The organism is Halobacillus sp. B23F22_1, from assembly GCF_043497005.1.
Lineage (GTDB): Bacteria > Bacillota > Bacilli > Bacillales > Halobacillaceae > Halobacillus_A.
Map to the genome: position 1 here is coordinate 455,590 of NZ_JBIEKE010000003.1, position 115,343 is coordinate 570,932.

89 protein-coding genes, 2 pseudogenes and 4 riboswitches (1 of these 95 running past the window's edge) are annotated in these 115,343 nt (G+C 42.3%); of the genes and pseudogenes, 27 read left to right on the plus strand and 64 right to left on the minus strand.

All coding sequences use genetic code 11. From position 1 onward, the window contains the following. Positions 1–354, plus strand: partial view of an alpha/beta hydrolase gene (locus ACGTNH_RS17310; RefSeq protein ID WP_394588185.1) — the 3' end only. 546 nt of this gene lie to the left of the window's left edge; the window shows 354 of its 900 coding nt (coding positions 547–900); its start codon lies off the left edge, out of view; it ends in the stop codon at positions 352–354. Between the two features lie 13 nt (positions 355–367). Here the strand turns inward: ACGTNH_RS17310 and mmuM are convergent, their stop codons facing one another. Together mmuM and ACGTNH_RS17320 are read right to left on the minus strand one after the other, a co-directional pair. Then, positions 368–1,312: a homocysteine S-methyltransferase gene (gene mmuM, locus ACGTNH_RS17315; protein ID WP_394588186.1), complete on the minus strand. Its 945-nt coding sequence runs from the start codon at positions 1,310–1,312 to the stop codon at positions 368–370. Between the two features lie 82 nt (positions 1,313–1,394). Continuing rightward, positions 1,395–1,628, minus strand: coding sequence for a hypothetical protein (locus ACGTNH_RS17320; RefSeq protein WP_394588187.1), 234 nt, complete (start codon positions 1,626–1,628; stop codon positions 1,395–1,397). Positions 1,629–1,784: 156 nt separating this feature from the next. On the opposite strand from ACGTNH_RS17320, the gene ACGTNH_RS17325 reads away from it, so the two are divergent. Next, entirely contained in the window at positions 1,785–2,657 is an 873-nt protein-coding gene (locus ACGTNH_RS17325) for an AraC family transcriptional regulator (protein ID WP_394588188.1), read from the plus strand. A 62-nt stretch (positions 2,658–2,719) separates the two neighbouring features. Here the strand turns inward: ACGTNH_RS17325 and ACGTNH_RS17330 are convergent, their stop codons facing one another. From ACGTNH_RS17330 to ACGTNH_RS17345, 4 genes and pseudogenes are all read right to left on the minus strand, one after another. Beyond that, complete coding sequence (locus ACGTNH_RS17330; RefSeq protein ID WP_394588189.1) at positions 2,720–3,091, minus strand: nuclear transport factor 2 family protein; 372 nt, start codon at positions 3,089–3,091, stop codon at positions 2,720–2,722. Positions 3,092–3,231: 140 nt separating this feature from the next. Beyond that, entirely contained in the window at positions 3,232–3,564 is a 333-nt protein-coding gene (locus ACGTNH_RS17335; protein ID WP_394588190.1) for a hypothetical protein, read from the minus strand. A gap of 60 nt (positions 3,565–3,624) precedes the next feature. Beyond that, positions 3,625–4,509 carry an alpha/beta hydrolase family protein gene (locus tag ACGTNH_RS17340; RefSeq protein WP_394588191.1) on the minus strand — a complete coding sequence of 295 codons (885 nt, stop codon included), beginning with the start codon at positions 4,507–4,509 and terminating at the stop codon, positions 3,625–3,627. Between the two features lies 1 nt (position 4,510). After that, positions 4,511–4,750: pseudogene (locus ACGTNH_RS17345) on the minus strand (hypothetical protein); the annotation flags it as partial. 431 nt (positions 4,751–5,181) lie between these two features. Here ACGTNH_RS17345 and ACGTNH_RS17350 point away from each other — a divergent pair. The 4 genes from ACGTNH_RS17350 to ACGTNH_RS17365 all read left to right on the plus strand — a co-directional run bounded on the left by ACGTNH_RS17350 (position 5,182) and on the right by ACGTNH_RS17365 (position 9,546). Continuing rightward, positions 5,182–6,126, plus strand: a complete 945-nt coding sequence (locus ACGTNH_RS17350) for an EamA family transporter (RefSeq protein WP_394588192.1) — start codon at positions 5,182–5,184, stop codon at positions 6,124–6,126. A 383-nt stretch (positions 6,127–6,509) separates the two neighbouring features. Further along, positions 6,510–7,007, plus strand: coding sequence for an Lrp/AsnC family transcriptional regulator (locus ACGTNH_RS17355; RefSeq protein WP_394588193.1), 498 nt, complete (start codon positions 6,510–6,512; stop codon positions 7,005–7,007). Further along, complete coding sequence (locus ACGTNH_RS17360) at positions 7,004–8,170, plus strand: aminotransferase (RefSeq protein WP_394588194.1); 1,167 nt, start codon at positions 7,004–7,006, stop codon at positions 8,168–8,170. The genes ACGTNH_RS17355 and ACGTNH_RS17360 overlap by 4 nt, the downstream gene beginning before the upstream one ends. A gap of 392 nt (positions 8,171–8,562) precedes the next feature. After that, complete coding sequence (locus tag ACGTNH_RS17365) at positions 8,563–9,546, plus strand: LacI family DNA-binding transcriptional regulator (RefSeq protein ID WP_394588195.1); 984 nt, start codon at positions 8,563–8,565, stop codon at positions 9,544–9,546. Between the two features lie 48 nt (positions 9,547–9,594). Here the strand turns inward: ACGTNH_RS17365 and ACGTNH_RS17370 are convergent, their stop codons facing one another. The 4 genes from ACGTNH_RS17370 to ACGTNH_RS17385 are packed head-to-tail and all read right to left on the minus strand — an operon-like array spanning position 9,595 to position 14,234. Next, positions 9,595–11,085 (minus strand): glycoside hydrolase family 32 protein, encoded by a 1,491-nt coding sequence (locus ACGTNH_RS17370; protein ID WP_394588196.1) that lies wholly within the window; start codon positions 11,083–11,085, stop codon positions 9,595–9,597. A 56-nt stretch (positions 11,086–11,141) separates the two neighbouring features. Continuing rightward, positions 11,142–11,981 (minus strand): carbohydrate ABC transporter permease, encoded by an 840-nt coding sequence (locus tag ACGTNH_RS17375; protein WP_394588197.1) that lies wholly within the window; start codon positions 11,979–11,981, stop codon positions 11,142–11,144. After that, the gene (locus tag ACGTNH_RS17380; protein ID WP_394588198.1) at positions 11,982–12,902 is read right to left on the minus strand and encodes a carbohydrate ABC transporter permease; all 921 of its coding nucleotides are present in this window, start codon (positions 12,900–12,902) and stop codon (positions 11,982–11,984) included. It lies immediately after the preceding gene. A gap of 3 nt (positions 12,903–12,905) precedes the next feature. After that, entirely contained in the window at positions 12,906–14,234 is a 1,329-nt protein-coding gene (locus ACGTNH_RS17385; RefSeq protein WP_394588199.1) for an ABC transporter substrate-binding protein, read from the minus strand. Positions 14,235–14,495: 261 nt separating this feature from the next. On the opposite strand from ACGTNH_RS17385, the gene ACGTNH_RS17390 reads away from it, so the two are divergent. Genes ACGTNH_RS17390 through ACGTNH_RS17405 form a run of 4 tightly spaced genes read left to right on the plus strand, consistent with a single transcriptional unit; the run spans position 14,496 to position 19,044 of the window. Next, complete coding sequence (locus ACGTNH_RS17390; protein WP_394588200.1) at positions 14,496–15,731, plus strand: M20 family metallo-hydrolase; 1,236 nt, start codon at positions 14,496–14,498, stop codon at positions 15,729–15,731. A 14-nt stretch (positions 15,732–15,745) separates the two neighbouring features. Beyond that, positions 15,746–17,356, plus strand: coding sequence for an amidohydrolase (locus tag ACGTNH_RS17395; RefSeq protein WP_394588201.1), 1,611 nt, complete (start codon positions 15,746–15,748; stop codon positions 17,354–17,356). After that, positions 17,353–17,574, plus strand: coding sequence for a DUF3311 domain-containing protein (locus ACGTNH_RS17400; protein ID WP_394588202.1), 222 nt, complete (start codon positions 17,353–17,355; stop codon positions 17,572–17,574). The genes ACGTNH_RS17395 and ACGTNH_RS17400 overlap by 4 nt, the downstream gene beginning before the upstream one ends. Then, positions 17,575–19,044, plus strand: a complete 1,470-nt coding sequence (locus ACGTNH_RS17405; RefSeq protein ID WP_394588203.1) for a sodium:solute symporter family protein — start codon at positions 17,575–17,577, stop codon at positions 19,042–19,044. Positions 19,045–19,291: 247 nt separating this feature from the next. Here the strand turns inward: ACGTNH_RS17405 and ACGTNH_RS17410 are convergent, their stop codons facing one another. From ACGTNH_RS17410 to ACGTNH_RS17430, 5 genes and pseudogenes are all read right to left on the minus strand, one after another. Further along, positions 19,292–21,847, minus strand: coding sequence for a GH32 C-terminal domain-containing protein (locus ACGTNH_RS17410; RefSeq protein ID WP_394588527.1), 2,556 nt, complete (start codon positions 21,845–21,847; stop codon positions 19,292–19,294). 30 nt (positions 21,848–21,877) lie between these two features. After that, a pseudogene (locus ACGTNH_RS17415) lies at positions 21,878–22,927 on the minus strand (glycoside hydrolase family 32 protein); the annotation flags it as partial. A gap of 31 nt (positions 22,928–22,958) precedes the next feature. Continuing rightward, entirely contained in the window at positions 22,959–23,942 is a 984-nt protein-coding gene (locus ACGTNH_RS17420) for an ABC transporter permease (RefSeq protein ID WP_394588204.1), read from the minus strand. A gap of 2 nt (positions 23,943–23,944) precedes the next feature. After that, entirely contained in the window at positions 23,945–25,498 is a 1,554-nt protein-coding gene (locus ACGTNH_RS17425; RefSeq protein WP_394588205.1) for a sugar ABC transporter ATP-binding protein, read from the minus strand. A 63-nt stretch (positions 25,499–25,561) separates the two neighbouring features. After that, positions 25,562–26,533 (minus strand): substrate-binding domain-containing protein, encoded by a 972-nt coding sequence (locus ACGTNH_RS17430; protein WP_394588206.1) that lies wholly within the window; start codon positions 26,531–26,533, stop codon positions 25,562–25,564. A 462-nt stretch (positions 26,534–26,995) separates the two neighbouring features. Between ACGTNH_RS17430 and ACGTNH_RS17435 the strand changes: the two genes are divergently transcribed. The 7 genes from ACGTNH_RS17435 to ACGTNH_RS17465 all read left to right on the plus strand — a co-directional run bounded on the left by ACGTNH_RS17435 (position 26,996) and on the right by ACGTNH_RS17465 (position 36,818). Beyond that, complete coding sequence (locus tag ACGTNH_RS17435; protein ID WP_394588207.1) at positions 26,996–27,766, plus strand: DeoR/GlpR family DNA-binding transcription regulator; 771 nt, start codon at positions 26,996–26,998, stop codon at positions 27,764–27,766. Positions 27,767–28,218: 452 nt separating this feature from the next. Further along, positions 28,219–29,979 (plus strand): cache domain-containing sensor histidine kinase, encoded by a 1,761-nt coding sequence (locus ACGTNH_RS17440; protein WP_394588208.1) that lies wholly within the window; start codon positions 28,219–28,221, stop codon positions 29,977–29,979. 30 nt (positions 29,980–30,009) lie between these two features. Next, positions 30,010–31,182: a response regulator transcription factor gene (locus ACGTNH_RS17445; RefSeq protein WP_394588209.1), complete on the plus strand. Its 1,173-nt coding sequence runs from the start codon at positions 30,010–30,012 to the stop codon at positions 31,180–31,182. 24 nt (positions 31,183–31,206) lie between these two features. Further along, on the plus strand, positions 31,207–32,481 hold the full coding sequence (locus tag ACGTNH_RS17450) for an ABC transporter substrate-binding protein (protein WP_394588210.1): 1,275 nt from the start codon (positions 31,207–31,209) through the stop codon (positions 32,479–32,481). A gap of 190 nt (positions 32,482–32,671) precedes the next feature. Then, entirely contained in the window at positions 32,672–34,144 is a 1,473-nt protein-coding gene (gene sacB / locus ACGTNH_RS17455; RefSeq protein WP_394588211.1) for a levansucrase, read from the plus strand. 76 nt (positions 34,145–34,220) lie between these two features. Further along, the gene (gene levB / locus ACGTNH_RS17460) at positions 34,221–35,792 is read left to right on the plus strand and encodes a 2,6-beta-fructan 6-levanbiohydrolase (protein WP_394588529.1); all 1,572 of its coding nucleotides are present in this window, start codon (positions 34,221–34,223) and stop codon (positions 35,790–35,792) included. A 186-nt stretch (positions 35,793–35,978) separates the two neighbouring features. Further along, complete coding sequence (locus ACGTNH_RS17465) at positions 35,979–36,818, plus strand: glycerophosphodiester phosphodiesterase (protein ID WP_394588212.1); 840 nt, start codon at positions 35,979–35,981, stop codon at positions 36,816–36,818. 58 nt (positions 36,819–36,876) lie between these two features. On the opposite strand, the gene ACGTNH_RS17470 is transcribed toward ACGTNH_RS17465, so the two are convergent. From ACGTNH_RS17470 to ACGTNH_RS17490, 5 genes are all read right to left on the minus strand, one after another. Beyond that, positions 36,877–37,524, minus strand: a complete 648-nt coding sequence (locus ACGTNH_RS17470) for a lysozyme family protein (protein ID WP_394588213.1) — start codon at positions 37,522–37,524, stop codon at positions 36,877–36,879. Positions 37,525–37,674: 150 nt separating this feature from the next. Beyond that, positions 37,675–38,436, minus strand: a complete 762-nt coding sequence (locus ACGTNH_RS17475) for a fumarylacetoacetate hydrolase family protein (RefSeq protein ID WP_394588214.1) — start codon at positions 38,434–38,436, stop codon at positions 37,675–37,677. A gap of 493 nt (positions 38,437–38,929) precedes the next feature. Further along, positions 38,930–39,847 (minus strand): aldo/keto reductase, encoded by a 918-nt coding sequence (locus tag ACGTNH_RS17480; RefSeq protein ID WP_394588215.1) that lies wholly within the window; start codon positions 39,845–39,847, stop codon positions 38,930–38,932. Positions 39,848–39,994: 147 nt separating this feature from the next. Next, a complete protein-coding gene (locus tag ACGTNH_RS17485; RefSeq protein ID WP_394588216.1) occupies positions 39,995–43,150 on the minus strand; it encodes a CBM35 domain-containing protein in 3,156 nt (1,051 codons plus the stop codon). A 305-nt stretch (positions 43,151–43,455) separates the two neighbouring features. Beyond that, on the minus strand, positions 43,456–44,466 hold the full coding sequence (locus tag ACGTNH_RS17490; protein WP_394588217.1) for a LacI family DNA-binding transcriptional regulator: 1,011 nt from the start codon (positions 44,464–44,466) through the stop codon (positions 43,456–43,458). Positions 44,467–44,744: 278 nt separating this feature from the next. Here ACGTNH_RS17490 and ACGTNH_RS17495 point away from each other — a divergent pair, with 278 nt between their 5' ends. Continuing rightward, complete coding sequence (locus ACGTNH_RS17495; RefSeq protein ID WP_394588218.1) at positions 44,745–45,203, plus strand: LytTR family DNA-binding domain-containing protein; 459 nt, start codon at positions 44,745–44,747, stop codon at positions 45,201–45,203. Next, complete coding sequence (locus ACGTNH_RS17500) at positions 45,200–45,613, plus strand: DUF3021 domain-containing protein (protein WP_394588219.1); 414 nt, start codon at positions 45,200–45,202, stop codon at positions 45,611–45,613. Before ACGTNH_RS17495 ends, ACGTNH_RS17500 begins: the two co-directional genes overlap by 4 nt. 140 nt (positions 45,614–45,753) lie before the next feature. On the opposite strand, the gene ACGTNH_RS17505 is transcribed toward ACGTNH_RS17500, so the two are convergent. The 5 genes from ACGTNH_RS17505 to ACGTNH_RS17525 form a co-directional block, all read right to left on the minus strand. After that, positions 45,754–46,119: a flavodoxin gene (locus tag ACGTNH_RS17505; RefSeq protein ID WP_394588220.1), complete on the minus strand. Its 366-nt coding sequence runs from the start codon at positions 46,117–46,119 to the stop codon at positions 45,754–45,756. A 184-nt stretch (positions 46,120–46,303) separates the two neighbouring features. Further along, on the minus strand, positions 46,304–47,119 hold the full coding sequence (locus tag ACGTNH_RS17510; protein ID WP_394588221.1) for a 5'-methylthioadenosine/adenosylhomocysteine nucleosidase: 816 nt from the start codon (positions 47,117–47,119) through the stop codon (positions 46,304–46,306). 17 nt (positions 47,120–47,136) lie between these two features. Next, positions 47,137–48,006, minus strand: coding sequence for a 5'-methylthioadenosine/S-adenosylhomocysteine nucleosidase (locus tag ACGTNH_RS17515; RefSeq protein ID WP_394588222.1), 870 nt, complete (start codon positions 48,004–48,006; stop codon positions 47,137–47,139). A 165-nt stretch (positions 48,007–48,171) separates the two neighbouring features. Further along, positions 48,172–48,275, minus strand: a riboswitch (purine riboswitch). A 149-nt stretch (positions 48,276–48,424) separates the two neighbouring features. Next, entirely contained in the window at positions 48,425–49,195 is a 771-nt protein-coding gene (locus tag ACGTNH_RS17520) for a SurA N-terminal domain-containing protein (protein WP_394588223.1), read from the minus strand. Between the two features lie 199 nt (positions 49,196–49,394). Beyond that, positions 49,395–50,804, minus strand: a complete 1,410-nt coding sequence (locus ACGTNH_RS17525) for a hypothetical protein (protein WP_394588224.1) — start codon at positions 50,802–50,804, stop codon at positions 49,395–49,397. A 172-nt stretch (positions 50,805–50,976) separates the two neighbouring features. Between ACGTNH_RS17525 and ACGTNH_RS17530 the strand changes: the two genes are divergently transcribed. Then, positions 50,977–51,399, plus strand: coding sequence for a hypothetical protein (locus ACGTNH_RS17530; protein WP_188378103.1), 423 nt, complete (start codon positions 50,977–50,979; stop codon positions 51,397–51,399). A 97-nt stretch (positions 51,400–51,496) separates the two neighbouring features. On the opposite strand, the gene ACGTNH_RS17535 is transcribed toward ACGTNH_RS17530, so the two are convergent. From ACGTNH_RS17535 to ACGTNH_RS17645, 23 genes are all read right to left on the minus strand, one after another. Beyond that, the gene (locus ACGTNH_RS17535) at positions 51,497–52,459 is read right to left on the minus strand and encodes a formylglycine-generating enzyme family protein (RefSeq protein WP_394588225.1); all 963 of its coding nucleotides are present in this window, start codon (positions 52,457–52,459) and stop codon (positions 51,497–51,499) included. Positions 52,460–52,473: 14 nt separating this feature from the next. Next, positions 52,474–53,268, minus strand: coding sequence for an endonuclease/exonuclease/phosphatase family protein (locus ACGTNH_RS17540; RefSeq protein WP_394588226.1), 795 nt, complete (start codon positions 53,266–53,268; stop codon positions 52,474–52,476). Between the two features lie 65 nt (positions 53,269–53,333). Continuing rightward, positions 53,334–54,611 carry a hypothetical protein gene (locus ACGTNH_RS17545; protein ID WP_394588227.1) on the minus strand — a complete coding sequence of 426 codons (1,278 nt, stop codon included), beginning with the start codon at positions 54,609–54,611 and terminating at the stop codon, positions 53,334–53,336. Positions 54,612–54,625: 14 nt separating this feature from the next. Beyond that, the gene (locus ACGTNH_RS17550) at positions 54,626–56,095 is read right to left on the minus strand and encodes a sulfatase family protein (RefSeq protein WP_394588228.1); all 1,470 of its coding nucleotides are present in this window, start codon (positions 56,093–56,095) and stop codon (positions 54,626–54,628) included. A gap of 25 nt (positions 56,096–56,120) precedes the next feature. Continuing rightward, a complete protein-coding gene (locus ACGTNH_RS17555; protein WP_394588229.1) occupies positions 56,121–58,526 on the minus strand; it encodes a beta-galactosidase in 2,406 nt (801 codons plus the stop codon). Between the two features lie 62 nt (positions 58,527–58,588). Further along, the gene (locus ACGTNH_RS17560) at positions 58,589–61,936 is read right to left on the minus strand and encodes a GH36-type glycosyl hydrolase domain-containing protein (RefSeq protein WP_394588530.1); all 3,348 of its coding nucleotides are present in this window, start codon (positions 61,934–61,936) and stop codon (positions 58,589–58,591) included. An 88-nt stretch (positions 61,937–62,024) separates the two neighbouring features. Further along, complete coding sequence (locus ACGTNH_RS17565; RefSeq protein ID WP_394588230.1) at positions 62,025–62,984, minus strand: carbohydrate ABC transporter permease; 960 nt, start codon at positions 62,982–62,984, stop codon at positions 62,025–62,027. A gap of 14 nt (positions 62,985–62,998) precedes the next feature. After that, positions 62,999–63,865, minus strand: coding sequence for a carbohydrate ABC transporter permease (locus ACGTNH_RS17570; protein WP_394588231.1), 867 nt, complete (start codon positions 63,863–63,865; stop codon positions 62,999–63,001). Then, positions 63,862–66,132 carry a DUF5696 domain-containing protein gene (locus ACGTNH_RS17575; protein WP_394588232.1) on the minus strand — a complete coding sequence of 757 codons (2,271 nt, stop codon included), beginning with the start codon at positions 66,130–66,132 and terminating at the stop codon, positions 63,862–63,864. Before ACGTNH_RS17575 ends, ACGTNH_RS17570 begins: the two co-directional genes overlap by 4 nt. Then, positions 66,125–68,146: a hypothetical protein gene (locus tag ACGTNH_RS17580; RefSeq protein ID WP_394588233.1), complete on the minus strand. Its 2,022-nt coding sequence runs from the start codon at positions 68,144–68,146 to the stop codon at positions 66,125–66,127. The genes ACGTNH_RS17575 and ACGTNH_RS17580 overlap by 8 nt, the downstream gene beginning before the upstream one ends. Positions 68,147–68,164: 18 nt before the next feature. Continuing rightward, positions 68,165–69,043 (minus strand): carbohydrate ABC transporter permease, encoded by an 879-nt coding sequence (locus tag ACGTNH_RS17585; RefSeq protein ID WP_394588235.1) that lies wholly within the window; start codon positions 69,041–69,043, stop codon positions 68,165–68,167. A gap of 30 nt (positions 69,044–69,073) precedes the next feature. Beyond that, positions 69,074–69,961 carry a carbohydrate ABC transporter permease gene (locus tag ACGTNH_RS17590; protein WP_394588236.1) on the minus strand — a complete coding sequence of 296 codons (888 nt, stop codon included), beginning with the start codon at positions 69,959–69,961 and terminating at the stop codon, positions 69,074–69,076. Continuing rightward, positions 69,954–72,884, minus strand: a complete 2,931-nt coding sequence (locus ACGTNH_RS17595; RefSeq protein ID WP_394588237.1) for an extracellular solute-binding protein — start codon at positions 72,882–72,884, stop codon at positions 69,954–69,956. Before ACGTNH_RS17595 ends, ACGTNH_RS17590 begins: the two co-directional genes overlap by 8 nt. Before the next feature lie 28 nt (positions 72,885–72,912). Beyond that, a complete protein-coding gene (locus ACGTNH_RS17600) occupies positions 72,913–74,289 on the minus strand; it encodes an ABC transporter substrate-binding protein (RefSeq protein WP_394588238.1) in 1,377 nt (458 codons plus the stop codon). A gap of 23 nt (positions 74,290–74,312) precedes the next feature. Beyond that, positions 74,313–76,625, minus strand: a complete 2,313-nt coding sequence (locus tag ACGTNH_RS17605) for a beta-galactosidase (protein ID WP_394588239.1) — start codon at positions 76,623–76,625, stop codon at positions 74,313–74,315. A gap of 38 nt (positions 76,626–76,663) precedes the next feature. Then, positions 76,664–77,632 carry a LacI family DNA-binding transcriptional regulator gene (locus ACGTNH_RS17610; RefSeq protein ID WP_394588240.1) on the minus strand — a complete coding sequence of 323 codons (969 nt, stop codon included), beginning with the start codon at positions 77,630–77,632 and terminating at the stop codon, positions 76,664–76,666. Between the two features lie 372 nt (positions 77,633–78,004). Continuing rightward, positions 78,005–79,021, minus strand: a complete 1,017-nt coding sequence (locus tag ACGTNH_RS17615) for a ThiF family adenylyltransferase (RefSeq protein WP_394588241.1) — start codon at positions 79,019–79,021, stop codon at positions 78,005–78,007. Further along, positions 79,021–79,785 carry a thiazole synthase gene (locus ACGTNH_RS17620; protein WP_394588242.1) on the minus strand — a complete coding sequence of 255 codons (765 nt, stop codon included), beginning with the start codon at positions 79,783–79,785 and terminating at the stop codon, positions 79,021–79,023. Before ACGTNH_RS17620 ends, ACGTNH_RS17615 begins: the two co-directional genes overlap by 1 nt. Before the next feature lie 3 nt (positions 79,786–79,788). Beyond that, on the minus strand, positions 79,789–79,992 hold the full coding sequence (gene thiS, locus ACGTNH_RS17625) for a sulfur carrier protein ThiS (RefSeq protein ID WP_394588243.1): 204 nt from the start codon (positions 79,990–79,992) through the stop codon (positions 79,789–79,791). Then, positions 79,976–81,106: a glycine oxidase ThiO gene (gene thiO, locus ACGTNH_RS17630; RefSeq protein WP_394588244.1), complete on the minus strand. Its 1,131-nt coding sequence runs from the start codon at positions 81,104–81,106 to the stop codon at positions 79,976–79,978. Before thiO ends, thiS begins: the two co-directional genes overlap by 17 nt. Further along, complete coding sequence (locus ACGTNH_RS17635) at positions 81,103–81,699, minus strand: thiamine phosphate synthase (protein ID WP_394588245.1); 597 nt, start codon at positions 81,697–81,699, stop codon at positions 81,103–81,105. The genes thiO and ACGTNH_RS17635 overlap by 4 nt, the downstream gene beginning before the upstream one ends. A 107-nt stretch (positions 81,700–81,806) precedes the next feature. Then, positions 81,807–81,919: riboswitch (TPP riboswitch) on the minus strand. A 129-nt stretch (positions 81,920–82,048) separates the two neighbouring features. Further along, positions 82,049–82,495, minus strand: coding sequence for a YueI family protein (locus ACGTNH_RS17640; RefSeq protein ID WP_394588246.1), 447 nt, complete (start codon positions 82,493–82,495; stop codon positions 82,049–82,051). Positions 82,496–82,580: 85 nt separating this feature from the next. Next, positions 82,581–83,099: a 3-dehydroquinate synthase II domain-containing protein gene (locus ACGTNH_RS17645; protein WP_394588247.1), complete on the minus strand. Its 519-nt coding sequence runs from the start codon at positions 83,097–83,099 to the stop codon at positions 82,581–82,583. A gap of 200 nt (positions 83,100–83,299) precedes the next feature. After that, a riboswitch (SAM riboswitch) is annotated at positions 83,300–83,405 on the plus strand. Between the two features lie 64 nt (positions 83,406–83,469). Beyond that, a riboswitch (SAM riboswitch) is annotated at positions 83,470–83,575 on the plus strand. A gap of 62 nt (positions 83,576–83,637) precedes the next feature. Here ACGTNH_RS17645 and ACGTNH_RS17650 point away from each other — a divergent pair. The 5 genes from ACGTNH_RS17650 (at position 83,638) to ACGTNH_RS17670 (ending at position 89,935) form a co-directional block, all read left to right on the plus strand. Then, entirely contained in the window at positions 83,638–84,792 is a 1,155-nt protein-coding gene (locus ACGTNH_RS17650) for an acetyl-CoA C-acyltransferase (protein WP_394588248.1), read from the plus strand. Positions 84,793–84,811: 19 nt separating this feature from the next. Beyond that, the gene (locus tag ACGTNH_RS17655) at positions 84,812–86,755 is read left to right on the plus strand and encodes an acetoacetate--CoA ligase (RefSeq protein WP_394588249.1); all 1,944 of its coding nucleotides are present in this window, start codon (positions 84,812–84,814) and stop codon (positions 86,753–86,755) included. Next, on the plus strand, positions 86,755–87,918 hold the full coding sequence (locus ACGTNH_RS17660; protein ID WP_394588250.1) for a thiolase family protein: 1,164 nt from the start codon (positions 86,755–86,757) through the stop codon (positions 87,916–87,918). The genes ACGTNH_RS17655 and ACGTNH_RS17660 overlap by 1 nt, the downstream gene beginning before the upstream one ends. Beyond that, entirely contained in the window at positions 87,915–88,340 is a 426-nt protein-coding gene (locus ACGTNH_RS17665) for a Zn-ribbon domain-containing OB-fold protein (RefSeq protein WP_394588251.1), read from the plus strand. Before ACGTNH_RS17660 ends, ACGTNH_RS17665 begins: the two co-directional genes overlap by 4 nt. Before the next feature lie 95 nt (positions 88,341–88,435). Continuing rightward, complete coding sequence (locus ACGTNH_RS17670; protein ID WP_394588252.1) at positions 88,436–89,935, plus strand: sodium:solute symporter family transporter; 1,500 nt, start codon at positions 88,436–88,438, stop codon at positions 89,933–89,935. Positions 89,936–90,177: 242 nt separating this feature from the next. Here the strand turns inward: ACGTNH_RS17670 and ACGTNH_RS17675 are convergent, their stop codons facing one another. From ACGTNH_RS17675 to ACGTNH_RS17690, 4 genes are all read right to left on the minus strand, one after another. Continuing rightward, a complete protein-coding gene (locus ACGTNH_RS17675; protein WP_394588253.1) occupies positions 90,178–90,894 on the minus strand; it encodes an exonuclease domain-containing protein in 717 nt (238 codons plus the stop codon). Beyond that, the gene (locus ACGTNH_RS17680; protein WP_394588254.1) at positions 90,891–91,853 is read right to left on the minus strand and encodes a DUF294 nucleotidyltransferase-like domain-containing protein; all 963 of its coding nucleotides are present in this window, start codon (positions 91,851–91,853) and stop codon (positions 90,891–90,893) included. The genes ACGTNH_RS17675 and ACGTNH_RS17680 overlap by 4 nt, the downstream gene beginning before the upstream one ends. 23 nt (positions 91,854–91,876) lie before the next feature. Further along, complete coding sequence (locus tag ACGTNH_RS17685; RefSeq protein WP_394588255.1) at positions 91,877–93,136, minus strand: ammonium transporter; 1,260 nt, start codon at positions 93,134–93,136, stop codon at positions 91,877–91,879. 188 nt (positions 93,137–93,324) lie between these two features. Then, entirely contained in the window at positions 93,325–94,341 is a 1,017-nt protein-coding gene (locus ACGTNH_RS17690; protein ID WP_394588256.1) for a Gfo/Idh/MocA family protein, read from the minus strand. 281 nt (positions 94,342–94,622) lie between these two features. On the opposite strand from ACGTNH_RS17690, the gene ACGTNH_RS17695 reads away from it, so the two are divergent. Further along, entirely contained in the window at positions 94,623–94,787 is a 165-nt protein-coding gene (locus tag ACGTNH_RS17695) for a hypothetical protein (RefSeq protein WP_394588257.1), read from the plus strand. A gap of 138 nt (positions 94,788–94,925) precedes the next feature. Here the strand turns inward: ACGTNH_RS17695 and ACGTNH_RS17700 are convergent, their stop codons facing one another. The 10 genes from ACGTNH_RS17700 to ACGTNH_RS17745 all read right to left on the minus strand — a co-directional run bounded on the left by ACGTNH_RS17700 (position 94,926) and on the right by ACGTNH_RS17745 (position 112,046). Next, a complete protein-coding gene (locus tag ACGTNH_RS17700; RefSeq protein WP_394588258.1) occupies positions 94,926–96,677 on the minus strand; it encodes a glycoside hydrolase family 35 protein in 1,752 nt (583 codons plus the stop codon). Beyond that, positions 96,659–98,743, minus strand: coding sequence for a beta-galactosidase (locus ACGTNH_RS17705; RefSeq protein ID WP_394588259.1), 2,085 nt, complete (start codon positions 98,741–98,743; stop codon positions 96,659–96,661). Before ACGTNH_RS17705 ends, ACGTNH_RS17700 begins: the two co-directional genes overlap by 19 nt. 140 nt (positions 98,744–98,883) lie before the next feature. Then, positions 98,884–101,505 carry a glycosyl hydrolase 53 family protein gene (locus tag ACGTNH_RS17710; RefSeq protein ID WP_394588260.1) on the minus strand — a complete coding sequence of 874 codons (2,622 nt, stop codon included), beginning with the start codon at positions 101,503–101,505 and terminating at the stop codon, positions 98,884–98,886. A 156-nt stretch (positions 101,506–101,661) separates the two neighbouring features. After that, complete coding sequence (lacZ, locus tag ACGTNH_RS17715; protein ID WP_394588261.1) at positions 101,662–104,766, minus strand: beta-galactosidase, LacZ type; 3,105 nt, start codon at positions 104,764–104,766, stop codon at positions 101,662–101,664. 19 nt (positions 104,767–104,785) lie between these two features. Then, the gene (locus ACGTNH_RS17720) at positions 104,786–105,613 is read right to left on the minus strand and encodes a carbohydrate ABC transporter permease (protein ID WP_394588262.1); all 828 of its coding nucleotides are present in this window, start codon (positions 105,611–105,613) and stop codon (positions 104,786–104,788) included. Beyond that, positions 105,610–106,536, minus strand: a complete 927-nt coding sequence (locus ACGTNH_RS17725) for a carbohydrate ABC transporter permease (protein WP_394588263.1) — start codon at positions 106,534–106,536, stop codon at positions 105,610–105,612. Before ACGTNH_RS17725 ends, ACGTNH_RS17720 begins: the two co-directional genes overlap by 4 nt. A gap of 130 nt (positions 106,537–106,666) precedes the next feature. Then, complete coding sequence (locus tag ACGTNH_RS17730; protein ID WP_394588264.1) at positions 106,667–107,971, minus strand: ABC transporter substrate-binding protein; 1,305 nt, start codon at positions 107,969–107,971, stop codon at positions 106,667–106,669. A 109-nt stretch (positions 107,972–108,080) separates the two neighbouring features. Then, complete coding sequence (locus ACGTNH_RS17735; RefSeq protein WP_394588265.1) at positions 108,081–109,898, minus strand: sensor histidine kinase; 1,818 nt, start codon at positions 109,896–109,898, stop codon at positions 108,081–108,083. 8 nt (positions 109,899–109,906) lie between these two features. Further along, on the minus strand, positions 109,907–111,412 hold the full coding sequence (locus ACGTNH_RS17740) for a response regulator transcription factor (RefSeq protein WP_394588266.1): 1,506 nt from the start codon (positions 111,410–111,412) through the stop codon (positions 109,907–109,909). Positions 111,413–111,866: 454 nt separating this feature from the next. After that, positions 111,867–112,046 carry a CsbD family protein gene (locus ACGTNH_RS17745; protein ID WP_394588267.1) on the minus strand — a complete coding sequence of 60 codons (180 nt, stop codon included), beginning with the start codon at positions 112,044–112,046 and terminating at the stop codon, positions 111,867–111,869. A 198-nt stretch (positions 112,047–112,244) separates the two neighbouring features. Here ACGTNH_RS17745 and ACGTNH_RS17750 point away from each other — a divergent pair, with 198 nt between their 5' ends. After that, positions 112,245–112,778: a hypothetical protein gene (locus ACGTNH_RS17750; RefSeq protein WP_394588268.1), complete on the plus strand. Its 534-nt coding sequence runs from the start codon at positions 112,245–112,247 to the stop codon at positions 112,776–112,778. Between the two features lie 60 nt (positions 112,779–112,838). On the opposite strand, the gene ACGTNH_RS17755 is transcribed toward ACGTNH_RS17750, so the two are convergent. Further along, positions 112,839–113,654, minus strand: a complete 816-nt coding sequence (locus ACGTNH_RS17755) for a carbonic anhydrase (protein WP_394588269.1) — start codon at positions 113,652–113,654, stop codon at positions 112,839–112,841. Between the two features lie 346 nt (positions 113,655–114,000). Further along, positions 114,001–115,197: an iron-containing alcohol dehydrogenase gene (locus ACGTNH_RS17760; RefSeq protein WP_394588270.1), complete on the minus strand. Its 1,197-nt coding sequence runs from the start codon at positions 115,195–115,197 to the stop codon at positions 114,001–114,003. Between the last annotated feature and the right edge of the window lie 146 nt (positions 115,198–115,343).

Below are 115,343 nucleotides of genomic sequence, written 5' to 3' on the forward strand. Positions count from 1 at the left end.
GACTTGCACTTATCAAACCCAGAAGTTGAAGCCATTGAAAAGCATGACCCGTTCCTTAGTAGAACGGGCGTGATTGAAGTAGGTAAAATGTATGCGGGCGATGCAGACCGCTCCTTTTATTTATTAAGTCCGATCAATGGAGATGTGACAGGGCTCGGGGAGATCTCCATCTTCATGGGCAGTCATGATATTTTAGCCCCTGACGCAAGAAAGTTTGTTAAGAAAGCAAAAGAGCAAGGAAAAGAAATTGATTACCATGAAGCCCAACATATGATTCATGTTTATCCGATCTTTAATTTCCCTGAGGCCAGGGCTGCACTCCAGCAAATCATAAGTAAAATTCACCCCTCATGAAAAAAGAAGTAGTTTATCTCCACCGTTTAGTGATGGACTCTATGTGTTGAGGCGACGTGCGGCAGCAGCCTCCGATAATGCGTGCACCCGCCTCATACCAAACACTTGATTGAACATCAAACGGAGTACAGGATTCCTCACCGTGCCACGTATTGGTTTCAGCATTATAAGTTTCTCCTGAATTAGGATAGATAATGATTGGCTTATCCGTCATCTTGCGGACCACACCAAGGGCTTCAGCAGCGTCGGGGATCGGAGAACAATTGACGCCGAGCGAGGTCACTTGTTCATTATCTCTTAATTCCTTCACGCACTCCTTCAGCTTCGTTCCGTCACTTATCGTTTCTCCATCTTTTAACGTAAAGGAAATCCAAGCATACGTATCCGGAAATTCTTTTAATAGCGAAGCCAGTACTTTCGATTCCTGAAAAGTTGGAATCGTCTCAAGAGCCAGCACATCTGCTCCCGCTTCTACTAACGCCTGCATTCTTGGACGATGAAATTCTGTTAAATATTCGTCCGTCACATCGTAGTTCCCTCTATATTCAGAACCGTCAGCAAGATAGGCGCCGTAAGGTCCTATAGAACCAGCAATGATTGGTTTCGGACGGACTATACTTTTTTCTTCCATCCAGAAATCATCTCTTGCCTGCTTCGCCAATGTCACCGTTTTTTTCATTAATTCCAGTGCTTCTTTCTCTTCTATGCCTCGTTTTGCAAATCCATCAATTGTAGCCTGATAGCTGGAGGTAATTGCACAGTCTGCCCCAGCCTTGAAATAATCATAATGCACCTGACGGATCACTTCAGGATCATCAAGTAAAATCCGAGCCGACCAAAGAGGATCGTTTAAATCATACCCATGGGACTCAATTTCCGTAGCTAACGCACCGTCGAGAATGAGAATAGGATACTCTTGTAAAATAGATGTAATTGGATTACGTTTTAATTTAGACATATTTTTTCCTCTTTTCATATCGTTTAGTTTCTAAAGACATATTTATTGGACGAGCTTCTTCTATCTATGCAGAACCACTAATTCACTTGTAAAGTGAGGATTCTCTTTTAGGAGTGTGATGTTCTTTAGTTGGTTTACTTTTTCTATAATCCTTGCTCTTCCATCCCCATTGGAAGAACATCATCCAAAAAACAATAAATAAAGATTGAATAGCATTTTCTATCCATATTAAGGACCCAGACCTAAAGTAGTCCATAACCAACAACCATAGAAAGAGTGCTGCAAAACCGATAAAATAAATTTTAAAATCTTTCATTGAAGCCTCCTGTCAACCCTTTTGTACATTTACTCACGTTTCATTTTACTTAAACACGAACGACTATGTAATAAACAATTCCCACTTAACTAAACACAAAATGTCGGATGCCCATCATCCCACCCTGATACTCTATAAAAGAAGGAGGTCATAGAAATGGATAGACTTAAGGACATGAATGACGCCCTTAACTATATTGAAGATAATCTTACGTGTGAAATTGACGGAAAAGAAGCGGCCAAACGGGCATTTTGTTCCGAGTTTCACTTTAAACGAATGTTTTCTTTTCTGGCCGGCATCTCACTCTCGGAGTATATTCGGCGCAGAAGGCTCACCCTGGCCGCATTTGAACTTAATACAAGTGACGTAAAAGTCATTGACGCGGCAATTAAATATGGATATCAATCACCCGACTCATTTGCACGTGCTTTTCAAAAAATGCACGGAATCACGCCATCAGAGGCGAAAAGCAAGGGGCATTCCCTGAAATCTTATCCTCCTATGACATTTCAGCTATCGATTAAAGGAGGAAGTGAAATGAACTATCGCATTGTAGAAAAAGAAGCATTTCGTATTGCAGGGATTAAGAAAAGAGTCCCTATCATATTTAAAGGAGTACATCCAGAGATCAACAAAATGTGGAAAAGTTTAGATCAAGAGACAATACGTCAACTAAAAGAACTTTCGACGATTGACCCAAAAGGCATTATTAGTGCCTCCACTAATTTCTCAGAAGAAAGAATGGAGGAAAAAGGAGAGCTGGACCACTATATTGGAGTCGCAACAACGAAAGAGTGCCCTAACGATCTATCCCAGCTGGAAGTTCCCGCTTCCACATGGGGAGTATTTGAAGCTGTGGGACCTTTCCCCGATGCCTTGCAAAACGTATGGGGACGTATTTATTCGGAATGGTTTCCTTCATCGAACTATGAACAAATCGACGGACCGGAAATTTTGTGGAATGAGCATAAGGACCTTTCCTCCCAAGCGTTTAAAAGTGAAATATGGATTCCAATAAAGAAAAAATAATAAAGAGCTGTTTTATCAGCTCTTTTCTTTATATTCTATCAATGATTTCTTCCGTCTATTTTTTATCCTTTTAAATCTTCAACTTTCTGACCAGTGATCGTACCCTGGTGAAAATATAATTGCCACCTCTCATCGACAAATTTCCAAATTGAACTGCGCCGTGTATTCCTATTTCTAGTTTTGTCCTCTATAAAATAAGTAGCTAAGACTACATCATAAGCTAATGGCTGTATCTTATATTGATATAAAACCATTTCCGATAAAACAACTCCATCTTTAAGACACTCATCTCTAGTGATCTCATATCCTGAACTTCCTATTTCCCAAAAATCTTCCGCCAGTATTTGAGCAAGTTCCTCAGTCGATCGGCGTACCTCCAGGTTTAAATGTCTCTTCTCCATTTCTTTTAATTGTTCTCTTAGATCATTATTCATTAGCTTCTCCTCATTTCCCTGGTGAAGATGATTGGTTTCTCCTTTTAACAAAATAACGAATAACAAAAATGATAAGTAACAGTTCCAAAACCGTGATCATCAAACTAGCAAACGCCGAATCTCCATCCCAGTAATCATTTTCACCGTAAGTACTCGCTCTCCCGATCAGCTTTAATGAACCTGCCGTCCTCTTCTTGGACAGCGATAGCTTCCTCTTTACGAACCCCTTCAATGGAAAAATACTTCGTGCCTTCTCTATAAGCATTAGAGAAATTCCCATGGTATTGTTCCATATCCGAATAGGCAGTCACGTGACCAATCTCCCTGTCTACCTCATCGACATACTCCTCACTGACCACATATATATATCCATCCCACACCACGAAAGAATAGGCCCACGATGTAGCAAAGCTTGGTTGAGGCAGTAAAATTCCTGAAATCAGAACGAGCACAAGTAATGAAAAAGTTTTCATACTACTCTCCCTACCCTGGAACACGTGATAGTTACTCACTCAAACGAGGCTGCCACAATACTAATTGATATAACGTTTAAACCAATCGTCCACCTCTTCCGTGTATTCTTCGACATAATTCGTTAACCCATGACCTCCGCCTTCGTATTCCTTATATTTGAAATCCTCGCTCCTGGGCTCTAGTTGCTCAGCAAGCTTCCTGGAATGCTCTACAGATACTTTTTCGTCTTCATCTCCATGCAGAATGAATAGAGGTGAATTTAGCTTTTCAGACCAGTAACTAGCTGAACGCTTTTCGTATTCTTCTTTTTGAGTGTCAGGATCACCAACCCATTCAGCCAGTCCTCTTTTCATAGTTGCTTCACTTTCTTCGTGAAAAAGAAAAAGGTCCGAGATTCCACTCACAACAGCGGCTGCATGAATATCCATCTCTTCCTTAATGGCTAAATAAGTCATCATTCCTCCACGTGAAGTCCCGAGCATCACTTTATTATCAATATCTACATCTTCAAGCTCTTCTGCTACATGACTCAGGTTTAACACATCGTTAAGATCGGCGCCTCCGAACTCTTCCTTTCCCTCTCCTCCATCATTCCCTCTGTATTGAGAGGCGACCACGACGTATCCCTTATTAGCCCAATAAGATAGATAGCCGGATAACGTCCTTTCATCAATTTTTGAATACTCTTGATTTCCTCCTCTATTAAAAATAAGTAAGGGGAGATCCTCTTTAAATTCTTTAGGTTTTACAACAAAACCTGACACTTCTAATCCATCACTTCTATAGTTTAACTGGTAGGCTTCCGTAGTTTTAGAATGGGAGGTTTGTGGAATATCCATCTTTTCATTACTTAATATATAAGGTTCAGTAGAACTCGATTCTCTGCACCCAGCCCCCATCACCAAGAACAAAAGGGTAAGAATTCGCAAACAGAACTTATACATTTTATCCCCCCTTACAAGTAAGGCAATTGGTGCAGAGCCCGGAATTACATCCGCTTTTAACTAAATCATTGAAAAGATTCTGCTGAATCAACTCGTCTTTCGTTATGTTCTTCTCAGACCCTTCCATGAAATACTTCAACTCATAGCTGATATCATCCTCTTTCCACACTAATCGCTTAGAAGATTCGTCTTTACTTTCACCATATTCCCCTTGAGTGTCACCTACCTCAACCTGTTCTGGGTCTACATCGTTATCCTAATTAATATCCCTTTTAATCGTCATCAATTCGACCTCCACACGACCTTCCCCAACGAATTCAACATTTAGTAAGGTATCCTTTTAGCTCCTCGGCCCTGATGTATAATTATAGTCCTCTACTTCAAAAGGCAATTGAGCCGGAAGTTTTGGTTGAAACGGTCCTTCCTAGGATATCCTTCGATTTTAGACAAGTGATCCATTCCATCATTAAACGGTTTGTTGTTATTTTTGTTAGGGATAATAAAAACTCCTTTTTGAAAATTTGCCAACTGCTTCTTATTCAAATACGATTTTTAAGCCCAAAAGTTTCAATATACCCGGTTTACTTCAAAAATCTATTGACAGATAGAATAGCTGTACTTAAAATTGTAAAAATATTCATTTTAAGGGAAACTTACGTGAAGGAGGCATTAATGATTAGAAACTATGCATCTATTGGAACCTTATTTTTAATCATTTCAGCGATATTGACAGCTGGCAGCAATGTTTATTATTCAAATCAAGTACAAAATATAAGTCCCTTCACTTTTACCTTTATTAGTTTCTTCATTACTGCTTTATTTTTTCATGCGATTCAGTTAAGTAACGCTTCAATGAGGTCGCATAACGAGACTGCCAATGTTAAAGACATGATTGGCATTAATCTCAGCACGGCTGGAGTATTTATGAGTTTCTATTTTGCCTTAAAATACATAGAACCTGCCATCGTTGGAGCCATTGAAATCGGGGTAGCTCCGATTTCATCGTTACTTATCGCTAGAATTTTTCACCGGAAATTATTAAATAAAGTGGATGTCATTACAGGGTTAGGTACGTTTATTGGGAGTTTGTTTCTTATCTTTGCAACGCTGCAAGGGAACTCGGGCGTAGCTTTTTCTTCTATCCCCTTTGCTGCAGCCGGGCTTGCCTCCGCTGCCTTGTGTGGATTTTTTGCAGCTTTAGCAGCCATTTACTCGAAAAGGCTGAGCGAAGCCCAATGGAGCACTTCTATGATTTTAGCTCATCGTTTTTATGCCATTATCGTAGTGTCGCTCATCATCTCTATAAAGCAAGGTGGACTGCTGGAACAATTGCCATCTAATTGGGCATGGGTTTTAGTCGTTTCCATTATCGGTGTTGTCCTTCCATTGTACTTTCTGCAAGTCGGGATTCAATATTCTGAAACATTTTTTGTCATGATGTCCTTGTCATTTATACCTATCTTCACTTTTGCCTTTCAGTTTTTCGATCCTAGAATCCATACTTCCTACCATTCGTTGCTAGGCGTAACGGTGATACTAGGGTTTGCTTTATTTAGTGTTTATGTAAATAACGTAAGACATCGGCCTATTCAAGAAAGAAAAGAGATGGCGTTATAAAGGGTGAGCTTTTTTCTTTCTGAAGTTAAAGACCCACTCACTGCTGAATGCTGCAATTAATCCTATCCAAAATACGAAAGACATAGAGAAGATATAACTGTCAGCAAATAGCTCATACGTGATGTTTATAAATAACACTACCAAATAAGCATAAAAACCAATAACTGCACCCTTTTTCCAATGATCAGATTCACTCTCATTCATAGGTTTAAATAATTTAATGCCTTTCACCTCCTAACAAATTTTTCTACTATTTCTTTATTTTAGTATGAAATAGCATTCATAAACAGATTGGATGGGAGAACTACTGTAAATAGGGTTTTAGTTCTTTCTGAAAGCTAGTAGAATGGAGCATAGTACAACTTAAAAAGAAGGTGCTTAAAGTGAAGGAAAACGAAATCGAACTGTTAAGGCTAATCGAGAAAAACGCTAATTTAGAAGTTGATAAAATTGCAAAGCTAATGGGAAAAAGTATAGATGAGGTTCGCGAACTGCTGAACCATCTTGAAGAAAAGAAAGCCATTCTCGGTTACTCCACGCTGATTGACTGGGCTAAAGTGTTAGACGGTGAAGAGGTTACCGCTATGGTTGATGTAAAAGTGACGCCGGCCCGCGGAGTTGGTTTTGATAAAGTAGCTGAACGTATTTACCGTTTTCCTGAAGTCAAAGCCGTTTATCTGATGTCGGGAGCTTACGATTTGTCCGTATCAGTAAAAGGGCAGACGATGACTGAAATCGGGAATTTTATTTCTGAAAAACTTTCTACTCTGGATTCTGTTTTATCGACGACGACTCATTTTGTATTAAAACGCTATAAGCATGACGGTATCATTTTGCACGATGACGATGATGATGATAAAAGAATAGTGGTATCACCATGAATAAGACATCTTATATTTCAAGACAAGTAGCTGACCTAAAGCCTTCTGGCATTCGCCGTTTTTTTGATTTAGCGGCTCAGATGGAAGATGTTATATCGCTTGGGGTAGGCGAACCTGACTTTGTCACACCTTGGAATTTCATCGAACAAAGTTTTCATGCGCTTGAACAAGGATACACGTCTTATACGGAAAATGCGGGGATGCTGGAGTTACGCGAGGAGATCAGCAATTACCTGCACAACAGTTTTCAGCTCTCCTATGATCCAAATGATCAAGTTATTGTTACGGTAGGAGCGAGTCAGGCGATTGACCTTGCTTTGCGGACAGTTGTCGAGCCCGGCGATGAAGTCATTGTGGTGGAACCAGGCTTTGTAGCTTATGTCCCAACTGTCAGTTTAGCTGGCGGAACACCGATTACCATTCAAACCAAACCTGAAAATGAGTTTAAATTAAAACCAGAACAAATCGAAGAAGCGATTACTCCACGAACAAAAGCGATCATGCTGTGTAACCCGAATAACCCGACAGGTACGTTTTTATCTCGTCAGGAATTAGAGCAGCTTGCCGAAGTAATTAAGAAGCATGATCTGCTTGTATTGTCAGATGAGATTTATGCTGAATTGACCTATGACGAAGCCTACACAAGCTTTGCCGCTATTCCTGACATGAAAGAACGCACAATTTTGATCAGCGGTTTTTCAAAAGCTTTTGCCATGACAGGCTGGCGTCTGGGCTATGCATCAGGACCCTCGGAAATCATCTCAGCCATGGTAAAAATTCACCAGTACACGATGATGTGTGCACCGACTATGGCTCAGCATGCAGCGTTAGAAGCGATGAAAAATGGCAAGCCCAGCGTTCAGGAAATGATTGAAAGTTATAAGCAAAGAAGGAACTTTATCGTGAGCAGCTTAAATGAAATAGGACTGGAATGCCCAAATCCCGGCGGGGCTTTTTACGCCTTCCCTTCCATTAAAGCAACTGGATTATCTTCGGCAGAATTTGCTGAGCAATTGCTTCAAGAAGAACAGGTAGCTGTTGTACCAGGGGAAGTATTTGGAGAAAGCGGCGAAGGATACATACGCTGTTCCTACGCGACTTCTCTGAAACAGCTCGACGAAGCCATGGATCGCATGAAACGGTTTGTAGAAAAAAGAATATAAATGAAAAACAGGAAATTCCCGAAGTGAGGAATTTCCTGTTTTTCATAAGGTAAACGTTCGAACCCACGGCTTACGTTAAATTGTAAGTGAACAAATATTAAAAACGTTTAGTTATAGACCATTAGCCACAGCTCTCAATTAGAAATCATAAAGATTCATAGTTCTCCATTGTTTTGGAAGAGCTGCTGTTTCAAGTGCATAAATCTTTTTTACAGCTGAAAATTCCGGTCCATCATTACATGAGAGCTTTCTGCAAATATCCGCTTCCAGTATAACGTTATCGGCTTAAAACCTCTTTATTTATATGTGATTTCCTTTAAGGTATAATCATTCTCATAAGTGATGAAAGAGTTTTCATACCCCTATTAATCAATAAAGGAGATTCATATGATATGAAACCCAAAATTCAAGACGTGGCTAAAGCGGCCGGGGTGTCCCCTACCACTGTGTCACGTGTTTTAAATAACCGTGGTTATATAAGCGAAGAGATGAAGAAGAAAGTATATAATGCGATGGAAGAAATTAATTATATTCCAAACGATTTAGCAAGGTCTTTGTATAATAAGAAAACGAATATTATTGGGTTAATCGTGCCGACGACTAAAAATCCATTTTTCGGTGAACTAGCAGCAGAAATAGAAAATTACTGTTCGCAAAAAGGACTTAAAGTACTTCTATGCAACAGCGTAAACAACATTGAAAAAGAAAAGCAGTATTGGGATATGCTCAGAAGAAATCAAGTAGATGGTGTAATCGTGGGGACTTATAACCGCGGCCTACTTGATTATGAACAGCATAACTTACCAACCGTAGCCATTGATCATTATTTATCTATGGATATTCCCGTCGTAGGTTCAGATAATTACAAAGGCGGGAAACTTGCTGTGGAAAAACTTTTAGAGGCTGGCTCCCAGCGAATCATTCATTTAAACGGTCCTTATGACCTTGAAACACCTGCTAATTTGCGCAGGAAAGCCTATGAGGATGTTATGACTGAGCGCAATTTGCCTCATACCACCTACGAAATTCCAGGGGTAGTCGATATCGAGCAGCACAAACGAATTATTAAAAAGATTTTTGATGAACAGCCGGATATGGACGGAGTCTTTGCCAGTGATGATATCTTAGCTCTGGCGGTTATGCGGGAAGCAGAAAATAGAAAGGTATCGATTCCAGAACAACTAAAAATTATCGGATATGATGGTACAGAAACGATTCGTACCATCCACCCCAAACTAACAACAATTCGTCAGCCAATTCAAACCATCGCTGAATCAGCCGTGTCTCTTCTGCAACAGCAAATCGAAGGCACAAAACCGATTGCACAGGAAGAAATCAGGCACAATGTTTCTTTTTATGAAGGTGGTTCTATTTAAAAAACATAAAGAAGGGAAAGGCTTCACAATTCAACCTTTCCCTTCTTTTTATTCTATTACTTTTTTTAACGACCACGTCTCCATTTTTTCTACAATAACTCCCGTTCCTTCTGTAAATAGTCGAGTACCCTTGTTTTTCAAATCAGAATAAATGCGATTTGTTATCCACGCTTCTCCATCTGCTGTTAGTACCTCTAATGAGCATGTATCCATAAATAACCGGATTGAAAGTTGATCTTTTACATTAATCTTAGTTTTATTTAAACTAGAATGGGTATCTCCCCCGGCTAGAGTAGTGTCTACGACTAATTCTTTTGTTTTTAAATCGTAGTACACCAAAACTTTTTCTTTTCTATTATCAGAAACTCTCAACTCTATCCCTAGCTTTCCATAAGGCTCAGCTTTTTTCAAATCAAAATCTATTAACATTTCATAGCTGTGATCTAAGTCATTTCTAGTAACATCTACCACTTCATTTGGTGATAGGTGGATATTTTCATTGTACTGATTGTTTTCTCGTAAACTTTGAAGTTCGGGAGCAGGTAATAACTTCACTTGGCTGTTACCATCCAGTACGACCTGCCTCGGAATTGTCATAGCCCCTGCCCAGCCTTCCGTTTTAGTAGGGAAGTCTGTCTGCCACGTATCCATCCAGGCGATTAGAATTCGTCTGCCTTGTTCATCTTCAAACGTCTGGGCAGCATAAAAATCATTCCCGTCATCAATTTCTTTTACTGATTCAGGGGTGAATTTACCATTGTTATAATTCATCTCACCAACCATAATGATGTTTTTTCCATCGGCCATATTCATAGGCGAGACGATCAGTGCATGTTTATCCTTGATAGGGAATAGATCCGGGCATTCCCACATATCCCCCTGATTCTCATCTGCTTCTAAGGCTTCTCCTTCATATGTCCAATCTATTAAATCCTCGGATTTATATAAAGGAATAGCTCCTTTTCCATTCACACTTGAACCTACAACCATATACCATTCCCCGTCATACCTCCACACTTTAGGGTCGCGAAAATCCTGTGATAAATCCTCGGGAGGCTTGTCAATGACAGGGTTTTGATTGTGCTTATAAAAATGAATACCATCGATAGAAGAAGCTGCAGCCTGAACTTCTTTTGGGGATTTTCCTCCTACATGCCCTGTATAAATTAAATAAAGCTCATCACCTTTAGAAACAGCACTACCTGAAAAGCAGCCAATATCATCGTTTCCTTCTTCAAAATCATATTCCTCTGAAGGCGCCAGGGCGACAGGTTGATGCTCCCAGTGAATTAAATCTTTACTTACAGCATGACCCCAGTGCATCGGTCCCCAGTTCACCCCATAAGGGTTGTGCTGGTAGAATAAATGATAGACTCCTTTATGCTGAATCAGGCCATTAGGATCATTAATCCACCCAGATGGAGCCATAAAGTGATAATTTAATCGATAGCTGGCATCCACGATTTTCTTCTTTCTCATCTCCACCTCCTGAGTCGCTTGCTGAACTTCTTGTTCATGGGTTTCATTCGTTAATTTCATAGTTTTCCCCTCCAAAATATGTTATCCGGTTGTCATACAAATTCAAATTAAATAACTTACTTATTGCCTGTTCCTGAAGTGCCAAGCCCTTGAAGTAAATATTTTTGAGCTACCATATAGACGATAATAAGCGGAATCGTTGAGATCGTTAAGATTGCCATAATCTGATTCGTAAAGACAGGCTCTGTCGAATTGATATTCGTAATTGCAACCTGCAGCGGGAATTTCTCCCCATCGGTTAAGATCATCAACGGCCAGATGTAGTCATTCCAGCTGGCGATAAAGGAAAGTGTGCCTACAGTTGCAATGGCCGGTTTAGACATTGGCATCATAATTTTCCAGAAAATTGACCAATTGCTGGCTCCTTCAATCTTGGCCGACTCAATCACCGAATCCGGCACAGCGATAAAGAAATTCCTGAACAAATAAATGAAGAAAGCGTTCGCTATCATAGGGATCACGACAGCTAGGCGGCTGTTGACCAGTCCCAGATTGTGAATGATAGTAAATTGAGTGATTATAATAGTTTCAACAGGGACGATTAACAACGCCAGCAGGAGACTAAACAACAGGTTTTTTCCAAAAAACCTGAATTTTGCGAAGGCATACCCTGCCATACCATTGATGACAATTGATCCCACTGTAACGATCCCAGCATATAAAACACTATTGAACAAGTAATTAAATATATCAAATCGTTCAAATAACTCGGAGTAAGAAGCCATCCACTCCGATAAGTGAAAAGAAGGTAATAAAGCTTTAATGCTGTCTAAATCTTGATAAATGCTTTCCTCCGTTTTTAACGAGGAAGAAATCATCCATAATAGAGGAAATACAAACACAAAAGCTAAAAGGGCTAACAATATATATTTAACTACTTTTGTTATTTTTTGCATTTAAATATCCTCCTTTGCTAGTTTTCTCTGAATAAATGTCACCACTGCAATTAAAGCACCAAATACGACCGTCATTGCGCTGGAGTATCCAACCAATCGATCCGTAAAACCAGTTTGATAGATATAAAATATCGGCGTCATTGTCGAGTTCAGTGGTCCACCCTGAGTCATAATCATCGGCTGAATGATTAATTTAAAGGCTGCAATTAATGTTGTGAACACTATTAAAGTGGTGGTAGGTCTTAATAAAGGCAGGGTAATGTGCAGGAAGCTCTTCCACTTCGTAGCTCCATCTATTTTTGCCGCTTCATATACTTCTCTAGAAATATTTTGTAAGCCGGCTAAGAAAATCAACATTTGATACCCTGCTCCCTGCCATGCGGATACAAACACAATCGCAAATATTGCCTGATTTGGACTGGTTAAAAACGGCTGAGCATCGATCCCTATACCTTGAAACATAGAATTGATCAATCCATCAGAAGGGTTTAATAAATAGAGCCATAATACTGAGATCACAACTAAAGACATAACAACTGGAGAAAAGAAAGCTACTTTGAGAAAAATATTACTTTTTTTGTTGTTGTTAATTAATAAAGCTAACCCTAAAGCGGCCCCTACCTGTACAATAATAATGCAAACAACAAAAATAGAAATGTTTTGCAGGCTTTTCATAAACACAGGATCACTAAAGAGCTGAGTGAAGTTACTAAACCCAACAAATTCCCGTTGATCCGGCGTAAGAAGATAATAATCCGTAAAGGCATAATAAATCGTCAATAAGGCAGGTAAGAATAAGAAAACACCTAGCAATATTAAGGCTGGCAGCAGGAAATAAAACGGTTGGATATGAAAACTTATGGATTCTAAACTAAAAGCTTTTCGTTTTGACCGTTTAGTAAACTTATCAGAGTACTCCATTCCTTAATTCCTCCTATCTATGGCTGTCTGCATTTCTTGGGCTTTTTCATCAAGCAGCTGCTGCAGTTCATCCGTATCTTCGTAAAATGACAGTCCAGTAACCGTTTGTTGAAAAGCTCGTGTGACTTGCGGATAAGCTGGAATAACAGGTCTTGGCTGTCCAGAAGCCGTATTTTGTTCAATCAATTTGTTCATTTGCGGGGTTACTTGGTCCTCCAGCTCTTCGGCGGCAGAATAACGTGCGGGAAGAACCGTGTTTCCTAAACTAATATCAACTAGTGCCTCAGTGGTGGTAAGAAAATCAATTAACGTCCCTGCCGCTTCTTCATTTTCCGCACTGGTTGACATGGCATACTGCCAGCTTCCTGTAGGGGACACAAGTTCGTTAGTATCTGGGGAAACTGGATAAGGCATAATATCGTAATCGATATCTTGATAACTAGTTTCCAGCATCTGAATCGACCAGGATCCGCTCATCATCATTGGGTATTTGCCCGTTTCAAATCCATTTTCAGAAGGAGAAATGGTGGTATAATTTTTGTTCTGCATTTCTTGAATAAAGGTCATGGCTTTTAACCCATCTTCATTATTAAAAACCCCAGTGGCTTGCTCCCCGTCTTCTGAAACCACCTGACCGCCTTGAGACCATAAGAACGGAGAAAAGGCGTACATTAACCATTCACTTTTATCGTCCAGCCCCATGTCTATGGCTGGAGTATCAAAGGTTTCGGTCAATGTTTCTGATAACTCCATAAATTGATTCCAGTCCCATGGCTCCTCTACTGTAGGTAATGAATCTAAATCAATACCAGCTTTTTCAAACATATCTTTATTGTAAAAAATCCCTACACCCGACTCCGAGTAGCCAATAGCGTAAAGCTCGTCTTCATACGTTCCCTGATCGATAATACTCGGCAGAAAATCATCTTTATCGGAAAGGTATTCACCAATTGGAGCGATGATATCTGCCTCAGCGTAAGCGGCAGTGTTTGGTCCATCCAGTGTTAATACGTCAGGTAACGTTTCAGTTGAAACAGCAGCATTTACCTTATCTTCATAACCTCCTCCGCCTCCGCTTCGAGGAATAAACTCTATGTTGGCTTCATAGGTTCCTTCATATTCCTCATTAAACTGTTGTACTGTGTCATACATGACTTCCCCTTCAGGACTTTCTTTTGAGGTTTGCACCCACATGCTGATTGTTTCTTCCCCCTGAGTACTGCTTGTCTCTTGATCATTACAAGCTGTAAGACTTAACGCCCCTGTCAGTGCAGCGGCTAACACAAAATACTTCATTTCTCCTCCTCCTAATTGAAAGCGATTTCTTTTCATAAATTGTACTCCTGTGATTTGCATATGTCAACCGGATGACATAAAAATATTTTTAGTGTTTATAAATAGTTTTTACTCTTTTCAAAATACGGAAAGTGGTGCTAATCTAAATAAGTTCTCTTAGCCTATGAATATTTTCCCATATCTCTCGTGGCAATAGACTAAATATACAGAATAATCTAATATCTTGTGACATTATGTCAATTGTAAGACTCCCACCGAGTTGATATAGTGTAAAAAACTGGACACGAGGTGATGGCAATGGATATTAACGGAAGCAGGTTGGAAGAACATATTTACACATTGGCTGGAATCGGAAAAATTGGTGAAACAGGAGTGAGGCGGCTTGCTCACTCAAAAGAAGACCGGCAAGCCGTTAATCTTGTCAAACAATGGATGGAGAAGGCCGGGTTAGAAACTCGGATTGACTGTTTCGGTAATTTAATCGGAAGAATAGATGGAAAAGATAAAGAAAAACCAATCCTTATGCTCGGATCTCATATCGATTCACAGCCCTATGGCGGCCGCTTTGATGGAACTGCGGGAGCGCTTGGAGCTATAGAGGTTATACATAGTTTAAAAGATAAAGGCATCACTCCTAATCAAACGATTGAAGTCGTTTGTTTTTCTGATGAAGAGGGGGCTCGATTCAACAAAGGCGTGTTCGGAGTTCGTGCCTTGATTGGTCAATTAGAAGAAGGAGAATTGGAGCGCCAAGATAAAAATGGAGTAAGCCGATTAGAAGCGCTTAAAGAGTTTGGTGTCACCCCTGATATGACACAAAGTCCAGTCTACCAACAAGGCGATATTGAAGCCTTCCTTGAACTTCATATAGAGCAGGGTCCTGTCCTTGAGTCTCAAGAAAAACCTGTAGGTATTGTGTCTGCCATTTCCGGTCCCCTTTGGTTAACCGTTACCCTTGAAGGGTTTGCTGGTCATGCCGGCTCTGTTCCTATGAATCTAAGACAAGATGCACTTGTTGGAGCCTCAACCATAATCCGAGAATTTAACGAATTAGTTAAAAATGAAGGGACGTCTAACACGGTAGGCACCGTCGGCAGCCTGCAAAACTTCCCGAATTCAAGAAACATTATTCCTGAAAAAGTAGAATTCACGATTGATCTGCGGGATATAGACATGGAAGCAAGAAACCGTTTGGAAATAAGACTTTATGAAATCATTAAAAAAACTTGTACTGAACTAAACCTCACCTACTCGTTAAGCGAGGATACGCGCAGTAACCCTCGTTATTGTGCAGATTGGATCAAGGACATCATGCGAGAAGAAGATGAGAAACTAGGATATCAATCTCCTACTTTAATGAGCGGCCCTTTTCACGATGCGCTGTTTATGTCCTACATTAGTGACTATGGCATGATTTTCGTCCGGTGTGAAAAAGGAATCAGCCACAATCCATTAGAATTTGCTGAAATGGAAGATATTCAAAAAGGCGTTGAATTACTCTATCAAACAGCCGTTAAGATTGCACAGTCATGAATGGAGGGAGAATGATGACAGCTACGAAAGCTTTTGTAAACGGACAAGTCTTCACCTCAGATGAAAAATACAGCGTGCATGAAGCTGTAGCGGTTAAAGATCAATACATTGTCCACGTTGGTCCAAATCATGAAGTTTTGAAACTGACAAGCGACAAGACGGAAATTATCGATTTAGAAGGTCGAAGTCTTCTCCCTGGATTCATAGACGCCCATGCCCACCTTGAATTGTACGGAACTAATCAACTCGGGGTAAACTGCAAAACTGTAGATAGTATCTTAGAACTTCAGCAAAAATTAAAGGACATTGCAGTTCAAACACCAGAAGGGGAGTGGATTAAAGGCTGGGGCTATAACCAAAACCATTTAATAGAAGAAAGACATGTAACGAAATGGGACTTAGACGCAGTATCCACCTCCCATCCGATCATTGTCGTAAGGACATGCGGCCATATTTCCTGTGTCAACAGTAAAGCGCTTGAGCTGGCTGGCATCACCCATGCTGCACCCAATCCTCAAGGAGGCACATACAACAAACAAGATGGTGAATTGACAGGACTGTTGCTAGAAGCTGCACATATGGAAGCATTCCAGCTGGCTGACTACTCAGAAGAAGAAGTAATGAAAGGACTGGAAATCGCTTCTGCCGATTTTCTTAAACTAGGAATCACGAGTGTTCACGATGCTGGGGGCTATGGAACGAAACACATCCGCTACCTCCAAAAAGCAGTAAACGAGAAGAGAGTAAAACAGCGCGTCTATGCCTTATATGGTTCATTACATGAATCCCCCTTTATGGTCGATAAAGGGATACAAAGCGGGATGATCACAGGCCTCGGGGATGAACATTTTAAAATAGGTCCCGCCAAAGTTTTTATTGACGGCAGCAGCAGCGGTCCCACATGCAAAACGAGAGAACCTTATACAAGTAACGCAGAAGATTCAGGTGTGTTGTATTTAGACCAACAATCTTTAAACGACAGCTTAAGTCCAGCTCATCAACAAGGCTGGCAAATCACGGCTCACGCCATGGGAGATCAAGCCGTCGAAATGCTGCTACATACGATCGAGCACACTCTTACAATATATCCAATGGACAATCACCGCCACCGAATTGAACATTCAGGAATTACACCGAATGATCTATTACAAAAAGTCAAAGCCGCCCGAGCTATCCCAATCCCGAACCCCGCTTTCTTATATGAATTCGGCGATGGCTATGTGAAGGATTACGGTCAGAGAGTCCATCATATGTTTCCGTTAAAAAGTTTCGCAGAGGAGCAGATCCCTTTTGCTATTGGTTCAGACAGTCCGATCACCAGCACAAACCCACTGATCGGAATACACGCTGCTGTTAATCGACGAAGCAAAAACGGAGCACCTCTAGGTCTAGAGCAATCCATTTCTATAGAGGAAGCCATACGGGCGTATACTTGGGCTGGAGCATACGCAAGCTTTGAAGAAGATCAGAAAGGCACGATTGAAGCTGGAAAACTAGCTGACCTCGTCGTGCTGGATCACGCCATTTTAGATTGCCAGACAGAAGATCTTTTAAAGGTTGGCGTTGATATGACGATACTCAACGGTGAAATCGCCTATCACAAGCAAAAGGAGGATATGCAATGACGAAACAAAAATTTGTGAAAATCTACAGTTTATCCTTACTTGTCCCCTTTTTACTCATGGTCTACCCTCTATTTTCATTAGGAAACAGAGCGACCCCCTTTGTTTTCGGGTTACCCTTCTCCATTTTTTGGGTGATTTTCTGGATTATTATTACCTTTATCATCGTTTTATTTTTGTACCGCATCGACCCAGACAAAGATGAAGAGGAAGTGAACTAAATGGGACAATGGCAAATTGCAATGATAATGATGATTGGCTATCTATTTGTTGCCCTTCTTATCGGGGTACTGGCAGGACGCAAACAAGATAAAAGCTCACTGGAAGAATTTACAGTGGCTGGCGGTAATTTAGGATTGTTCGTAATGTGGTTCTTAATGGGCGGTGCTGTCTTTAGTGCCTTCTCATTCTTAGGAGCCCCAGGATGGGCGTTTTCGAGAGGAGCTCCTGCCCTTTATATCATTACATATACGGCTTTCGCCATTCTGCCCTGGTATATCATCGGCCCGAAGATTGGAAAAATCGGCCGCAAACACAATATCTATACTGTTTCTGGTTTCCTGCAAAAACGGTATACAAGCCGTATTCTTGCTATGCTCATCGGTATCATTACCCTGCTGGCTTCAATTCAGTACCTGGCTACACAAATGAAAGGAATGGCGTACATATTCAATATCATGACGGAAGGTCGCATTCCATTCTGGCTTGGTGCTCTATTGTCTTATGGCATCGTTGTTGTTTATGTCGCTACAGGTGGTTTACGTGCCGCAGCCTGGTCTGATGTATTTCAAGGTATTCTAATGATCGTCATCTCATGGACTGTGGGTTTAACTATTGTCAACCAGCTCCATGGCAGCATTACTGAGATGTTCTCAAACTTAACCGAATCCAATCCAGGTTTTCTAGAAATCGGCGTTGAAGGCTCCACGATGTCACCTATGGCTTATACGACAACGATATTAGTGTCTACCATCGGATTCCTCATGTGGCCCCATCTTTTCTCAAAGTCGTACGCCACAAATGCCCGAACGATTAAGAAAACGGTACTCGTTTATCCCATATTCGCCCTTTTCTTAATTCCATTATTGTTTGTAGGTTTTTCAGCTGTAAACGTGATTGATTCGTCACAAATCGGTTCACCTGATGAGATTCTTCCGTTTTTAATTACAACCGTACTTAGTCTGCCTGGTTGGGTCTATGGTCTAGTAGGTGCCGGCGCTTTAGCCGCTGCAATGTCCACAGCCGACGCCATCACGCACAGTGCTTCCCTCGAATTAACCGACGGTTTCGTCCGTAATGTAAAAAAAGACTTATCATCGAAAGCTACTCTTCTCATTATGAGAATCGGAGTTTTCATTATTGGCGGACTCGCCTATTTCATTACCGTCTTCGGCGGCCAAGGTTTGATCGCCTTGCTGCTTGGTGCATATGGTTCTATCGTTCAATTCGCTCCCGGAGTTTATGCAGCCTTGTACTCTAAACGAGTTACAGCACCTGCCGTCATCACCGGGCTCATTGCAGGAACTCTCGTCAACTATTATTTCCAGCTGGTCGCTGAAACGAGACCGCTTGATATCGACGCAGGGATTTTAGGGTTAATCTGTAACGTTATGCTTGTGATCATCATAAGTTCGTTTACTCAAGTAAAAGAACTGCCGATTGCTGAAGAATATAGAAAGATGGGTTCATAACAAACCCATTAGACCAGCACTTTTTGAAGTGCTGGTCTAATGTTTCAATGAGCCTTTTTTATTGATCGATCTTATCAATGTATATAGCCGGAATCGTTATCTCGCCCCCCCTATTGTAGATTCAGTCATTAACCCTATTGAAGTTCCCATAATTGTAACTTTATCACCTTCCAACACTCTAGAGTCTACAATATCTGCTTCATACCTTCATAAAAATCCTGAGATCACAGTCTTCATTACTACAAACCTAATTCGAACTTCGCTGCCTTCCCCTTCCATCACTTGCACTTTTCTTACCTTTATAAGGTTTCACTTTCACTTTGTTAAACGTGACCGTTGAATCCCATACATTCAATCCATAGTAGCCCTCTTCAAAAGCAGCATCTTTTGTATCAATGACTAGCTTATTGTCTAAATAAGCTTTAATCTCCTCTCCTTTGGTCACAACTTCCAAGTGATACTCTTGATTAGCTTTTAGATTTAGCTCATCAGCATCATTGTACACAATCAAATCGCTGCCCTTTCCTTCTACAAATTTTATTAGTTTAACCGCATTATTTTTCACATCAACGTTGACGGCATACCCGTTCTCAGCAGTTGAATCAGAACGGAAAACTAAGGCGCCTGCACCTGCTAAATTATCAGTATCGGAATCTATCACTTTAATGTCAGCTTCATATCGAAAATCGCCGCCTTCCTCATTCGATAGTGTAAAAGCGTCCCCACTGCCTTGCCCTTGTTTCCCTTCCATCGTCTCTGCCCATTTCCCTGAAACAGGCTTCCAGCCGGTTAAGTTTGTTTTAAACCGATTCTTATCTTTCCAAATACTCTTTAAAGGGTAAATCTCCAGGGAGGTCAACGAGGCGTCTCCATCCACACTATAAATCTCCAACCCTTTACTTGATGGATCTGGAAAAATTTGATCGGTGATGACCGTCTCTCCATTCGCACCAAACACTTCAACGGCTGAGCGGTCAACAAATACGTGCATTTTCATTTTGCCGTCTGAAACGGATAAAGAACCCTGATGCAAATCTACAACGTTACTGCCATAATCAAAATCATCGGAGTTTGTACGATCGACAAATAATTGTTCAGCTGCTAAATCGTATCCGACCGTAGTGTATTCTTCCCCCTCCCCCTTACGGACTTTAAAGCCAAATTCTGAAGCATTTGTTTGAGAAACATCAAATTCAGCGACCATTTCATACGTATCTCCTGAGAAATCAGCAAGCAGGCTGCTGTCACTGGAAATGACTTCATTCGTATAGGAAGTTTTTTGACTATTGTCTCGAATACTATTTAAAGAAACCGGCGTTTGTTTTAAACGCGTTCCCTCTTCTGTTTGTGAAAGTTCCATTGTACGCGGCAAAGTCATCGAGCTTCTCCAGCTTGAAGTTGGCGTCTCATTGGCATACTGCCAGTTGCTCATCCAGCCAAGCCAATATTTTTCACCGTTTTCACCTTCTATTCCACTCCAATCGACTCCCGCATAATAGTCAGCTCCGTAATCGCTCCATAGTACTTCGTCGGACGGATTCTCATTGGTAAACGACTTTCCATCAAAATCACCGACAAAGTATTGCATACCAGACCCACCAGCCGGGCCTCCGTCATTGATACTCACCTGCAGCACCCACTTCGTATTGTTGGGGTCGCCATCAATAGGTAATTCAACTAATGTAGGGCACTCCCAAATTCCTCCATTGCTGCCGTGTGTCGAATTGATCCAATCCCCCGACACCGGCGTCCAATCTTCAATTACCCCGCTTTGTTTAATGGCACCTTTTTCAGGTTCTTCAGCCACCTGATCAACCTCTTCTGGCATAGGGCCTTCATGGTAAACGTTAAAATCATCGAGGTTGATATGCCCCCAGCTGCCAGTAGCCTGATCTACTGCTTTAATATAAAGAACTTCTCCTACATAATCAGAAGCATCCCACACATATCGTTTATAGGTTTCATCATCCTCAAACTTAGCGTTGGCCTGACGGATTAATTCCTCATCATCCGAGGCTCTGACTAAGGAAACGTAGCGATTGCTGCGATCATTTCCACCGCCCAGGAGGAAGTTAATTTCTCCCGATCCACCTAGTTCAAAGTAAGAAGAACGTAATTCACCCGTAGCGTTATCTCCATCATGAAGGTCGGAAAACCCCCATAAATGGTACGTCCCTTGCGGATCAAAAGGTCCACCCCAATAACTTGCCGAATCACTGACATGATCATCTGTAAAAGCATTTCCTTTCACAGACTGCCACCCCGTCAGATCTCCTGTTTCAAAATCATGATTCACAATTTCCTTCTCAGACGTTCTAATATTTTCCCCCTTATTCACATTCTGGAACAGGGTACTGGAATTCCAAACATTTAACCCGAGATGTCCATTTGTAAAGCTATCGTCGTTGATATCGTGCATAAGCTCATCATCAACATACACTTTAATATTTTCGTCAAACGCGTCGACTTTTAACTGGTACGTTTGATCAGTGTCCAGACTCATTGGTTTTTCAGCTAACACGGTAATATTTCCATCCTCTATCTTCATTAACTTCACAACATCGTGTAACGCATCAACATTGGCAAAGTAACCGTTTTTGGCTTGTTGATCGGCTCTGAAAACGAGAGAGCCGGCTCCACCTTCTCCTTCGTCTCCTGAAACTTTAATATCTGCTTCATATAAAAAGTTTTCGGCGGTTTGATCACTTATCGAGAAGGCATCCTCTGTGGAAGCCCCTGTTTTCCCCTCTAAAGAATCTTCCCACGTGCCGCTGACCGCTTTCCAGCTGGACAAATTGGTCAAAAAGTTGGATGTATTTTCAAATTCGACATTTCGAAAAGCCGCGGTTGAGTCTGATGATGATAAACCATAAAATCCATACTCAAATGATGTGTCTTTTTCCTCGATCACAAGCTGGTCATCGATGAAAATTTTAATTGTGTTTCCATTGACGACTGCTTTTACGTGATAAGTTGAAGTGGTTTCCAGCGCCATCGATTCACGAGCCAGTTCTTCCGGCTCACCGTCTAAGATTTTACTTAACGTTACCCTGTTATTTTTTGCATCAACGCTAGCAGTGTACCCATTGTCTCCCTCCTTATCTGAGCGAAAGACTAAACCGCCGGATCCTTGTCTGCCATTTTTTTCGTTAAGGGTTATGTCCCCTTCATACGTAAAAGACCCCCCTGTGTGTTCAGACATAGCATAGGATATTTGATCAAGGCTGTTAGATTGAATGCCGCCATCGTGGCCGAACTCACTAGCAAACTCCCACTCTTTTAAATCAGGAGAGGTGTAAAACATAATTTTATCTTTTGCCGCAAGTGACATTACCCACTGGCTGGAATCTTCATGCCAGAAGACTTTGGGATCACGCCAATCCGCGATTGGAGGATTTGGCATGACCGGATTTCCTTCATACTTTTCCCATGTCCTTCCTTTATCAAGACTATAAGCTAGACTTTGAACTTGACCTTCTGGACCCGCATGGGTAAAAATAGCGACCATCGCCTCTTCCCCAAATCCTGCCGTATTGTCCCAGTCAATCACCGCGCTTCCGGAGAAAATATCGCCAAGTTCATCAGGTGATAAGGCGATCGGCAAATGCTCCCAAGTTACGAGATCTTCACTTACAGCATGTCCCCAGTGCATCGGCCCCCACGTCGTGCCATAAGGGTGGTATTGGTAAAACAAATGATATTCCCCTTCGTAGTAAACCATTCCATTCGGGTCATTCATCCAATTTGCTTCTGGAGAAAAATGAAACTGATTACGATACGCCTCTTCATAATATCCTGATTCATCCGCCAGCACTGTGGACGGCAGCCCCCCAACGAATAAACAGAGCAACAATAGAAACCCTCGCTTCCATCCAGCCTTCATCCAAATGGTAATCCCTCTTTTCTATCATTTTTTAGGAACGAATCCGGTCGATTAACACAGCTGAGAGAATGACGCCGCCTTTCACAACAAGCTGCCAGTAATAGCTGACATCCATTAGGGTTAAGCCGTTAGTGATTACGCCCATAATAAGCACTCCTATAATTGTCCCTTGAATTTTACCGACCCCGCCTGTTAGTTTAGAGCCCCCTAAGATAACTGCTGCAATCGCGTCAAGTTCATACATGTTCCCAGCTGTCGGTTGACCTGAGTAAAGACGTCCGGCGAGAACAACGCCTCCTAAACCAGCGAGTAAACCACTGATGGAATATACATTTACCAACGTTTTCTTCACTTTAATTCCTGTTAGTCGAGCTGCTTCTTCATTACCGCCAATGGCATAAATATGGCGTCCAAACATCGTGTACTTTAGAACAAGAAACATGACGAAGTATACGAGAATCATCAAGTAAATAGGAGTAGGAATCGATAGAATAGAACCTGATCCTATAAAACGAAACGTATTCGATTCTAAGACAACCGGGTACCCTCCACTCGTGACATAAGCCAGACCTCTCACATAAGTCATGCTCGCTAACGTGACAATAAAAGCGGGAAGCCCTATCTTGGCTGTAAATATTCCATTGATAAATCCGACTAGATAGCCTGCTCCAATACCTAGAAGCATGGCGAAAACCGGGTTCATTCCTGTTTGTGAAGCCATTACCGAAACAACACCCGACAGAGCCACGATCGATCCTACGGATAAATCGATACCCCCTGTTAAAATAACGATCGTCATACCTGCGGCTAATATCGCAGTTACAGAAACTTGTTTTAAAATATTGGTAAGGTTAGCAGAATCTAAAAAGTTTGGTGCCATAACGCTCATGACAATGCAGAGAAGGAGAAGAATGATAATCATTCCAAGCTGGTTCCACAGTGTCGAAGCATGGTGTCCAAACTTAAATCCAGGTTGAACAGTTGGCTGCTGATTGGACGACAGAGTTGATTTCATCTTTAGTTTCCTCCCGTTGCGTAATACATAATTCGTTCTTGAGTGGCTTCTTGTTTGTGAAGCTGGCCCGTGATCCGTCCTTCATGCATGACAAAAATCCGGTCACTTACTCCGATCACTTCAGGTAGTTCAGAGGAGATCATTAAAACCGCAAGCCCTTCATCTGCAAGTTCAGAGATGATTTTATGAATTTCTGTCTTAGCTCCAATATCAACGCCTCGTGTAGGTTCATCGAGCAGCAGGACTTTCGGATTTGTAGAAAGCCACCTGGCAATAACCGCTTTTTGCTGATTCCCGCCACTTAAACCAGAGATCGGCTGATCGGGTGATGCAGTTTTTATATTCAAGCTTTCAATATATTCAGCAGCTGTACGATTTAAGGAGTTCCAATTAATCTTCATCTTCTTTTTATGTTTTTTTAATTCCGCCAGCAAAATATTCTCTTTTACGGACATATCAAGGAATAAACCTTGTTCTTTACGGCTTTCCGGCACAAGGGCAATTCCATGCTTAATCGCATCGATCGGAGATTTAATTTGAACTTTCTTTCCTTCTACCCACACTTCACCTTGTTGTAAGTGGGAAGTACCGAAAATCGAACGGACAAGTTCCGTACGTCCTGCGCCGACCAGGCCCGCAAAACCGACAATCTCCCCAGGATAGATTTGAAACGACAGATCCTTTACGAAAGTCGCATCACTTAATTTCTTCACCTCTAGGGCTGGCTGGTCTCTACCCTCTTCTTTTATATAGTTACTTTTCGACCTTTGAAAAAGATCTTTCAAATCACGGCCAACCATTAAACTGACTAAATGATCAGGGTTTGTTTCATGGATAGGTCCACTCTGAATCCATTCTCCATCGCGCAGTACCGTATAGCGGTCTGAAATCTTAAAGATTTCTTCCATTCGGTGGGAAATATAGACGATCGCAACACCTTGTTTTCTTAAATCCTTAATAATCTCAAATAAAGTGTCAATTTCTTTATCCGTTAAAGAGGCTGTCGGTTCATCCATAATAAGCACTTCTGCTTTGTAAGAGAGGGCTCTTGCTATTTCCACCATCTGCTGCTGGGCTACACTCAACGTGGAGACAAGGGTTTCTGGCTGCAAATCTGAGCCCATGGAAGATAAAACTTCCTCAGCCCGTTTATGTACTTCTTCCCAGCGCACCATCCCTAATTTGTTTCGAGGGTATTTCGTCCCCATTAAAATATTTTCACTAATCGTAAGATTGGGTGAGAGGTTTAGTTCCTGGTGAATCACTCCAACACCCATCTTTCTAGCAGTTAACGGATCTTTCCATATAACTTGCTGATGTTTATATGTGATGGCGCCACTTTCTTGATCAGGAACGTAGACACCAGACAAAATTTTCATTAACGTCGATTTCCCGGCCCCATTTTCCCCCATTAAGGCGTGGACTTCACCAGGATAAAGATCGATATTGACATTTTTTAAAACCGTTGTGCCTGAAAAAGTTTTATTGATCCCTTCCATTCTTAAAATGGGAGTAGTGACCTCCGTTTTCGTCTTTACTTTTTCCTGTGTAACCATAGATTTTTCACTCCTTACTCAGATTGAAATAACGACCCTTGCTGTACAAGGGCCGACAATTCTTTACCAGCCTTCATAGGAATCTAAGTTGTCTTGTGTCACTAAATCTACTGGAATTTTGATTACTTCTTCTACTGATTCACCGTCTAACACCTGAATCCCAACATCCATGGCTTCTTTGATCATTTCGTCTGGATGCTGGGCTGAGGTTCCCGCAATCGAACTGCCTTCTTTATTCATCGCTTCAACCACGTCTGGAGATCCATCGACACCGACAATATAAAATTCACCCTGACGATCAGCTTGATGCTGGGCAATCTCTGCACCAATGGCCACAGGGTCATTATTAGCAAAAACAGCATCGATCGTTCCCGGCTCATTTGCTTGTAAAATACTTTCCATCACCTGTAGTCCTTTTTCACGATTTCCCTCCCCATTTTGCTTAGCAATAACTTCAATATCAGAACCTTCAATTGTATCTTCAAATCCAGCTATTCGATCCTTTACAGCTGTAACAGGAGGGCCGTCAATGACGACAACGTTTCCTTCCCCACCTAGATCCTCAATCATATATTCAGCTGCCAGCACGCCCGCCTGATAGTTATCAGATGTAACGGTACCTTCTATCCCTCCGTCAGCACCAACGTCAACTGAAACAACAGGAATTCCCGCAGCGTCTGCTTGTGCTACTGCCCCTGCAATTCCTTCAGAATCAACAGCATTTAGAAGAATAAGATCTACACCCTGTGTTATAAAATCTTCTATTTGAGATGTTTGCTTTGCCAAATCAGCATCGGCTGCCTGAACGACGATTTCAGCTCCCAACTCATCCGCATATTCTTCCGCAGCTTCACTCATTGACACAAAAAATGGGTTTGCCAAATTATTGAGCGTTAAGCCGATTTTCAGATCTTTTTGCTCAGACCCCTCATTGGCAGCGCTTTCATTTTGCTCCCCAGAAGTTTCATTAGTACTACATGCAGCCATAAAAAGCAGTAAGATCCCCACCAAAATTACGCTCAGATTCTTTTTCATTTTTTAATTTCCCCTCCATTAGTTAATTTGCAGTAATCATTGAATGCGCTTACATAAATGAGTGATGTTTTCCTCCTTTCCGCTCCCATTACGCATATGATGTAAACTGCTTTAAAAGGAGATCTTTTCTCTTATGCGTAAAAAGTTCCAAGATTGTTTATGATTGTTTTTGCTTACTAATGATCATATATGCGTATACAAAAATTGTCAACAAGTTTTCTAAAAATTACAAAAACAGTTAAAAATACTTATAAACCAACATTTTTATATTGCATTTACCATTATCTCTCTCATTACACCTGGTAATTATGACTACTTATGATTACTTTTAATCACTAACAAACCACTCTGCATAAATGAAAACGGTCAGAACCTTCCTTGTTTAATCATTTATTTTCTTTTGATTTCGAGATTGGTCTATAATAAGAGGAAGAAAGCGTTTACGAAAGGGGACTGTTGATCATGTTTATGGAAGAACGAAAAGCGCAGATTCTTGAATATTTGCGTCATATGTCAAGGGCTTCTGTCCATGACTTAAGCCAGCAATTTAATGTTTCAGACTCTACCATTCGAAGGGACCTTAAAGAGCTTGAAGAAACGGATAGCATAAAAAGAACACACGGCGGGGCCATTCTCCTTCAGCCTGTAAGTTTTGAGGCATCGATAGGAGATAGAAAAAAAGATTATATTACAGAAAAGCAAGCCATTGCTAAAAAAGCCGTTGAGTTCATTAACCCAGGTGATGCCATTCTTTTAGATTCAGGCACTACCACGTACGAACTTGTAAAAGAACTAAAATCTTTTTCCAACCTTTCAATCGTAACAAACTCTATCATTATCATGCAGGAGTTAGCAGATATCCAGGGTTTAGATGTAATGCTGCTAGGCGGAAATGTACGGAGGGAGACATCAGCGCTGGTGGGCCCTTTTGCTGAACAATCTCTTAATATGATTCGCATTGACAAAGCATTTATTGGTACAAATGGCTTAGACCTAAAAGAAGGGATCATTACCACCCCTAACCTTACTGAAGCACGCATTAAACGAATGATGATTACGAACTCCAGGCATACCATCCTTATGACTGACCACAGTAAAATCGGTAAAGTAAACTTCGCTAAAGTGGCTGACCTTTCAGAAATCGACTTTTGTATTGTAGACAACCAAGCGCCGGACCACTTTGAAGAGGACATGAATCGTTATGATGTAAACGTACATATAGTGAATATTTAGTAACATTTAGTAACACTGATCCAATTTCTTTCTAGCTCCCACATTCAAAAAAAGAAGCTCCAAAATGGAGGTCACTGAAAAACTAAAAGTCCAAGATAGGTAGAATTTTAAAAAGCGGTCTGGGGGGAAATTAATTTCCCCCCCCAGACCGCTTTTTCTTCTAACTTTTAAGAGATCTGTCCATTTACGAATCCTCTTCTTCTCAGACATCTCTTTGAGCGTGTTTTTTCATTCATTTTCATAGTCAATTCGCTTCATTTTCTACATTATGTAAAGCGTTTACTTTTTTATGTGAGCGTTTGCTGATCGTGGCATTATAGGAATCTCTTCGTTTACTACAACTATAGGCCGCCTGCATGGGTATGATTGACGGTGCTGATCTATTTGTTATAGTTTAGAGAATTATAATGTAGAATGACCATTTGGTCCTCTAGTGAAAGGGACGCCTTGAAATGAGAAGCATCCAAAGCCGCTTATTGTTAATGCTGTTTATATTCATCATTCTGCCCTATTTTTTATCAGTGTTTTTAATTTACATTTATACAAAAAATAGTGTAGAACAGCATGAACTTGAAAATAGCAGGCAGCAAATACAAGAGAGCTCAATTGAACTTGAACAATACTTCGATGAGATGGTTAACCTCCCCTATATCTTGTACCGCGATCCAGAATTATTTCGCATTTTTAACAATGAAGAAGACGATTCAGCTTATTTGGAAAACAGCTTAGAGAATTATTACCTGATGCGAAATGAAATTCGACAAGTACGGGTTTATATGGATCAAGGTAAAGAATCTTTCACTGTATATAATGGGATGGTGAGTGCCCGGAAATCACAACCAGATTTTCTAGAGCAGGGTTTGATAAAGCAGCTATATCACTCAAACGCAAAGTATATGATAGAGCCGCCACACCCTATTGAGAATTACAATAATGTGGCAATCGTTCCCGCTTCAGACAACACGATGGTCATGACTTTCCACCACAAAATAGTGGATGTGCTTACTAACGATTTCCTTGGTATTCTTACCACGGATGTTGAATTAGACGCCTATGGGCAAATAACGAACAACCTGATTCAGGAAAAAGAAGAAACCGTATTACTCGTCGATGAAAATGAGAATGTGATTCATGCCAACGATCATGCATTAATTGGTAAGTCCGTGCCCCCTGATTTACAACAGCAGATGAACGCAGCCGAAGAGAGCACAGGCGATGATATTATCTTATCGAGAACATTATCTGGTCCTCTCAATCAATGGAGATTAGTGAAAATAACGCCAAGTGAAACCTTGTTTCAAGACGTACGGCAAACCGCTTACACCAGCATATTAGTCGGGATAGGCGTAGGGATATTAGGGGTGGTAATGATTAGTGTGATTGCTTACAAAATTACACACCCGATTAAACGGCTTTCCCGAAAAGTAAGCACGATAGAAGGCGGGGACGTGGATGTTCCCTTTGATGACAGCCGACAAGACGAAATCGGTTATTTAGAAAAACATATGAAAGATATGATGGAGCGGATCAATTTACACATTGACCGTGAATACAAACTGGAAATAGAGAATAAGGAAAACCAATTCCGAGCCTTAAAGTCTCAGGTGAATCCTCATTTCTTATTCAATGCCTTGCAATCGATTGGTGCAGTTGCTCTTAGATCTAAGGCTCCTAACGTTTATCAGCTCGTCACGTCCTTATCGAAAATGATGCGCTATTCTATGCAGGCGAATGAATGGGTGCTCGTACGGGATGAAGTGAGCTATATAGAATCCTACCTCATGCTACAAAAGGAGCGTTTTAGAAATAACGTGCACTATTCCATAAATTTAAACGAGACAATCCTTGACAAGCCCATACCCAGCATGATTCTTCAGCCCCTCGTTGAGAACTTCTTTAAACACAGTTATGAGGAAGGATTTTATGAGGCCCACTTCACCATTAGTGGAAAAGTACAAGATGGATTTTTACAGCTCGCCGCAGAAAATGACGGACCTGGTTTAACGGATGAGGAGCTTCAATCATTAAGAAATAATATTTATACCGCCCCTTACAAAGGTGCTTATTCCACTCAGCATATTGGTTTGAAAAATATACACGACCGGCTTGTGCTTAACTATGGCCCGAGTGCCGGAATAGAAGTGGGGACGAATCATGGACAAGGTTTTCTCGTAAAAATCTACATTCCTTTAGAATCCGATCATGCTCATTAGACATTTGCTCACTCGTAAGGAGGAATTATTTTGAAGGCTTTAATAGTTGATGATGAAATGAATGTACGCGACGTCGTACGCTACGTGGGCCAATGGGATAAGTACGGCGTTACAGAACTCTTTGAAGCAAGTAACGGACAAGAGGCACAAACCATTATAGAAAAAGAAAAGCCGGAGCTCATTTTTACGGATATTAAAATGCCGGGGATGAGCGGAATGGAAATCATTAAGTGGTTAGATTCCATTTCCTACCCTGGAAAAGTTATCTTCATCACAGGGTATAACGATTATTCATTTATGCGCCAGGCGATTAAGTGCAGCAGTTTTGATTATCTGTTGAAGCCGATTGAACCGGAGCCCTTTAATAAGGCGTTAGGCGAAGCTGTGGAAAGCTGGAAGAATGATCAACAATCCTTCTATTCAGATGATTCGATCGACGAAGATGTTAAAAAGCTGCGGGTGAATCAATTAATGACAGCCGCTTGCATGGGAGAACCATACGAAACAAACGACATTCTCCCCTATCTCCCGGCAGCTGACCAATACGAAATGACATTACTCTCTTTTTACCATATGCATCATGCTGAGCCTTATATAGAATTACTGGCGGACAAGCTTGTGACTCAAAAACTGGGCAATGCGTTTTCACTTCAGAATGACCGTAACCTCTGCCTCGTTATTACCATAAAGAACGAATGGCTGACGGTGGAAGAATGGATGGGTCAGCAATTTGATCTACCTGTTCGTCTCGTAAGCGGAGAGCCCTTACCATCTTTAACTAAAATCGCTAGTTCTTTTCAGCAACTTCAATCAGACCTAGACAACCACAACTACCGTTCGATTCATCGTCTTGATGAGCTCGACGCGGCCCGTCGCTTGAAGGACATCGTCACCTACGTCGATGAATTTTACATGGAAGAATTGAGCTTAGAAAAGCTATCGAACTTGTTCTTCTTCAGTCGCGAGCATATTTCCAGGAAGTTCAAACAAGAAACAGGTTTGCCCCTTTCTAAATATATGACGAAGCTAAGAATTAACCAGGCGAAAATTTGGTTAAAAGAAACAGAAGAAACCATCTATTCCATCTCTTTAATGCTTGGCTATCAGGATGAGAAGTACCTCTCCAAACTGTTTAAAAAGGAAGTAGGCGTAACCCCTTTTGAATACCGCAATGAGAACCAGAAGCAGATTGTCAGCAGATAATTCGCGCAAAGGACAGGTGTCTGAATGAGAAAAGATATCGCAACTATATGTTTAATCGGAGCACTGAGTCTATCCCTTTCCGCATGCCAGAATAAGACAAAAACAGAGTTAGAAGAAACCACAATAGACGATAAGGAAATTACATTAAACGTACGAAACCCGAAAGTAGAAATTGCCTCGCCGTTTGAGCAATTGGTTCAGGCTTATGAAAGGGAACATCCAAATATAAATATAGAGGTCCATACGGTCGGTGGTGCAATGGATGATTTTTCTGATCTTAAAGCCCAAATGGCTGCTGGCAATGGTCCTGACATCTTTACCAATCCCGGGTACGAGAGCGCCAGAGTATGGAATGATTATTTAGAAGATCTTTCTGATCAACCGTGGGTGGACGATGCATATGAAGAAACGCTGACGCCTATGACATTCGATGGCAGCGTCTATGGTATGCCGATGAACTTAGAAGGATACGGATTCATCTATAACAAAGATTTGTTTAAGGAAGCCAGCATTGATTCATTGCCTTCGACGCTTAATGAATTAAAAGCCGCTTCAGAAAAATTGAAACAAGCAGGGATTACCCCATTTGCCACCGGATATTATGAAGAATGGAAACTGGGAGATCACCTTATGAATATCGCTTTCGCCCAACAAGAAGATCCTGCTGCATTTATAAAAGGCTTAAATGAAGGAACAGAGACGATTTCCAACAACCCGAAGTTTAAGGACCTCCTCCAATTGATCGATGTCACGTTGGAGTATGGAAGTGAGGATCCGCTTTCCACGGATTACAGCATGGAAGTAAATACATTTGCAGCGGGAGAAGCTGCAATGATTCTACAAGGGAACTGGATACAGCCGATGATTGATCAGCGCTCCCCCAATATGAGCATAGGTATTCTCCCGATTCCTATAAATGACGATCCTGATAAAGAAGCCTTAGTCGTTAATACACCCAGCTATTGGGTCGTCAACAAACAAACGACCGACGAAAAGAAAAAAGAAGCGAAAAAATTTCTGAACTGGATGGTTTCTTCTGAAAAAGGAATAACGTACATGACGGAACGCTTAAAGTTTATTCCTGCCTTTAAGCATATCGAGTCGGATGATTCAGGCCCGCTAGCTGAACAAACCATGCAGTATTATGAAGAAGGAAATACGATGTCTTCAAACTGGTTTGATTTTCCTGTAGGCATAAGAGAAGAATTCGGTTCCGCAACACAGCTCTATATTAAAAATCAGATCACCCATGATCAATTGCTGCAGGAGTATCAAAAGTCCTGGGAGGAGGCTCAATGAGTCGTTTCCTGGGACTTTTTTCTCTTACCCTCTCCCCTCAAATATAACGAATCTCCTATATATCAATTCAAGACGAAATTCTAATCAATATCCTCCATACCCAAATCACCCTCCACTCCCCTATACTTTTAATTGTAGAACGGTGGGGCTGACGAAAAAGACTTCACCAAAAAACAAGAGGAGGAAGCATATGAATTTTAAAAGGCTGGCCAAACAAGCAACAATAGTCACGCTTAGCACAGCGATTTTAGCAGGAGGTGACGGATTATTAGCACAAGCGGCGCCAAAGGATTCCAAGGACCACAACGAAGACTATGGCATCTCGCATATCACACGTTCCGATGTATCCGATATGATTAATCAGCACGGGGATTCAGACTTTACTGTACCTGAATTCGATGCATCAACGATTGAAAACATCCCTTCAGCTACAAAAACAGATGAGAACGGTAACGAAATCATGATGGACGTTTGGGATACATGGCCGCTTCAGAACGCAGACGGAACTGTAGCAGAATATAACGGCTATCACATTCTATTCGGACTAGCCGGGGACCCTGAAGACCCAAATGACACCTTCATTTACATGTTCTATAAAGATGCAGACGACAAATCCATAGATGATTGGAAGAACGCAGGACGTGTATTTGACGACGAAGATAAACACTTAGCAGACGATGAATACTTAAAAGATCAATCAGAAGAATGGTCGGGTTCAGCTACCTTTACTTCTGACGGCGAAGTTCGTTTATTCTATACAAACCGTACAGAATTTAACGTAGATAAAGAGCTTTATGGAAAGCAGACCCTCACAACTGCTCAAGTAAACGTATCTGAGCCAGAAGCCGGCACGTTAAATGTAGACGGCGTAGAAGACCATAAGTCCATTTTTGAAGGCGGCGACGGGTCCGTTTACCAAAACGTAGAGCAAGCCTTCGGTAATGGTGATATTGATTGGAACGAGAACCACACGTTAAGAGACCCTCACTACATTGAGGAAGATGGCAGTAAGTACCTTGTGTTCGAAGCGAATACTGGAACAGAATTCGGTTACTCTGGAGAAGAGTCTCTGTATAACCGCGCGTACTACAGTAAGAGCAACAAATATTTCCAGGACGAAAAAGACAAACTACTGGAAAGCCCTCAAAAAGACTATGCTGAGCTTGCAAACGGAGCCATCGGAATTATTGAGATTAATGATGATTACACATTAAAAGAAGTAAAAGATCCTTTAATTGCTTCTAACACTGTAACGGATGAAATTGAACGCCCGAACATTTTCAAAAAAGACGGCAAGTGGTACTTATTCACAAGTGCCCGTGGATCTAAGATGACAATTGACGGCATTGATGATGAAGATATCTACATGCTTGGTTATGTAGCGAACTCATTAGACGGCGAATTTAAGCCAATGAACAAAACAGGAATTGTCCTACACCAGGACCTGGATCCATATGATGTTACGTGGAACTACGCACACTATGCAATTCCTCAAGAGAATTCGGACGAAGTAGTTATAACAAGCTATATGACAAACAGAGGATATTTTGAAGATGAAAAGTCAACGTTCTCTCCAAGCTTTAAATTAGACTTGAAAGGCAAGAAATCTTCTGTTGTAGAAGATAGCATTCTTGAACAAGGTCAAATTACAGTAGACGAATAAAAAAAGGAAAATGCCAATGGACCATTGGCATTTTCTTTTTAGTACAGCAACAGCAACGAAAGCGGTGAATAACATAATGAAAAATGCTTTTACCCAGACACCCAGAATTTGTGCAGTATTCTTACTTCTTACTCTTTTTTTAATAGCGGGAGCTGTTGTGCTCCTTCTCACACCCTCTGATGAAGAAAAAAAGCCGGAACAGCCAGAGTTTGGTGATGATTCTTATCGTGCCAACTATCATTTCACTTCACCCGATCATTGGAAAAACGATCCTCAGCGGCCGATTTATTTTAACGGGGAGTATCATTACTATTACCTTTACAACGGAGACTATCCGAATGGAAATGGCACGGAATGGAGACACGCAGCGTCAGAGGATTTAGTTCACTGGGAAGACGAAGGCGTGGCCATCCCAAAATACACTAATAAAAATGGTGATCCATGGTCCGGATCTGTCGTCGTTGATACGAACAACACGGCCGGTTTTGGCGAAGATGCCGTAGTAGCTGTCGTTACTCAGCCTTCCGCTGATGGCGATCAGGAGCAATACCTATGGTACAGTACCGATGACGGACAGAACTTTACTTCTTATAGTGACGAACCCGTCTTAGAGAACCCCGGAACCGAAGCCTTTAGAGATCCAAAAATTATTTGGGATGACCAAAGTGAAAAATGGGTGATGCTAATGGCAGAAGAAACGAAGGTCGGATTTTATGAATCGGATAATTTAAAAGATTGGAATTATACCGGAGAGTTTCAAACCAAAGATATCGGCTTAATTGAATGTCCAGACCTCTATATGATGCGGGCGGATGATGGATCTGTAAAGTGGGTACTCGGCGTTAGTGCGAATGGCCAAGCCATCGACAAGCCGAACACATACGCTTACTGGGTCGGTGATTTCAACGGTGACGAATTCTTCCCCCACCAGGAGGAACCCGAATGGCTCGATTATGGGTTTGATTGGTATGGCGGTGTAACTTTTGAAGATGGGAAAAGCGACGATCAGCTTAATCACCGCTATGCATTAGCATGGATGAATAATTGGAAGTACGCAGACGAGACGCCAACGATGGCAGAAGGATTTAACGGATTGGATTCCATTGTACGTCAAATTGAACTTAAGAAAAGTGACAACGAAAAGTATTACCTGACGTCTCAGCCTAAAGAAGAACTAGATCAATTAACAAGCTCTGTCGATTCATTTGAAAGGATAGAAGTTGATGGATCAGAAACACTTGCAGCTACGGGCACAGCTTATCAGCTGGAGGCAGATATCTCTTGGGATGACCTAAAAAATACAGGTTTAAGACTTCGTGAGTCAGAAGATCGATCCCGTCACATTGACGTTGGTATTTCACCAGAAAATCAGCACTCCTACGTCAATCGCAGCTCAACAGCCCAGCCTGATGAAGAGCATGAACTAATAGAAAGCCAGGCTCCTTTTGACGAAAATCAAAAAGAAGTCCATTTGAAGATTTTAGTCGATAAAACCAGTGTAGAAGTGTTTGTTGATGACGGAAAAGCAGTCCATTCCAACCAAGCCTTTCCCCCACTCGAAGATGAAGGGATCACTCTTTTTTCTGAAGGCGGCAAAGCCACTTTTAAAAATATAAAAATCAAACACTATGATTCTATCCATGAATAAGATCAGGAAAGCCCTATTGATGTCCAAATTCAATAGGGTCTTTTTATCATAAAAAATGTTAAGTTTCATAGGCTTAAAGTTCCTGAATTTGTAATATTTCTCAACAAAAGATAAACACCCTATTTAAACTTCCATAATGTTCCTCCCTTATAGTAGAAAGTGTAAATACGGAAGGGAGTGACGAAAATGAAACAGTTAACTACTATTTTACTAACGTTGGGAGTGTTTTTGATGGCATTTGCCGGAACTGAAGGAAAAGTTCTTGCTGACGAAAACAGCGTGAAGGATGCAAAGCAGGTATTAAATATTGCACACCGGGGAGCCTCGGGGTACGCACCAGAAAATACAATGGCCGCTTTTGAGAAAGCCGTCGACATGAAAGCCGATATGTTCGAACTCGATGTGCAAATGAGTAAAGATGGAGAGTTAGTTGTGATTCACGATACAACAGTAGACCGAACAACCGACGGCACAGGAAAAGTAGGTGAATTTACATACGATGAACTGCAAAAGCTTGATGCCGGGAGTTCTTTTAGTAAAGAGTTTCAAGGAGAAAAAATTCCTACACTTGGGGAAGTGCTGGATGAATACCGAGGAAAAACCGGCATCCTGATTGAAGTCAAATCCCCTTCCCTCTACCCTGGTATCGAAGAAAAAATAGCTGAAGAACTTGAGAAACGCAACCTGGACAAACCAAACAACGACAAAATCATTGTTCAATCTTTTGACCATGAATCCGTACAGACCTTTCATTCTATCCTTCCAAATGTTCCAGTTGGTGTCTTAATAAGCTACAACTCAAGCGGGATATCTGATCAACAGTTAACAGAATTCGCTTCTTATGCGGAGTATGTGAACCCTAGTAAAAACATGATGGACGCAGAACTGGTCAGTCGTATCCATGACTTTAACATGGAAACACACCCTTGGACTGTAAGAGACCGTGAATCTGCTCAATTTTTATTAGAAATTGGCGCCGATGGTATTATTACAGACTATCCTGATTATGTCGATCCGCATCATTAAAACATACAAATGAACCCGCCGCCCTTCTTGCTGCGGGTTCATTTATGAAGGAATATCCTTATACTGAATCATAATAACCTAATACAGCGTCGACATAATAGATATCGCCATAGCAGGCATTATATTGAGTGGCTTCCTCTCGAACACAGCTGTACTTTCCCGTATGCTTGAGCTCTTCGTACTTCTTTGCTGAAAAGTCGATGGCCAGCTCCTGCGTGTATTCTCCTCCATTATTATTCACGTAATCAATAAATCCGCCTCCAAAATTGTAAGACTGCAAAGCCAGTTTTACGTCACCATCAGCACGTTCTAACGTTTGCGCAAAATAAGAAACTCCTTGCTCAATAGACTTCTCAGGATCTTCTATACATCCGACAGAACCACAAAGAGATTCAGAGGCTTGCATCGGATCATGCCCTCTCCCGCCCGACTCCTGCATCATTAAAGCGAGAATCAGATCTACGTGCTCCTCAATCCCTTCTTCTTCCGCATACCTCGTTACTTCTTCTTCATATTGTAAAACCTGCGGCGATAGTTCTCCACGAACATTGGAAAAGCTCATTGTTAGTCCATCTCCAGTCACGCCGCTTATGAAAGACACAATATACATAAGCCCGAAAATCGACCCTAATACGAGCAGGGGAGGGAGAATCAGCTTAAAGAGAGACTTTTTTTTACGCTTTTTCTTTTTATACTTTTTTGCCATGCTCCCCCTCCTTTCCAGTTGGTAGATTCGTAGTTTTCGTTATTTATAGATTATCAAAACAAGAATCGACACACCACTTTGAAAGCTTCCTTTAAGTATTTTCTCATAAAAAAAGAACCCACGTCGTCGCTGTGGGTCCCTGCTCTGAACCTATTTTTCTCTCACTCTATTCCTCAGTACACCAATACCGCCAACTTCAGCTTCCACTACATCTCCGGGCGACAACGGTCCTACTCCCGATGGCGTGCCCGTGTAAATGACATCCCCTGGCTGCAGCGTCATTACTTCTGTAATTTTCACAAGCAGTTGTTCAATGTTGTGAATTAAATCGTTCGTATTCGACTCCTGCTTTACTTCTCCATTCAATGTGAGTTTAATAGGCGACTGGTTCGGCTCAAGCTCTGTCTCAATGACGGGTCCTAATGGTTTAAAAGTGCTGAACGATTTCGCACGTGTAAATTGTCCATCTTTTTTTTGCAAATGGCGGTTGGAGACGTCGTTCCCAATTGTGTAACCAAAGATATAAGATAACGCTTCTTCTCTCTTCACATCCTTCGCTTCTTTTCCAATGACGATCACAAGCTCTGCCTCATAATCGATACGATGCTCAAGATTTGGCAGTACAATCTCCTTATCATGGGCCACGACTGCGCTCGGAGATGCCATAAACATCATTGGTTCCTCAGGGATCGGTTTACCCGTCTCTTTTGCGTGTGCCTCATAGTTTAAGCCAATGCACAATACCTGCCTGGGGTCGACGGGTGTGAGTACTTCGACTTCATCTAAAGAAAATTCAGTAGAAAGCGGGCGTGTTTCGCCTTTTATGTAATCACCATCCAGCTGGGTGATTGAATTTCCTTTAACAACTCCATAATAGATTTCATTGTCTTTACGAAAACGAATGTATTTCATAGATGATCTCCTCCTTCTCTCCTCACTATTTCGATACCACCGATTTGAATTCCTCTTTTTTAAATTACCAATCGGATTCTTCTTGGTTAGAGAGTATTATAGTAATGGGTAGAAGCATAAAAAACAGCAGCGAGATTAAGAGCGAGCCCATGATAATTATTTTTAGCGGTAAATAGGGATTCTAAGCCACTATTAACGATTTCATATTAACGCCATCCAACCTTGATGAGCTTGCGTAGAGCCCCGAGTTGAAGTTCTCGCTGTTTTGGAAAGTAGAGTACTTCTTGTACAAGAAAAAAAGCAACTATTCTTTATAATTCAAAGAAAGGCACTCTACTTAAATTGGACGCTGTTGCTTCAATGATGAGCGATCGCTTTTCCCGCGGCAAGCATCCACCGACAAGCGATTCGTGGATTCAACAACAACCTTTGGCAGTTCCTATAGATTAGAAAGGACTTTTTCAGTGAACTCCTAACACGAAAGTCATCTTGATTAAGGCAGCTCATTTCCTGCTGCGCGGTAAAGTTCATACCATTCTTGACGCGTCAGCTCAATGTGTGAAGTCTCGGCAATGTCTTTAAGACGCTGCGGGTTCATTGTTCCAACGACAGGCTGAATGTTGGCTGGGTGGCGTAATATCCATGCTGTAGCTATGGCTGTATCCGTCACACCTTTTTTCTCTGCGAGTTCCTGCAGCTTGGCATTTACTTCAGGAAATGCATCGTTGCCTACAAATGGTCCTTCGATCATAACGTGCTGGAACGGAGACCATGCTTGAATCGTAATATCGTTCAAACGGCAATATTCAATCACACTACTGTCGCGGACCACGGCAGCATCATTCATCATGTTGACATTAAAACCGGCATCGATCATTGGTGTATGTACAACACTTAACTGGAGCTGATTAACAATTAAGTCGTCTTTTAAGTACTTTTTTAGCAGCTCCATCTGCATCGGATTCTGATTACTTACACCAAAATACCGAACTTTTCCACTTTCTTTTAACGTAGTGAAAGCTTCCGCTACTTCCTCAGGTTCCATTAAGACATCCGGACGGTGAAGCAGGTAACTGTCAATATAATCAGTTTTTAAACGGCGCAGACTTCCTTCAACGGATTCGAGGATATGTTCTTTTGAAAAATCAAAATATCCCTCACGAATACCGCATTTCGTCTGCAGCTTCATTTTTTCACGAACGTCATCATTGATTTGGAGGGCCTCGGCAAACACTTCCTCTGACTTTCCTTTTCCGTAAATATCAGCATGGTCAAATAAGTCAACGCCGAGTTCCATTGCATTTTCGATCACATGAGCGGCATCCTTTAAATTGAGTTCATTAATGCGCATGCACCCTAAGGAGATTTCACCCACCTCTAAATCACTGCAGCCTAATTTGATTTTTTTCAATATAAGCACCTCTTTCTTCTGTTCCTTTTATCGTAACACTAATAATTAAGAGAGTAACGGGGCATGCTTCTGCAATAAGTACAAAAAGCCTTCTCTTCCATACGGAAAGAGAAGGCTTTTCTTTTACTTATTTTCTTAAAACCCGAGTCAATACTTCACTTGAACTTTCTTACTTTCTTCATTTGGGATATTCACCCAGACCGTCCTATTTTCCTTATCATAATAATAAGTTTCCTGCGTTGTTTGTAGTTCATTCTTAGTTCCTACTTGTTTATACTTTTGGCCTGCAGCATGAACCTTTCTTGGGTCGGCCTTCTCTTCTAATTTGACCTGATAAGCTGAGAGGCCTTCAGCATCTTGGCTGTTTCGTGTAATTTCCACTTTGTTTTTATTTTTGTCGACGATGTCAAAGTACTGATTATGGTCTTCTACAGCATGAATCTGGATATTATCCAGAGTTAACGAAGCCCCTTCTTGCCCATTAATTAGACTTCCAATTTTTAATACCTCTCCTTCAGATATTTCGACGTTTGAAATCGAAACTTCCGCCATTTCTTCTGTTTCTGGAATATCAGCCGTACGAGTATCTTCTCCGTTTTCAACATATAAGGAGGCATCCTCAAACGCCCCATTTCGTTTTACGTCTGCTGTCAGTGTATATGTTCCTGTTTTTGGAACCACATACTGCCAAATGTCAGAGGAAAACGCCTCTTTCCCACTGATTTTCAAACCTCCATCCTCAATCGAAGTGTTCACCATATTGCTTCTGCTCCAATGGTCAAATCCGTGACTAAAGTTGCCATTTCTCAAGATTGATGAATTTTTATCAACTGACTCTCCTAGGGTTAAGGAGTCTAAATTAAAGTTACCAGAAGCATAGTCCACTTTCACAAGGTTTGTTCCCTCTTGTAGTTCTACCTCTGTTAATTGTTCTTTCCATTTGCCATCAGTTGATTTTAGTTCCACAGGCAATTCTTCCATAACTTCGCCGCTTTCCTCTTCTCGAACCTTAACTAAAGCTTCACTTGCTTCTTCTGCAGCATACTTCAAGTCTAAGTTATAGACGCCTGTTTCTGGAACGCTGATCGCATAAGTGACACTTTCTTTTTCCTCGTCTATATCACTCAAGTAGCCAAACCCTTCATGACCGGCTGTTTCCTTGGCAAATTCGATACCTTTTGTATAAGAAGCAGCTTCCGCTTCAAAGACTTTATCCACTTTGGATGGGATGACTTTTAAGAACACACTATCATGCGGCTCTAGCGTTACAGAATAATCAGACTGGAGTCCAAGGTCTTCATGCGTCCAAACATCACGTATTTGACCTTCCCCTATGCCAAGTTCTTCTTTGAAATTAAAATTAAAAGTCTGACTCTCATCTTCACGGTTAAACAAACCGACAGCCCATGAGCCGTCTGGAAGCTGACCTACCCAGCGCTGGCTGTCTCGATTATCATTAGACTCCCCGTAATGTTCTGCATTTTCAAAGATGGGCTTCCCGGCTAGTCCCATTTTATTAAACTCAATCAATTCGGTGTTTTGATAGTACTTATAATTATCTTTAATAGTGTCATACTGGTCGGCAATCGCTATTGGAGATCCTGCTAGCGTGTAGAGTGATAGAGTAGTTTTCTTCTCATTTTCCGAACGATCCCCTTCAAACGTATTCAGCTTCAAAAAGTCTCCGTCTAAGATCAGGCTGGAGCGTCCGCTGATATCAGAGAAACCAGTAAAGCCTTGGAAAGAGTTTGCCCACTGCGACCAGCCTTCTTGCCATTCTTGACGCCTTTCACTAATATGGTCCCAGCCTCCGTCAAATGCATCTTCATTAATTCGAATCATGTCTCCATATTTTTGTTCAAGTTCCCCATGATTATATAGGTGAGGCATAACTAAGCTTAAGAACATATCATTTTCTTCGGCTGCTTCAGACATCCATTTTAGATGAGTTTCATAGTTGTCTCTGCCATGCGGCTCTCCTACTTTTCCAAGGTTCGGGTCCATTCCATCTTCATACCAGGAAATAAAGTCAACACGTAAGAAATCAGCGCCTTGTTCTTTGAAAAAGTCGATATACCCTTTCACATATTTTTCTGCATCTGGGTGTTCCACATCTATCCAGTATAAAGCGCGTTCATTTCCCTGGCCGCCATTAAAGCGATCACCATCAGTGGGGTCATCAGGGTCACCCTGATCAATTAAATCTGCGACATAAGTGGGGCCGTCTGGATCATCCTCCGTTCCTTTTACTATATATTTATCTGGATTTTTTACTACTTCCGGACTTACCCAAAGCGGATTATAATAGATCCCAAAATCCATGCCCTGCTCGTTAATATAGTCACCCCAGAATTTCCAAGTATGGCCATCAGGATATTTCTCAGATGGATACTGAAATTGCTCTTCCTTTTCATCCTCCTCAGGCTTTTCTCCAGTCTTGTATAATTTCACGTCATCCAACTGGAAGGAGCTGTGCTCTCCTGCTGCATCTACATTAAATTCTACTGTCAACTGTCCGTTGGTTACTTGGGCCTGAAGTTCAAAAAGTGCATAGCGCGCTTCCCCGTATTCATTAGCTAACCCATCATTTAATTCAACGACTTGTTCAGGTGCAGTGTCCCCGTCAGCAACACCTTCATAACCGGTTAATTTCATATTTGCTGAACTCGTACCATCCAAATAATTACCCACGTCATTAGGAAACTTTACCCGAGCTTCAACCGTATAATTGCCATCTTCTATTCCCTCCACTGTTTGTGAGACTTTGGCTGTATGAGGTTCAGAGTCATAGACATATAGTTTTAACCCTTCATAGGCATCATTAGCATCTACGCCCGTGGAAGCATCCGTTTTAATGGTCCACCCCTCTGTTCCTCCTGACTCAAAATCTCCATTGATTAACAATCCTGCAGCTTCTTCCTCACTACCATCCATATTGAGTGGACGGGACATCCAATTGTCGTTATGACTTACCACATAACCATTTTCATTTAATAACGTCGCTCCTTCAATCCATCCATCGGTTGCGATCATGTCATATCCATAAGGCTGAAAATTTTCTGCCATCCAATCAATATTTTCCTTAAACCTGTCTTCAGGCATGTATGTATTCTTGTCATGCTGGTGCTCGTAAGTTGAAAAATACATGGGACCTGACCCCTCTCTAGTAAATTCACTGTCTTGAGCAGAAACAGTCGCGGCCAGTAAGGACGATAGAGCAAAAGTGGATAGAACACAAAAAACTCCTCGTTTACTTACTAATCTCTTATTCATAGATTTCCGTTTTCGTGGACGTGTGATCATTTGACCTCTCCTTTTATCATTTTTTAAGAAGTACCATAAGGCAAAGAGATATTGCAGCAGATACCTTCTTAATACATCACTTTTTCTTTCTCCAGGTTTAAGTAAACGTTTACTTAATTAACGTCATTATAAGCGCTTACACCATTGAAGTCTAGTACTTTTTGGAAAATTATAATAATTTTATATACCCTCTATTTATCTGTCTTATCAAAGATGATACTATCTATCCAGGCCATAGATACCAATTTCCCCTTTATGAAGTAAACGTTTACTCTATCCAACATAAAAAAACCGTAAAAGAAGGCTTACGCCATAACTTTTACGGAGTCACGCTCAATAATCTGATGAGGCATGATTATACTGCTTTGTATGGAGTTCTTATCATTTAAAGCATCATACAATAACTCTGTTGCTTTTTCTCCCATCTCCCTTAAAGGCTGAGAAAGAGTCGTAAGCGGAGGGATGGCCATTTCAGAGATTTTCAGGTTATCATAGCCAACAACCGAAATATCATCGGGCACTTTTATATTCATGCGGTAAGCTGAAGCCATTGCCCCAATAGCCATTTCATCGCTGGCTGCAAAGATTGCCGTAGTCTGAGGTGCAGCTTTCAACAATTTTTCAAACATTTCCATCCCATGTTCATAAGAAAAACCTTGTCCTGATACCACCACAGGTGCATTATTCCCTAGATGGTCTCTCATCGCCGCTTGAAAACCTTCAATACGAGGAGAGCCGGCAATTGGGTCTTGTTTTATTCCGCTGATCATCCCAATATTCTTATGTCCTTTTTCTATTAAATAAGATGTCGCTGTATACGCAGCATCACGATCATCGACTTTCACATAAGGAAGAGGATGTTTGTGAGACTTTGTAGAAACCAATACGGCGGGGATGTTCATTCCTTTTATGGCTTCATAATACTCATCCTTAATTTCTTCACTGGCAAATAATATGCCCTCGACTCTTTTTTCACTCAACAGCTTCAAATAATCGAGGGTTTTCTTTCCTTGCGAGGCCGTATTGCAAACAATTACACTATGTCCTATGTTATGAGCCACTTTTTCAATTCCATGCAGCAACTCAGATGATACCATTCCAGAAATGTCCGGGAAAAGCACCCCAATGGTTTGGGTCCTGGTATTTTTTAATCCCCGAGCAACAGCATTCGGTTTATATCCCAGTTGTTCAACAGCCTCCATTACTAATTCTCTTGTCTTTTCTGAATACCCTGCAGAAGTACTATTTAAGATTCTCGATACTGTAGCAATTGAGACATTGGCATAATTGGCTACATCTTTAATGGTTGGATTCATAACCTTTCTCCCTTTTCTAATAAACGAAGTAAACGTTTTCTATTTGGCTGTATCGTACGATATGTATGTGGGGCTGTCAATTCATTTCTATACTATCCACATAAGCACCTTTAGTCCTGAATTATCTGACTAGACCGGGTTCTAATACAGGATGGACAAACGTAAAAGCATTTTACCCACTACGAATGACGTCTCACTTAAACCTAGATGACAAATCTCTACTCCAAGCACTATACTAATTTTATAACAAACGCAAGCGTTGGGGAGGGATTTGAAACATGAAGGTCCAATTAGATGTAGATCGTTCACACGAAGAAACAAGCGTGACGATCCACTGCAAAGAAGTAGACGATTCGATAAAAAATATGCTGGATTATCTAAATCATAAAGAGGCTGAATTTATCGTCGGGCGCGAAGGAGAGAAACAGCATATGTTAAACCCTAAGGAAGTCCACTACTTCTATACGAAAAATGAGGCGGTCATAGCAGCTACTTCAAAAGGGATGTTTCTAGTAAGAGAAAAGCTGTATGAGTTGGAACAGACTCTTCCTTCCGGTAAATTTATAAGAATATCAAAGTCCGTGGTTGCAAACCTCTATGAAATCAGCCATTTTGAACCTTCTTTCAACGGAACGCTCGGAGTATTTTTTAAATCAGGTGCTAAAGAATATGCTTCAAGACATTACGTAAGCAAAATTAAGGAAGTTTTAAAAATGAACAGGAGGGATAGAAAATGAAAACTTTTTTATTCAGAAGTATGATCGGTATTTTTTTTGGTGCATTTATAGCCGTTATGACGGTGAATGGGGTCGTTTATTTCGGTGAGCAGGAAGTTCTTGACGGGAACCTTTTTATTAAAAATTCCTTCGGTTCCATCTTTTGCGGCTGGTTATTCAGCGTGAGTCCTCTTTACTTTGAGATTCGCTCACTCAGCCTCCCTGTGCAGACAGTATTGCATTTTGGAACAGTAATGATTCTCTACTTCATATTAGCGTTAGGTATAGGATGGATTCCTCTTGACGGCCAGAGTATTCTTCTTTTCATGGGCATCTCGCTAGTCATTTATACAATAATGTGGATTTGCTTCTACCTTTACTTTAAAAATGTATCAAAAAAATTGAACGATGATTTACAATGCATGAATTAGTAATAAGCCTCTCAAGAGTTCTAATACTTAGGAGAGGCTTATTTTTACAGCCTTTTCCCAGCCTTTAGTTGTTTCATAAATAATTCAACGAATTCACGACAGCTTTGAACGTCTTCGTCATTGGGGGTCAGTTCCACTTTTTACGATGGTATTATAACTGTAGCTCCACAGTCAGTAAATTGTTTCTCAAACTTATCTACGGCTCCGCCATAAACGGGGTACATGGAGTCACAAGATCCAAAAAGCCCGACTTCTCTTCCACCTAAATCGACCTCTTTCAGATCTTCAACAAAGTCTTCTAGTTCGTAAGGTACGTCCCCGTCGCCCCACGTATAAGTACCAAAAAGAATCGCATCATACTTAAGTAATTCTTCTGCTTCTATATCATCAACGTCTATTTGGAATGAAGAAACAGAGAGTCCATTAGACTTTAGTTCCTCTTCAATGATTTCAGCCATTTCTTCTGTATTCCCAGACATACTTGCACACAGCAAAATAATATTCATTACCTTTCACCTCTCATTACTCACACCTTAAATGATAATGATTATCAATGTCAATTAAGATTGAGGGGTGATTCTAATATGAACAAGTTGATCTTTTACACACAATAGAAACAAAAAAGCCTTTCTTTTCCCATTAAATGAGAAAAGAAAGACTCCTTTATATACTCTTAACAGGGAAAATCCTCTACATATCCCTAAGCATCTCTTCAATTACATCACTGGAATTTTTAGCAGCTTCTTCAACAAAGTTCTCCTGAATATCAGATGCTTCTTCTCCTGCGTCATCAGAAGCAGAGCGAATAACAACGTAAGGGATTTCGTTTAAATAGGCAACTTGTCCCACAGCTGCTCCTTCCATTTCTACAACATAAGCGTCAAATGTGTCGTAAATCCACTCTGTTTTTTCTTCACTGGCGATAAATTGATCTCCTGTGGCAATGCGGCCTTCAAATACATCTACATAGTCAGGTAAGTCTTTTGTTCCTTCTCTAGCTAATTCAATCAGTTCTTCATCAGCTTCAAAAAATCTCGTATCCATGTATGGAATTTGGCCGGGTTCATACCCTTTTGCCGTTTCATCCATATCATGATGTACAGTTTCAGTAGAAATGACGATATCTCCAAGACCTAAATCTGGATGAATCCCGCCGGCAACGCCTGAGTTAATAAGTTGATCTACGTCAAATTCACTGATCAGCATTTGAGCTGCTACAGTAGCATTTACTTTTCCAATTCCTGATTGAACGAGGACGATATTCTGACCTTCCAGTTCTCCCTCATAAAAAGTAAGTTCGCCTTTTTCTGTTGTTTCTTCCACCTCCATATTGGAATGTAAGATATCAATTTCCACTTCCATTGGCCCAATAATACCGATCGTATCACCTGTTTTTTCTTCTTCTTTTTCTGCAGAAGTTTCTTCAGATGACTCTCCGCAGCCTGCAATAATCAAAGCGGCCGCCAATAAACCAAAAATGGTTTTGGCAATTGTAGTATAACGCATGCTAATCCTCCTTAAGTTTATTTTGTCATCGTTGAGATATACTCTCGCACGACCTCATAGACATACTCTTGATTGGCCTGTGCTGTATCAGGATCGTATTCTCCGTTATTCGTTTTATTGTTCGATAGGATACGAATCCCTAAGTAAGGTACATCATAGGCATCAGCCATCTGTGCACCCGCCGCTCCTTCCATTTCTTCTACCGAAGTTCCATAATTCTCATGGAACCAATTGATTCGGTCCACTTCGTTGTTCCAAAGGTCAGCGGAACCAATCGTTCCCTCAACGACCTTACCTTCCTCATGCGTATCTTTCACGGATTGAGCTGCTTTCAATAAGTCTTGGTCCCCCTCATAATAACGGATGTTCTCGGCATCAGGATCTTCACCGGCACTTCCCTCTGAAGCCATCAAATCCATAGGCAGCCAATTTGTCGGTTCAATGCCTTCTCCTTCATCTCGATCACCTGTTTTCAGCGCTCCTATATTCGTCACGCGTTCGCCTAACACAATATCGTAGACGTTTAGTTCTGGGTCATGACCACCAGATGTTCCTTGATTAATAATTGCGACCGGATCATATTTTTCAATTGCGAGCGTCGTTGCTGCCGCTGTATTTTCCATACCTTTTCCGGTTTTTGCTACAATGACGGGATAATCATCCACCGTCCCTATGTAAAAAACAAAATTACCGGACTTTTCTTTTTCTACATCATCTAAACGTTCGGCAAATTCTTCCGCTTCAATAGGCATTGGCCCTTGTACTAAAATCGGCTGCTTTTCACTCGTAGATGCTTCGCTGTCTTCTTGAGTAGAAGAGCTGCACCCTGCAAAAACGGATAATATCAGCATAGTAAAAATAGCGAATAAGATGTACTTTTTCGTCATTCTGTTTCCTCCTTGTTGTGGGACATCCCCGGTGTCAGTCCAGAATTTTATAAACCATGATCCTCCTCCCGCCGACCATATAAAAAGTCTAGAAGTTGGAACGATTCACCGTTCCTCTTCTAGACTTGAAGTTAAAGTAAATAAAGCTACAGCCAATAGAGCAGCCAGCCTTTTACTTTAACTCGTAGTCTAGTTCTTTTAGTGGGAACCAGGTAGAGACACTCAGACCATATTACCGAGGATATACGAGTTATGATATTTAAAATAATTACTGTGCTACTATAGCAAACCCTATCAACACGCGCAACACTAAAACCGAACTTTAATACTAATTAACTACACAACGTTCGTGTTTCACACCTTATAAAAGCACAAAAAACCAGACCCTTTATCGGGTCTGGTTCGATTATCAATTATATTATAGGTGTACAGTTACATCTGCATCTTCGCGAAGATTTTCAACTAGCTTCTGTGTCGCTTCTTGTTCTTTTTGTGTTTTTACTTGTTCCTCAAGGTCTGGTTTTGCATCTTCATAAGATGGCATTTCTCCGCCTTCTTCACCCATCTGCTCTTGCTGGGCCTCCATTTGTGCATAAGCTTCTTCTAGTTCTTCTTCTGATGGCTCAGTATCACCAGCTTCACTTGCAATAAGCTGGTCAACCTTCACTTGGGTTTCAACTTGAGACATGACTTCATCTTCGCCCATACCTTGTTCTTCTAGAGCAGCCAAGAATTCATCTTTCGACTCCATTTGGTTTTGCTGAGCTAATTCTTCCAGTGTTTTATCTATATCTTCTTGTGATGCTTCATAACCTTCATCTTCTGCTTTTTGAGTAAGAAGCTCTTGTCCAACTAAGCTTTCAGCTGTCTGCTTCTTTAACTGATCTTGGTCAAGCTCCTGGCCGGACATTTGAGATTGCATAGCCATTTGCTGGAATGAACCTTCATAAGCAGATTCAAACTCTTCTTTATTGATTTCTTCATCATTTACTTCTGCTACAACATCAGGAACGTTTTCTAAATCAGGCTCAGGCATTTCAGGCTGTTCACCTTCTCCTTCTTCCTGCTGCTGTTTTTCTTCTCCTTTACCTTCACTGTCACCTTCAGCTGATTCTTCATCACTATTACACGCGGCCAAAAACATAACAAAAGCCGCCATGATTAAACTTAATAACCACTTTTTATTCAAGGTGTATTCCCCTTTCCGATTCATGATGGTTGTCATTGTAACATCAGTTTCTCCAGGGTAAAACACCTCTATTCTCTTCGTTAATCCTTACAACACCTTTTAAACAAAGCACTAACCCTGCCATGAACGTATTTGTAACGGTTTTATGTGAATTTTATATTAAATGTGGAAATTGTGTGTAAAAGGTGATTCAACCGCTTCACAGAGCAATTGAAACCACCTGAAGATACGCTTGAACAAATAAATAAAAAGCCGCTGCATATAAAATATTGAACTGAAAACCATTTTTAAAAATGCTCAATCCATTTTCACTGCTTAACACAATCGCCGGTAGAATAAATGGAGAGAGTAATGCTGAGATCACACTTCCTGAAGTAATCGACAATACGAGAAGCTCTGGAGGGTAAGGTAAAGACACATTTTGCAAAACACCGCCAACGAGCACTAATACCGGCAGAGGACCAATGCCAAAGAAGCTCAACACCATTGGAATAAAAGGTAAAATGCTTAAGATGTTAATAAAGGGGACGGACTGTTCCATAACTAAAATACCGTCGATCATCACTTTTCCCCATCCTGAAAGGTTCAGCGCCGCAATCACGAGCCCAACGGATAATAGAATGCTGAACTGCAGGGCTTTTCCTTGAGCATAATCTGTAAAATAAAACTCTACTTTCTCCTTTAAACGAACGGCTCTGCCTTTTAGAACAAAATAAAGAATCGTGTAAATTAAGATAGCGGGAGGGATGATGACAAGAATCTCTAATCCAAAAACGCCGTGCAGGAAGAAAATCGTCCCGAAAATGAGGATGAACATACTGGCAAATTCAATAACTTCACGGCTCAGCCTGCCTCTTTCTTGGGCTCCGATCGCTTGATTGATTTCTTCCTTCAAGGCTGAAGTGATATCTATGTTGTAATGCTTTTCTTCGAAATAGGAAAAAGCAACGGCAAGCATCACGGCAAACAGAGAGATCACTCCTCCCTGAAGCATGGAAAGCCATAAAGAGGCACCTAAAAAGTCCACAATAAACACGAAGCTTGGGATACTAATAACCCACAGCGTACAAAGCGAAAAAGCACGAAGCAGAGCCGTGCCTTTAAAATTTTCCCACGCTTCTCCTTTACGATCCCCAAGAAGCTGTTGAATAAACTGATACACTGTCTGAATCGACCCAAAAAGAAGAAAAAATGATAATATCTGCGTAATGACCATGATTCCAAAATAAAAACGCCGGCTAGTATTTAATAAATCGCCCGCAAACGACATAATTTTTTCTATGTAGGGTTCTTCATCTAACATCCAGCTGATAATCGGCACAATAAGCAAGATCGCGATTAAGCTTGTCATCTCGCGAAAGCCTTGCAAAATCCCTTCTGACATAGATGAATCTGACATAAGTAAAATAAAAAAAGCAAATCCAATTAAGAAAAACGGTAAAATACGTTTGTTTGCTGTTAAATAAAAGAGAGAAAAAACGAGGGATAAGATCCCGAAAACAGACAGAATGTTAAGTAAGAAGTCACTTTCCACCTGAAGTGTTACATAAAACAACAAAATGTATAGGTTTATAATGGCTGCATAGACAAATAGCGAACCTTTCTTCATTGATAAAACTCCTGACTCTAGTGAATATTTCTATTATATGCCTCTCTTTTTAAGGAGTCTAATGTTTAATCCTTTTCAAATTTAAGCTTATAAATAAGGGAGGAAGGTTTAAATTATTATTAAATTCCATTATATTGAATGATATACGCTAGAAAGGATAGTGATTTAGAAGATGTTATACATATGGCATATCGAAAAAATCATTAAAAATACATTGCAAGAGCACAATCTAGATATAAACTATGAATTTAACAATAACTTAACCGCCCCTATGAGCTATAACGTATCGACGAATACCATCACGTTTAACTATTTAGAAGTGAATGGATATATCGGAAAAATTAAATTGAAGGAAACCGAAGAAAATTTCGTTAAGCTCATTGTTTATCATGAAATTGGTTATTATTTAACGTTCAAGAAGCACAAACATGACCTACGTACACTAATGTACGGGGAAGATGAAGAAATTGAAGAGCTTAAAGCGGAGATTGAGAGGAACGCCTGGGATTATGGGCGAACGCTGGTGCCTGATCACCTAGTAGAATCTTATGATAAAGTACGTGAAATGGATGGGATGCTGATTAAAGGTTTGTAGTTAGATCAAACAAAGATCTGCAGGCACAAAAATATTCAGCCTTTCTTTTACCACAACTGGTACTGAAGAAGGCTGAATAAAAATATATCCTCAACAATTAAGTTATATCTGCGACGCACCGGAACCCCATGTTCCCTGTCGAACTGTCCATCGTATTTGAGCTGCGCGCCGCTGTGCGATAGCGATTGCAGTAGGAGTGGTGGCACAGGTAAGATCCGCCTCTCATCACTTTTGGAGACTGGCTGTTCAACCGGTTTAAATCTATGTTTCCCTCAGGGGTATTTGTAAACCAATCGGAGCACCATTCCCAGACGTTTCCTGCCATGTGATACAGTCCAAACCCGTTCGTTGGAAAAGATTGAACCGGAGCTGTTCCCAAAAATCCATCTTCCTCTGTGTTTTCACGCGGAAAATCGCCCTGCCAAATGTTACAGTAATGCTCTCCGTTGGGAGTCAGTTCATCTCCCCACGGGTATTTCTTTTGCTCAAGACCACCGCGGGCTGCATACTCCCATTCTGCTTCAGTGGGAAGCCTTTTCCCAGCCCAATTACTAAAGGCAGCTGCGTCATTCCAGGAAACATGAATCACGGGATGATCCAATCGGTCGTGTATCGTTGTTCCCAGCCCTTCCGGCTGATACCAATAGGCCCCTTCAACGGCCAGCCACCACGGTGTATTCGGCAGCTGCTGAACGTTGAATGGAGCGTCAGGAGAAATGAATTTATAAAAAACAAACGACCAGCCAAACTGCTCTGCCTCCGTTTGATATCCTGTTTCTTGTACAAATTGCTTGAAGTCCGCATTACTTACCGTATGGGCATCTATATAGAAAGGATCAACTTTCACTTTCCTAACGGGACCTTCTCCATCAAATGGAAACCCTTCTTTATCTTCTGTCCCCATTAAAAAATCTCCACCAGGCAAGTAAACCATCCGCTCCTTAAACTGAACAGTTTTCTCTTTAGACTGAAGCTCGGGAGATGAATCCTTCTTTCCTCCACTTTCAATATCAGCTCTGCTTGCTTGACAGCAGGGGGTGTTTATCCCTTTTTCACGCATTGTTTTCAACTCCTTTAGAGTTCGATTGTTGTAAACACTGGATAATGATCAGAAGGATACCGGCCATTCACTGTGTGTCGATCGACCTCTGTTTTTAAAACCTTTACCTCTTGTGTAAAAAAAATATAATCAATTGGTTCTCCGTCCATTCCACCCTTAAATTGATGAAACGTTCGTCCTGGCGACCCATCAATCGCTGTAAACGAGTCTTTAAGTTTAGCCGTTAAACCGTTAAGAGATGCTTCACCTCGTAAAAAACGCACGGGCTGTTCATCAGGATGACTGTTTAAGTCACCCATTAACATAGCCGGGACATTTTTCTTAGCAGCATCACTTTGTATCCTATCCCAAACAAGAGCAATACCATTCTCTCTCGCCGCTTCACTTATATGGTCAAGATGTGTGTTATACACAATAAATTCATGACGAGACTCATGTTTAACTTGAAAATGCGCCCATGTACAGATCCTCGGAAAATCACTATCCCAGCTTATGCTGTTGGGCTCATCCGGCTGTTTAGAAAGCCAGAACTGGCCGCTTTCCATAGGAAACAATTTATGGTAATTATAAAGAATCGGGCAAAATTCGTCGGACATGCCGCCTCTTCTTCCTTCCCCGATCCATTGATATTCCGGCAGCGCAGTTTCTACATCTTTGATCATCGGAAGTAAGGCTTCTTGAAGACCAATAACGTGCGGATGATGTTTTAGGATCAACTCAGGTACTTTATCGGTTCTATGCTTCCATGAATCTTTTCCATCCTGAGGCAGATCCACTCTTATATTGAAGGTACCGAATTTCAACTCCATTTTCAAACCATCCTTTCATTATGAATAAAGGACCAACTAACGTTCTAGTTGATCCTTTTTCGATCTTATTGATTGAGTCGGTCGGTAAAAAAGGCCATCCCTCGTTTATATGCGGTCATTCCATATAACATAGAGCTCCAATCAATTAACGTAATCTTAGTTGGATACCAGCGTTCGGGCTGTTCCAAGTGCCACCACGAGTAGCGGTGCAGACCAAATCGGTAAGCAGCGCGAAGTTTCCTCTCATCCTCTTTATCATTCGGGTTTTCGTACGTATCAAACGGAAGGTGAAGGCGGTACAAAGCATATAAATCATAGATTCCCGACGGATTGACCGGTAAGAATCCGGCTACGATGTAGGCAGATGCGATATCTCCCGGGGAATTATTGATTTGATCCGCATGGTACCCCCCATGCAGTCCGTCATTTGCACCTGCACCATATCCCCATACATACGAAGGAACATCTTCAAGCTCTTTCCATTTTAATTGATCGGCGAGGCAGGCATTTTTATAAAACTCACGATAGACCGGGCTTTCTGCATATTCAGGCACAAGGTAAAAGGGAAACTGATGAACGAACGAAGATAAGAAGGATTCTTGGCCATGTTTCCCATTGGTATCTGTTAATACAGGAAGATTTCGATAGTTTACTTGAGGTAATTCCTTCATTTTCTTTTCTGAAAAATTGTTATGCCATAAGTGTTGAATTTCCTTATTTTCAGGCTGGCCTATTAAAGCCAGGTGAGCGACCAGCACGTATTCATTGTAGGCAGGAAGCGGCAGCGTACCCTGTCCATCTTTTACGACCATATAAATCGACCCATCATCTTTATTAGCGACGACGACACTCCAGTCAATCTCCTGAAGCAGATCATTGGCCATTTCTTCAATCTCAGGAAATGTCTCTTTAAAATGCCGGCCGGCGAACAGGGCACCTGCAACTAATAGAGACGTATCAATCGTTGAAATTTCAGATTGCAGGTTCTCTCCTGATTCCATATCGACAAAATGAGCAAAAAAACCTGTCTTCTCATCCCGCGCCGGCCGGCATCCATCGATGTTTCCCATAGCCGCGTTTAGTGTAAGGATTGCTTTTTCTCCCGCCTCTGAATCCCACCCTTCCATGTCAGCTACACAAAGACCGATTAATCCCACACCTGTGGCCGCAATAGAGCATTTGGATTCTGGATTTTCCTCAAACGTTTTATAGCTGTCGGCATATAATCCCGTTTTAGGATGGCGGGACGCATCAAGCAAACGGTAGGCACTCTCATACTGACGATCAAAAAACTTCTTCACGTGATCAGGTAACGCGGCATATAATTCGGTCTGATTTGACATAAGTCACTTCTCCCTTATTGGTCTTGATTATAGATTTTTTGAAATTTTTGATGACGCTGCTCCAATCGATCCGCTGCCTTATTTCTTCCTTCCTCACGCAGCTTTTCTACGTAACTGTGGTAATTACCCCTTGTATGGAAGGGGCCGCCTTCTTGAATGACGTTCCACATAGGATCTGTCGGGGAATCAGAGGCAGCCATTTGCTCTGCCACCCACTCGTCTAAAAGCCTTAATCCTTTTCCAGCGATCTCTGGTTTTTCATCAACTAGATTTCTAGTTTCGTGAGGATCATTTTCTATATCAAACAACATGAGGTCTGGGAAGTCTTTTAATCCATCATGATACGTACGAATGAACATCCAATTGTCAAAACGAACCCCTCGCTGGCAGCTCCATGCCGCCTGACTGACGACAAGGTAAGGACGGCCGGCTTCTTCTCCTTTAGTAACGGCCGGAAGAAAACTTGTTCCGTCCCACCGTTCACGCTGCACCCCTCCAATCAGATCGATTAATGTAGGTCCTACGTCAAGTTGATAATGAAAATCGTCATCTACATGGCCCTGCTTAAAATCCGGACCTGCCATGATCAGAGGAATGCGGCTTGTAATATGATCTGCCGTCTGGTGATCACCGTAAACGTTCAATTCACCTTGATTTTCCCCGTGGTCCGCTGATATGATAATAGTCGTTTCTTCCAGCAACCCTTCTTCTTCTAGTGCCTGAAGGAGCTTGCCAATATGGTCATCCACATGTCGGATCGCCGTATCATAGCCGTCAATCCAGCGTTTAAAATCGTCAACCGAAGCGATTTCTTCTGGAAGATTCGGCATTTGGTGTCTGGCTGGAATTTCTCTTGCACTCATTGGCCCGAAGCTTTCTCGATGCTCCGCAATGATGTCATCCGTAAGCCAATCGGGGGCTGGATCATGTTCAAACGGGTTGCCGTACTCTTCCGGTGTTCGATAAGGTGTGTGTGGATCCCAGAAATTCAAGTAGAGGAACCAGTCTTCTTTTTCCGTCCCCTTCCCTTTAATCCAGCGTAAAGCTTCTTTTGATACGTCACCGGCTGTTTCCCCCGCATGTTTACCCGTATCATGCATCTCGAGAAATCCTTCTAACACATTCCACTTCGCATGACGGCCTGGAAACGGACTGATCATCGCTGTATGATGCCCTTTAAAACGGAGCTCTTCCACCCATGCCTGGTAAGGACTATGGTGATGATTGAAAGGACGATCTGCTCCAATCGGCCGCACATCCGCATCCAGTCCGCCATGGTTAATCGAGCCCGTATGAATACCGAATCTCGAATTAAACAGCGCATTTCTCGACGGGGCACAAGGCGCATCGGAAGCATAATAATTCGTGAACCTTACTCCCTTTTCAGCGATGCTGTCAATGTTAGGAGACGTGTTGCGATGGTAGCCGTAAGCCCCCAGGTGATCGGGACGTAAGGAATCAATATCAAGGTAAAGGATTTTCATAGTTATCTTCCTTTCGCATTTGTATTTATTGAAAGTTGACCGTTAATTGATCATCTATTTTGGCATGTTTCTTAGAGAATACGTACGTCACATCTTCTTCCTGCTGGACCGTATAATCTTCACTCGGAATAACTTGGCGATCCGTTTTTAAGGCAATAACATCATCTGATTGAGTCAGACGAAAGTGAATGGAGTTTGATTGAACGTTTCTTATTTCTGCTGTCGCATAATGGATCGTCACCTCTCCAACCGTTAGATTGATAGGAAGCATGATTCCTTCTTTCGTTTGCAGTTCAAGCTTCCGTCCGTCAAAAAGCTTTACGTCATTTTCGTAGACATGCATCTCTTTATCAAATCCATCTAAATTCAGGAGATGGAGAAACCTTTCTCCCTGTTCGTTTGCAGTAGAGGTCATAAAGACACCGTGATACTTACTATCGTTTTTCAAGCCTGCCTTAGCGCCAAGCTTTTCTAAGGCTTTAGTAAATAAATCAAGATCACATGTATACGGGGTTGCTATGACGATCGCCCTTCCTCGACCCACTTTTTTATCAAATCCGCACGTTTCATCAGTGCCATATACACGAAAAATCGTTTCCGCCTGGGAGCTAATTTCAAAAACCTGCGCTTTGTGAACGCGAATTTCAGCTCTATCTTGTGCCCACCCATCCGCATAGACGGATAAATCATAAGCTGGACCAGCCAGACGCATACCTGGGGAGCGAACCTCAAGCGCATCAGCAAGAAGATGACATGGATTTCCTTCCATATCATAGGATGGCACTTCCCCGTACAACAGCACACCGCCTCCATTGGTTAAGTAGGAGACCAACTTTCCCTGAACCTCCTTCGCCATATAACTAGCTGAAGGGACAGCTAAAACGGGAGTTTCTACGGGATCAATCTGCTTGTTTTGAATATCAACAGATCCATACCTATAGCCTCCCAACAGCATGGCACGCGCCATATTTTCCCATGCTGCAGTTGATCGATTAGCCTCTAAGTTTCTATAGATCTCTTTCATTTTTGAACTGTCAGGGTAACTGGCTTCCGTCATGTAATAGTCAGGAATAAACGCAAACGCCATATTATCTCTTTCCTCATCCATTACAGCGAGCTTATCGGCAACCGCCATGATAGTTTGTATTGAACGTGCCATCCTTGGATACGTATAATTCAACTCTCCTTCCGGACTGATCGGAGCGGCAAACCCATGCCGTTCTCCTGTCGAGGCAATTCTGTCATTGCCATCATCCCGCTGTTCACTCAATCGATAATTTCTCCCTCCCGTTAATAAATAATAATTAATCAGCCGGTTCCCTTGAGCGATGCACATCCTAGTTTTAAAATCAGCGGCAGAAGGGTCAAGACGGCCACTGAAATTGTTGCCGAAATTCCCATCCCCACAGTTAAATTCTACAGAAGTAAGCGGCTGTTCCGGCCGGTGTACAGCATCCATAAAACCGTTAATTAGATAGAGATCCTGGAAACTCTCCATATTTAAGTCAGCAAAATAAATATCTGATCCAGATAAATAGCCCTGATCTTGCGTATACGATTCATACAGTTGACTGATTCCGATTGGATAAGTAAAACCTCGTCCTCCACCCGTTCCGTGAATGTTAACGATAAACGGCACATTCCTTACACCGAATTCTTCCGCATAGCTTCTTAACGCATGAATATACTCAGCGAACCTGTGCCTCATATAATAGCCAAGGTCAAAGTGCAGCTGGGCTGCATAGTTGTCTTCTGGAGAACGTATGGCAGAATAATTTCCTTCCAGATTAAATGGGTAACGATCCTTCAGCGTCTCTTCGTCATAGCGCTTTTGCATCCAACCGACGAAATCATCAATGACAGTGTCGGTTAAGTCTGGACAATTACTGACCCAGGAGAGCATCCCCACTTCATTATCCAGCTGAACGCCGATAATATTTCCTCCGTTAGGCTGCAGTCTCGGCGCTGCAATTCCCATAACGGCCGCATACCATTTTTTCGTCTCTTTCAAAAAGGAAGGTGCCGAATAATCCAGGGTTTTTGCTAACGTTTGTTTTCCGTCCCACGTGACCGGCACGATTTCCGGATGCTTGTCGATCACCCAGTACGGAATGCCTTCATTTTTCATTTCCGCCATAATAAAAGGACCGGGGCGCAGGAAAAAATAGAGATCATTTTCTGCGCACAGATCGATGAATCCAGCCAAATCTAATTCAGGACGTGAGTTTCCCTCTAAATCAATCTTCCCTTCCACTTCTTCATGACAAAGCCAGGGAACATAAGAAGCCACAGCATTACACCCAGCGTCTTTCAGCTTATCGATGCGATCCTGCCATTCGGATCGATCAAGCCGGTAATAATGAATTTCTCCACACATAATGATTTGCGGTTTGCCATCGATGACGATTTGTTTATCAGTAATTTCAATCAATGGAGTCTCTCTCCTTTTTATAAAAATTAGACTCTCGCAGCATTAGATCGCTATCCCCTCTCTTAAGGAAGAAAAACTTCAATCACATTCGTTTCTGCGCTGCACAGTCGTTCTACTTCCTGTTGGCTGATTCGAAAGCCGCCTTCGCGATAGGCGTTTTTAACAATTTCAGCATTTTCAACCGTCTGGTGATTGATAAACACTTTCTTTTCTTCTCTCCCGAGGGAATAAACAAACGTGACCGCTTGATCATTGATTTGAAAATCAAAGGTCAAACCGTCAAAATCTTCTGTGAGCACTGGATCAATGACGAGATCGCCGGCTTCTTGACGAATTCCTAAACAATTGGAAATGAGCTGATTCATGTAAATGCCGGGGCCGCTTGAATAGATACGCCATCCGCCTTTTACCGGTACGGTACCATTGCGCAATTGACCAAAATTCTCTTCAGCCTCATATCTCGTATTGAATTTTCCGTCCGAGCTGCTGAAATAAGCATTACTTTGCCTGATTTCTGCATTGGGAACGACATTCTGAATACCAATTGGATTAATCATTTGCAGTCCTTGCCATACTTCCTCCTCTTTTCCAAGCTTGGCCATAGCTTCTACGAAACGAATATGAGCATGGACATATTGCAGCCCAATTTCACGGCCAAAGTTTGATGCTTGCTCCGCTCGTTTGAAATGGGTGCTGACTCCGCCGTCGTAATGTGCCGGACGATTCATCAAACGAACCCCATCAGGACAATACAATTTGTCTTTAATGATTTGATAATGCTGTTCGGCTTGTTCAGCCGTTAGTAATTCACTAATGATACTGCGCTGCATCGGCAGTAAACGATAATCAATTCCTGTTTTTGTATCCTGTGGATGAAGCATCATTTCTGCTTCCCCCGGCTGCTCCATATAAACGAAACCAGGCAGAACCTCCGATTGCAGCATATATTTTTTATAATCTCTTTCAATGCCGGCAGCTAAATCTGCCAGTTCAGCGGCATGCTGCTCATCAAAAGTCTCCAGGACACCAGACATGGCAGACACTACTTGATAGGTTAAAGCGACCGTCCAGCTGCTGACCATATACTGCTTCAACTGAGCATTAGCTGGTTGCAGGGTATCATCCCAGTCTCCATCTCCATAAGAGGATAAAAACGTATCATGTAAAAAGTTTTCTTTTATATAATTGATTTCTTTTTTTACATGTTCGTAAATGGTGGCCGTTTCTTCTGTAAGAGCAAAGTCGGTGTCACGTTTCGTATAAGGTACTTTTGCCTGCAAAATTTCAAAATCCTTCGTTCCCACTAAATAATCACTTAATGCTTTCAACGGCCAGACGACCACGTCGCCGTGGCTCTCTCCAGCCTGGATATGAGAATACTTATCAAACATAAACCATTGCGGCCAATTGCCGTCTTCCTCAAATTGATGCGTATAGACCGTTTTTAAAATTTCTTTAGCCGATTCATAATTTTGAGTCGCCATGAAATATTCCATTGGTCCCTGGCAGACGTCACGCGTGCCCCACGCTGCCCCGCTGTATTGTTCAAGACCGTGAGGGACAGAAAAGTGAACAAGCATATTGTGGGTGTACCACCAGGTGAGGGCATTCACTTTATTTAACTCTTCTGTCACGGTCCCTTTTTCAGAAAGCTTAAATCCATTCATTACCTTTTGATAATACGATCGATAACGCTCGATCTCTTCATCAATCGTACGATTCTCTGCCTCAATTTCTTCTCCATGAAGCAATCCCTGGATCGTCATTCCCCATTCACTCGAAGCCTCCAGCTCACAGACAACAAGCGAGGCGGCACCTGGTTTTACGTTAGTGGCAAGCTTTTGTTCATCAGCTAATTGAACATCTGTGCCATCCACATGAACCTTGTAAGTTAAATTCGGGTAAATACCGGCGTTCATAGATGCTTTATCTGCTGTAATGGTAAACCCTTGGCCGTCCTGGCTGATGTGAAAAGGCACTTCATATTCATTCGGATGCATGACGATTTGATTCGTTACTAAGAAGCGGTATTCCTCTCCACTTGTGGCTTCTACGTGCAGCCGAACTTCTGGAGTATCTACTGTTGTATAACTCGTTACCACAAACGTTTCATTCCCTGTTTTATAGTACCAGCGAGCATAGTTGAATCCCATTTCATATAAGGTAGGCATCGTTAATAATTGATAGGAGCCGTCGATTTCCACATAGATGCGCTGACCGGATGTTTTCAATACGTTAAGAGGGTTTCGGGCATTTGTCATAAGCTTATTAAAGTTGGTATTTCCTACAACAAGCTGAGCGTTAAAAATTCCATACATCCAGGAAGTCGACGTAATCGTATTCTCCTTTAGACGATCGTTTTTTCCTGACATGATAATATGACCATGAGGCCGCTCAACGACCTTTTCTTTCTCCTTTAAAACCACATGCTCATGGCTGTCTGTAAAAAACGAAAGCAGGGTGTTCCCGCTCCATTCTTCTTGATGGCGATTAGGGTAAAGCTTCTTGATTTCCTCAAACGACATAAATTCACCGTTTAACGGTTCTCCAATATTCGGAGCTTTTTTAACTTTCTCAATCGTCTCTCCAGTCTGATAATCCTTCGCTTTAACTGTTTCCCAAGCCTCGTTTATAAGCTCTTCATAAGCTAATTCAGTTACCGCTTGTTCATGATTCTTTTTGAAGTAACCATAAAAGGTAAATTGCTGCTTCCCTGTTAGTTTTACCTTTTCTGACTGCAAAGCGGTATAGGCAAACTCATATTGATAAACTTCATTAACAAGGTATGGATCAGATAATACAGCCGGCTGATCTGTTTCTTTATACGAACGGCCAAAGAACTGAAAACCATCAGTAGAATAACCAACTGTACGATTCAATGAACCCTGCTGCAAATACGGAAAGCCAGCCGACTGTTGTTGGTTTTGACGAGAGCAGACGACATACCCTCTTTCCTCATGCTCAAAGACCTGGTGGTCAATATATTGAGATATGTAGGCTTCGTTATTCCGCAGCGCACCCATTTCCGCTATGCCGAGATCCTGACCATACACCACATCGATTTCTTCTCCCTCACCCTCAGCAACGACATTCCAAAACCACACGCCTTGCTCAGTCAAGTAGAACGTCACTTCATAATTGATGGCTTCGACTGAACCTTTCCACGTTACATGCTTTTCCCCAAAAGCCACTTCACTACTGGAATGAACGCCTAATAACGGGTAAGCATTGATATGATTATCTTGATAAACACGTAAATATAGGTTGTTTATCGATCCATCAACGGGGTTGGCCACTAACTGGTTAATCATGATCGATTGATAACCAGCTTCTAAGACATCCCCGCTTGTTAAAAATGAAAAACTATAATCCCCTGCGGTCAGTTTAATCGTAGAATCCTTTGTTAGCATCACTTTTTATACCTCCAATATTGAATTACGAACGGTTGAAACGTTTCAATTAACCATATTTTTTTGAGCGGTCAAACAGAAGTACGGGTTATTCTCCCGTAATTCCTGATCGATCCACTCCTTCGACAAACCAGCGCTGCGTAAAGAAATACACGATCAATAAAGGAAGAATGGACAGCATCGTTCCCGCCATACTAATTCCTTCATTGATATTATTTGTCTCAGTATCGCCCGTGTACATTTGATCAAAGGTCGCGTTGAACTTCCCGAGTTCAATCGGCAGCGTAGTCAATTCATTCCCAAAGTACAAACTAGCGAGAGCTGTTTCATTCCAATACCATACAAACGAAAATAAAAATGAAATGATGATCGCAGGGACTGCCATCGGAATAGCAATCGTTACAAAGATACGGAAATTTCCCGCTCCGTCTAAGTGAGCCGCTTCCTCTAAAGCTTTAGGCATCATTCGGAAAAATTGATAAAAAATCAGGATAAAGATGGCACTGTTGAGTCCTTGCCCAAAGAGAGCCGGCAGCAAAAACGATAAAATACTCCCAATCAGTTCAAGTTCATTAAAGAATACATACCGCGGAATTAAGAGAACCTGCGGCGGTATAATAAATGTAATTAACACGAGCGCAAACATGAGTTTCTTTAAAGGAAAGTCAAACCTGGCAAACCCATAGCCAATAACAGCCGCTACAGCTGTCTGCGCAAGCGAAGGGATAACGGTTACATATAACGTCTCTGCCAGCGTAGGAAATAAGTCCAGCACGCGGTAGGCTACTTCGTAATTTTCCATATATATTGTAGATGGTATCCAGCTGATTAGAGGGTTTAATAGATCATCCAGTGACTTAAAACTATAAGAACTCATATAAATAATCGGGAATAGGTAGACAAATCCAATGACAATTAAAAGCCCGTACACACAAAACTTAAACAAAAAACCATTATTCCCCTGCACTCCTAATAGAAAGCTTTTCGCTTTGGTGTAGTAATAGTCCAGTTTTCTTTTTTGCACATGTGAAAGTTTCGTATTCAGCATAATCCCTCCTCCCTTTATCCGTACTTTTTGTTTCCTCTTACAGCCATGAGACCTACACTTACAGCTAATACCACCGCAATGATGAGAAAGTATAACCAGGACAGGGCGGAAGCGTAGCCAAATCCAGTAGAGATTTCGAACATGTTGCCCTGAATATGATCAACCACTGGGTTTAATGCAAAAATGGAATATGTGACAACTGTATAGATGAGATTTACAATAATCATTGGATACAGTGTAGGCAGTGTTACCTTCCAGAAACATTCCCAGTTTGATGCCCCGTCGATTTTAGCCGCTTCATAGATTTGCCGATCCATTTTCTGCAAAGCAGCTAAGAATATTAATATTTGAACACCTGAATACCATAGAATGATAATCAAGTTATCCATTAAATACAGAAGAATGGTATTTAGGAACCCTTCTGTACTTGATAATAAAGCTGCAAAGATCGCATATTCTTCAATCGAAGGGATGGAAGTAACATCCTGCTCCATTAAATCAGTGATCACAGGACCGCTGGCAATGATAACGGGGAGAAAGAAAATTGTTCGGAAGAAACCTTTCATCCGAATCGGCTGGTTTAACAACAAAGCAATAATAAGGGAAAATACAATAATGATCGGCGTAGAGATGACAAGCTCACGTAAGAATCTAAGCAAAACCTGCGTAAACTGTGAATCAACTGTAAAAGCATAAATATAGTTTTCCAAGTTAATATACTCTGTCTGAATGCCATTAGGAGTAATTTTCACTTTTTGAAAGCTTAAGAACAAGGAATAAAACAACGGAAAAGCCGTAAAGACCAGAAACCCTAAAATCCAGGGAGATAAAAATGTGAAACCTATTAAACTATTCTTCTTTTTTAATGAGAGCTGTCTCATGATTGATTCCCCCGGTCAATGACCTTATAGCCTTTGGCTTCCACTTCATTGCCTTCTATCGTTACTTCTTTGTTCTTGTAATTTACTAAAATAGATTTTCCATTGGAATAAGCAACCTCCACTAAATCAGAGGCATGAACGATGCGATCGGTTATTGTTTCTCCTTCAACCTGCCCCAGACTTTCCTTTAATGATTCATATTGTTTAATTATCTCGCTTTCCCAGTTATCGAATTGTGAGGTATATAGATCCTCTGAGGCTGTATGCATTAAGTGATGGGAAGCCTCTGTCGTTAAGTAAAATGACGGGTACGCACCATATTCAATCATGCGAAGAAGTTCGTCCTCCGGGCTATTATGAAAGTTCGAGAAGGAGGCGTAATAAGGAACATGTCCTTTTAAAACGATTTGCAGAAATGGTACAGTATCCGTTACAAAGCTGTAATTTGACGAATACATCGGGCTGTCCAGGTAGCGGTCTGTTTTTGCGAGCAAGTAGTCATTCGGCTGGTATAAAGAAAGGGAATCGACACTTGTCTCTAACGTTTCAAACATTTCCTGATAGGTCTCAATCACCTTTGGACGAAGGGAATCGCTGTTAAAGTCAGAGAACAGCATATTAGCACTTGAGTCCACTGCTAGGTGAGACATCCCCCGATCTTCATATTCATGAAGATCCTCTTTTGCCATTTCCAACGACTTCGACGGGCTTAATGAATAAAAGTTCTCCGCTTCCCCATGGCTTGTAATTGTCTCGGCGTTAACTTTCCTTGCGACGTCCTTCTGACCTGAAAAACCGGATGCTCCGTCAAAAGCTTTGGTGTAATCGGTGTAATAGGATAAGGGAATTCCATTCTCTTCAAAGTAATCATTTACTTCTTCAAAATCACTGTCACTTCCTAATTTATTCTCAAAAGGGAACTTCTCCGGCAGAGTTCCGGTATAACCTCCTTTAGTCCATCCTCGATAAATCACATGTAGATTGTCTACTCCCTGCTGATTTAGACGCTCCACGTAATCAGGTAAATCTGTCACTACTGTCATCGTCTGCACGGAATCCCGCAACAACCCGCTTTTCGCTTCTCCACCTAAAAATTCGAGACGGACATCGACTTGATCGTCCCCTGTCGAAAGCATGCCGCGATCCAGCAGATATTGTTGATAGGTTTCCGCCATTCCTACATAGTTCGCATCCTCCTCGTGAAGGAAAGTGATGCGTTCTTTTACATCAAACTCATTCATTTCGTCTTGATACACGTTGTAGCCACTCATATTCTGACTGGTCGGCTGGTAATATTGATACCGGTAGTTATACTGAGCAGTCACCCAGTGAAAATCGGTAGCAATGCCGGATGGATAAGCGATAAGGTCTGCAAAAGTCCGGCCTTCGTCAATCACTGCGACGTAGCCATTTTCATCTACTCCGTTTGTCATTCCATAGACCGGCATCGTAATCTTTTGAGCATCGTTTACGCTAACCTCTTCTTCGGCTGAAGCACTTCGTTTAAATCCTTCATCCTCTCCATAGATCGCGCTTTGATAAGGGACCGTTGAGGATGGCTGCTTTTCATCAAAACGCATAAGTGCTCCACTTCCATCAGGAATAAAAGTATAGCCGTCCATATCCGTCCCTTCAGAGGCCCCTAAAAATGGATAGATGCGCATTGTTGCTAGCTGCTTGTCTTGTTCTTCTATTTCGCTTTGTGGGACGTGAACCTCAATGGAGTCTTCGTCTAAATGAACATTCAGCTGCATGCCGATACCCGCTTCCTCAAATTCGATAGAAGCGGAAAAACCATCTTCCTGCTTGGTGAGTGAAACCTCTGAATCATTGGAAAGAATACTTTCAGAAGAAGTTTTATCTTCTCCATCAACATAATCAATCGTGACAGCTGAATGTGCCATGTTAGACCACGTCTCGTTCAGGTTGTATTCTTTATCTTCGTTAAGACCGGAATTCCATATATACCCAGTCTTTTTATTCTTCACTTGCAGGGCAAGCGATTCCTCCTCTACATATAAAGTCAGGTGTTCATTCTCGGCCACCTGTTCATAAATGTCAGATAACGTCGTCTCCTCTACAGAAGCCTCTTCATTCTCGGGCTGGGTATATTGATTGGATTGATAGCGCAGCATTTCATTCGCTCGTATCTCTTCCTCTTCTTTTACATCTGTATCAGGGTCGTTGTCAGAAAGCGTATTTGCGATCGCCTGCACAGGAAACAATAATACAACTACGAGGATGACCCACTTCCACTTTTTAGACACGTAACATCACCTCCTCAATAATTGAGCTGACAAAGTCAAACAATTGATCGAATAATATATAAAGAACAAAGAATACGAGAACCGTAAGGAACATGCCAAACAAAGTAACGAGAAGGTTCCGTATCGTTCCCCAGAAAGAGTAATCATGAATCTCTTTGATTGTCGTAAATAAAATGACGATTGACCAAACGCTAACGACCTGTATAGAGAACGTATAAATAAACGCTTCATTAAAGGTAAGAATATTGGAAATCAGTGTAATCGGAAGGATAAATAGTATAATCGGCGCTAATGAATAAATCGTACCGATGTATACGTGCCTGAACCTGCCTTCCCCGTCTGTAATTGTACTGACTAAATAATTGACGACGATAAATAAGAAGAGAGGAATAAGCACAGCTCCTGCTTCAAAGAACACGTTTACATTTTCTAACACACGGTCTGTGAAAAGAAAACCGGTCCAGTAAATCCTTAGTAAGTATTCAACTACGAGAATAAAATACAGGATACTTGCTGATAAAATCGAAGCGCGTTCTCCATTTTTTAAATAATAGATACTGTCGATCGGCCTTTTAATAAACCGGGTTAAAAAGAGCAGCTCATTGATCAGCTTTCGACGCTTGATTTTTGACGTAACGTCTCTCACAGGCTGGAGAATATTCTTCTTTCTATCTGTAAATTTAACCGTGTATCTTACAGCAAAGAACGCGATAATGATCATAAAAGCGCCAGCTAAATGATTTTCCATCCAGCGATAACGAATCTCCCAAAAAGCGTTTGAATAGCCGTCTTTATCATTGGCTAATTCAAATTCTTCTAATGCTTTATCATATTCCTGCTGTTTATAAAGGGCTTCTCCTTTAGCTGTATGGGCCAGTCCGAACGAAGAATTCAACCGGAGTATTTCGTTCCAGTATTCTTCGCTTTGTACGTAATAGCCTTCTTCAAAAAGAGCCAGTCCCTGATGGAGTACAGTGGTAAATTCTGTCGGCTCATATACTTGAATATTTCCCTGCTCTCGATCCGTTACGTAAAGCCTTCCTACTTCATCGACTTCAATACTTGAAGGCTGCATCGTTAACCCTAGACGATTACTTTCATTCGTTTTCCCCCCAAAGGAAAAAAGTTGATTGCCTGAGCTGTCGTATTCATAAATAATGCCGTCATTACCAACCGTATAAATATTACCAATCGATCCTACGGCAACATCAACTAAATCCGTTTCTTCTGTCATCGCAGGAGGTAATATATTTCCCCCTTCAATATTTAACTTACGGATCGCTTCCCATGTCGTTCCAGAGGTAATGGTATACACCAGCCCCTGCTCATCTATAGTTAGATTGCCTGGAGCCGGGGGTTCTTTCATAAAAAGATTCGCCCTTTGTCGCTGGGTCATTATCATGTCATTGAGAAATGTACCGACGGAGGGGGCCAGCGTATTTGCCCCATAATATCCTAGAAAAGTTCCATCCTCACTTAATTGAATAATTCCATTCGTTGCACTCTCACCAATAATGTAAATATTGCCACGCGAGTCTACCGATACCTTTTCCGGTTTATAGGGTGCGCTAGCTCCAAACAAAGGAGAGTCTGGTCTTTCGAATTCTTCAAGAAGTTCGCCATCTTCCTGGAATTTTAGAACTTTTTCACTGCCATAGTCAGCTACGTAAACTTCTCCATTCCCATCTGCGTAAACTCCTAAAGGCTGGTTTAGCACGTCTTCCCCGTATACCTCTAAAATGTTTCCTTGTTCATCAAACTTCGATACAGTTGACGTTCCTGAATCTGCAATATAAATGTGACCCTGCTGATCGATATAAATATCTTCAGGGTTGAGGATCTCAGTTTCTTTAGCAAATAACCCTATTGGTGAATAAGCCGTTTGTGTTTCAATAACATTTCCATCAGCTGTTAATGTTTCTGTCTGGTAAGGAACAGAAACCGAAGCAGAGGAAAGTGCGGGAAACAATATAGTTAACCAAATGCAGATGACAGCAGTATTAAATCCCCTCATTTCCCTTCCTCCTAATCGTTACTTAATTCCAGAGTGTGCCATTGTATTCATTACCTTGCTCTGCATAAAGATGAAAATGATCAAGTTAGGCACGAACATTATCAATGAGGCTGCTGCTGCCATTCCTTGACCTGCAACAGAGTTCCCTTCCGTATCTGCGGCTAACGTAGACATGAAAAAGGCAAATGTCTTTAAGTTTTCATCATCCACAAACAAAGTAGACGTCTCTGCATTGTTCCATACCGCCTGGAAAGCAAGAATAGAAATTGTCGCAATGGCGGGTTTCACTAGAGGAACGATGATTTTAAAGAAGATTACAAAATCATTAGCTCCATCAATTTTTGCCGCTTCTATTAATTCGTCAGGGATTTGATCAATGAATTGTTTAACGAGAAACAATCCGACCGGCATCGCTAATAGCGGAAAGATGTGGGCGAAAAATGTATCAAGCAGCCCCACCTCATCAATGAGCAAATAGCGCGGAATGACCACAGCAGCTGGAACAAACATTAAAGCCAATGTATTAATTTCAAAGATCGTTTTCTTAAATTTAAATTGCTTTTTTGAAAATACATACCCAGCCATCGTGCTGATCAATACGGTTAAGAAAACGACGATGACAGTAACGACTACACTGTTAAAAAGATATCTCGTCATCGGTACACCCGTAGCGTTGGTATTTCCTACTAAATCATAGAAGTTTTGCAACGTCGGTTTCTGTACAAAGAAACGCGGCGGATAAGCAAAAAGCTCATCAATCGGTTTAAAAGCGTGTGAAAAAATGTATACGATGGGAATGAGCATTAACAAAGCCATCGGGATAAGGAAAAAATAGAACTTCAATTGACTTTTATGGAACTTATCTGGATTGATTTTCGTGCCGTGAAAAGATGCCATGTTCACACCCCCTGGTAAGTTAGTAAGTCGTTAATCTTTTTCAGCAAATAGCTTCATAGCCACGCGTGAGAATCCGTAAATGAAGAGCAGCAGTAGAACCGACAGGGCAGCTGCATAGCCCATTTCATATCGAATGAAACCGAAATCTTCTAAATGATTCACAATGAGCTGCCCAGCGTTTTGCGGCGTGGGGTTCTGTCCGGAAAGCTCCACCCCGATCGCGCCTGCCTGGAACGTGGTCACCACGGCCATCACGGCACCAAACAGCATTTGCGGCTTCATTGAAGGAATCGTAATGTAAATAATCTCTTGAAATCTGTTACGAATGCCGTCAATATAAGCAGCTTCATAGATTTCTCTATCAATATTCAGCACCCCGGACAGCATGGCGAGAAACCCTACGCCCATACTTCCCCACAAGGTTACTAAAATCATAATGATCATTAAGTATTGTGGAGACTGGAGAAACTGAATGGGCTCGGTTATAAATCCCATAGAGATTAATAGATTGTTTAAATAACCTGTCTGATCCCCGCTGAAAATAATTTTCCAAACGACTCCCATAGCAACTCCTGCAGTCATGGATGGCGAGAATAGAATTAAAGCTAAAATCGTGCGCGGACCTTTTGAAATCTGAGCCAGCATCCACGCTAGTAAAAAGGCAAGGATATAGCCCCCAGGTCCAACGATTAACGAAAAGATCAGCGTATTTGGCAAGACATACTGCATAAACGTATTATCCTGGGTGATGATATTGACATAATTGGACAGCCCGATGAAAGATGGGAATTCAATGGTATTGAAATAGGTAAACGATAATCCTACGGCAATGGCCACCGGGATAATAATAAACATAGAGAACAACAGTAAATAGGGGGCGAGAAATATAGATGTACTTAAATGTTCTCTGTTATTCATTAGATTCCATCCACCCTTCCACCTTTTCAATCGTGGGAATTTCATAAGGTTTGACTACTTCTCCGTTATCCATATAATCGAATTCTTCTAACTTTCTCCGCATTTCACGGTTAATTAAAATGACACTGTCATCGACAGAGGCACGGGCATTTTCTCCATCAAATACAACCTTATTCCACACGTTACTAATCTCACGTTCGACCATATAGGAGTAGGGGGTTTTCGGAACCTCCTTCATATACTCCCACTGCTCAAGCACAACTTCCTTATGTTCTTCCGGTAAAGGCAGCTGCTCAAACGACTCCAGGTTCGCTGTGTTCCACATGTATTCAGGGCCGAATAACGTTTGCAGCGTTACTGCAAATTCAGTCTGCGTCTCTGAAGACATCCACCATTTCAACAGCTCCCACGAGTCATCCTTTTTGCCGCTTTTATCAAAAATCATGGAAGCCTGACCTGAGCCTGGCGCCCATCTTTCTACTGTGCCATCTTCCTGTTCAACTCCAGGCTGAGGGGTAATATCCCACCAACCTGAGATCTCGGGGGCAGCTGTAGTAAGCTCAACATACGTACTAAAAGGCGCCACACCAATCGGCAGGGTAGAATACCTGAAGTGGTTATAAAATCTAGGAACTTGAAGCGGCATGCTGTAAATCGTGCTTAAATCCGCCATAAACTGAATGCCTTCCAAAGCTCGTTCTTCATCAATCGTTGTCCCGATCCCGTCTTCTTCATAGAGACTGCCGCCAAACTGATATATGAAAGGTGAAGTCGTCTGAAAAGGTTTAAATGCAGACTCTTCAGCCAGCGGTGTATAATAGTTCATGCCGTACCTTTGCAATTCCGGCAATATGCCAGTCACTTCATCCCACGTGTCTGGAACAGGAATATCCAGCTCTTCGATAATGTCCTTGCGATAGAACTGTACAAAGAAATCCTGAGTTTCAGGCAGTGCGTAAACGCCATCTTCGATCACTAACGGTAAGAAAGCTCCTGGAGAAAACTGCTGTCCTACTTCGCTGAAATCATCGAATTCTCTTAAATCAACAGCTGATCCTCGAATCGCTAACTCGTAGGGAACCCAATTGCTTATTCCAAGTGCTAAATCAGGCTGTGTATCAGCTGCACTGGCCAGGACCAGCTTCTGCTCATCCGGCATAAGCGAGTACTTTACTTTAATCCCTGTTTCCGGAGTAAAATTCTGATCGGTCATATTCTGAAGCAGCTCCACATATTGGCGCGGGCGATTCACCCATACTTCGATCGTGTCATCTTCCACATCTGCTGTAGCTAAGTTATCTTGAGTAAATGATTGAAAAAAGTTAGCTACAGAGTCTTTCGTTTTTGTAAAAAACCCGGCCTCCGCATCAGGTAAATCCGATTCACCGTGTACATAGAACCTGTCAAGTGACAGCGGCTGAGCGGATAAATCCATTGAAATATCTCCTAGCAGCTGTGCAGCTGAGTTAGAACCTGTAGATAATTGCGTAAGTCGGTTGGGGATTTCATCAGGTTTTGCTGCTAGGTTCTTTAATTTATCAATCGCGATTTTCAAAGATGCGATTTCAGTAGACTCTGCCCCATTATTTAAATCCAGCAAATACTTTACTTCTTCATTCAGCTTGTCAGACCAGGCAAGAACCTGTTCATCAATCCCCGGAATATATTCCTCAATATCCCAGTCACGGGATGCTTGTTGATTGCCGACCAGCTTTCGAATCGACAATGAAAGCTCATCAATCTCCTGCATCACTTCATCGATTGTAAATAACACGTTGGCGTGAGGGGACGGGTCTGCCTTCAAACTTACTTTGTTGGCCCCTTCCTTTAAATAAAAGAGATATGGTTCTCCTTCATCGCTGCTTATCGTCTCGTTCACCCATTCCTTACTAAAACCAAACTGATACTGTTCCACTTCTTCAAATGGAACATGATCGTTAATCAATACCTTCCGATACACAGGAGATTCTGACTCATTATCCTGCATCGTTTTAAAGGTTAACTGGTAAAATCCAGCTTCTTCAGCTTCGACCTCCCAGCTGACCGTTTGCCCTGGTTCACTCCATGAATCGCCGCCTAACGTATTGAGCAGAAGATTTTTTCGATCATACGGATGAACAGAAGGGTCTTCCGTAGCAGAAGGCCTTATATAAGAACTGTTTTTCTCAGAAGGATGTTCGGCTTCAAACGTCTTAAGCTCGTCTTGCTGCTCTGCATCTGGATAATTATCTACATAGCTTTCATATTCAGGGATTTGAGCCGGGGAGGTAACGTGCACATCTCCTACCAGCATTTCCCCTCTTAAATTTTGCAGCGTAATTGTATTTTTTCCTTCTTCTAAGTGGAATTGAAGCGGACGCTTGTACATATATGTAGAATCCTCTGCTTTCACATACGCCCATTCTTCAATCGGCTCTTGCTCTGGGATTATCTCGTTCCCAGATCGATCCTTTTCAAAATTCTCAGATTCATTCTTCCATTTACTCGGGAATTCTATTTGTCTGCTTTCTGCAAAAGGATATTCACCGTTAACCTGAATTGCACCCTCTATTGGCATGATCAAATCACCTTGAGGTAAATAATCAAATCCAATTTCATATAAACCTTCTTCTTTAACCTCGACTTCAACTGTTAATGACTCTTGATTACGCCAATAGAATACGCGATCCCCATAACCCTGGCTATCCGATGAAGACAATAACTCACCATCATTACTTTCTGTAAATGAAGAAGGCGGAACAGCCTGCTCAAATTCAGCAGGACTGTCCAGACCTTGTTCCTTCCATTCGTTGAGTTCGAGGTGATAACTCTGCTCTTCGATCTGCTCATCAACATCTATTTCATCATCACCATTTGCTTGAGCAGCCGGCTGAGGAATTAGAAAAAGGATTATTAGCGACCATAACAGCACTTTAGACTTCATGATGTTACCTCCTCAACTTTTTCAAACTTTACTCTCCGATTGCTTCAAGCTCTTCTTCATATTTCTGATTTGCTAGATCATTAATTTGACTCGCGTAATTTTCAATATTCTCCTCACCTGATACACTCGCATCGATCAGCTGTCCCATTGTGGCATTGGACTCATCACCAACTGATACGCCAGTAGGCGCTTCCCAGCGGGCTTGCCCATATCCCGGAGTCGTTTTAAACGGCTCTATCACAGCATTTTCAATATTTTCATAGGCTTCCTCAAGACCTGGAACATCTACTCTTTCAAAATAAGCATCCAAAACCTCTTCATCAGTAATTAACGGTACGCCGGATAAGCTGACATCTTCCTCTTCATCAGCAAGTTCCATACGTTTCATATAGCCGTCTTTCCCAAATCCCATCCATTTAGCCAGTTCATATGCTTCTTCAGGGTGCTCTGTGGAACTGGAAAGACCGTAGAAGTCATGGGTAATAACCGTTCGGTCCCCAGGAATACCGACAAAGTCCCATTCAAAGTCTGCATTTTGCTCATATACGCCAATCGCCCACGTGCCATCCCAGCGGATTCCAATTCCATTGTTCATCCACACTTCATTTGCATCTTCGCCATTGAAGTTAGCCATTTCATCTTCAGATAACGTTGCGTATGCATATCCATTCGTATTGATGTTATTGGCCAGATCGATCCCGCTGATAAACTCGTTACTATCTAGAGAGAAGCCATCATTAAAGGTATACCAGCCCATCTCATCACTTGCAGAAGCCGGATACCATTCAGGAATGGCATTCGCCTCGTTTAAGCCGATCACTCCCTGATTTACGTTTGTAATATCGCTGACAGCTGTTTCGAATTCATCGATGCTCATCCCAAGACTCGGAACATCTAGATTAGCCTGTTCGTATAGATCTTCATTTACGAAATAGCCCAGGATATTCTGTGATGAAGGGACCGAATACACACTATCGCTGTAAGTGATTGCTTCTCTTACCGTTTCAGGCAGAAGATCATATTCCTCATCTTCTTCAACAAATTCGCTGACATCCATCATCCAGTCATTGGCAATACCCGTGGGCACGTGAGCTATTGAAAATACATCCGGCATCTCTCCTCCACTTGCTGCAGAAGCCAGTGATTCCTCCCATGGATCGCTGATCGATTCATCAATCTCAACATTGATGTCAGGATGCTCCTCCATAAAAGCATCAATCATCATTCGGTTTAAGTTTGTTTCTCCTTCAGAACCGAAAGCCCAGCTGGCAATGGTAATTGTTACTCCATCACTGTTTTCATTACTTCCGGAGTCTTCTTCCTCCTCTGATGAGGAATTATCTGAACAAGCAGCCAGAAGGGAAAAGATTGCAAACAACGTAATTACAGCCAACCATTTTTTCATCACATACACCTCTTCTATTATTTTTAGAATCCAGGACTGTTACAATTCTCAAAGTCTATCTTTATTTCTTGCTCTAAAGAGCGAAGGAATATCACTTTAAACTGTTCGTTCGATACTTTTTCAACTTTCATACCTGGAGCTTCTACAGGTTTCCATTTAAACGTTTCAATAAAAAGCACTTCTTCTCCCTGTTTTAGTTTTACTTTCATAGATAATGCGTCCATAGATTCTTCTAAGCAGTAAATTTCTGCTGTGGCGTAAGAGATCGTTATCTCATCTGCTATTGGAATGTTAATCGGCAGCATCAGCCCGCTTTTTCCAGGCACTGTGATGGATCTACCATCAAACAAACGCTGTTCGTTTCTAGTAACTGAAGTCTCCTTCTCATACTCATCAAAATTGTGGAGAAAAAGAAAGTAACTATCTTCGTTAATCTCTCGAACGGAAACGTCTAATTCCTGTTGTAAAGTAAACTCACTATATACATCCGCTTGCTCAGCCAGATAGCGAATCACTTCATATTTATAATTAAAATCAAGCTCCAACCCGACGCCAAAAACGATCAACTTCCCTTGACCCAGTCTTTTTTCAAAGGCCGTCACATCTTTTCTTTCATCTTCCGTCCAGGCGAACGCTCCTTCTTTGACATCAAAGGTTTCCACATATTGTGTCTGTACACTGTCAATGTCCCCAACCTTTACAAAACCTTGTCTGCGTCCATTTAGTCCAACATCAATGTAATCTTTAAGCAGGGTACATTCCTTGCCATTGAGATCATTTGTTGGAATCGATGGAAAGAGTACAAGATGCCCCCCGTCTTCCAGATAATTAATGAGCTTTTGCTGAACCTGCTTGTCCATCCATTTCATAGAAAACATCCATAAGGTCGGTACTTCATTCACATTGATTCGTCTGTTATCTTGAATGTTCAAGCTATCATAAACGATTCGATTGACTCTTAGTCCTTTAGCAACACCATTATAGATATTTAAATCTCTCTCAAATTGAAACGTTTCAATTAAAGGTGAAGAAAAAAGATTACTATATTCTGTGGCGTAGTAATCAGGGTAAAATGCAAAGCAGGTCTGGGTCGTCTGTTTAGCATTCATAAGAGGCTTTTCAAAGGTTCGATACATCTGTCCTAAATGCTGAATCACATCAAAATGTGGTTTCTTTTCACCAGAAGCAGTCAATGGCGCCTGCCACTCATGCCTTCTACCGTTCAAACCAATATCTTCATAGTTTTCACCGCCGACAAACATGTAGTAGTTCACAGCATTCATTCCATTCGCAAAACAGAGACGTGTTGTCAAGTCGAATGTACTAGGCTGAAGCCTTGGCTTATCAGACGCTGATCCTCCCTGGAATTCAGCTGAGAACAGCGGCTGATCCGGGGATTGAATCGCTTTTGTAAATGAATTGGCGAGGACGATATCCACATAGTTATCGAATTCAATATTGCCAATGTAGTAATCTCCTGCGACAAGCGTGTCATCCATTTTCGCCGCTTCCATCAGCTGCGCGATGCCAACAGGATAACGTGTTCCTCTTTTTAAAAAGTCAATCGTATGAAAGCCGTGAATATTAATAATAAAAGGAACCGAGATCCCTTCTATTTGAGCGAGTGATTTTAAATGCTCGAGATACAAGCGATAATGCTTACGCATAAATAGGTAGTATTCGTGTTTCAACTTTTCCGCCGGCCGTTCTCCCGTATGCTTTTTCATGTGCTTGATTGAATCCTCTTTGTTGACTTCGTTATCTTCTAAGTATTGCTCAAATTGCTGCTTTGTTACGTTATTATAATCACCTTGATTGGTCACCCAGTGAAACATTCCAACCTCATTATCAAGCTGAAACATGATAACAGGACCGCCGTAAGCGATTTGAAAAGGCTTAATTACAGCACACACAGAATGATACCAGCTCTCCACTTTCTCTAAAAAAGTCGGGTGCATGTAGCTGACAACTCTCGTCGGGTGGCTCTCTCCCTTCTCCGTTAGCGCCAGAACTTCCGGATAATGGTCAATTAACCAGGGCGGCACCCCGTGATCAACAATCTCTGCCATCACATAAGGGCCAGGCCGGACTAAACAGTACATATCCTCTTCAGCCACCAGCTGTAAGAAGCCTTCAAAATCACGCTCTCTCCTCGTCACTCCTGTCAAATCTATGGATCCTTCCTCGTATTCATGAAACACCCACGGCACATATGTGCTGATCATATTAATACCTGCATCCTTCACCTGGTGGATACGTGCTCCCCAATCTTCTTTAGGAATACGAAAATAATGAAGCTCAGCACCAAAAAGTACGGTTTCTTTTCCATTAATCATAATCTTTTCTTCTTTTACTTGAATTTTTTCATCCCCCCTTAGCTTGATTGACGTGGAACAAACTCAATGGGGATCTCCCGTTCATTAAGTTTAGGGTTTTTTTCCAGCATATCGAACAGGGTTTCTGCTGCCATTTGCCCCCACCGTTTTTTTTCCACGCGTACTGTTGTTAAAGCCGGCTGGATGTATCGAGATAAATCAATGTCATCAAAGCCGACGAATGCAATATCTTCAGGCACCTTTAATCCTATCTGCTGAACAGCTTTAATTGCTCCCATTGCCATTTCATCGTTAGCTGATACAAAAGCCGTTGGAAACTCCTTGTTTGCTTCGAGGAACTTATTCATACTAAGCAGTGCGCTGATTTCTGTAAAATCGGCTCGGATTAAATCGGAGTCCTGAAACTTCAACCCTCGATCAGCGAGCGATTCTTTAAACCCTTCTAAGCGGCTTTCTCCATCGAAGGACTCTTTAGAACCGGCGATAAACCCAATACGCTTATGCCCTTTTTCTACTAAGTGATTCACCGTATCTTCCATTCCAAGCTTATTCGGTAACAACATCTGCTTCACATGCGGGTTTACTAATTCGCGGTCTAATACTACGATCGGAAACTTGTCACTCGCCAGGCCGTTCAACAATTCGTTGCCGATATGATAGTTAAGAATAATAGCCCCGTCCACATAACGTTCCAGCAGCAAACGATGCTTATGATCCGATGCGCATACGACCATTTCGTATCCTCTCTTAATGACCGTATCTTGAATTCCTTCTAACAGTTCATTAAAAAACGGACCTGTGAATCCACTCAAGAAGAGTCCTATAATGTTTGTCTTGTTTTTCTTTAAATTTTTGGCATTTCCATTAGGACGATAGCCAAGATCTTTAGCAGCCGCCAGCACCTTATCCTTTGTCGGTTTAGTTATCAACTCACTCCCATTCATGACATAGGAGGCGGTGGCAACACTCACTTCTGCTTTCTTTGCAACATCTTTTAACGTGGCCAAGTCTTCCCTCTTCTCTTACCTTATAGATACTAAAATAAATTCATTGAAACGTTTCAATAAAAATTATAACTAATAGTGAAAGCGATTACAATATATTTTCTGAAATTTTCCACAATTACTTGCTGGAAATTAATGGACCATACTAAAGAAGGACATTAATACAAGTATTCTATAATATTTCCCCCTAATTCTGGGGAATCGAAGATCCGGCAGGAAATCGTAATTTGTTTTCCGGGGAAGCTGAGACCGAGTTTATAGAAAGCGAAGTACTTTGAGGGAGCGATGGTGTACATCCTTCTTAAAGAATAAATAATCCGAAATGATTCGATAGAATCGTCCGGATTATTTATTCAATCTCCCCCCAGCTCGATCTTATGCACCGATATATCGCTGGTACAACTTCTTCGCTTCCTGCACATCCTCCGTCCCATGAATCAATGTTCTACCGTCTTTGAACACCACAAAACGTACGTCCTCGACATGAAACATGAGCAAATCACCATTTCCTTTAACCCTTTCAGTTAAAGGCTTTAAGTGGCGGCTCAATTCCGATAGAGATAGTATAGATAATTGGGAAGGTCTAACTTGAACGGTGTTTCTTCCGCAGAGCATGGCTGTCCTTAAACCTTTCACCTTCTTTAAATAAGGATAAACGGCCTTACTAGAACAAGAAGAACATTCTTTATCAATAAGCTTACTAACATTAATGGAAGAATACTCACGACCCCACACATCAACATAAATCATCTCTTTAGACATCGCGTGCCCAGTAAGAAACTTCAAGCATTCCGCTGTTTGATAAGCGGCTGTCATTTGGACAGCCGGCCCAATAATTCCTACGGTATCGCATGTGCCTCCTTCTTGCGGCAAGTGATCGATAAGACAGTGCAAGCAGGGCGTTTTCCCTGGAAATATAGGGAGAACGATCCCATAGCTTTTCAAACATCCGCCATACACCCACGGCACGTTTAATTTTGCTGCAACGTCATTAATGACGAAACGCGTCTGAAAATTATCAGTACCATCGATTAAAAAGTCCACTCCCTCAACCAACGTCTCGGCTGTTTCCTCTTCAAATTCCTGAGCCATCCCGTAGACTTCAATATCGGAGTTGATCGCGCGCAAACGTTGTTCAGCTGCTGAAGCTTTCGTTCGTAAAGATACCGCATCTTCTTCTGTATAAAGCTGCTGGCGGCCAAGGTTGCTCCACTCGATGTAATCACGGTCGATAATTGTGATTTTCCCAACACCGGCTCGCGCCAGCATTTCGGCATTTGCACCTCCCAAGGCTCCGGCTCCAACAATGAGTACGTGCTTTTGAGAAAGCTGATCCTGTCCCTCACGACCGATTGGAGCAAAACGTTCTTGGCGGGAATAACGTTCCGACATCAACCGATCATCCCGCTTTCCGGACTGCTTTTGGACGCGTATGTTTTTCTAGGAATTCTGCCCGCTTCATAGCCCAGGCGTCCGGACTCAATCGCCAGCTTCATTGCTTCGGCCATTCTTACAGGATCCCCGGCACCGGAAACCGCTGTATTTAATAAAATCCCATCAGCGCCAAGTTCCATTGCATAGGAAGCATCACTAGGCGCGCCGATTCCCGCATCTACGATCACAGGGATGTTTGATTGTTCAATGATAAACTGAAGATTCAGTGGGTTTACAACTCCCTGACCAGAACCGATCGGAGAAGCTCCTGGCATAATGGCATGGACACCCTCCTCCTCTAAACGTCTCGCCAGCACCACATCATCGGACGTATACGTAAGGACGGTGAACCCTTCTTCCAGAAGCTGTACCGAAGCTTTCATCGTTTCAAAAGGATCCGGCAGCAGCGTCTTATCACAGCCAATCACTTCGACCTTAATCATATCGCATAGTTCCGAAGCTTTGGCTAAACGGGCAATTCTGACCGCTTCCTCCGCCGTTTTCGCTCCTGCTGTATTTGGGAGCAGAGAATATTTTTCCAGATCAAGCTCTTCTAATAAATTCGGTTCCTTGGAATCAAAAATATCCATCCGTCTGACGGCAAACGTTAAAATCTCAGTTCCAGATACATTGACCGCTTCTTTTTGACTGGTGAAATTCGGATATTTACCTGTCCCTAGCATTAGGCGTGACTGAAAGGTGTGCTCTCCAATTTTTAACATTACTTATCCTCCTCCTACAAAATGGACGATTTCTAAATGGTCACCATCGGCTAGTTTCGTGTGTTCATAGTCCGTTTTCTTCACTATTTCTTTGTTATGCTCTACGACTGAAATCTTCTTTTGAATGTGATAGCTTTCCAGCAGCTCAGCAATCGTCGCCTCGTTTTTTGGAAACTCTATCGAACGACCATTAACTTGAATATTCATAAGTCCACTCTCCTTTCTCAGCTAAGCGGCTTGGGGAAAACAGTTCTTGGATGGAGGGATCAATCGGTTTCTTTGTGATCTGTTTTTCGATAAGCTGCCCCGTAGCCGGAGCTAAAAGAATACCATTTCGGTAGTGGCCCGTTGCAAAGTATAGATTCGAAATGAAAGGGTGCTCTCCTATAACCGGGACCCCATCTTCTGTACCTGGCCGGATCCCAGACCAGAAGTCTTGAAAAGCTGCCTCCTTCCACTCCGGGAATAGGGAAAACAGTAGGTTCATGAGACTGGATAGCCCGCCCACTGACGTATTTGTAGTTTTGTCGTCAGGCTTCGAGGTAGCCCCAATAATGCAGCGTCCATCTGGCTTTGGAACGACGTAAAAATCGCGGAAAAATAAAGCTTCGTTAAAATAGTTTTCTCGCAATTTTATCGAAAAACTTTCACCTTTTGTCGGAACGATAGGATTAGGCAGGCCTGTCGTTTCAAACCACTGGCCGCTTTCCGCTCCGGATGCGACCACAACATGCTCGGCCGTAAGTGAACAGCTATCTAGATGAACAGTGAAACTTCCTTGATTATTTTTAACACGCAAGACGGTACGATCCTCCAGCAAATCCCCGCCATACAGTAATGCCGCTCGTTTAAAAGACTCGCAAACTTGACGCGGCTCGACATGGCCATCATCTTTCATAAATAGCGCGCCTGATGCTTTGTCCGAAAGAGAAGGAATACGATCTATTGGAGTTTCCAGCCATTCCAAGTTTCGAAAAGTTGATTTTTTCAAAAGTAAAGCTTCTTTCTCTTCATCTTTTACAGCGATTTCCATCATTCCAAAGTGTGAAAGGCCGATATCAATAGACGTAAGCTCCCTTAATTCTTGAGCTAATCCCGTGTACATATCCCTGCTCTTTTCACAAAATTGATGATACTTTCCGACGCCTTCATTTTCCGTATGAACACCAAGCATACCTGCTGCAGCTTGTGTGGCTTTTCCTCCACTCGCTTGTTTCTCCACTACAGCTGCGTGAACGCCGCTTTTATTTAAATAACAAGAAATCGAATGACCGATAATACCGCCGCCAATAATCAACACATCGCAGTGGTTATTCTTCAAGTCTTAGCCTCCTTTTGGTATTGTCGAGCCGCTTCAGCAGGGGCAGATGCGTTAATAATTCCTGACATCACAGCCGCCCCCTTCGCGTGTACTGCATGTAAATCCTTCACTTTCTCAACCGTAATACCTCCAATGGCGATGACAGGGATACGAAGAGTAGAAGTCAACTCCTTCAATTCTTCCAATCCTCTCGCCCTTTTCCCTTTTTTACTATCCGTAGGAAAAATGTGACCGAACATGACATAATCTGCACCCTCTTCCTCCGCTTGCTTCGCGGCCGATAAAGAATGAACAGCCTGCCCTACCTTTAAGAATGGGTAAGATTCCTTCACCTCCTTAACCGTGATACCTTTTTCCGGGAGATGAAGTTGATGAACACCCGTCATACAGGCGATATCTGCACGACTGTGAATCCATAGTTTCTCCCTTGGTATCCCCTCAGCTATTAATTCTTTTATTAACGTCAGATATTCTTGAGGAGATTTTTGCATTTCTCTTACTAAAATGGCATCAACGAACGGCGCCATTTCTTTCATCACCTTTCTCAAGTGAGTTTTTTCCAATCGACCATTCGTTACAGCAGTAAGCCTCATTACGTCCCTCCTTCCATTTAGACTTTAAAAAATGCCACTTTCCAGGATAGGAAAGTGGCATAGCTTAGATAGAAGAACGTGTAGAATATAGATCACTCTATATTACGTCAGTCATTCGGTCACTTTCCTCCGCTGGTATTGAAGCCAGTTCAGGTTCAAAGAGTCCCAAAGTTGTACTTTGATCTCAGCCTTTAATTAAAAGGCACCCCTAGTGCATCACTATTAAATTTTGGAAATGATTTGGTATTTACTTTACCTTATTTATCATCCTCGGTCTATTAAAAACTTCAACTTTTCACCTATTGATACTTAAGACCTACTTCTTACTAAAGCTCGGCCGACTGTTCTATCAATTAGAGCTTTTAAACAGTGACTTCAGAAACCCTTTAACTCCACTGTTTTTATTTTCTACTTCTTTAACTTCTTTTTTCTTTTTCATGTGGATGTTTTCTTTTTCTATTGCATAATCCACGTAAAGGATAGCTCCGATATCTGTATCTGACTCCTGATTGGACACTTCGGTGTGATGAATAGAGTGTTGGTCTGCCAATTGTCTATAGGGTTTGCGGAAACGGTAGCTTACTTCTCCATTCAACAGAAGCTTGGCATCCTTATGCCGCTTCATTTCCTGGGACAACTCTTCAATCCCGGCCTCTTGCATCACCTGGCCTTTCATTAATATTAGAATGATACGCTCTCGGAGAGTGCCCAGGTACCTTTTACGTTCCCCTGGTTTCGTTTGTCGGGTCCCGTATATTCCTTCTTGCAAATATTCATCTACATTTGTTTTCTTCATCATAATCACCTCATCTGCTCTGTTCCTATTATCCATCCTAAATCATAGTCCATTCAAAAAAGCATGAAAGGAGAGGTGCTTTCATCTATTTCTCCACAATTTCTTCATCAATTCGCTGACCTAAATGCCGTCCTGGCTCGTCTCGTAATCCCATCACTTTTTGTCCCTCTTTTACATCCAATATTGAGATTTCTCCTTCGCTTTCCTCTTGTAAATAAACACTGGAGGAGTTTTGCAAAGTGGCTGAAATCGTTCCATCGCTGCTTTTACACTCCACTCTTACAAATGGACGTTTCTCTATTTTCACTCGCCCAATTGCAACCTCCCGCTCTTCTTCACCCGAAAGTATCAGCTTCTCACCCGGGGTTAACTCATGAAGATAATAGGTTTTACCGGATTGATACAAGTATTGATGAAAAGAGCCGCAATTGATGCGAAAAGGTCGAGCGGGATAATCTTTAGATTCACGGTTTTCAGCCAAGACTTTTAAATATCCATGCCCTGTGTTTCCAATGTATAATCCGTCTGATGAGTATAAAATATCGATAAAATCTAAACAGACTCTCCTTCCTTCTCCAATTTCCTCTATTTTTGTTACCTCCACAAATTCCCTGCTCATGTTATGAATCGATCCTTCCTCTAGCTTTTACTTTTATTTTCATGCTTTTAAACTACTCTTGTCCACTGATAGCATTCCTTTTCTCTTCACGTTGCCACACTATTAATTTTCGGATATTTCATGAAATTCCATTGACACTAATAAAATTAATTGATATTATCACAGGTAACTTAATAAACGACGTATTCTTATCCAGAGAGGTGGAGGGACTGGCCCTGCGAAGCCCGGCAACCGCTATTTTATATAGCACGGTGCCAAATCCTACTGAGCGATTGCTCGGGAAGATAAGAGAATAATTTATCTCTTGAACCTCTCTATTTTTAAAAAATAGAGAGGTTTTTATTTGAATACGATTTTCTTATCCAGAGAGGCAGAGGGACTGGCCCGTTGACGCCCGGCAACCATCAGGCAACGCTTGAAAAGGTGCTAATTCCTGCAGGAGAAATCCTGGAAGATAAGAAGAGAATAAAGCTCTCTTCTTATCCTTGAAGAGAGCTTTTTCTATAAAAAGGAGAGAAATCAAATGAAAACTGTACTTTTAGATGGAACCCGCATCCCTTTTGGAAAGTGGAAAGGTGCGTTAAGAAAACTATCAGCAACTGATTTAGGGAAAGAAGCACTCACTCCTTTACTAAAAAAATACCCAGAGGCTAAACAGGCTGACGGAGTACTGCTCGCTCAAGTGATTCAGGCAGGCCAGGGACAGAATCCTGCTCGTCAGGCTGCTTTTAAAGCAGGAGTCGATGCGGCTGTTCCAGCGATTACTCTAAATAACGTTTGTCTGGGGGGAATCGCTACGATTGCTGATGCTTCCCGGCGCTTACAACTGAACGAAGGTGAACTATACATTGTGGGCGGTTTCGATTCCATGACGAATGCACCTCACACTGCTCCCGTGCGAATGTCATCAAGTATTGGGCATGTTCAGCTTAAAGATACACTACTCAATGACGGATTATGGTGCTCATTAACGGATATTTCAATGGGTGCCCTGACCGATGAAATTAACCGCAGTTTTGATATCAATCGTCAGGAGCAGGATGATTACGCGGCTTTTTCTCAACAGAGAGCTGCTGAAGCGCAAAAGAATGGGTCGCTGAACGATGAAATCAGCCCTCTATTCAATGTATTGGATCAAGATGAAGGTGTCCGCGCCAATACAACAGCTGAAAAGCTTGCATCTCTATCCCCTGCTTTTTCTCAAGATGGAACAATTACAGCGGGAAATGCATCACAAATGACGGATGGAGCAAGCATTGGGATCGTAACAACTGAAAAAAAGGCTGAGGAGCTTGGATATTCACCGCTAGCCGAAATTATCGACTGGTCTGAGGTGGCTGGTCCGGATACAAGCTTACAAACCAAACCAGCAAAAGCCATCAGAAAACTTTTAGACAAACATAACTTATCGACAGACGATATCGATTTATACGAAATCAATGAAGCATTTGCAAGTGTTGTAATTGCCAGCTGCCGGGATCTCGCCATAGATTACAGCCGCGTGAATGTTAACGGCGGTGCTATTGCTCTAGGCCACCCGCTTGGCGGCACTGGATTCCGTCTTGTACTCACTCTCGCTCATGAACTAAAAAGACGCGGCGGAGGAAAAGGCATCGCCTCCCTATGCGGTGGGGGCGGGCAAGGTATGGCAATCCTCATCGAAGTAGCTCAATCATAAAACGAAAGGAAAATCACCCATGACGACTTCAACCACACGAAAGTCTTCCCATATATTATGGGAGCCTTCCAAGGAAAGAATCGAAAACTCTCACATCAAAGCTTTTGCTGATTTCGCTGATCAGCCGCTTTTTCCATACGAACGACTCCACCTCTGGTCTACTTCTCATTTGGGAGATTTCTGGTCCAGCGTGTGGGATTATGCCGGAATCATTGGGGACAAAGGGGATCAAGCGTATGTGCCTTCATTTTCCATGCCAGATGCCGAATGGTTCCCTAATGCACGTTTAAACTTTGCCGAGAATTTATTAAGGGGATCTCTTAACCGCATAGCTGCGTATGAAGCCGACGAAACAGGTGTACACCGCAGCATTACGTTAAAAGAATTGAAAACAGAAGTTGCTAAAGCCCAGCAGGGATTAAGAGATTTAGGTGTCAAAAAAGGCGACTGCGTGGCCGGCATCACGATTAACAATATTCAAGGACTAGCAGCTTTGATCGCAACAACATCCTTAGGCGCGGTTTGGACTTCCTGTTCCCCTGACTTTGGAACAAAAGGCATCATCGACCGGGTCGGGCAGGTGAAACCTAAAGTGCTGTTTGCCACACTTGCTTACCAATACAAAGAAAAGCCGTTCGACATTGAAGAAAAGATACAAGAAACAACGGAAAACCTCGAAGGCCTGTCGGCTGTGATTACGTTAAACGGAGAAGTCGATCTTCCAGGAATTAAAACTCAAACGTGGGAAGAACTCTGCGCCAATGATGCTGAAGTACCCGTCTTTACTCAAACATCGTTTAACGACCCACTATATATCCTTTATACCTCTGGAACAACGGGATTGCCTAAAGCGATTGTTCACTCTGTCGGAGGGACACTTTTGCAGCATGTGAAAGAACACCAACTCCATTGTGATGTACAGCAGGAGGACGTTTTATTCTGGTACACCAATACAGCGTGGATGATGTATCCATGGTTAGTTTCCGGATTGGCAAGCGAAGCCGCTTTACTTTTATATGATGGATCACCGGTCCAATCAGACAACCTCCCTCACCTTTGGGATATCGCAGATGAAACAGGCGTTACTCACTTTGGTACAAGTCCTAAGTATTTAGAAACGCTGGCAAAAGCAGATGTTCAATTAAAAAACACACATTCGCTTACTACCTTAAAAAGCATTCTGTCTTGCGGCGCCCCTCTCGCTCCCGAGCAGTATGACTGGGTATTTGAAACGATAAAAGAAGACCTTTTCCTTGCTTCCATTTCAGGAGGAACTGAAATCATTGGCTGCTTTGTTATGGGATCACCGGTACTTCCTGTCAAACGCGGAGAGATTACCTGTAAAGCACTGGGTATGGCTGTAGACGTTTTTAATGAACGAAGCGCTTCGGTATATAACGAAAAAGCGGACTTAGTTTGTACGCAGCCATTTCCGAGTATGCCGATCACATTTTTAGGAGAAGGCGGAGATGCACGGTATCGTAACAGCTATTTCTCACAACGTCCTGGCGTTTGGACACACGGAGATTTAGCAGAACAAACAATAGAGGAAGCCTTTATCATTTATGGCCGCGCGGATACGACGTTGAATCCAGGAGGTGTCCGGATCGGCACTGCGGAAATATACCGCGTCGTGGAACATGTTAAGGAAGTTGAGGACTCAGTCGTATTCGGATTACCGAAAGATAATGACGAGGAAATCGTACTTTGTGTCGTGACGGAGCATTTTAACGAAGAACTAGCGAAGAACATTCGCCAGCAAATTCGTTCCAAAGCATCTCCACGACACGTACCGAAACGCATTTACCCAGTAGAAGAAATCCCTCATACCATCAACGGAAAGAAAGTGGAAGGAGCTGCTAAGACAGCTGCTTTAGGAGACTTTGTCAAAAATGAAGCGTCTTTAAGAAATCCTTCAAGCCTTCAGTCTTTCCGTCAACTGACAGAAAAGGAGTACTTGTAATGACTCGTAGACCTAAAGGAGCCATCATCGGCATCGGTGAATTAAAGCCCGAACGCTATTCAACTGGAAAAACAACTTTGAGCTTAATTGCAGAATCGGTACGCCTGGCGATTCAAGATGCAGGTATTTCTAAACACGAGATCGACGGACTCCTCGTCGGCCCTCAGGTCGGAGAGACTCCACAGCACGTCCCGGCTACCGTATCGGAGTATTTAGGGCTCGATCCCACGATGTCCAATACGGTGGATCTCGGAGGGGCGTCCGGCCCGGGAATGATTTGGCGGGCTGCCGCCGCTATTGAAGCCGGTATGTGTGAAACTGTAGTTTGTGTACTTGCAAATAAGAATGAAAAAGGTGAAACGTTAAGATCACCGAATCGCAACCCGATACGCGAATTTGATGTTCCATACGGCGCATCGGGGGCCAATACGTCCTACGCACTCCTGAAACGACAGCACATGGAGGAATACGGGTCCTCTCAGGAAGACTTCGCACGTATCGCTTATTGGGCCAGAAAAAATGCTCAGCAAAATCCTGAAGCGATTTTTCACGGCAAACCAGTAGAAGTCGAAGATATTCTCGCTTCCCCGCTTATTTCAGACCCGCTGCACCTTTTAGAAATCGTAATGCCCGTAGCGGGCGGTGCTGCTGTTATTGTTACATCTGAAGAAAAAGCCGCACGTATTGATCAGCATAAACCGGTCCTTTTAAAAGGTGCAGGTGAAAAAATTACTCACCGTGCCGTCAGTCAGGCTCCAGCGGTTGACAAACTCCCATTCACCTACTGTATTCCAAAAGCGCTCGAGCAGGCAGGAAAGACCGTTGAAGATATCGACCTTTTCTCCTTATATGACTGCTATACGAGCGTCGTAGCTGTTCAGCTCGAAAGTGCAGGATTATGTGAGCCAGGACAATTCGGAGAATTTGTCAGAAACCACACATTCGGTCCAGACGGTGATCATCCTTTAAATACGCACGGCGGGCAATTAGGATTCGGACAAGCCGACCTTGCAGGCGGAATGTCACACGTCGTAGAAGCAGTCCGCCAACTGCGCGGCGAAGCTGAAGTACGACAAATTCCAAGCGCCAAATATGCACTCGTTACCGGAAACGGAGCCACCCTTAGTGAAACAAATGCACTTGTATTAGGAGGAGAATTATGAGCCAGCAGCCGAATATATCCCTGCCAGCACCAACCATTACTCCAGTGAGCCAGCCATTCTGGGAGGGCATTAAGGAAGGTAAACTAGTTCTTCAACAGTGCGATTCATGTAAGGAATGGGTTTTCTATCCCCGAGAACACTGCCCCCACTGCTTTCACCATTCACTCACGTGGAGAGAAGCAGCTGGATCCGGCAAGTTGAAAACTTGGAGTGTCGTTCACCGGGCAGGACACCCTGCATGGCAGGAACGCACCCCATACGTCGTAGGAATCGTAGAGCTGACAGAAGGACCTACCTTGCTGACCCACCTGCTTCTAAACGAGGAAGATTTAACTCACAACATGGAAGTGGAGATGGACATTCAAGACATCGGACCCTATCCACTGCCATTTTTCAAACAAAAAGAGGAGGAAACATCATGATACTCACCTATTTCTTATGTATCGCTTTATTCTGGGCAGGCGGACTGCTCTTATGGAAATCTTTTTATGCAGGAAAGAAAGGAGGCCAATAAAAAATGCTTACGGAATCAAGTGTCTTATTATGGACCGTTATTGTTTTACTGGCCGTGTACTTTGGCGCTGTAACGTGGGTGGGTAAAAAAGGACGCGCTCATAGTCAATCCATGGCAGGGTTTGCTACTGCACGCGGAAAAGTAAGTCCGTGGCTTGTCGGCGCAAGCTTTGCAACATCCTATGCCAGCGCCAACTTATTTATCGGTGTACCAGGTTTAGCTTACGAGTATGGAACAGCCGTCCTCTGGTACACACTTGGATGTTTCGGTGTTTCCTGGGTCGGACTGCTGCTTTTCGCTAAAACCTTCTGGCGATATGGGAAAAAGTTCGGTCGTGTCTCCACCCTCCCCGAGTGGCTTGGGAAGCGATACAACTCAAAAGCTCTGCAGGTCCTGGTATCATTATTAATTTTATTCAACGTGTATTATATTGTTGGTCAAAATGTCGGACTAGCCACTATTTTTGAGACCGTCATCGGTATACCTTATTTCTGGGGAATTATCATAGGCGTTGCCATTACAATTGTTTATATCGGTCTTGGCGGTGCTTTCGCGCAAATGATCACTGACGGAATACAAGGTATTCTTATGGCAGTTACTTCTATCTTAATTGTCGTGTCTTTCTTATGGACTGTCGGGGGCGGATTAAATGTATTCGGTGTATTGACTGACCGCTTACATGCAATCGATCCGAACTTAACTGCAGCTGTTGCAAACGGCGGCCCATATAACAGTGCGTTAGCGATCATGGCCGTCCAATTTATGCTGTTCAGCTTCATCTTAATGCCACACCTGATGAACAAAGTACTCTCCCTTGAAAATGAAGAAGATCTAGCACCGTTTACGCTCTCAGCAGGACTGGTCCTTTGTATCATTTCTACGTTAATGGTGTTGGGTGGACTCGCAGCTCGCGTTCTATTCCCAAGTTTGCAAAGTGCAGATTCTGCGATTCCGATGTATGTCATAGAAGCATTCCCTAGCATTATTGCCGCTATAATGATCGTTGGTATTATATCAGCAATCTTATCAAGTACAGACAGCTTGTACCTCGGAGTTACAACAAGCATCGGAAATGACCTTTACCGTGTCGTCGCCCCTTTCTTTGCATCGAAAAAGATAAGCGACAAAGACTTAGAAAACCAATCATTGAAAGTAGCGAAATGGTCCCTTATCGGAGTCGGCCTGCTGTCACTTTATCTCTCATTAGAACGTCCAGACTCCCTGGCCTTCTTGATTCAGTTTAGCTATTCTGCGATTATTTCAGGAATTATAGCTCCTATTACGCTCGGGTACTTCTGGAATAAAGCAAATAACTATGGCGCGATCGCCTCCCTTATTACAGGTGCCTCCTTATATGTACTCTTTACAACTCAGGAACTGATCGGCAACATTTTCATTGCGATGTTCATCAGTTCAGCAACTGCTTTTGCAGTGATGGGGATAGTGAGTTTAGCTACGTCCCATACGACACAACAAGATTTAGTGTTAAAGAAATCAAGTTAACGATAAAGAGCACGGAACAACATAAAATAATCCGAACTGATTCTTTAGAATCAGTTCGGATTATTTATGTTAAAGAGAATTCAAACGATCGCTCCGTCAAAATGCTTCGCTAATAATCTGCGTTTATACAAATGTTCGTTTTTTGACATCACTGCTTTAATTATCTCCCCGCCTCAATTGTCGAAAAATAGATTAATATTTCCCGGGAAATCATTTATTATTATTTTTTGTAGAACCTTGCTTTATCCAGAAGTAGCAAGATACGTATAGACCTCTTGTAAAGTTGTAAAGTCCAGCTCCTTAATTTCCTGAATACTTTCGACCCACAGCTTCGCAGTCGCTTTAGCATCGTCTAACGCATGGTGACGCCGTTCAATCGAGATATCGTAATGCGCACAGCATTCATCCAGACTTATCAAGTCCTGATGAGCTATTTTCGTTAAAAACATAGTATCTACAATCCGGTGCTGAAAGTTTTTCCTTAACGCCAGCCACGTCGCATGATTCATGAATTGCTTTTCATGATTCGCATGGTGAGCTACCAATACATCGCTTTTAATGAAGGAATAAAAATCTTTAAGTACATCGCGAAGAGAGTCAGCACCCAAAAGCATTTCCTGCGTTATTCCGGTTAAATTTTCAATTTCTTTGGATGGCGGCGTATCGCTGTATACAAGGGAGTAGAAAGGGTCTTGTTCAAGAATGTTCGTTCCCTGCACCTTTACCGCACCTATGGATAAAATTTGATCTCCTTTATACGGATAGAAACCTGTCGTTTCTAAATCAAAGACAACTACGTTTAATTCGTCAAAAGGGATATCGAGTACATCCCTGTTCTTCATTTCCCGCTCCAGATTACGCATGTAAGCTACTTTAGAAGGGTCATTCTGATTTAAAGAAGAGAATCCACTGCCAAGCCGATCCGATAAATCCTTCACAAATTGGATAAATGGATTCATAAGGCTCCCTCTTCTTTAAGGATAGATTTCGCTTTAGAAAAAAGCTGATTCCCTCGTTTTATCAAGTATTTAAGTTCCTGCTTATCCTGTCTTGATAATTGTGCAATGGGAAGTAGGTGAACCTTGTCGTAATTCGCAGCTTCTTTTCTCAAGCGCAGGCGATAATCAAGCAGCTTACGGAAATCCTGATCATATTCGTTAACAAAAGGATGCGTATCGGCCAGCGATACGAGCCTTTCTAACGTGGGCGCAGTGCTCAATCCGTTACGTAAAGCCAAGATGCGTATCGCATTGACATATGGAAAATAGGCTGTTTCCTTTAGATGGATCTCACCCTTCATTCCCTGCCGTTGTTCAGGAAGCAGCTGCCCGAAAACGCCGACACCTTTTTTAATAAACTCAAAGTTTTCCATCAGCCGGGCATACAAGTGCGGTTCATTCTCTAACAAGGTAAAAGCTTCCCGTTTCAACTGAAGCAGCAACTCTTCATTCCCGTCCAGGACACGAGAATCACAAAGAATTGAAAAATTACGCAGCGACTGCCAGTTAGCTTCCTCCAGCCAATCCGCAATTTGATTCTTAAACGAATTCATCGACTGACACCATAACGAGTTTGAAGCCATTACTTTGCCTTCACATAACTCATAGCCAACGATCGCCAGACCGTGGCTGATTTCTTCACCAAGCTTTAAAAAGTAATTCTGATCATCCCCCTCAAAAACAATCCCATGATCCTGATCACTCCACACCGATTGTTCAAACCGTCCAGCACTCCCCATCAAAAAAAACGCAAAAGGAGCAGGTAGTGTCCCCTGCTCACTTTCTACTTTTGCCTTAGCAATACCGACGGTTTGATACATCAGCTGATCATGAAAGGCATTTAATTGAAAATGATCATCCGCTACGGAAGGCATTGTTTCATGCCGCCATCGCTTAATTTGTTCATAGGTTTGAAACATTAGAAACCATTCCTTTAGCGTATTTACGCTCCAGATTTGGTATTTGAAGTAAAGTTCTCTGGGTAACCATACCCTCCGTGCTCACTAATATCAAGGCCCATAATTTCTTCTTCTTCCGTAACACGCAGGCTTCCCATTGCTTTTTCCATCACTTTTAAAATAATCCAGGAAACGATAAAGGCATAAAGACCGCAGGCCACAACTCCCATTAACTGAACACCAAGCTGCTCAAAACCGCCGCCGTAAAACAATCCCGGGCGACCAACTGCTGCTAATTCTGGAGTAGCAAATAATCCATTAGACAACGTTCCCCATACACCAACCGTACCGTGAACAGAAAGGGCAAATATCGGATCATCAATTTTTTTCTTATCAAAGAATTTCATACTGAAGAATACGAACGCTCCACCAATTAAACCAATAAGAACAGCTGCCCATGGCTCAACGAATGCACAGGATGCTGTAATCGCAACAAGACCAGCCAGCGCCCCATTTAACGTCGTCGGCACGTCTGCTTTACCAGTGACGGCCCACACCATCAGCATTGCACCAACAGCCCCGGCACCTGCAGCAAGCTGTGTATTCAGCGCTACATAACCAAAGAACGCATCTTCAACACCAAATGTACTTCCTGCGTTAAAACCAAACCAGCCGACCCATAAAAGCAATACCCCTAAAGCCGTAAAGACCTGGTTATGACCCGCAATTTCGTTGGAAGATCCATCTTTATTGTACTTCCCAATACGTGGCTTTAAAATCATTGTCGCCGCTAAAGCCGCCATGGCGCCTGTTAAATGGACCACTGTAGATCCGGCGAAATCCTGTTTTCCATGGTCAGCTAACCAGCCGGCGCCCCAGATCCAATGTGCAATAACTGGGTAAATCACAATCGAAAATAGAACCGCAAAGATAACATAAGCCATTAACTTCGCACGTTCAGCAAAGCCGCCAAACGCAATTGTCATCGCAATCGCTGCGAATGCAAGCTGGAACATGAAATCAACAGAGCCAGCCAGCCCTTCCCCCATCGTCGATGCATCTCCGTAGAAGAAATTAGAAAAACCAATAATTGCATTTCCTTCACCATAAATAATTCCATAACCTACTGCCCAGAACACAAGAGAAACAATACCAACAGTAAAGACCGTCTTACCTGCAATGTGTCCCGCGTTCTTCATTCTCGTCGATCCAGCCTCAAGTAGAATAAACCCACCCTGCATCAGCAAAACAAGAACCGTACACACGATAATCCATAAGTTGTTCATCAAAAAAGTTGCATCCATTTAAGTTAATCTCCTTTATGTCATATTTCCTAACATTGTATGTTATTTAATATACTATCAAAGCCTAAGAGTGAACACAATAATTTTTTGAAAATTTTTATAATGAATGCGTTTTTACAAAGATTACTTTAAATAAAAAAGCCGCTCAAACGTCGTTATAAACGAATGAGAGGCTTTGCTGCTCTGCATTAAAATATAATCTTCTTTTCGGAAGTTGCACTTTCCATTGCCTTAAACACCATTTCCATACTTTTAAGGTTATCTCGGCAATCCGTTTCTGCTGCTCTCTCATCCTCCAGAGCAGCAAACATTTCATCCAGACAGCCAAAATGCCCTTCCCGTCCAAACCATGTAGTTTCCGGTTCAACCACTTTTACGTAATCCATGAAACCTCGAGGATGAGATTCATCAATGGCCTCACAAGCCGGATCATCACTGCCATTCCAACGAACTGACCCCTTACTCCCAGTCACACGCCAGTCCGCTTCCCAGGATGTAGAATGACCAGCAGACGACCACGAACCACGGTACGTAAATACGGAACCGTCACTCATTTCGAAAATACAAACAGCTGATGAATCACCTTCATACCAGGATCCAGGCGGATTGTATTCATGACAATAAACAGAAACCGCATCCGCTCCTGTAAGAAACCGTGCTTGATCGAATGTATGTATGGCCATATCCATAATAAGCGGGCTTTTCATTGCTTCACGAAACCCTCCAAAATGGGGTCCTAAGAAAAAATCAGCGTGGACAGCTCCAATTTGGCCGATCACCTGATCGTCTAAAAGCTGTTTAAAAGCACGTATTTCTTTCTGGTACCTGCGATTTTGCATGACAAAATAGCTCCTCCCCGTTTTCTCTGCTGTCTGTACTACTTCACTTGCATCATTAAAATTTTCAGCTATCGGTTTCTCTCCAAATACATCACAGCCTCCTGTAAGTGCGGTCGTCACAACTTGTTTATGAGCAGATGGTACAGTTACATCAAATACGACAGTAGCATCTGTCCGCTCAAGCGCATCAGAGAGAGCTGTAAAGACAGGAACCTGAAGACTGCGACTCTCTGCTAATGCTCTTGCTGCTTTTACATTTAGGTCAACGACCCCTACCACCTCTGCGTTATTACGTTGAAAAGCATAGTCTAACCAGGTGTGAGCCATATTTCCGCATCCCGCAAGAATAATTTTATGAGTTTTCATAATCTTCCTCCTTTTTCATCAGCTTAGCATACTACGGGAAGACCTGAGCTCACCGAAAACTAAAGGTCGATGAAAGATAGAATTTTAAAAGCGTCCTGTTTGGAAATTAAGTTTCAAACAGGACGCTTTTCTTCTAACTATTAAGAGGTTTGCACCTTCTATTCCTTCATAAGTTTAACGATTCATTTCACATGAGCTGTGTTTTATATAGTTGGGGTTTAGAAGAAGGTTTTTGAACATACGAATGGGTTTTAGATGGATCTCTGTTGGTGTCACGATGAATGTGCGGGGGTGAAGCCTGGTCGATTAAAACCGGCCACGTCCGGTACGTTGCGGGAACAGCGCGAGCCAAAGATGTACTTGGTCAAGTGATATCCTTGACCAAGTTATCTGAGGCCGTGCCAGCGGCAAGAATCCACCGAAAAGCGAATCGTGAGGCTCTTTAAGATTAGATAAACCTTTTTCTGTGGACTCGAAAGACCTCACTTTTATGAACTCTCATATCTGTGAGACATGTTTCCTGCCAACAGAAGCCGAAAAGGGCCTCTCAGTAAGAGGACTTTTTTGTTTTATTTTTATAACTGTTAAATTTGAGATGCCTCATTTTCTGTGTCCAACTTATGATGCTTTAGCAGCTGAACTTCTTGAGTGCGAGTCTGCTCTAACTCCAGAATGACCAATTCATTCCCCTTTTCTTTTAATAAAGGGCCGGGAAGATAAAGTCTTTGCTGGGGACCGGCTGTGTTCCAATACCTTCCCAAATTAAATCCATTGATAAACGCATTTCCTTTCGTAAAGCCGGCACTGTCAATAAATGTGTCGTGTAAGCCTTCAGCATCGAAGGTTCCCCTGAAAAACTTCGGATACCTTGCATCTCCATCTCCTTCATAGCTGTCAGGAAGAATGTCTAATTCAATCGCAAACATTTCCCAATGAAAAAAGTACTGCTCCCCAAGCCAAATGTTGTGTGTAATCCCTTTTCTGTCTGAAAGGTGTTCTCCATAATTCGCTCTGCCCATGTTTTCTACTAAGATTTCGAGCGTATTGCTTTCGTATGGAAAAGTCAGTACCACCTTCCGCTCTGAGTCGTTTTTATAAATAATAGTCTCATATTTTCCATTAATATAAACGTAAGCCCGGTCATGGACCGCGTCGATTCCCATGCTTAAATCACCCTGCCTGTTGACTGTCGTACGATAAAGTGTATAACCATACGACTGATCAATCCCTTCCATAGGAAGGGGCGTAACATTCTCCACGCGGCGGCTGATCTGAGCAAGTGTATCAAATAAACTGAGAGACTCCTGCAATGAGACCGTTCCGTAACTTTTTGAAGAAATTGTACTGATATAATCTTCAGGAACGTCTATATAGTTGCTTAAGGTTTGTTTAACTGCACGGTACTTCTCTGTAATGTCTCCATTTTCCGTCAGAAGACTATCATAGTCATAGCTTGTAATCGTAGGGTAATAGAGATCGTAATGATTTGCTCCATTCATGAAACCGAAGTTCGTTCCTCCATGAAACATATAAAAATTAACCGAACTCTTCTTCTCCATCAGCTCTTTAAAAACAGCAGCTGCATCTTCTGCTTCTCTTGTATGATGCTTCCCCGTCCAATAGTCAAACCAGCCGATCCAGAATTCAGCTGCCATCTTAGGGGAACCCGGCTTCATTTTTTCTAATTGTTCAAAAGCAGCCTCCACCTTAGATCCAAAGTTTAACGTGGTTGTTACGTTGGGCAGGGAGCCTTGAGTAATAAATTCAGGACCATCTGAGGTAAAAAGAAACGTATCGATTCCATGTTTTTCATACTGCTGTTTGAAAAAATCAAGGTAGCTTTGATCATCTCCGTAAGCTCCGTATTCATTTTCAATTTGCATCGCTATGACAGGCCCGCCTTTTTGAAAGAGGTAAGGGCGGAACTTAGGAAGCAGGACATCATAGTAATCTTCTACGTGGGTTAAGAAACGAGTGTCACTGCTGCGCAGTACGACCGAATGATCCTTCAGCAGCCAGGAGGGCAGCCCGCCCATTTCCCACTCTGCACAAATATAAGGAGAAGGGCGGATGATGACATACAATCCCAGCTCCTGGGCCAGCTGGATGAACTGCTCGATATCGGCCAGACCGGAAAAATGAAAATCTCCTTTCTTCGGTTCATGCACATTCCAGGCGATATAAGTCTCTACCGTATTTAATCCTAACGCTTTAAGCTTCTGCAGCCTGTCTTCCCAGTGTTCCGGTACCGTGCGGAAATAATGCATGGCGCCGGAAAGAATTTGAAAGGGTTCCTGATCTAAATAAAATTGTCCGTCTATAGCTTGCAGCACCATAATCCACCTTTTTCCCTTTTTAAAATTGAAAGTCCAAAAGGAGACAGGTTTACTTGCCCCTCCACTGATTTCCCGTCCATCAAATAAGTGAAGCCACTACCTTGAATCTCTAAATTCTTTTCGGCATCCCCAAAGTTCATCAGGAAAATATAGTCGTATTTTCCGTCCGTCCTCTGCTGTGCCGATACCCCTTCCGGCAGCGTGCCTGGTATCGTTTTTCTAATCCCAGCTTCTTCAATAAGGGCCGCGTAAAAGTCATGATGAAACGGCTGTTTATTGCGGGAAGCGATATAGTAAGCTTTCCCCTTCTCAACTTGATTAACTGTAAGAGCAGGGCGTCCGGCGTAAAAGTCATCCTTGTAGAATGCTAAGGTCTCAGCCCCTTCTAAATGAATTAAGTCACACAACTCATATGCCGTATATTCGCCACTGAGTCCTAAGTTATTTGTGCCGATTGTGACTCCATTCGTCTGGCCGTCATAAAGCCCATCAATTTCTTCCGACCAGATGCCGAGGGTGGTGCGGAGTGGACCAGGGAAGCCTCCGAGAAAAGTTAAATCATTTTCATTAACAATCCCTGACCAATACGTCGCAACAAATGTCCCGCCCTGCTTCACAAACTCCTCAATCCTCTCACCGACTCCCGGTCTGACCATATACAGCATTGGTGCCACCACTATTTTATAGCCGGAGAAATCCTTGTCCATATCGATAACATCAACAGCCACTCCTTGTTTCCAAAATGCCTCGTAATGAGCGGCTACCGTTTTTTCATAATTCACTCCTTCGTTTCTCGGTCCTTGAGCATCCTTCACCGCCCATCGATTTTCGGTGTCAAAGATGACAGCAACTTCAGCTTCCACCCTTGTTCCGACTACATCATCCAGCTGATCCAGCGTCTCACCGACCTTGGTAACATCCTTAAACACGCGGGTATGCTCACTTCCGGAGTGATCCACAACAGCGCCATGGAACTTCTCACTCGATCCACGGCTTTTTCGCCACTGAAAGTATTGAACCGAATCTGAACCATGGGCTACCGCCTGTATCGAAGCCAGCAAATGCATACCCGGTCGCTTCAGCTTGCTGATCGGCTGCCAGTTTGTCAGGCTTGGTGTGCTTTCCATTAATAAAAACGGCTGTCCGTCTTTAATCGATCGGAACATGTCATGATTCATCCCCACCCAGGCGGCCTGTAGAACATCTCCCTCCAGGTCGTGCCACGTAGGGTAGGAATCCCAGCAGACAAAGTCGAGTTCTTGTGCAAATTTGGCATAATTTAATCCTTCAAAAGCTTCCATAAAATTGGTGGTTACGGGTAAGTCCGGGTTTTTGGTTTTTAAAGGTTTCACCTCATGCTTATAGAAATCAAGCGTCTGATCGGTCACAAAACGCTTCCAGTCCAGATTCAGACCGTGCACCATCGTTTCACCGTGTGGAGCCGGGGATTCAATCTGAGCCCACGAGGTATATGTATGACTCCAGAACATCGTCCACCAGCTATGATTTAACTCATCAAGCGTTTTATATTTTTCCTTCAGCCAGTGACGGAAGGCCTCCTGGCAAAAGTCACAATGACACTCTCCTCCGAATTCATTGGAAATGTGCCAGCCAATGACGGCCGGATGCTCAGAATACTTTTCAGCGAGTTTACGGTTCATGAGGGAGACTTTTTCACGGTACACCGGAGAAGTATAACAATGATTGTGCCTGAGCCCGTGCAGATTTCTCACCCGGTTATCGCTGACTCGAAGCACTTCTTCATATTTTTCAGACATCCATGCCGGCCGTGCCCCGCTTGGGGTGGCTAGAAACACGTAAATTCCGTTCTCGACTAATTGGTCAAGCACTTGGTCCAGCCAATCGAAATGAAATACTCCTTCCTCAGGCTCAAGCTTGGCCCAGGAAAATATTCCAACCGACATTACGTTACATTTCGCTTGTGTCATTAATCTGATATCTTCTTCCACTATTCCAGGGTATCGATCCCATTGCTCAGGATTATAATCTGCTCCATGAAGCATTTTTGGAATTTTTGCACTGACTGGATTGTATTTTTCCTTCATCTAATCACCTTTCTTTCTTTTCATTATAGAATGAATGAAATGAAGAACAGTCCGCCTGCCGCTGGAATGGCGGACTGTCTTCTTCCTTGTTCTACACTAAACAACGCTTTTGCACGTCCTTGCCCCGCAGGTACGTTCACTTACTGTTTTTCTAAAACCACATGATCAATGCGGCCTGTATATGACCCGTTTGTTTCTGCATCAAATTTAATTTCCAGGTTCCCGTTTTTAACTTGAATATCGTCTACAGAATACTTCCTCCATATCATTTTACCTTCAGGGACCGGAATCGTTTCTACAGTTCCTCTGTATTTCTTACCTTGAGTAAAAGCAGAGAGCTTCATGTCTGTTTCATCCGATCTCTGCCTGTCACCTCTGGCGTATAGAGACAACTTGTAATCCCCTTTAGGAAGCTTTTTCGCTTTCTGCCTCAGGTTCAGGCTTTCTCCTTTATTAATAGAGAATTTAAAGTAGTGATCCCCGGCATAAGCTTCCGTCACATCCTCTTCTGCTGTCATGACGGCAGCGTTTGTGGCCATGCTTTTTAATTTCCAGCCGCTGAGATCTCCACTTTCAAAGCCGCCGTTCGCCAATAAGTCGTCACTGTAGTTGTAGATCGCTTTGTAGCTGGCGCTCGCGATTGGACTGTTTTCTAATATTGTCCTTGCTGTTCCCCACTGCCCCGAAACATAATCATATCCACTCCTCTTAGTAACAGCCTGAATGTTTATGTTTTGAGAGATGTGAATAGGTCCGGCATACGTGCGAATAGAATCATAACCCTTAATATATGGGGCACCTGCCAATTCTTTCGTGGAACCTGAACCATCAATTGGACTTGCCCCGTCCAGAGTGAAGGAAATTCCGGCATTTGCGGTATCCGTATCGAGCTCGATATAGCTGCCTCCTTCAACAACATGTCTTGTTGAGTAAGAGTAGCCGTCCCCGTCTACTACATCTATCTCACTGCCGTCCGGCACACTAAAGGCAGGTTCTGTTGCGGAAGAAGATTCGTCTTCTTTTATAATCACATGGGCAAAGGCATTCTCCTCTCTACCGGCGACGCTGCCAAACACGATGTATTCCCCAGCTACATTAACGTCTACCTCTGCTTTATCCTCTTCGTTCCATTCCACCGGCTGCTTCTCAATCGTACGCTTGTCTTCCCCCATCATACCGTTGTTTTTCACGGCATTTATTTCTTCAGGCATCTCAAGATCCTGTCCTTTTTCTATAACGACCTCCGTTTCCCAGCCGTAAGCATATTCCTCCGCATCCTCAGGTTCTATTTGATTCCCCCTCACCAGATTGAACGTCTCCACAGAGGGAAGGGCATGACCGTTAATATCAAATAAGCCCGCTACTTCCCATCCGGTTCCATAAGGAGTAGCCCATCCTGTCGTGTTCCCAGGCAGCCAGGCAGGCTCCCAATAAAAGGCACCGAGTCCTTTTTCATCATTAATGGATGCTGCTACGTTAAGGACTTCCCGCAAAGCCGTAGCTTGTCCCTGGACCGATGCAGCTAAGCCCACGGTGCTGATATCGCCGTGCTTAAAATTCTGAGGAGTATCATCCCCGGCATTTTCATTAACGGTCCACGGATATGCGGTTTCTGCAATAAAGGCATCCTTTCCATAAGACTGCGTGATATCATTTAAGTTATTTAACACTTCATCATAACTCCCGTGCCAGGATGGATAGTAGGAGGCACCAAGCGCATCATAGTCGACATTGTTCTTCCCCATGGCGGAAGCAAAGCTGTTATAAAGCCATGAATTATTCCCATTCGCCAGATGAAAAGAAATTAATGCTTTGTTTTTTGGATCATCGGCGTGAGGATCCGTGCTGCGGACCGCTTCTGTACCCGCTTTAAAAATATTGACGGCTGCCGGGTTCATATCACCGTCTGAAGTGAGATTAAAAGACTGTTCTAAAATATCGCTGTTGGTTTCATTCCCGATACCAACCATGTTCGGATAAACACCTTCCTCTTTCATTCTCTCTAAGGATTCGGTCGTAAAATCCCCCACCGCCTCCGCCAGCTCATCTCCCGGTAAATCAGCCCACTCCTTTGGTACGATCTGCTGTCCGGGATGCGCCCAGAAGTCACTGTAATGAAAAGTTACAAACAGCTTCATTCCTCTTTCCTTTGCCTGTTTGGCCAGTTCAATGGTCGTATCTAAATTACTATTTCCCCCTCCATAAGGATTTCCATATTCGTCGTATGGATCATTCCATACTCTTAACCGGACCCAGTTCACCCCGTTTTCTCCCAGCACATCCAACAAATGAGCTTCCTTACCGTCTAAATGATAAAAGCTTTTCTCCTCCTCCATCATTTGATGTAAAGAAGATACATCGGCTCCCATCATAAAGTCAGGTCTGTTATTGTTTTGAAGCTCGGGGATTGGCTCAACGAGGGGTGCTTCTCTTCCTTGAACAACCACATCACCGCTTACCCGATGCTCTTCGCCACTCTTGTCCACTGCCTTCAATGTAATAGTCGCTTCTCCCGTGCCTACAGCATCCATTCTTCCTGTATCTGCATCTAAATCCACGACATGGTGATTGCTTGCTTCCCAAGAATAATCCTCGATTTCTATACCGTCTTCCGCATTGAACTGCAGCACAGAAAACTCACCCGGCTCCATCGTAAAATCTCCACCTTTAATTTCTACAGGAGAGGAATTAGCTGAAGCAGTTGAAGCAAGCGAAAGGAACATAACCGTCATGATGGCCAAACTGAGTTTTTTCAATCTCATATCTGCTTTAATCTCCTTCTTTTAAATTTGTAACTCCCCTTTCTCTAGACGCCCGGCTGTTCTCCTCCTTCCTTGATCAAAATAAAACTACCTGTCCTCGTGGCAGGATAAGGAGCAGGTAGTCTTGATGCAGTATCTATGTCTTTTTAGCAGGGATTAATGAAAGGCTGGCTTCATATCTATGCCAAACTGAAAAGCTCCGCTGCTTAACCGGTGCTTCTCAAGCACATCCGGCCCACAGCTTGATGAGCCCAGACCATGGTGCTTGTGATCAATTAAAATGGTCAGAAAATCCTGTTTGACTAAATCATAGGTATGCTGCGCTTTTTCCAGGTTTTCGATTGTATAGTACTGACAGTTAAAATTGAACGAAGGCTTCGCCTCAAAGGTAATTCCGATCCCCTTCCCGCTCTTTACTTCAGCCCAACGAACGTCGTGCCGATTGCCGTTTTCCTGAGGATAGACGTAAGGGGTATAGAATTCTTCTGCCTTCTTCTCCCAGACGCCAAATCGAGCCGCCTGTTTACTGTCAATATACGACTCACCAGGCCCACAGCCATACCACTTCACTTCATTCAGCACTGAAGGCACTTCCAGTTTCAGTCCAAGGCGTGGAAAAGTTTGCGGCAGTTCACCAGAAGGCTCGCCTTTTACATCAATACCGATCCTTCCGCTCGAATCAATTGTATACGTATAAGTCACGTTTAACCCCCAGTTTAAAACAGGCGGAGCCACGCGGGCAGACACTATAATTTCCGTTTCATGGTCTCCATTTTCGTGGTAACTGACGGAATTTATTCGATGCTGCATCGTGTGAAGACCGTGCTTCTTCCAATCTGAAAAGGAAGGGGTATCCTTCCAGTGAGCCTGAGCCCACAGGTCATTATCAATAGGGGCCCGCCATAGATTTAAGACGGGACCTGTTTGAATTAAATCGATCCCTTGATGCTTCCATTCACTCAAGCTTCCGAATACTTTATTGAAGCGGACAATAAAATCCTCACCTTGAACAGTAAGCACGTGCTTTGACTCTTCCACTGATAAAGGCTGGCGGGCCGAACCGATTTCTATAGACTCTGCCTTTTGAACAGGGAGTTCGTACTGAGCCCAGGCCACCTGATGTCCAGTTTCTGCCCAGGCCATGTCACGGGCAAGTGTAAATTCAACATTTAACCAATAGTCTTCTGCCGCTCCATGATATTGGTTAATGTTATAAGGCAAAGTCACCTGATTAGTCGATTTCGCTTCGATTCCTTCGCATAAGATAGTGCCGCCCTCGATCACTTCTTCTCCTGCAGTAACGGTCCAGGCCGCATGCAGATGATCGAGTGAAACAAAGTCATAACGGTTCGTTATCTTTACTTTCCCTTTTTCCAAATCCACCGATTCTATGAGCACAGGTTCGATCACTTTTTTGTATTCTTTAAGCGCTGGAGAAGGGGTATGGTCAGCCATCACAAGACCGTCGATGACAAAGTTCGAATCGTGTACATCCTCCCCAAAGTCCCCTCCGTACGCAAAGTAAGCCTCCCCGTCTTCAGTCACCCGGCGGATGCCATGATCGAGCCACTCCCAGACAAAGCCGCCTTGGAGCCGGTCGTATTTATAAAACGTCTCCCAATATTCTTTCAACCCGCCTGGACCGTTCCCCATCGCATGCGCATATTCACACAAAATGTGCGGCTTGCTTAAATCATCTCTTGCTCCTAAAGCATCCATAACTTCAACTGAGGTGTACATCGTCGTAAACACATCTGAAGCTTCCGGGTCCCTTTTGGGGTCATAGGTGCTTTCAGATCTCGTGATTGCCCGACACTCTCCTTCATAATGAATGAGCCTCGTATCGTCATAATCCTTCGCCCAGTCTGCCATCGCCTGATGGTTTCTTCCAAAACCGGACTCATTCCCTAGCGACCACATGATGATGGAAGGGTGATTTTTATCCCTTACGACCATCCGCTTCATACGATCAAGATAAGCCTCTTCCCATTCAGGATCATCGCTGAGCTTGTCCCAATTGCCGATTACATCAAACCCGTGCGTTTCTAAATCTGCTTCATCAATCACGTACAACCCGTACCGGTTACATAAGTCATAAAACCTCGGATCGTTCGGATAATGGGCCGTCCGTACAGCGTTAATATTGTGCTGCTTCATTAACTTGACGTCTTCTTCCATCCACTCCAGTGGCACAGCCCGACCGAAGTCAGGATGGTGATCGTGGCGATTGACCCCCTTTAGCTTAATTGCCCTGCCGTTTACTAAGAACGATCCATCCTTCAGCTCTATGGAACGGAACCCCACTTTGACTGGAATTACTTCGGCTGCTTCCCCTTTTTTTAATGAAAGCAGCAGCTTATACAAATAAGGATCTTCTGCTGACCATTTACCTGGACTCTGAATGGAAAACTTACGGACCACTGTTTTTGTACTGTTGGCAGTAATGGAAACAGTTTCGCGTTCATTTATCACATCCTGCCCGTCCGCATCTTGTAAATCATACTTAAGGGTATAGTGAGAAACATCATCATTACTACTGTTTTCAATAACAGTCTCTACACGCAGCGTGCCATGCTCATAGTTCTCATCAAAACTTGTTTTTACAAAGTAATCCTCAACATGCACCTTAGGGAGAGCCAGTAAGTAAACATCACGAAAAATTCCACTCAGCCACCACATATCCTGATCTTCAATGTAAGAGCCGTCCGACCATTGGTACACCTGGACTGCCAGCCGGTTTTTCCCTTCCTTTAAAAAGGGAGAAAGATCAAATTCAGAGGGAATTCGGCTTCCCTGGCTGTAGCCGACGCGCTCTCCATTCACCCAGATGTGAAAAGCACTGTCCACCCCTTCAAATCGTATGGTTACTTGCTGAGCCATCCAGTCCTCTGTCACCCAGAAATCACGCACGTAAGACCCCGTGGGATTTTGAGTAGGAACGAACGGAGGATCGACTGGAAATGGATAGATAACATTCGTATAAGCCGGCTTGCCATAGCCGTGCATCTGCCAGGAAGATGGCACATATAATTCCTCCCAATCCCCTGTGTCATAGTCTTCTTTGTAAAACTTTTCCGGCGCAAGATTAGGATTTTCTGCGTATTGAAACTTCCATAATCCATTTAATAGTTTAAAAGAGGGCGACTTCTCCCTCTTGAACGTCAGAGCACTTGCTTTGTCCGCAAAAGGAATAAAGTGAGCCCGCTCCTTCCTGCGATTTCGCTGCAATACCTGAATATTCTCCCAATCATTTACTGACATGTTTTCAACCTCCTAAAAATTATCCTTTCACCGATCCCATCATGCCCGCTACGAAATGTTTCTGCATGATAAAGAACACCAGCGCCGTAGGGAGTGTCGCGATGACAATAGCCGTCATGATGACTCCATAATCAGGCGAATACCCAGCCCCAAGATTCGAGATTAATAAGGGTATCGTTTGATTTTCCGGAGACTGCAGCACGACCAGCGGCCATAAGTAGTTATTCCAGCTGTTCATGAAAGCAATAATAGCTGCAGCTGCATACGTCGTCTTCATCGTTGGCAGGTACACGCGGAAAAAGATCCCCAGTTCACTTAAGCCGTCAATCCTGCCCGCTTCCACCAATTCTTTCGCAAACATCTTCGTATTCTGACGGAAGAAAAAGATAAAAAACGCTGTAATAATCGTTGGGAGAATGGCTGCAGCCAATGTATCAATCCCTAAGAACGGAATTGTTCCAGATATGCCGCCAAACATACGATAGAGAGGAATCATAATAGCGGCGAATGGAATCATCATTGATAGTAGAAGAACATTAAAGATACGATCTTTGCCGGGTGTACGGTAAATTTCGAATCCATAACCGGCAAGTGACCCAATTAATAGAGTTAAAAAGGTAGTAATTACAGCAATAATAGTTGAATTGACCAATGCTGTTACCATATTAACTGAATCAAACAGAACGGTTAGATTTTCAAACAAATGCGACCCCGGCAGCAGCCGGCCCTGCGTGACATCGACGGATTTGTTGGTCATACTGACGAGCATCCATAAGAAAGGAAAAATAGATACCAGTGAAGCAATACTTAAAAAGGTATACACTCCGACTCTTTTTAATTTTCTCACTTATCATCACCTGCCACTTTAAACTGAATGAGCGATAATATAACGACTAAAATAACAATGACGTAAGATACAGTAGCGGCGTAGCCAAAATCAGGACTATATTCAAACGAAAGGTTATAAATGTACATCGAAATCGACAGCGTCGCATTCCCTGGTCCGCCATTCGTAATATTCATAATTTCATCAAAGATCTGCAGTGTACCGATCGTGGAAATGATGGAAGTAAACAATATAATCGGCTTCAGCATCGGCACCGTAATGTAGAAGAACTGCTGAAAAGAAGTCGCTCCATCAATCTTGGCGGCTTCATACATGGACCGATCGATATTTTGCAGGGCGGATAAGTAGAAGATCATATTATAGCCCGTCCACCTCCACGTAATCGCTGCAATAATTGTGATTTTTGCCAATAAAGGGTCTGACAGCCAATTAAGCGGCTGTGAAATAATCGACAAATTCATAAGAAATTGGTTAATCAAGCCGTCTACCCCAAACAGGTACTTAAAGATAACCGCATATGCTACCAATGAAGTGACACATGGTAAAAAGATAGCCGTTCGGAAAAAACCTTTAAATTTCAGAGTCGCATCGTTCAAAAGTACAGAAAAAAATAAGGCCAGAAGAATCATTATAGGAACTTGGATAAGCAGGTAAATAAATGTATTCGTCAAGGCAGCAATAAAAGTCGGGTCACTAAATAATCGAATATAGTTATTTAATCCAACATACTCAAGGTTCGCTCCCATTCCAGACTGAAAAGAGAGAAGTAAGGCTCTCACCATTGGATAAAAGTAAAACAACGTAATACCTGCAACAGCCAGCAGGATAAAAAACCATCCAATAGAATTCTTCCTGTACCAGCGGCTGAACGATTTGTTGCGGTCGAGGTACGGAGATCCTGCTCTGTTTAACACTTTACTCATTTTTTTCGACTCCTCCTTACGCAATAAGACATACCAAACTTTGAAAGAAGGGATTCTTTGAAAGTACTGACAGCTTTCGCAGAATCCCTTATACTAGGAAAATTCATTCTCTATTCCGCTTTTACAATTTCTATTTCAACTGAGCTTCTGCCTGTGCCTGCGCATCAGCTAACGCATCATCCAAGCTTTTTCCTTTTAAATAGTTCTGCATTTCGGCAGCTAAAATATCTTCAATCGAATACGTATGCATGCCGTAGTTGACACTCGGAATATCCTCCACCCACGTAGAGAAATCGGAAATGAGAGATTGTCCGCCAAAGAATTCATTTTCAGTTTGATAGGCTTCTCCGTCAGAAGCTGGTGTATAAGTCCCAAGAGCCCCAACATCATTTACAAGATCCTGATAGAACTCCTCATTTTCTCCGAACGTTTGACCAAGAAATTCTGCTGCTTTTTCTTTTCCTGGAACATTCAATACGTAGAAGGAACTTCCTCCCTGGTTGGATGCGTTCACCGCACCTTCCATATCCAACCTCGGAATCGGAGCAACAGCCCAGTCTCCAGCCTGAGATTCTTCAGCTTCAATGCTGGCTCCAATCCAGTTTCCGCTTGGTACGGTGGCTACGTCGCCGCTGTTGAAAGAAGCGATAAACTGGCTCCAATCTGAGTTAGCTTTGACAAAATCGGCTTCCATCATAGCTTTATAGTTTTCAAACGCTTTGCTTAAAGGTTCGTTGTCTTCAATATTTACGGTTGTGCCTTCTTCATCGATGTACCAGGCACCCGCACTTTGAATCATGACACGAATTAGACCTAAATCATTCGGATCGAGTGAAATCATATCTTTTCCTGTAGTTTCTTTTACATCCTTTCCAATCTCGATATATTCTTCCCACGTAATATCCGTTAAGTCTTCCATTGTATATCCCGCTTCTTCAAGATAATCGGTGCGGAAGAATAATCCTGTTACCCCAGTATCAAAAGGTAACCCATACTGCTTATCATCAAGACTGGTCGGTGCCAGCTTATACGAAGCAAAATCTTCCGGATTAATGTAATCATCAATTGGATAGAAAGCATCTGGATAAGACTGGAGGAAACTCTGTGCCCGCTGATCTTCAATTAATACAATGTTCGGCATTCCTTTCATCGTTCCCGAACTAAGCCCAGTGTTCAGCTTTGAGACGATATCGTCCTGTGCGTTTTCAATAACCTCAAGCTCTACGTCTCCATCGTAATATTCTTTGGCAATTTCCAATGCCGCAATATTAAAGTTCGGATCCCAGGCCCAGGCTGTAATCGTATCCGGGTCCTCTTCTCCGTTCCCTTCCCCTGAAGCTCCTCCCTCTTCATCTGAAGAACATGCTGCCAATACAAGAAATGTAAGTAAGACTAAAGCTGACAGCCAACTCTTCTTAAAGCGAAAATCCTTCATTGCTAATACCCCCTTCTTTTTTGTAAGCGCTACCAATACGCTTATTTAAAGCATATCACCGAAAAAAAAAGACCGTTAGAACGATCTTTAGAATTTCATTTAACTATTTTTAGAAGTTTCCTCCGTCCGAAAGACGCTCTTTGGTACTATTTTTAGAATTGGTAATATATTTAGCTTTTTCTTCTAACAAAGGTAAGATAACTTTTACTTTGGTTCCCTTTTTCAATTCACTTGAGATTTCAACACCGTAATCCTCGCCAAACAATAACTGAATACGCTCATGCACATTACGTACACCTATTCCACTGAACAGCTGCCTCTTCCCTTTACTCTCAATTTTATCCAGTCTCATCCCGTCTCCAGTATCAATGACTTCACAAACCAGCTTGTCGTTCCGCTGAGCAATGAGAATTTGAATGAAACCCTTCTTTTTTTCAGTAAAAGCATGGAAGAAAGCATTCTCTATAAACGGTTGAATCACAAGCTTCGGCAAATGATAATGTAAACAATCAGGGGAAATGAGAGAATTCACTTTAATCCGATCCCCATATCTAGTTTGGTTAATTAACACATAGTTTTGTATATTAGCTGCCTCCTGCTCCACTGTAATTGTCTCATCAACATTCCCGAGGGCATTTTGCAACAATGGAATAAGAGCATCGATTGTTTCAAAGGCCGCTTCTTTCTTACCGTCTTTCACCAATAACTTAACCGACGTTAACGTATTATAAAGAAAATGGGGATTAATCTGATGCTGAAGAGCCTCAAGCTCTGATTTGCGCTGCTTCCTCTGCGACTTCATTAACACATCGACATGCTCCTGTAATTCGTTCAGCATGTAGTTAAAAGCATGAGCAATTTTTCTCGCTTCATAGCCACCGCTCTCGTCTACTGGTTTACTAAAATCGTATTTGGACATATTGGAAATCTGCTTCACCAGTCGACTAATCGAATTGGTTACCCTTCTTGATATTATAAAAACAACCACTAAAGCCAGCAAAACAATGATCGTACTAATTAAAGCAATCTCTTTAGTGTTGATAAGATTATTAATAACAAGCTCCTGATCAACAAGATTGACAATATATAAATCAAGGGCAGGCAGTGCTGAGGTCAGAAGCAGCTGATCCTTCCCAAATACATTGGCTTCCTGGTACTCAAGGCTTTGTGCTTCCGTTTCCTTAGCCAGCTTAAGCAGTTCAGGAGAATCCTGACCGATGAATGACTCATCGTCGCTTGAGATGATCTTCCCGCTGCCATTCACCAGCATCACACTATTACCTTTACTCATGTAGTCTTCATAGAATCCTCTTAAATCCAGCTCACGAATGGGTATATACAAATATCCATAAATGTGATTGGTAGATCTCTCTGTAAGTGCCTTTGTCGCTACTACCATCGGGCTCCCATTCGTAATCTCCCCACCATCAACAAATTGATATAGAATCTGATTAGGATTCTCTTTTGTGTTTTTCGTGATTCGATGATCAATTAAGTCATCTCCTGAGACGGACCAATTCATATATTTCATATTAAATAAACGTTCATTTTCTCCTAGGATGATCATATTCGCTTCATTCGGGCGGTCGGAGTACAGCCTTTCCATCTGCTCTTTAATTGAGTAAAAGGAAGTAGACGCATCTACTGAACTGACATACTCTTCCGTTAACATCCGCTTAATCGTAGCGTTATTCTCTACGTCCATTGAAGTAACAACTACTGAGTAGCTGAACTGTTCGAACTGCTGCTTAATCTGGTTCAGCACCTTCGTATTCGTAATGCTGAATGTCTCCATAAACAAGTTATTCGACATCCGGATCGTACTAAAAGTAATCAGAAGAGAAACAGAAATAATACTTATAACCATGACAAGAAACATTTTAATAAATAAATTGTTATGATGAATAATGCTTAACAGTTTCTTCATGGCCAGCCTCAATTCATGGCTGGAGTCTGCTTGCGGTAATTACCGGGAGAAGACCCCTCCATCCGTTTAAATACCTTGCAGAAATAGCTCGGGTCTGAATAACCGACCATTTCACTGACCATGCTGACAGACGCCTGGCTCGTCTCCAGAATATACTTCGCCTTGACGATTCTCACCTGATTTAAATAATCGCTGAACCCAACTTTAAGGTGGGTACTGAAATAACTAGATAGATAGGAAGGATTAAAGTGAAAAGTATCAGATAAGGTCGTGAGCGAGAGAGGTTCCGTATAGTGATCTTCAATATATTGCAACAGCCGCTTCATGTCGGCCGGGCAGTTCTTATTGTCATCCACGAGCACAATTCTTTTTACATCTTCTATGAACGTATGAAAAATCGCTACCGCGTCTTTTGCATAAGCTGCCTCATTGATCTCAGCAAAGTACTCATATTTCTTCGTCTCAAGCCCGTCAACATCGTAATTCATATTTCCTAATAGAACAATTACATTAAAGAGGATATTCTCAAGCCAAGACTTAAACTCAAAGATATCTTTTGTGTAATTTTGCATTAGAACATCGACATGGTCCTTCAGGGAGATAATAGCCACCTCAAACTTTTTCTGTTTAATAAGGTCAAGAAACCTTCCCAAATCGAATGGCTTATCTGCTTCCGGCACCTTTGGCAGATCATCATAGATTAACACTTGCTCGTCGGTTAAATAAAATAGATAATCCTTCATTTTCAATAAATGATCCTCATACACCGTCTTCAATTCATAAATGGATGAGAAAGGAACACTCATTAACCAGCTTGAGTGTTTATCGGTTTCAGCGAGCTCGGTTATACCCTGCTTTACCGTTTGCAGCTTATCCCAGTCAAAATTAACCAATAATATGGCATCGCTTACATCCGAAGGGATAAAAAATGCATCGACCGATCGGTCTCCATACATTTCCCTGCTTATATGCTCTAGGTTTTGACTACCACAAACTGTAACCAAACTGTAGTGACTAAAAGTAAATCCCTTAATCAACCGTTCTTCGCCACCCGTTAACGAGTAGCCAGCAAGACTCTTTTGTAATACCTCCTCGATCGAAGGAACGTTTTGCTTAACGTTATCTGACCGCCTCGAGTCCGGCATCACCTTCCGCAGCGTTTTAATTAATTCTTCACCATTTAGCTTCGGTTTTAGAATATAATCCGCCACCCCACACTGAAACGTTGACCTTACATATTCAAAATCCTCAAAGCTGCTTAATACCACAATTTCAATCTCAGGGTGTTTCTCCTTCACGACCCGGACTAGCTCAATCCCATCCATTCCCGGCATTACCACATCCGTAATAATCAGGTGGGGACGCAGCTCTTTAATCTGCTGCAGAGCCTCATTGCCATTAGAAGCCTCCCCGACTATTTGAAACCCTTCCTCCACCCAATTAATATAATTAATTACTCCCTGCCTGATCAGCATTTCATCATCCACAACTAAAACCCTGTACAGACCACTCATAACAATCTCTCCCTTAAGGTGTCCCCTCATTTTTCGGAGAAGCTGCCTCTCGCTTCTCCGAAAAATTTAGTGTACGTATTTTCTTGCAAGTTCTAGTGATTCTTCAGAAAATGTTACAGGTCTCGACCGAATTTTAAAATTTCTGATACTTTCATTATAATGTCTTTCATTCAGGGCGTAAACATGCCTTCCTTTGGCAAAAAGAGGCCTGTCTCAGAACCCTCAATCATCTGAGTCAGGGCGTTATCTGCCAGGGTTAGGTCGCTGTTTCTACCTCTCTCAACACTCACTCTTCTCAAGTCCTTATTAGAAGATGTTTTCAAGAGCATAAAAAAGCTGAAGGTCAATTAACCGACCCTCAGCTCCAATATGCTAAAAAACATAACCAAAATGCGTACTTTTTATCTCTGTAAATACACTCTAAGCGAGCCAACATTTAAAGTATTTGGTACAACTAAAGATTATCTTTGGCCTGTCCAATTCCTTTTTGCGTTGATCCTTTGGCACGATCTTTTTTTCCTTTTGATTGCATTTTTGAATCATTTTTCGCATTTCCTACTTGATCCTTAACTTCTCCCTTTGCTTTATTAACATTTCCTTTTACTTTATCGCTCATGCCATTATGATCTGCCATAGATACTCACCCTCCAAGTAAATGTGTTGGTGTGTATATACCCGAGACAATTCAACTAAAACATACTTTATAAATCAGCAGTTTTTGATCCGCCTATTTTTATCTACAAATAGGCGGAACAACTAATTTGTGAATGTTTGTGCCCAAAATAAAATTAATGAATAGGATGATGGTGTATATCAAGGAGGCGAATGATTTATGTATTATCACAATCCTTATTACCCTTATCAGTACTCCCGTCAGCAGGAAGGCTATATATGTATTCCAGAGGATCAATACGATTTTGAAGGAGGGATGGAAGGCACGATTACTACCTCAGATGATGAAGAGGTTGCAGTTGTATGCTTTCCAATTCCACAAGGAGCCGCACAACCCGGAGCGCCACAGGAAGAGGAAGATGGAAACGGCGGTAACGGTAATGGAGCCAATGGCGGAAACGGTAACGGTAACGGTAATGGTCAAAACGGGCAAGGAGGCATGCCTGACCTGCCATTCCCGGGCCAGGGGAATGGCAACGGTAATGGCGGCGGCATGTTGCCCGGATTTCCAGGCCAGGGCAATGGCAATGGACAGGGTGGACTGCCAGGATTTCCCGGGCAGGGTAACGGGCAAGGAGGCATGCCAGGCTTCCCTGGATTCGGAGGCGGCCAGGGGCAGGGTCGGGCATTCGGAAACCAACCCTATGCAGGCCCTCCATACCACTTTCATCCTCTCTACCGTTATTACTGGTAAAAATAAGATTTAAACCTCACCAAAATAAGCCTTCTCCAACAGGGAAGGCTTATTTTAATTTTAATTTTTTATAATTTCACGACCTTCTAATGGCTGCTCAGGTCGATGGTTCTTATGATAAATTTCTTTAAATTCCTGAATTTGTTCTTCTGACATCTCAATTGGTTCTTCGAAAACCATCCATTTCACTTCTTCTGTACAAGGTGGTGTAGTTAGGGAGCCTTCATATTGGAAGTTTGTTTGATCCTCTGGTAGAAGTGCTTGCAGATCCACCGGCTCCTCTATAGTCACATCTTCCTCCGTTTCTTCGAGAGGCAATTGGTCCCATAAATACGATAGCGTACTATTTTCTTCCCCCTCTTCAATCATTATCCCTAACACAGCGGCATCTCCATTTTCCGTTTCATGGACAAGATGAAGTTCCATTTCATAGCGTTGACTATTAACCAAATGTTCACTAGGTTGATGAAAATGGAATTGCGCAAGTTCATATTCCTCTTCATCAATAACGAGATGATTCTCTAGATCCACCGCGTTTGCCTGAATACTATGACCATTGTTGGCTAAAGAAAAGGATGAGGATTGATAATTAATTTCCAAATCCCCACTGCCCTCATTTTCCTCAACTTGAGCGGACTCTATATTCACAGGCGATTGTTCTTTTCCATCAGCACATGCTGCATAGGCATCATCCAACTCACCCCACTGCCCTGGGCCCGTTTCCCCATCATAAGACCACTCATCCGTCTTTCTTTCACTGTCGTTCTGCTCTTCTTCTTCGGGGGCACCTGTTTCCCTCGTTTGTTCCTGACACCCTCCTATAGTAAAACCTATTAGCGCTGCGAATACTGGATAAGCAAGAAATTTTGCTGGCATGTTATGCTCCCTCTCCTTTTTTGAAAAATTATCTTATGTATGAACAATTATCCAATTCCCCTTATTACTCTGGATCGAATCTAGGCTTTACTACTAAAATTTCTGATGAATTTATAAAACAAAAAAGACAGAACCACCTAAAGTGATTCTGCCTTTTTCTCGTTTATTCACCTTTTAACCCGTAATCCAAATATTTTCATAGCCATTCTGAATAGAGCAATCGTACAAATGTCCAGGGTATAAAGTGATCCACATAGAAACTTTGTTAAATACAAAAAAGAGAGTTGACCCTAGTGGAGCCATCCCCCTTATTATTTGAGATATCCGCTCTGCTGCTATTAACTTATTAGCTTACTGTGCTCGTTGACGTAAAATCATAGTTGTAACACACTTTATAAAGCTTTTCAATTTCATCCTGTTCTGGTACACGAGGGTTGTTTGCTGGACTTCCGCTTGCCAGTGCATCAACTGCCATTTTACTGATAACGCTTTCAAACTCTTGTTTATTAATTCCCCACCCAGATAGATTTGGGATCTCCAGCTTCAGGCAAAGCTTTTTAACGGAATCCACCGCTAATTCGGCGGCGTCTTCAGCCGTAAGGTCTCCCTCATCGTCTAAGAAAATCCTGCCGAGATCGGCTAGTCTGTCTACTGCATATCCCTTACTGTATTCTAAAATTGCAGGAAGCAGCATTGCATTCGAATATCCATGCGGCACGTGGAATAAAGCGCCGATCGGCCTTGACATCCCATGAACAAGGCATACGGAAGCGTTAGAAAAGGCAATTCCTGCCTGCATAGCTCCGAGCGACATGGCCTCTCTAGCTTCGAGGTTTTCTCCAGATTCATATGCTGTTTCAATATTAGTGACGATTAACTTCATGGCTGAGAGCGCGATCATATCTGTCATGGGGTGAGCTTTACGTGAAATGTAGGCTTCAACGGCATGGCTGAGTGCATCAATCCCTGTGGCCGCCGTAACGTGCTTTGGGGACGACAAAGTTAATAACGGATCTACAATCGCCACTTCCGGCAAAAAGGCAGGCTGCTTGATCATCATTTTCACATCATTGGAGGTGTTTGTAATTATAGTTACATCTGTAGCTTCTGAACCTGTACCCGCAGTTGTGGGAATAGCAATGTGAGGGATTGGAGCAGTATGAGCTAATTTCTTTCCTCCCATATAATCCCCAATGTTTCCCCCGTTCTTCGCCAGGACAGCTACAGACTTTGCCGTATCAATGCAGCTGCCGCCCCCAATGGAAATAATGACCTCGCATCCTGTCTGATGGAACTTCTTCAAGGCTTCAGCGACATAGATGTCCGTGGGTTCTGAAGCTACCCCTGCGTAAACAAAACTTTCAACTCCAGCTTTCGTCAGGTAATCACGCCCTTCACTAACATAACCTAGCTCCTTCATTACTTTATCAGTGACGATTAAAGCTTTCTTCCCTCTTTCAGCAGCTTCTTCTCCTACTCTTTCAAAAGCATCTCGACCATAATTAACCGTTTTCGGCATTCGCAGGACAGCATAACTTTCCATACACATGGACCCTCCTTTTATGGTTCTTACTTTATATAATCCCAAAAATCAATCCAAAATTCAAAATATTTTGACATATATTTCTTAAAAAAAGAAATGATAGATTTCATCCCCTCTCTCTATTAGGTATAGCTCTTCCTCCAACA

What these genes read in the sequence shown, in the direction of transcription:
- mmuM (WP_394588186.1), bottom strand. Translation starts at nt 1,312, where the DNA reads ATGTCTAAATTAAAACGTAATCCAATTACATCTATTTTACAAGAGTAT.
- ACGTNH_RS17320 (WP_394588187.1), bottom strand. Translation starts at nt 1,628, where the DNA reads ATGAAAGATTTTAAAATTTATTTTATCGGTTTTGCAGCACTCTTTCTA.
- ACGTNH_RS17325 (WP_394588188.1), top strand. Translation starts at nt 1,785, where the DNA reads ATGGATAGACTTAAGGACATGAATGACGCCCTTAACTATATTGAAGAT.
- ACGTNH_RS17330 (WP_394588189.1), bottom strand. Translation starts at nt 3,091, where the DNA reads ATGAATAATGATCTAAGAGAACAATTAAAAGAAATGGAGAAGAGACAT.
- ACGTNH_RS17335 (WP_394588190.1), bottom strand. Translation starts at nt 3,564, where the DNA reads ATGAAAACTTTTTCATTACTTGTGCTCGTTCTGATTTCAGGAATTTTA.
- ACGTNH_RS17340 (WP_394588191.1), bottom strand. Translation starts at nt 4,509, where the DNA reads ATGTATAAGTTCTGTTTGCGAATTCTTACCCTTTTGTTCTTGGTGATG.
- ACGTNH_RS17350 (WP_394588192.1), top strand. Translation starts at nt 5,182, where the DNA reads ATGATTAGAAACTATGCATCTATTGGAACCTTATTTTTAATCATTTCA.
- ACGTNH_RS17360 (WP_394588194.1), top strand. Translation starts at nt 7,004, where the DNA reads ATGAATAAGACATCTTATATTTCAAGACAAGTAGCTGACCTAAAGCCT.
- ACGTNH_RS17365 (WP_394588195.1), top strand. Translation starts at nt 8,563, where the DNA reads ATGAAACCCAAAATTCAAGACGTGGCTAAAGCGGCCGGGGTGTCCCCT.
- ACGTNH_RS17370 (WP_394588196.1), bottom strand. Translation starts at nt 11,085, where the DNA reads ATGAAATTAACGAATGAAACCCATGAACAAGAAGTTCAGCAAGCGACT.
- ACGTNH_RS17375 (WP_394588197.1), bottom strand. Translation starts at nt 11,981, where the DNA reads ATGCAAAAAATAACAAAAGTAGTTAAATATATATTGTTAGCCCTTTTA.
- ACGTNH_RS17380 (WP_394588198.1), bottom strand. Translation starts at nt 12,902, where the DNA reads ATGGAGTACTCTGATAAGTTTACTAAACGGTCAAAACGAAAAGCTTTT.
- ACGTNH_RS17385 (WP_394588199.1), bottom strand. Translation starts at nt 14,234, where the DNA reads ATGAAAAGAAATCGCTTTCAATTAGGAGGAGGAGAAATGAAGTATTTT.
- ACGTNH_RS17390 (WP_394588200.1), top strand. Translation starts at nt 14,496, where the DNA reads ATGGATATTAACGGAAGCAGGTTGGAAGAACATATTTACACATTGGCT.
- ACGTNH_RS17395 (WP_394588201.1), top strand. Translation starts at nt 15,746, where the DNA reads ATGACAGCTACGAAAGCTTTTGTAAACGGACAAGTCTTCACCTCAGAT.
- ACGTNH_RS17400 (WP_394588202.1), top strand. Translation starts at nt 17,353, where the DNA reads ATGACGAAACAAAAATTTGTGAAAATCTACAGTTTATCCTTACTTGTC.
- ACGTNH_RS17405 (WP_394588203.1), top strand. Translation starts at nt 17,575, where the DNA reads ATGGGACAATGGCAAATTGCAATGATAATGATGATTGGCTATCTATTT.
- ACGTNH_RS17420 (WP_394588204.1), bottom strand. Translation starts at nt 23,942, where the DNA reads ATGAAATCAACTCTGTCGTCCAATCAGCAGCCAACTGTTCAACCTGGA.
- ACGTNH_RS17425 (WP_394588205.1), bottom strand. Translation starts at nt 25,498, where the DNA reads ATGGTTACACAGGAAAAAGTAAAGACGAAAACGGAGGTCACTACTCCC.
- ACGTNH_RS17430 (WP_394588206.1), bottom strand. Translation starts at nt 26,533, where the DNA reads ATGAAAAAGAATCTGAGCGTAATTTTGGTGGGGATCTTACTGCTTTTT.
- ACGTNH_RS17435 (WP_394588207.1), top strand. Translation starts at nt 26,996, where the DNA reads ATGTTTATGGAAGAACGAAAAGCGCAGATTCTTGAATATTTGCGTCAT.
- ACGTNH_RS17440 (WP_394588208.1), top strand. Translation starts at nt 28,219, where the DNA reads ATGAGAAGCATCCAAAGCCGCTTATTGTTAATGCTGTTTATATTCATC.
- ACGTNH_RS17450 (WP_394588210.1), top strand. Translation starts at nt 31,207, where the DNA reads ATGAGAAAAGATATCGCAACTATATGTTTAATCGGAGCACTGAGTCTA.
- sacB (WP_394588211.1), top strand. Translation starts at nt 32,672, where the DNA reads ATGAATTTTAAAAGGCTGGCCAAACAAGCAACAATAGTCACGCTTAGC.
- levB (WP_394588529.1), top strand. Translation starts at nt 34,221, where the DNA reads ATGAAAAATGCTTTTACCCAGACACCCAGAATTTGTGCAGTATTCTTA.
- ACGTNH_RS17465 (WP_394588212.1), top strand. Translation starts at nt 35,979, where the DNA reads ATGAAACAGTTAACTACTATTTTACTAACGTTGGGAGTGTTTTTGATG.
- ACGTNH_RS17470 (WP_394588213.1), bottom strand. Translation starts at nt 37,524, where the DNA reads ATGGCAAAAAAGTATAAAAAGAAAAAGCGTAAAAAAAAGTCTCTCTTT.
- ACGTNH_RS17475 (WP_394588214.1), bottom strand. Translation starts at nt 38,436, where the DNA reads ATGAAATACATTCGTTTTCGTAAAGACAATGAAATCTATTATGGAGTT.
- ACGTNH_RS17485 (WP_394588216.1), bottom strand. Translation starts at nt 43,150, where the DNA reads ATGATCACACGTCCACGAAAACGGAAATCTATGAATAAGAGATTAGTA.
- ACGTNH_RS17490 (WP_394588217.1), bottom strand. Translation starts at nt 44,466, where the DNA reads ATGAATCCAACCATTAAAGATGTAGCCAATTATGCCAATGTCTCAATT.
- ACGTNH_RS17495 (WP_394588218.1), top strand. Translation starts at nt 44,745, where the DNA reads ATGAAGGTCCAATTAGATGTAGATCGTTCACACGAAGAAACAAGCGTG.
- ACGTNH_RS17500 (WP_394588219.1), top strand. Translation starts at nt 45,200, where the DNA reads ATGAAAACTTTTTTATTCAGAAGTATGATCGGTATTTTTTTTGGTGCA.
- ACGTNH_RS17505 (WP_394588220.1), bottom strand. Translation starts at nt 46,119, where the DNA reads ATGAATATTATTTTGCTGTGTGCAAGTATGTCTGGGAATACAGAAGAA.
- ACGTNH_RS17510 (WP_394588221.1), bottom strand. Translation starts at nt 47,119, where the DNA reads ATGCGTTATACTACAATTGCCAAAACCATTTTTGGTTTATTGGCGGCC.
- ACGTNH_RS17515 (WP_394588222.1), bottom strand. Translation starts at nt 48,006, where the DNA reads ATGACGAAAAAGTACATCTTATTCGCTATTTTTACTATGCTGATATTA.
- ACGTNH_RS17525 (WP_394588224.1), bottom strand. Translation starts at nt 50,804, where the DNA reads ATGAAGAAAGGTTCGCTATTTGTCTATGCAGCCATTATAAACCTATAC.
- ACGTNH_RS17530 (WP_188378103.1), top strand. Translation starts at nt 50,977, where the DNA reads ATGTTATACATATGGCATATCGAAAAAATCATTAAAAATACATTGCAA.
- ACGTNH_RS17535 (WP_394588225.1), bottom strand. Translation starts at nt 52,459, where the DNA reads ATGCGTGAAAAAGGGATAAACACCCCCTGCTGTCAAGCAAGCAGAGCT.
- ACGTNH_RS17540 (WP_394588226.1), bottom strand. Translation starts at nt 53,268, where the DNA reads ATGGAGTTGAAATTCGGTACCTTCAATATAAGAGTGGATCTGCCTCAG.
- ACGTNH_RS17545 (WP_394588227.1), bottom strand. Translation starts at nt 54,611, where the DNA reads ATGTCAAATCAGACCGAATTATATGCCGCGTTACCTGATCACGTGAAG.
- ACGTNH_RS17550 (WP_394588228.1), bottom strand. Translation starts at nt 56,095, where the DNA reads ATGAAAATCCTTTACCTTGATATTGATTCCTTACGTCCCGATCACCTG.
- ACGTNH_RS17560 (WP_394588530.1), bottom strand. Translation starts at nt 61,936, where the DNA reads ATGCTAACAAAGGATTCTACGATTAAACTGACCGCAGGGGATTATAGT.
- ACGTNH_RS17565 (WP_394588230.1), bottom strand. Translation starts at nt 62,984, where the DNA reads ATGCTGAATACGAAACTTTCACATGTGCAAAAAAGAAAACTGGACTAT.
- ACGTNH_RS17570 (WP_394588231.1), bottom strand. Translation starts at nt 63,865, where the DNA reads ATGAGACAGCTCTCATTAAAAAAGAAGAATAGTTTAATAGGTTTCACA.
- ACGTNH_RS17580 (WP_394588233.1), bottom strand. Translation starts at nt 68,146, where the DNA reads ATGAGGGGATTTAATACTGCTGTCATCTGCATTTGGTTAACTATATTG.
- ACGTNH_RS17585 (WP_394588235.1), bottom strand. Translation starts at nt 69,043, where the DNA reads ATGGCATCTTTTCACGGCACGAAAATCAATCCAGATAAGTTCCATAAA.
- ACGTNH_RS17590 (WP_394588236.1), bottom strand. Translation starts at nt 69,961, where the DNA reads ATGAATAACAGAGAACATTTAAGTACATCTATATTTCTCGCCCCCTAT.
- ACGTNH_RS17595 (WP_394588237.1), bottom strand. Translation starts at nt 72,884, where the DNA reads ATGAAGTCTAAAGTGCTGTTATGGTCGCTAATAATCCTTTTTCTAATT.
- ACGTNH_RS17600 (WP_394588238.1), bottom strand. Translation starts at nt 74,289, where the DNA reads ATGAAAAAATGGTTGGCTGTAATTACGTTGTTTGCAATCTTTTCCCTT.
- ACGTNH_RS17605 (WP_394588239.1), bottom strand. Translation starts at nt 76,625, where the DNA reads ATGATTAATGGAAAAGAAACCGTACTTTTTGGTGCTGAGCTTCATTAT.
- ACGTNH_RS17615 (WP_394588241.1), bottom strand. Translation starts at nt 79,021, where the DNA reads ATGTCGGAACGTTATTCCCGCCAAGAACGTTTTGCTCCAATCGGTCGT.
- ACGTNH_RS17620 (WP_394588242.1), bottom strand. Translation starts at nt 79,785, where the DNA reads ATGTTAAAAATTGGAGAGCACACCTTTCAGTCACGCCTAATGCTAGGG.
- thiS (WP_394588243.1), bottom strand. Translation starts at nt 79,992, where the DNA reads ATGAATATTCAAGTTAATGGTCGTTCGATAGAGTTTCCAAAAAACGAG.
- ACGTNH_RS17635 (WP_394588245.1), bottom strand. Translation starts at nt 81,699, where the DNA reads ATGAGGCTTACTGCTGTAACGAATGGTCGATTGGAAAAAACTCACTTG.
- ACGTNH_RS17640 (WP_394588246.1), bottom strand. Translation starts at nt 82,495, where the DNA reads ATGAAGAAAACAAATGTAGATGAATATTTGCAAGAAGGAATATACGGG.
- ACGTNH_RS17650 (WP_394588248.1), top strand. Translation starts at nt 83,638, where the DNA reads ATGAAAACTGTACTTTTAGATGGAACCCGCATCCCTTTTGGAAAGTGG.
- ACGTNH_RS17655 (WP_394588249.1), top strand. Translation starts at nt 84,812, where the DNA reads ATGACGACTTCAACCACACGAAAGTCTTCCCATATATTATGGGAGCCT.
- ACGTNH_RS17660 (WP_394588250.1), top strand. Translation starts at nt 86,755, where the DNA reads ATGACTCGTAGACCTAAAGGAGCCATCATCGGCATCGGTGAATTAAAG.
- ACGTNH_RS17665 (WP_394588251.1), top strand. Translation starts at nt 87,915, where the DNA reads ATGAGCCAGCAGCCGAATATATCCCTGCCAGCACCAACCATTACTCCA.
- ACGTNH_RS17670 (WP_394588252.1), top strand. Translation starts at nt 88,436, where the DNA reads ATGCTTACGGAATCAAGTGTCTTATTATGGACCGTTATTGTTTTACTG.
- ACGTNH_RS17675 (WP_394588253.1), bottom strand. Translation starts at nt 90,894, where the DNA reads ATGAATCCATTTATCCAATTTGTGAAGGATTTATCGGATCGGCTTGGC.
- ACGTNH_RS17680 (WP_394588254.1), bottom strand. Translation starts at nt 91,853, where the DNA reads ATGTTTCAAACCTATGAACAAATTAAGCGATGGCGGCATGAAACAATG.
- ACGTNH_RS17685 (WP_394588255.1), bottom strand. Translation starts at nt 93,136, where the DNA reads ATGGATGCAACTTTTTTGATGAACAACTTATGGATTATCGTGTGTACG.
- ACGTNH_RS17690 (WP_394588256.1), bottom strand. Translation starts at nt 94,341, where the DNA reads ATGAAAACTCATAAAATTATTCTTGCGGGATGCGGAAATATGGCTCAC.
- ACGTNH_RS17695 (WP_394588257.1), top strand. Translation starts at nt 94,623, where the DNA reads ATGTGCGGGGGTGAAGCCTGGTCGATTAAAACCGGCCACGTCCGGTAC.
- ACGTNH_RS17700 (WP_394588258.1), bottom strand. Translation starts at nt 96,677, where the DNA reads ATGGTGCTGCAAGCTATAGACGGACAATTTTATTTAGATCAGGAACCC.
- ACGTNH_RS17705 (WP_394588259.1), bottom strand. Translation starts at nt 98,743, where the DNA reads ATGAAGGAAAAATACAATCCAGTCAGTGCAAAAATTCCAAAAATGCTT.
- ACGTNH_RS17710 (WP_394588260.1), bottom strand. Translation starts at nt 101,505, where the DNA reads ATGAGATTGAAAAAACTCAGTTTGGCCATCATGACGGTTATGTTCCTT.
- lacZ (WP_394588261.1), bottom strand. Translation starts at nt 104,766, where the DNA reads ATGTCAGTAAATGATTGGGAGAATATTCAGGTATTGCAGCGAAATCGC.
- ACGTNH_RS17725 (WP_394588263.1), bottom strand. Translation starts at nt 106,536, where the DNA reads ATGAGTAAAGTGTTAAACAGAGCAGGATCTCCGTACCTCGACCGCAAC.
- ACGTNH_RS17730 (WP_394588264.1), bottom strand. Translation starts at nt 107,971, where the DNA reads ATGAAGGATTTTCGCTTTAAGAAGAGTTGGCTGTCAGCTTTAGTCTTA.
- ACGTNH_RS17735 (WP_394588265.1), bottom strand. Translation starts at nt 109,898, where the DNA reads ATGAAGAAACTGTTAAGCATTATTCATCATAACAATTTATTTATTAAA.
- ACGTNH_RS17740 (WP_394588266.1), bottom strand. Translation starts at nt 111,412, where the DNA reads ATGAGTGGTCTGTACAGGGTTTTAGTTGTGGATGATGAAATGCTGATC.
- ACGTNH_RS17745 (WP_394588267.1), bottom strand. Translation starts at nt 112,046, where the DNA reads ATGGCAGATCATAATGGCATGAGCGATAAAGTAAAAGGAAATGTTAAT.
- ACGTNH_RS17750 (WP_394588268.1), top strand. Translation starts at nt 112,245, where the DNA reads ATGTATTATCACAATCCTTATTACCCTTATCAGTACTCCCGTCAGCAG.
- ACGTNH_RS17755 (WP_394588269.1), bottom strand. Translation starts at nt 113,654, where the DNA reads ATGCCAGCAAAATTTCTTGCTTATCCAGTATTCGCAGCGCTAATAGGT.
- ACGTNH_RS17760 (WP_394588270.1), bottom strand. Translation starts at nt 115,197, where the DNA reads ATGGAAAGTTATGCTGTCCTGCGAATGCCGAAAACGGTTAATTATGGT.